Origin of the sequence: Acidovorax sp. LjRoot74 (assembly GCF_964254355.1) — a bacterium.
In the GTDB taxonomy this organism is placed as follows: Bacteria; Pseudomonadota; Gammaproteobacteria; order Burkholderiales; family Burkholderiaceae_C; genus Acidovorax.
On sequence record NZ_CAXUTI020000001.1, the window covers coordinates 3,514,512 to 3,623,823 of the forward strand.

A 109,312-nucleotide genomic window follows, 5' to 3' on the forward strand; every position below is an offset into this window, starting at 1 on the left:
GCAAGGTGAAAAGCTTCAACGTCATCCGTTCAATCTGGCGCTCTGTGACGGGTGCACGTGAGGGCAACATCGACATAGCCCGGCGTAAGGCCTCCAGCAGGCGCAGCCCGGCCCAGATCGCCTCCTACATCGCAAAGTACATCGTCAAGGCATTTCGCGACGGTGAGGCGTTCTCTAACCGCTATTCAGCCTTCGGCGCCCCTGACGTCCCCAAGCCCGTCAACATGGGCCACTTCGCCACACCGCTGGCCGCTTGGGAGGCCGCTTATTCGTGTCTCTTGGACGTTCACGCCGTTGTCCTTGAACGGCTGTCGAAGTGGAAAGACTGGTTTGTTCTCTACGGCGAGTTGCCCTCAAAACGGGCTGTGGCTGCGTCGAAAGGATGAGGGGTGGGTATGGCTACCGCTCCTGTCGTTCGGCGTGTTGTTACCGGTAACGCAGCCCGTGGGAAAGTGCCTGCAAGTGATTCTCAGCGCGTGGCGAAATTTCGCTCAAAGCATGCGCGCCTTGATGTGCCTATTTCTTTACCGATTGGTAAAACTATCGAAGACCTAGCATCCCAATACGGCTGCAGTAAGGCGGTCGTCGTTCGGTCCCTGCTGCGTTTCGCGCTCACCAACAGGGACTGGAAAACGCAGGGTCTTCTATGGGGGGAGTGAATGGCTTTGATCGGTTATGCGCGCGTGTCTACAAAGGATCAGGAAACGCATTTGCAACTGGATGCACTTGCAAAGGCTGGCGTGCTAGAGGTGCGTCAAGAAAAGGGCAGTTCTGTCGGACCTAGGCCAGAGCTGCAGAAGCTGCTAGGTCAACTACGCCCCGGGGATGTTCTGGTGGTGTACAAAATGGACCGCGTTGCTCGGTCGCTGAAGGATTTGCTCTCCATCCTTGATCGCATCAAGGCTTCAGGGGCTGCAATCAGGTCGCTTACTGAGCCGCTAGACACATCTAGCCCGCTCGGCATCTTTATGATTCAGATACTGGGTGCTGTGGGCCAGCTTGAGCGGTCAATTACTCGGGAAAGAACTGTTGCCGGGCAGGTCGCTGCTATCAAGCGGGGCGTGACCTTTGGGCGTCCCAAGTTGCTCTCACCAGAGCAGGAATTGGCTGTTTTGGCCATGATTGATGGCGGTGCCACCCAGTCGGCAACAGCGCGTCACTTTGGGGTGTCTCTCATAGTGGTTCGTCGCTTGCGTGCAGAAAGAGCTGGGCGAAAAAATACCGGGCTGTACCCGGTATTGAGAGACTATCTTTGACATGCGTTGTCGGTGTCGTTGCCGTCTCCAAGTGTTGACTTTCATTACTTTTTTCTTTCAGCCTCGATAATACGGCCCATGCCCCAAATTCAACTGACTCCCGCCGAGCGCCGGGAACAACGCGCCAATGCCCACCACCTGGACCCCGTGGTCCTGATCGGCGGCGATGGCCTAACTCCTGCCGTGAAGAAAGAGGTGGATGCCGCCCTCAATGCCCACGGGCTCATCAAGGTCCGCGTCTTTGGCGATGACCGCGCCGCCCGCGAGTTGATGTACCAGGAACTCGCAGCCGAACTCAATGCAGCCCCCGTGCAGCACATTGGCAAACTGCTGGTGCTCTGGCGCCCCATGCCTGCCAAAGCCAAAACCGTGGATGAAGACCGCATGCCGGGCCCACGCGATGTCAAGGTGCTCAAGTTCAGCAAACAGGGCGGCCAACGCCCAGAAATCAAGCAATTGCGCGTGCTGGGCAACCAGCGCCTGACCTCAGGGGGCCAGATCAAGCGCGCCAAGCCCAAGCAGAAATCCATCAAGAAGCGCCAGGCAGACTGATGAATCCAGCGGCAGCATCTGCAGCCCCGGTCGGCTCGGCGCCTGTCCGCCACATTCTCTGCATGAAATGGGGCACGAAGTATGGCCCCGAGTACGTCAACCGGCTTTACGCCATGGTGCGGCGACATCTGAGCGGCGACTTCCGCTTTGTCTGCCTGACGGACGACGACAAAGGCATCCGCAGTGAGGTGCAATGCCTGCCCATCCCGCCGCTGGATCTGCCACCCGGCATTCCCGAGCGGGGCTGGACCAAGCTGGCGACCTTCAGCAGGGACCTGCACGGCTTGCGTGGCACGGCGCTGTTTCTCGACGTGGACGTGGTGATCACCGGATCGCTGGATGATTTTTTCACCCAGCCCGGCGAATTCCTGATCATCCATGACTACAAGCGCCCCTGGCGCATCACGGGCAACTCATCGGTTTACCGATTCGAGCTGGGCGCACATCCCGACGTGCTGGAGCACTTTCGCGGGCATTTCACCGAAATTCGCACACAGTTCCGCAATGAGCAAGCCTACCTGTCAGACTTCCTGCACCGGCAGGGCAAGCTGCAATACTGGCCTGCCGCTTGGTGCCCGAGCTTCAAATACCACGGCATTCCGCCCTGGCCCACCAACTACTGGCGTGCGCCCTTTGTACCGCCTGGTGCACGCATTGTGATTTTTCACGGGGAATGCAACCCCCCCGACGCGCTGGCCGGACGGCGCAACCGCCGTTTCCGCTATATCCGGCCCGCCGCCTGGGTGGCAGAGCACTGGCACGAGTAAGCGGCACGCAGCCCCCCTACCGGCATACGGACAGAAGCGCAAAAGTCAGCACCAATCCCCAAATGCCCCCCCGCCCTGCTCTCAGCCATCCGACTTGGGGATGGCTCCATCCGGGCGCAAGGTGTGCCACAGCACCACCAGCGCGCAACCCCATTGCAGCAGGTACAGCAACGACCCCACGCTGTGCCACAAACGCAGATCCTGGCGGGCCACGATGCGGGGCGCGACACCATACTGGTTGAGCAAAGCCAGCAGTAGGCCTCCCAGTATGAAAAGCATAGCAGCCTGTGCCCATGGATATTGCGACACAGCGTTTTTTGGTCTGGAAATCAGCAGCAATACCAGGCAACACGCCACGGCCACCCAGGTCTGGGCAGCAAAAAGCCGGGCCGCCATGTTGCCAGCCACAGAGGGGGACGGCAGATACGCGAACAACAGAGGCACCACCAGAAAGCCGATCGTGGTCAGGCTCCCCCACCAGAGGGCGGCCACCAAGGCGGGAAGACGGCGATGCATGCGTTGTGCGGCCTTGATGCTCACAGGTAGCTGACGGCTACCACTTCATAGCGACGGATGCCACCAGGGGCCTGAACCTCTGCGGTATCGCCCTCTTCCTTGCCGATCAACGCGCGCGCGATGGGGCTGGAGATATTGATCAGGCCTTGCTTCAGATCGGCCTCATCCTCACCCACGATCTGGTACTTCACGGAGTCACCGGAATCCTCGTCTTCCAGCTCCACCGTGGCACCAAACACCACCTTGCCGCCGCCATCCACGGCGCTCGGGTCGATGACCTGGGCCACGGACAGCTTGCCTTCAATCTCCTGAATGCGGCCTTCAATAAAGCCCTGCCGGTCCTTGGCCGCATCGTAGTCGGCGTTTTCGCTCAGATCGCCCTGAGCGCGCGCTTCAGCGATGGCCGTGATCACGGCGGGCCGTTCCACAGTCTTGAGGCGGTGCAGCTCTTCCTTGAGCTTTTCAGCGCCGCGCTTGGTAATCGGAATAGTGGCCATTTTGTTGAGACTCCACAAATCAAAACGGTGAAAGCGCAAAGCACTTCCACCGGTCAGCCGCCATGCCACACCCTGGGCAAGCCAGGCCATGTGAAAAGGCAATCTACAAAAGGAAACCGCCGCACGTTGCCGCGCGGCGGTGTTGGTTCAGTTGCGATTATGCCGTGTTTGCGGCGGCAAAAGCCACCACAAAAACCCGGTCAGGCCGCCAGCTGGGCGTGCAGTTCCTGCACCGAATACACATCCAACTTGTCCAGGTACTTCATGCCTTCCACGGCCGCCTCGGCACCAAAGATGGTGGTGAAGGTGGTCACACGGGCCAGCAGCGACGAGGTGCGGATCGCGCGCGAGTCTGCAATCGCATTGCGGCGCTCTTCAACGGTATTGATGACCATGACAATCTCATTGTTCTTGATCATGTCCACGATGTGCGGACGACCTTCCGTGACCTTATTGACCACCACCACCGGGACACCCGCCTCGGCAATGGCTGCAGCAGTACCCTTGGTCGCCACCAGGTCGAAGCCCAGCGCCACCAGCTGGCGGGCGATGTCCACCGCGCGGGGCTTGTCGTTGTTCTTCACGGTGAGGAACACCTTGCCCGAAGTCGGCAGCTTCGTGCCAGCGCCCAGCTGGCTCTTCACGAAGGCTTCGCCAAAGGTCTTGCCCACACCCATGACTTCGCCGGTGGACTTCATCTCGGGGCCGAGGATGGTGTCCACGCCAGGGAACTTGACGAAGGGGAACACCGCTTCCTTGACGCTGAAGTAAGGTGGTGTGACTTCCTTGGTGATGCCCTGCGAAGCCAGCGTCTGGCCCGCCATACAGCGTGCCGCGACCTTGGCCAGCTGGATGCCGGTGGCCTTGGAGACAAACGGCACCGTGCGCGAGGCGCGGGGGTTCACTTCCAGCACGTAGATGACGTCCTTGCCATCCACTTCCTGAATGGCGAACTGCACGTTCATCAGACCCACCACATTCAGGCCTTCGGCCATGGCAGCCGACTGGCGCTTGAGCTCATCCACCGTGGCTTGCTTGAGGTAGTACGGCGGCAGCGAACAGGCCGAATCGCCCGAGTGCACGCCGGCTTGCTCGATGTGCTCCATCACGCCACCGATGAAGGTCTTGCCTTCAGGGTCACGCAAACAGTCCACATCGCACTCGATGGCGTCATTCAGGAAGCGGTCCAGCAGCACGGGCGAGTCGTTGCTCACCTTCACAGCCTCGCGCATGTAGCGCTCCAGGTCGCGCTGTTCGTGCACGATTTCCATCGCACGGCCGCCCAGCACGTAGCTGGGGCGCACCACCAGGGGGTAACCCAGCGTGGCCGCCTTTTCCAGGGCCTCGGCTTCGGTACGTGCAGTGGCGTTGGGCGGCTGACGCAGGCCCAGGTCGCCCAGCAGCTTCTGGAAACGCTCGCGGTCTTCGGCCGCGTCGATCATGTCGGGGCTGGTGCCGATGATCGGCACGCCTTCGGCTTCCAGGCCCAGCGCGAGCTTGAGCGGCGTCTGGCCGCCGTACTGCACGATCACGCCGTGTGGTTTTTCCTTGTCCACGATTTCGAGCACGTCTTCCAGCGTCAGCGGTTCGAAGTACAGGCGGTCGGACGTGTCGTAGTCGGTAGAAACTGTCTCAGGGTTGCAGTTGACCATGATGGTTTCGTAGCCATCCTCGCGCATGGCGAGTGCGGCATGCACGCAGCAGTAGTCAAACTCGATGCCCTGGCCGATGCGGTTCGGGCCACCGCCCAGCACCATGATCTTTTTCTTGTCCGTGGGCGCGGCTTCGCACTCTTCCTCGTAGGTGGAGTACATGTAGGCCGTGTTGGTGGCGAACTCGGCAGCGCAGGTGTCCACGCGCTTGTAGACCGGGCGCACGTTGAGGGCACGGCGTGCTTCGCGCACCGACTTCTCGGTGGTTTTGAGCAGCTTGGCCAAGCGGCGGTCCGAGAAGCCCTTCTTCTTGAGCGTGCGCAGCGTGTCGGCGTCCAGCGATGCCAGTGCAGCGTCGCCCTTTTCTGCAGCGATCTTGTCCAGCTCCAGCTCGATCTTCACGATCTCTTCGATCTGCACCAGGAACCACTTGTCGATCTTGGTGAGGTCATACACCTCGTCCACCGACAGGCCCATGGCAAACGCGTCGCCCACGTACCAGATGCGCTCGGGACCGGGCTCGCCCAGTTCCTTTTCGAGCACTTCGCGGTCCTGGGTCTTTTCGTTCATGCCGTCCACGCCCACTTCCAGGCCGCGCAGGGCTTTCTGGAAGGATTCCTGGAAGGTACGGCCCATGGCCATGACCTCGCCCACCGACTTCATCTGCGTGGTCAGGCGGCTGTCGGCCGTGGGGAATTTCTCGAACGCGAAACGCGGGATCTTGGTGACAACGTAGTCGATCGAAGGCTCGAAAGATGCGGGCGTGGCGCCGCCCGTGATTTCGTTCTTCAGCTCATCGAGCGTGTAGCCCACGGCCAGCTTGGCCGCGACCTTGGCAATCGGGAACCCTGTGGCCTTGGACGCTAGCGCCGACGAACGCGACACGCGCGGGTTCATCTCGATGACGATCATGCGGCCGTCCTTCGGATTGACCGAGAACTGCACGTTGGAGCCGCCGGTGTCCACGCCGATCTCGCGCAGTACCGCGAGAGAGGCGTTGCGCATGATCTGGTATTCCTTGTCGGTCAGCGTCTGGGCCGGGGCCACGGTGATCGAGTCGCCCGTGTGCACGCCCATCGGGTCCAGGTTTTCGATGGAGCAGATGATGATGCAGTTGTCCGCCTTGTCGCGGACCACTTCCATCTCGTACTCCTTCCAGCCGAGCAGCGATTCTTCGATCAGCAGCTCGTTGGTGGGAGAGGCTTCCAGGCCGCGCTTGCAGATGGTTTCGAACTCTTCGGGGTTGTAGGCAATGCCACCGCCCGTGCCGCCCAGCGTGAAGCTGGGGCGGATCACCGTGGGGAAGCCCACGCTCTTTTGGACCGCCCAGGCTTCGTCCATGCTGTGGGCAATGCCCGAGCGCGCGGAGCCAAGACCAATCTTGGTCATGGCATCCTTGAACTTCAGGCGGTCTTCGGCCTTGTCGATGGCTTCGGGTGTGGCGCCGATCAGCTCGACCTTGTACTTGTCGAGCACGCCGTTGCGCCACAGGTCCAGCGCGCAGTTCAGCGCGGTCTGGCCGCCCATGGTGGGGAGGATGGCATCGGGACGTTCCTTGGCGATGATCTTCTCGACCGTCTGCCAGGTGATGGGCTCGATGTAGGTGACGTCGGCGGTGGCCGGGTCGGTCATGATCGTTGCAGGGTTGCTGTTGATCAGGATGACCTTGTAGCCTTCTTCGCGCAGGGCCTTGCAGGCCTGCACGCCGGAGTAGTCGAACTCGCAAGCCTGGCCGATGATGATCGGGCCGGCGCCGATGATGAGGATCGATTTGAGGTCTGTGCGCTTTGGCATTATTTCTTCTCCATCAGCGCGGTGAAGCGGTCAAACAGGTAGGCGATGTCGTGCGGGCCGGGCGATGCCTCGGGGTGGCCCTGGAAGCAGAACGCAGGCTTGTCGGTGCGCTCCAGGCCTTGCAGCGTGCCGTCGAACAGGCTGATGTGCGTGGGGCGCAGCGTGGCGGGCAGCGAGGCCATGTCCACGGCAAAACCGTGGTTCTGGCTGGTGATGCTCACGCGGCCGTTGTCCAGGTCCTTCACCGGGTGGTTGGCACCGTGGTGGCTGTTGTCCATCTTGAAGGTCTTGGCGCCGCTGGCCAGAGCCATGATCTGGTGGCCCAGGCAGATGCCGAAGGTGGGCACGCCCGCTTCGACGATCTGGCGGGTGGCTTCGATGGCGTAGTCGCAGGGCTCTGGGTCGCCAGGGCCGTTGGACAGAAACACGCCGTCCGGCTTCATGGCCAGCACGTCGGCCGCTGGCGTCTTGGCGGGCACCACGGTGAGCTTGCAGCCACGCTCGGCCAGCATGCGCAGGATGTTTTTCTTGACGCCAAAGTCGTACGCCACCACATGGAAGCGCGGCGCAGCCTGCGTGCCATAGCCTTCACCCAGCTTCCACTCGGTCTGGTCCCAGGTGTAGGTCGCAGGGGTGGTCACCACCTGGGCCAGGTCCAGGCCCTTCATGCTGGGCGCAGCCTTGGCAGCCTCCAGGGCTTCGTCGATGCGCGCCTGCGTGACGGTCTCACCGGCTGCCAGGCCCAGGATGGCACCGTTCTGCGCACCCTTGTCGCGCAGCAGGCGGGTGAGCTTGCGGGTGTCGATGTTGGCAATGGCCACCGTCTTTTCGCGCACGAGGTACTGCGAAAGCGTTTCGGTGGATCGGAAGTTGCTGGCCAGAAGTGGCAGGTCTTTGATGATCAGGCCTGCAGCATGGACCTTGTCGGCCTCGATGTCTTCCGCATTGACGCCGTAATTGCCGATGTGCGGATACGTCAGGGTGACGATCTGCTGGCAGTAGCTGGGGTCGGTGAGGATTTCCTGGTAGCCGGTGATGGCGGTGTTGAACACCACTTCGCCGACCGTGGTGCCGGTGGCACCGATCGAGTTACCGATAAAGACCGTGCCGTCTGCGAGCGCCAGGATGGCGGGCGGGAAGTTTCCCTTGAGAGACAAAAGCACTGGGTTCTCCGGATGGTTACGGTCGCCCGGCGCCTGCAGACCATTCGCACACTCGAAGTGCGATGGTGCCAATGGCTGCTCTCAGATGGGTTGTTGCTTTGGGTGCGGTCGGGCGACGCTGTTGCGAGAAAAGCTCCCGATTATACCCTTGGCCCCGGCCTTCACATCAAATGCACGTCTTGCATAACCTTGTTACGTAAGCAAACGTTCTCAGTGTTGCGGGCGGTGCCACCCCACCTAGACTGCGCCGCTGATCTTCACCCAACCAAGGACACGCATCCATGCGCCCCTTCGCCCGTCTTCTGCCTGTTGCCCTTGCCTGCAGCTTTGCTGCCATGGCAGCCCATGCCATCGAACTGGCCAAGTACCCCCAGGTTTTTGTAGCTCCACAGGGGGTGGAAGTGGTGCTGGCCCCCACGGCCGATGGCAAGCAGGCGCTGGTGCGCGTGAGTGGCATCAATGACCCCATCGATCAGGTGGTGTTCTTGAGCACCCGCGAATCCCAGGGCTCGGCGCGCGAGGTCTACACCACCCGCATCGACGGCCGCAGCTATGGCTTGCTGCACAAACAAAACCACGCGTACCGTGGTGGCGACCAGTATGTGGTGTATCTGCCCGGCCAGCGGGATGGGGTTTCGCTGGCTTTCAGCGACGACAAAAGCAAGGCATTCAAACTGGCCGACCTGCAAGCCAGCTACGAGCGCCAGCAAAAACAGGGGGTGCAGGAGAAGCTGGGCCGCTTTGACCGCAACAAGCGACTGGCAGGCGCCCAGGCAGAACTCGCCAGGCTGGACCAGGCGGCCAGCGCTTCTTGTGGCACCCCCGTGAAGACCACGGTGGACTGGACCGGCATCGATGACGAAAAGCTGCAGACCCTCAGCATCCCCAGCTTCTGCGGCGTGGTGGCCTCCGAGATCGACAGCGCCTGCCGCAACAGCCCCCAGTTCAAGCCAATGGCTGCAGGCCTGGGCCAGATCCAGTGCCACTTTGGCCCCCAGCTCAAGATCCGGGTGGAAAGCCAGCAAGTGGTCTTCAGCACCGAAAAGGACGCGCCCAACCAGGAAGAATTCGTGCGCCAGTTCCTGCGCAACCAATAACGAACGCCTGCTTCACACCAAGGCCTTTGCCTTGCGCCCGGCGTACACCCTTGAGTGTTCCGCCCGAGAGGCCGGGCAATGCTCAGCGCCCAGCGCCGCTGGCGTGCAGGCAGATGGCCGCAGCCGCCGCCACGTTCAGCGACTCCTCGCCCCCCGGCTGGGCAATGCGGATGCACTGGGCGGCCCGCTCCTCCAAAGCGGACGAAACACCCTGCCCTTCATGCCCCATGACCCAGGCGCAGGGCCAAGGCAGAGCAGCGCGGTGCAGATAGTCGCCAGCGTGCGAGCTGGTCACCAAGAGGGGCACCTTGAGCGCCTGGACATCCTCCAGCCCCACGCCCTCGATCAAATCCAGCGCAAAGTGCGCGCCCATGCCAGCACGCAAGACCTTGGGTGACCACAGGGCCGCACTGCCCTTGATGGCCACCACCTGCCGAAACCCGAACGCCGAGGCGCTGCGCAGGATGGAACCCACATTGCCCGCGTCCTGCACCCGGTCAAGCACCACGGTCGCCGCATCAGGCCGCAACGCGGCAGAGGCTGGCAAGTCCAGAATGAAACCCATGCGCGCCGGGGACTCCAGCCCGCTGATGTCCGCAAACAGTGCGTCGGCCAATACTATTGTTTTGATAGCACTTTGGGCATACTCATCGCGCGCAAGAGGCCAAAAAGACTCTGAAAAAACTGCCACCGAGGCACGCAGCCCCCGCGTCAGCGCGGCGCGGCAGAGGTGGTCCCCCTCCAGCCACACGCGGCCCTGCTTGCGGTAGGCCGTGGTGTCCTGGGCCAGGCGGCGCAAGTCCTTGACGAAGGTGTTGTCCCGGGAGTGGATGGCAATCACAGACGAAGAAGTCATCGGTAGTCTCTTGCGGGCCGCTCAGGTCGGCAGGCTCTGGGCCACCGGAGCAAACGAGCGCCGGTGGTGAATGCACGCGCCATGCTCCCGCAAGGCCGCCAGGTGCACAGCGGTGCCATAGCCCTTGTGCCCCGCAAAGCCATATTGGGGAAACTCATCATGCACCTGCACACACCAGCGGTCCCGGTGCACCTTGGCCAGAATGGACGCTGCCGAGATCGCGGGCACCAGCGCATCGCCTTTGACGATGGCTTCTGCAGGCACGTCCAGCACGGGCAACCGGTTGCCATCCACCAGCACCATCACAGGCTTGAGGCGCAAGCCCATCACGGCGCGCCGCATGGCCAGCAACGTGGCCTGCAGGATGTTGAGCCGGTCAATCTCTTCGACACTGGCTTCGGCAATACAAAAACAAAGTGCCTTGGCACGGATTTCGTCGTACAACTTCTCGCGCCGCGCTGGCGTGAGCTTCTTGGAATCGGCCAAGCCCGCAATGGGATGCAGGTCGTCCAGGATGACAGCGGCAGCCACCACCGGCCCCGCCAGGGGGCCCCGGCCCGCTTCGTCCACACCGGCCACCAGACCAGGAGGGTGCCACGGCAGGCAAGCCTGCTCAGGCTGCGGGAGAGAGGATTTTCTGGATCGCATCGGCAGCCAGTTGGGGGGTATTGCGCTGCAGGCTTTCGTGCAACGCAGCGAAGCGCTGCTCCAGCCGCGCTATTTTTTCGGGGTTGTTGCGCCGCGCGTCCAGCCACTCCAGCGTGGCTGCGCACAGTGCTTGTGGTGTGGCGGCATCCTGGATCAGTTCGGGCACCACAAACTCGCGGCACAGGATGTTGGGCAAGCCGACCCAGGGCTGCAGCTGCTTGCGGCGCATGAGCCACCAGCTCAGCGGGTGCATGTGGTAGCCGATGACCATGGGGCGCTTGAACAGCGCGGCTTCGAGCGTGGCGGTGCCACTGGCAATCAGCGTGGCGTCGCAGGCAGCCAGCACCGTGTGGGACTGCCCCGCGATGATCTGCAGAACATCACCCACACCACAGGCCTGGGCAATCTGCTCGATGCGGCCGCGCAGCGCCGGGACGGCAGGAACTATCAATTTAATAGCTGGTCGGGCTTGCCGAATCAGCGCAGCAGCCTCAAAAAAGGGTCGAGCGATGTACTGAATCTCCGACGACCGGCTGCCAGGCAGGATGGCCAGCACCTCATCACCATCCTGCAGGCCCAGCTGCGCGCGTGCCGCTGCACGGTCGGACACCATGGGGATCACCCCCGCCAGGGGATGGCCCACATAGGTGGCGGCAATGCCGTGCTGCGCGAGCAACTCCGGCTCGAAGGGGAAGATACACAGCACATGGTCTGCACTGCGGCGGATTTTTTCGACCCGATCGGCGCGCCAGGCCCAGATGGAAGGGCACACGAAGTGCACCGTCTTGACGCCGGCGGCACGCAGATCGGCCTCCAGCCCCAGGTTGAAGTCGGGGGCGTCCACGCCGATGAACACATCGGGGCGGTCCTTGAGCAGACGCTCGCGCAGCTGCTTGCGGATGCCCAACAGTTCGCGCAGACGGCGCAACACTTCCATGCTGTAGCCGTGCACGGCCAGTTTGTCGCTGGGCCACCAGGCGCTGAAGCCCCGGCGCACCATCTGCGGGCCACCAATCCCGCAGGACTGCAACCCTGGCCAATGGGCCTGCATGCCGTCGATCAGCAGACCGGCGAGCAAATCGCCCGACGTCTCGCCCGCCACCATGGCGATGCGGGGGGAAACACTCATCACCGCCCCTCAGCGCGCAATGCCGCGCGTGGAGGCGTCGAGGAACGCCAGCACCAGTGCGACATCGGAAGCCGCATCAGGGTGGGAGGCTGGCAAGTCGGCCATGGCGGCACGCGCAGCCTCCAGCGTCAGCCCCTGGCGGTACAGCGCACGGTGCACCTGCTTGATGCCCGCCACGCGTTCGGCCGAGAAACCCCGACGGCGCAGCCCTTCCAGGTTCAACCCACGCACGGAGAGCGGGTTGCCATCGACCATCATGAACGGCGGCACATCCTGCGACACCGCGCTGGAGAACCCGATCATGGCGTGCGCCCCCACCTTCACGAACTGGTGAATGCCTGTGAGCCCGCCCACCGTGACCCAGTCTCCGATCAGCACATGGCCGGCCAGTGTGGTGTTGTTGGCCATGGTCGTGTGATTGCCCACATGGCAGTCGTGTGCGATGTGGGTGTAGGCCATGATCCAGTTGTCGTCGCCGATGCTGGTCTTGCCGCCTGCGCCCGGAACGCCCCGGTTGAAAGTACAGAACTCGCGCACCGTGTTGCGGTCGCCGATGACCAGCTCAGTGTCCTCGCCCCTGTACTTCTTGTCCTGCGGATCCGCCCCCAGGGATGCAAACTGGAAAATCCGGTTGTCCTTGCCGATGGTGGTCCGGCCCTGGATCACGCAATGAGGGCCCACGGAACTGCCAGGGCCGATCACGACCTGCGCACCGATCACCGCATAGGGCCCCACCGTGACAGAGGGGTCGATGCGGGCACCCGCCTCAACAATGGCAGTGGGATGAATGTTGCTCACGATCCGATGGTCTGAGTCGGTCAGCCCACGCTGCGCATGGTGCACATGAGTTCGGCCTCGCAGGCCACTTCGTCACCCACGCTGGCCACACCCTTGAACTTCCAAATGCCGCCGCGAACGCGGTCAATGGTGATGGTCAGGATCAGCTGGTCACCCGGCTCCACCGGGCGCTTGAAGCGTGCGCCATCGATGCCAACAAAGTAGTAGATGTTGTTTTCATCGGGCACTTTGCCCATGGCATCGAAGGCCAACAACCCGGCCGCCTGGGCCAGCGCTTCGAGGATCAGCACGCCGGGCATCACGGGGCGCCCTGGGAAATGCCCGCCGAAATAAGGCTCGTTGAAGGTGACGTTCTTGATCGCCTTGATGCGGGTGTTGCTCTCAAGCTCAATCACCTTGTCCACCAGCAGGAAGGGGTAGCGGTGCGGCAGTTGCTTGAGAATTGCGTGGATATCCATCATCGAGTTGTTCTTCCGTTCATGCTGCTTTCAATGCCTGCTCCAGCGCCTTGATGCGCTCGCGCAGACTGTGCAATTGTTTGAGTGTCGCAGCGTTCTTTTCCCAGCGCGCATTGTCGTCGATGGGAAACATGCCCGTGTACTGGCCGGGCTGGGTCAGGGAGCGGGTGACGACCGTGGCCGCCGAGATATGCACGTTGTCGGCCAGCTCCAGGTGCCCCAGCACAATCGCGCCTCCGCCCACAGTGCAATGCGCTCCGATGGTGGCGCTGCCTGCAATGCCCACACACCCAGCCATCGCAGCATGTTTGCCGATGTGCACGTTGTGCCCCACCTGGATCAAGTTGTCGAGCTTCACGCCGTCTTCGATCACGGTGTCCTGCAGCGCGCCCCGGTCAATGCAGGTGTTGGCGCCGATTTCGACATCATCGCCAATGCGCACCGCGCCCAGTTGCTCGATCTTGACCCATTGCCCATTTTCGGGCGCGAAGCCAAACCCATCGGCGCCAATCACCACGCCAGAATGCACGATGCAACGCGCGCCCACGTGGCAGTCCTCGCCCACGGTGACCCGCGACTTGAGCACAGTGCCCGCCCCAACATGCGCACCGCGCTCGACCACGCACAGCGGGCCGATGCTCGCTGTGGGATGCACCTGGGCCGTGGGGTCCACCACCGCACTGGGGTGTATGCCAGCTGGCCGCGCAGGCGCATTGCGCTGCCGCCACAGCTGGGTGGCACGCGCAAAATAGACATAGGGGTTGTCTGCAACGATGCAGGCACCCCGCGCCAATGCCGCCTCACGCAGGGCAGGCGCCACAATGACACAGGCCGCCCGGGAGGCGGCCAGTTGCTGTTGGTAGCGCGGGTTGCTCAGGAAACTGAGGTCCCCCGGGCCTGCAACCTCCAGTGGCGCGATGCGGGCAATGGCGGTGTCACGCGCCCCTCCCTCCAGCGAACCACCGAGCGCATCAACAATGTGCCCGAGAAGCAAGCTGCTCACGCGCCACCTGTCCAGCGCTGTGGCTTACTTGGCGCCAGCAGCGGCATTCAGCGCCTTGATCACCTTGTCGGTGATGTCATGCTTGGGGTTGATGTAGACGGCCTCTTGCAGGATCACGTCGTACTTCTCGGCTTCAGCCACTTGCTTGACCACCTTGTTGGCACGTTCCAGCACCTGGGACAGCTCTTCGTTCTTGCGGGCGCTCAGGTCTTCCTGGAACTCGCGGCGCTTGCGCTGGAAGTCGCGGTCCTGGTCCACCAGCTGGCGCTGGCGCGTCGTGCGCTGGCTCTCGGCCATAGTGGGGGCTTCGCGTTCGAACTTGTCGGTGGCGGTCTTCAGGGTGTTGCCCAGATCAACGAGCTCTTTCTCGCGGCGGGAGAACTCCTGCTCCAGCTTGGCCTGTGCAGCCTTGGCAGTGCTGGCCTCGCGGAAGATGCGATCGGTGTTGACAAAACCGGCTTTGAATTCCTGCGCCTGCGCAGGGGCTGCGACGGCAACAACGCCAAGCAGCAGGGCCACAGAAAGATGGCGAGAAAAGGATTTCATTAGAAAGACGTTCCGATCTGGAATTGCAATTTTTGGATTTTATCGCCAGCAAACTTGCGCACCGGCTGCGCAAACGCTAAACGCAGCGGGCCGAGCGGGGAAATCCAGCTCAAACCCAGGCCCACGGAGGCACGCATGTCACTGAAAGTGACTTTCTCGTTTTCTCCGTACACATTACCCACGTCCACAAAAGTAAAGACGCGCAGGGTCCGGTCGTTGCCTGCACCTGGGAAGGGAGCAATCAGCTCCGCATTCAGGGTCACTTTTTTCGGGCCACCCAGCGAAGCGCCCGTCACATCGCGCGGGCCCAGCGTGCCTTGGTCAAAGCCACGCACGGAGCCCAGGCCACCCGAGTAGAAGTTCTTGAACACGGGGAAAGGACGGCCATTCATGCCCTTGCCAATGCCCGCTTCGCCGTTGAAGGCCACGGTAAAGCGCTTATTGAGCGGAATGTACTGCTGGTACTGGTAATTGGCCCGCACATAACGCGCATCCCCGGCCACCGACCACTCGGAGTTCAGGCGCTGGTAGCGACCCGAATTGGGCGCCAGGGCGCTGTCCCGGTCGTCGCGCGACCAACCCACCGTCAGGGGAATGGAAGTGCTGGTGTAGCCAAACTTGTCGGCGTAGTACAGGTAGGTGGCGGGAATGTTGGTGCCCGGCTTGATCTGGGTTTGCTCCAGACCACCACCAAAAAACACCGTATCTGTTTCACTGAACGGCACGCCGAAACGCACCGAGGTCCCCGTCGTGACCAGCTGGTAGTTGCCGCCCTGGTCCTCATAGGGCTTGTCGGTACGGTAGTACACGTCCAGCGTGCGCGAGATGCCATCGGCAGTGAAGTAGGGATTGGTCGTGCTGAACACCAGCGTGCGGCGGTACTTGCTGGTGTTGACATCAATCCCCAGGTAATTGCCGGAGCCGAAAATGTTTTCCTGCTTGATACCAAACGACAGCGATGCCTTTTCAGCGCTGGAAAAGCCCACACCCATCTGCAGCGAGCCAGTGGGCTTCTCGGCCACATTGATCACCAGATCCACCTGGTCCGGCGCGCCCGGCACTTCCTGGGTTTCGACATTCACTTCCGTGAAGAAGCCCAGGCGGTCCACGCGATCGCGCGACAGGCGAATCTTGTCGCCGTCGTACCACGAGGCTTCGTACTGGCGGAACTCACGGCGGATCACTTCGTCCCGCGTGCGGTTGTTGCCGCTCACGTTGATGCGACGCACATAGGCCCGGCGCGATGGCTCGGCCTGCACCACCAGAAGGGCGCGGTTGTTTTCGCGATCGATTTCCGGCACGGCCTCGACCCGGGCGAATGCAAAACCGAAACGTGCGAAGTACTCGGAGAATGCCTTGGTGGTCTCGGTCACCTGATCGGCGTTGTAGGGCTCGCCAGGGCGAATGGCCACCAGGGACTTGAACTCGTCCTCACGATCCAGGTAGTTGCCTTCCAGCTTCACCCCCGACACCACAAACCGCTCGCCCTCGGTGATGTTGACGGTGATGGAAATGTCCTGCTTGTCGGGCGAGATCGCCACCTGAGTGGAGTCCACACGGAACTCCAGGTAGCCGCGCTGCAGGTAGTACGAGCGCAGCGTTTCAAGGTCGGCATTGAGCTTGGTGCGCGAATAGCGGTCTGACTTGGTGTACCAGCTGAGCCAGCCGCCTGTGTCCTGGTCAAACAGTCCCTTGAGCGTGGATTCGCTGAAGGCCTTGTTGCCTACCAGGCGCACTTCCTTGATGCGCGCGGGCTCGCCCTCAACCACAGTGAAGGTCAGGTTCACACGGTTGCGCTCGATGGGCGTCACTGTCGTCACCACTTCGGCACCGTACAGGCTCTTGTTGATGTACTGGCGCTTGAGTTCCTGCTCGGCCCGATCGGCCAGAGCCTTGTCATAAGGGCGCCCCTCTGCCAGGCCCACATCGCGCATGGCCTTCTTGAGTGCATCCTTGTCAAACTCGCGGGCCCCCGCAAAGTCCACATCGGCAATGGTGGGGCGCTCTTCGACCACCACCACCAGCACGTTGCCGTTGGCCTCCAGGCGAACGTCCTTGAACAGGCCCAGACCAAAAAGAGCGCGAATCGCCGCAGCGCCCTTTTCATCGTTGTAGTCATCACCCACCCGCAGGGGCATGGAGGCAAACACCGTGCCGGGCTCCACACGCTGCAGACCTTCCACGCGGATGTCCTGCACCTTGAAAGGCTCCAGAGCCCATGCCGCATTGGCGGCAAAAACCATGGCTGCAACGGCCGATGCGGTACGCACGCCCAGGCGATTGATGTGTTTTTTCATGAATGAAGCTGGAGCCGCGATTGCAGAACAATCTGCGGCAAAAGGTTAGCCAAAGAGCCGGGTGATATCGTTGAACAGGGCTATGGACATCATGAGAAGCAGGACCGCAACGCCTCCACGTTGCAGACGCTCCATCCATGCGTCCGACACTCCCCTGCCCGTGACACCCTCCCAAAGATAATACATCAGGTGCCCACCGTCCAAGACAGGCAGCGGCAGCAGGTTCAACACCCCCAGACTCACGCTGATCAGGGCAAGAAACACCAGGTACTGGGTCAGTCCCATGCTGGCCGAACGTCCTGCGTAGTCGGCAATCGTCAAGGGGCCGCTCAGATTCTTGAGAGATGCCTCGCCGATGACCATGCGCCCCATCATGCGCAAGGTCAGCACCGACACATCCCAGGTCTTGACCGCCCCAGCCCAGGCGCCTTCGAACAGGCCGTACTCTACAGTCACAAACTCGGGGGGCGTGCCCACAAAGGCACCAATGCGCCCCACCGTGGCACCCTGCTCCTGCTTGGCTTCGGGCAACACATCCAGTGTGAGCAGCTGCCCCGCACGGTCAATGCGCCAGGCCTGCGACAGGGGCTCGTTGCCGCGCAAGGACTGGCGGATCAACTCGCGCAGTTGCTGCCCGTCCACCACATCGGCCGCCCCCAGCTTGAGCACCACATCGCCCTGGCGCAGGCCAGCGCGGGCTGCAGCGCTATCGGGCATGACCTCACCCAGTACCGGGCGTGTCCACGGGCCCAGAATCCCGATCTTGCGGAACAGCTGGGCATCGGCCTCGCGGCTGTCGATGCCCGACATGTCCAGCAGGATCTCCCGGTGTGCAGCGCCTGCTTGCGGCTTCACATCCAGGCGCACGTTCTGCCCTTCGAGCGCACCACGCGTGAGCAGCCAGCGCAGGTCCTCGAACGAACGGACGGGCTCCATCTCCTCCGCACCCAGCGCCGCACGCTCTACCAACTCGCCCCCCCGCAGGCCCGCCTTGTGCGCGACCGATCCGGCCACCGGGCTGGCCAGCAGGGCGCGAGGCTCCTCCACGCCATTCCAGTTCACGATGGAGTACAGCAGCACGGCAAGCAGCAGGTTGGCCACAGGTCCCGCCGCCACGATGGCGGCACGGTAGCGCAAAGGCTGGGTGTTGAACGCGAGGTGGCGCTCTTCGGCGGGCACCGGCGCCTCACGCTCGTCCAGCATGCGCACATAGCCGCCCAGAGGGAATGCACCCACCACAAACTCTGTGGGAGACCCCTTGGGTTGCCAGCGCAGCAGGGGCTGGCCAAAGCCCACCGAGAAACGCAACACCTTCACACCGCACGCCACGGCCACCCGGTAGTGCCCGTACTCATGCACCGCAATCAGAAGACCGAGGGCCACGATGAAAGCAACAATGGTCAGCAGCATGGCGAAGATTCCGTAGGTCGGGGTGCTCAGGCCGCCAGTCGGCCTGCAGCATGCTCAGCGGCGCTGCGGGCCTGGGCGTCCAGATCCAGCAGGGCTTCGAGCGAATCCGGCTTGGAGGGCATCACGGCCTCCAAAGTTGCAAGGTTGACCGCATGGATACGGTCAAACCGCAAACGCCCGGACAAAAACGCTCCCACGGCCACCTCATTCGCGGCATTCAGCACGGCGGTCGTGCCCTCGGCCGCCTTCAGCGCCTGCCAGGACAGGTGCAGGCCCGGGAAACGGATGGGATCGGCCTCCTCGAATGCCAGCGCGCTCAATGTCGAAAAGTCCAGCTTGCTGGCGCCGCTGGCAATGCGTTCGGGCCAGGCCAGGCCACAGGCGATAGGCACACGCATGTCCGGCGTGCCCAACTGGGCCAGGATGGATGCATCCCTGAACTGCACCATGGAGTGGATGATCTGCTGCGGGTGGATCACCACCTTGATCTGGTCCGGATGCAGGTCGAACAGCCAGCGCGCCTCGATCACCTCCAGCGCCTTGTTCATCATGGTGGCCGAATCGACCGATATCTTGCGGCCCATCGAGAAGTTGGGGTGGGCACAGGCCTGGGCCGGAGTGATTTCAGCCAGGGTCGCAGGATCGCGCTGGCGGAATGGCCCCCCGGACGCAGTGAGCAGGATGCTGTCCACCCGGTCGGGCCAGGTGGAAGCGTCTTCAGGCAGGCACTGGAAGATCGCGGAATGCTCGCTGTCGATGGGCAACAGCGTAGCGCCCCCCTGGCGCACCGTCTGCATGAACAAGCCGCCCCCCACCACCAGCGCCTCTTTGTTGGCCAGCAAGAGCCGCTTGCCCGCCCGAGCGGCGGCCAGGCAGGGTGCCAGGCCTGCAGCCCCCACGATGGCGGCCATCACGGCATCGACATCGGGATGAGATGCTATATTTTCAATAGCATTATTTTCAATCAGGACGCGCGTAGGCAGGTTATTTTCTTTGATTTTTTCAGCCAGCTGCTGCGCATGGGGCGTGCTGGCCATCACCGCATAGCGGGGCCGGAACTGCGCGCACTGGGCCAGCAGCAAATCCACCTGGGTGGCCGCGCTCAGGGCAAACACCTCGAAACGATCCGGGTGGCGGGCCACCACATCGAGGGTGCTGGTGCCGATGGAGCCGGTGGAACCGAGGACGGTGATTTTTTGTTTCATCATGGGGTCGTGAGACGCGTGAGCATCATGGCCAGGGGCAAGGTCGGCAGCAGGGCGTCCACGCGGTCGAGCACGCCGCCGTGCCCGGGCAGCAATCCGCTGCTGTCCTTGACCCCTGCGCTGCGCTTGATGAGAGATTCCACCAGGTCACCAGACACGCTCATGACCACCATGAACAAGGCCGCGACCACCAGCAGCCACCAGCCCTGCTGCGCCATGCGGCTGTAGAAGCTGGGCACGGCCGCTTGCCAGTGGGCATCGGCCGCCACCCAGACAAACGCCATCACGACCACGCCTGCCAGCCCGCCCCACACGCCTTCCCAGCTCTTGCCCGGACTGATGGAAGGGGCCAGCTTGCCCTTGGTAAAGCGCAGACCAAAAGCACGGCCCGCAAAGTAGGCAAAGATGTCTGCCACCCATACCAGCAGCAGCACCGACAGCAAAAAGTTGATGCCCACATTGCGCGCCTGCACCACGGCCAGCCACGCCAGCCACAAGGCAAGCACCCCGGCGACCAGGCGCACCATTGCCGGAATACGGGGCCAGCCCGGCACCCCGGCCTGAAGCAGCCAGGCAGCAGCCAGCACCCAGAGCCCGCCGCCCACCACCCACAGCGCCGTCAGCGGGCGATCCACCCAGCCCAGCGCCCAGGAGCCTGCACACAATGCCGTGCAGACAGCCCCCACAGCCACGGCACCCGCCTGGCCCAGGCCGCTCAGGCGGCCCCACTCCCACGCGCCTGCGGCCATGAGCACGAGCACCACCAGGGTAAAAGGCACGGTGGAGGGGTAAAAAAGCGCTGGCAGCAGGATGGCCAGCAGAACCAGGGCGGTGATGACACGCTGTTTGAGCATGGGGCCTTTCAGAACTTGCTGGGGTTCTCAGCCCGGCATCGGATCAGGGTGCGCGGACAGGATTTGTTCGGAGGTTTTGCCGAAGCGGCGCTCGCGGCTGCTGAAGGCGGCAATCGCCTCATCCAGTGCCGACTCATCAAAATCCGGCCACAGCCGGTCGCTGAAGACAAATTCTGCATATGCAGACTGCCACAGCAAGAAGTTGCTGATCCGCATTTCACCGCCAGTGCGGATCACCAGGTCCGGGTCGGGCACGTGGGACATGCCCATCGCGCCGTGCAGACTGGCTTCGGTGATGGCTTCGCCGCGCGCGGCAAGCGACGCTGCCGCCTGGGCAATGTCCCAGCGGCCGCCGTAGTTGAAACACACGTTGAGCACCAGGCGCGTGTTATCGGCCGTGGCCGCCTCTGCCTGGGCCAGGCCGTCACGCACCTTCTGAGAAAGGCCGGCACGCTCGCCCACGAAGTACACGCGGACCCCGTCTTTCTTGAGCTGCGGCACTTCTCGGCCCAGCGCCAGCGCCAGCAGTTCCATGAGGCCGGACACCTCGTCCGCAGGGCGGTTCCAATTTTCGGAAGAGAAAGCAAAGACGGTCAGCACCGCCACGCCACGCTCGGCGCAGGCGCGCACACAGCGGCGCAGCGAATCCACCCCTTGCTTATGGCCTGCCAAGCGCGGCAAGAAGCGCCGCTTGGCCCAACGGCCGTTGCCATCCATGACGATGGCGATGTGGTGTGGCACCACCGGAGTTAAAGACATGGGAACGATCAAGCCCTGGGGGCTTAAACCGCCATGATTTCCTGCTCTTTGCCTGCCACCAGCGCATCGATCTCGGCGATGTGCTTGTCGGTGAACTTTTGCACGTCGGTTTCGGCGCGCTTCTGGTCGTCTTCGGAAGCGAGTTTGTCCTTGACCAGCTTCTTGACGGATTCGTTGGCATCACGGCGCAGGTTGCGCACGGCGATCTTGGCGCTTTCGCCTTCGTTGCGGGCCAGCTTGGTCATTTCCTTGCGGCGCTCTTCGCTCATGGGGGGCATGGGCACGCGGATCAGGTCGCCCATGGAGGCCGGGTTCAGGCCCAGATCGCTTTCGCGAATGGCCTTTTCAATCTTGGCGCCCATGCCCTTTTCCCAGGGTTGCACGCTGATGGTGCGCGAATCGATCAGGGCCACGTTGGCCACCTGGCTCAGAGGCACGAGGGAGCCGTAGTACTCGACCTGCACCGTGTCGAGCAGCGCGGGGTTGGCGCGACCGGTGCGGATCTTCTGCAGGTTGTTCTTGAAGGCCGTGATGGACTGGTCCATCTTGGTCTCTGTGGTTTTCTTGATGTCGGCAATCGTCATGTTTTCTCCTCGGGGCCGGCCTGCATCCGGTGCAGACCCATCCATCGTCGTCAAGCGTAAACCAGCGTACCTTCGTCTTCACCCATCACCACGCGCTTCAGGGCGCCGTGCTTGATGATGGAGAACACCTTCACCGGCAGCTTCTGGTCGCGGCACAGGGCAAACGCGGTCGCATCCATGATGCCCAGATTGCGGGACATGGCCTCGTCAAAACTCAGCTTGGTGTAGCGCGTGGCCGTGGGGTCCTTCTGGGGGTCGGCAGTATAAACGCCGTCCACCTTGGTGGCCTTGAGCACCAGCTCGGCACCGATCTCTGCACCGCGCAACGCTGCGGCGGTGTCGGTGGTGAAGAAAGGATTGCCCGTACCAGCGGCAAACACAACGACCTTGCCCTCTTCGAGGTACTGCAAGGCCTTGGGTCGCACATAGGGCTCAACCACCTGCTCGATGGCGATGGCGGACATCACGCGGGCCACAAGGCCCTGCTTGTCCATGGCATCGGCCAGGGCCAGCGCGTTCATCACGGTGGCCAGCATGCCCATGTAGTCGGCGGTGGCGCGGTCCATACCGACCGAGCCGCCCGCGACTCCACGGAAAATATTGCCCCCACCGATCACCACCGCCACCTGCACACCCAGGCGGGTGACTTCGGCAATCTCTTCCACCATGCGGACGATGGTGGCACGGTTGATGCCAAAGGCGTCATCCCCCATCAGCGCCTCACCAGACAGCTTGAGCAGGATGCGCTTGTGGGCTGGTGCAGCGTGGGACATGGGTGATTTCTCCAAAGGCAGGTACGGCGGTAAAAAATGTGGGTGACGTGGCTGCAGTGCAGCCGATCAGGCTGCAGCGGCCTTGGCAGCAGCCACTTGGGCAGCCACTTCGGCAGCGAAGTCGTCAGCCTTCTTCTCAATGCCTTCGCCCACAACGTACAAGGTGAAACCCTTCACGTTGGTGTTGGCAGCCTTGAGCATCTGGGCCACGGTTTGCTTGCCGTCGGCAGCCTTCACGAAGACCTGGTCGGCCAGCGAGACTTCCTTCAGGTACTTCTGCACGGCGCCGTCGATGCGCTTGGCCGTGATTTCGGCGCTTTGTGCAGGCTTGCCAGCAGCGACGAGTTCCTTGTTGGCTTCGTCAGCCTTGCCTTCTGCCACCGAGCGCTCTTTGGCGATCAGGTCGGCAGGCACGTCGGCGCTGGTCAGGGCCACGGGCTTCATGGCGGCCACGTGCATGGCGACATCCTTGGCAGCGGCTGCATCACCGTCGAACTCGACGACCACACCGATGCGCGAACCGTGCAGGTAGGCAGCCAGGTTGGAACCGCTGAAGCGCTTGAAGCGGCGGAACGACATGTTCTCGCCGATCTTGCCGATCAGGCCCTTGCGCACGTCTTCCAGCGTGGGGCCGAAGCTGTCTTGCTCGTAGGCCAGGGCACCCAGGGCTCCGATGTCGACAGGATTATGCTCGGCCACCAGCTTGGCAGCGGCGCTGGCCATAGCGATGAAGCTGTCGTTCTTGGAGACGAAATCGGTTTCGCTGTTCACTTCGATCAAGGCACCCACGTTGCCGTTGATGAAGCTGGCGACCACGCCTTCAGCCGTCACGCGCGAGGCGGCCTTGCCAGCCTTGGTGCCCAGCTTGACGCGCAGCAGTTCTTCCGCCTTGGCCATGTCGCCGTCGGCTTCCGTCAGCGCCTTCTTGCATTCCATCATGGGGGCATCGGTCTTGCCACGCAGTTCAGCGACCATGCTTGCGGTAATTGCAGCCATCTTTATTCCTTCAGTGTTCAGTTCAATCGATTGGATTCAGCCTAAAAAAAAGGGGGCTCACCAGGGGCCCCGCTTTTCTTCGCGACGTATCGCGCAGCCGGGTATCAGGCGGCGGCTTCTTGCACTTCCACGAACTCGTCCGAGCTTTCGGACGAAGCGGCCTTGACCACTTCGTTCACGGCGTTGGCGCGGCCTTCGATGATCGCGTCAGCGATGCCACGGGCGTACAGCGTCACGGCCTTGGCCGAGTCGTCGTTGCCGGGGATCACGTAGTCGATGCCTTCGGGCGAGTGGTTGGTATCCACCACACCGATCAGCGGAATGCCCAGCTTCTTGGCTTCAGCGACTGCGATCTTGTGGAAGCCCACGTCGATGATGAAGATGGCGTCGGGCAGAGCAGCCATGTCCTGGATGCCGCCGATGTCCTTTTCGAGCTTTTCGATTTCGCGGGAGAACGTCAGTTGCTCCTTCTTGCTCAGGCTGTCCAGACCAGCTTCTTGCTGGGCCTTCATGTCCTTCAGGCGCTTGATCGAGGTCTTCACAGTCTTGAAGTTCGTCAGCATGCCACCCAGCCAGCGCTGATCCACAAAGGGCACGCCAGCGCGCAGGGCTTCGGTGGACAGGATTTCACGGGCTTGGCGCTTCGTGCCGACCATCAGAATCGTGCCGCGGTTGGCTGCCAGTTGCTTGGCGAACTTTTGGGCTTCCTGGAACAGTGGCAGCGACTTTTCCAGGTTGATGATGTGAATCTTGTTGCGATGGCCGAAGATGTAGGGGGCCATCTTGGGGTTCCAGAAGCGGGTTTGGTGACCGAAGTGGACACCGGCTTCCAGCATTTCGCGCATGGTAACGGACATAAAAATACTCCAAAGGTTAGGTCTAAAATCAGCCCCAATATTTGCGGTGCCGTGATCCTCACGAACACCGCAACACCTTGACAGGGCTGCTTTGCGATTGGTCTTGCCGCAGCGGCTACGCGGGTTGTGCAAACCTTGCACCACTGCGCTACTGCTCCCAGCAAAACCCAAAGATTCTAGCACACCATGCTTCCTGATCTGATCGCCACCCGCGAGCAACTGCGGGACGGCGCCACCACCGCGCCTGCCGAACTGGAACGCTGCATTGCCGCCGCCCAGGCCCCAGCCAACACCCACAGCTTTGTTCGGACCCTGTTCGACGTGGCGCGCACCACAGTGGTGCAACCCGATGCGGGCCGGAAGCCCCTGGCGGGGCTGGCGGTGTCGGTCAAAGACCTGTTCGATATTGCGGGCCAGGCCACGCCCGCAGGTTCCACCGTGCTGACCGACGCACCCGCCGCTGCCCAGGACTGCCCTGCGGTCGCACGCCTGCGGGCCGCCGGGGCCAGCCTGATTGGCCGCACGAACATGGTGGAGTTCGCCTTTTCGGGCGTGGGCGTGAACCCGCACCACGGCACACCCGCCGCCTGGGATGCCCGGTTTGGCGCCCTGCCAGGTGCACCGCGCGTGCCCGGCGGCTCATCCTCTGGCGCCGGGGTGTCGGTCGCCACCGGCGCGGCGTTCATCGGGCTGGGGTCGGACACCGGTGGCTCTATCCGCATTCCTGCAGCGCTCAACGGCATCGTGGGCTTCAAGAACACCGCCCGGCTGGTGCCCACTGCTGGCGCCGTGCCGCTGTCCACGACCCTGGACACTGCCTGCGCCATGACGCGCACCGTGCGCGACGCCATCGTGGCGCACGAGGTACTGGCCACCCGGCGCGTGACGCGCAGTCTGGCGCCGCTGTCGCAATACCGGCTGGCTGTGCCGTCCACCCTCTTCCTCGACGGACTGGACGCCACCGTGGCCCGCGCCTTTGAACGCAGCGTGGAAGCCCTGCGCCAGGCGGGCGCCCAGATCGACACCATCGCCCTGCCCGCTGTGCTGGAGCAGCCCGCCTATGGTTTTGCAGCCCCTGAAGCCTACGCGTGGCACCGCGCGCTGCTGCAGCGCACAGGTGACCGCTACGACCCCCGGGTGCGCATGCGCATTGAAAAAGGCGCCAGGCTGATGGCCTGGGAATACATCGACCTGCTGCAGGCTCGCCAGCAATGGATTGCACGCATGCTCGCCGACATGGAGCCCTACGACGCCCTGCTGTCCCCCACCGTGCCCATCGTGGCGCCGCTGCTGGCCGATGTCGCGCCCGCAGACGGCGCGGACAAGGTGCGGGACGCCGCCCGCGACGCAGAATTCTTCCGCGTGAACAACCTGCTGCTGCGCAACACCAGCGTGGTCAATCTGCTGGACGGCTGTGCGCTGTCGCTGCCCTGCCATGTGCAGGGGGAACTCCCCGTGGGCCTGATGGTCTGGCACGGGGCCTTGCGCGATGACACAGTGCTCAACATCAGCCTGCAGATCGAGCAAACACTACAAAAATAATAGCTACTTGCGCTTTACCAACGCGCGCAAGAGGCCAAAAAACATCCAAATTTCATGAAGATTGCCATCGTGGGCGCCGGCATTGTCGGCGTCACCACTGCGTATGAACTGGCCCGTGACGGCCATGAAGTCACTGTCTATGACCAGCGCAGCGCCGCCGCCGAAGAGGCCAGCTTTGCCACGGCGGGCCTGCTGGCGCCCCTGCTGCTCAGCCCCTGGGCACTGCCGGGCTTTGGGCAGACGCTGCGCCTGCTCGGGTCACAGACCACTCTGCGCCTGGCCGGGGGCATCAACCAGGGCAACCTGGCCTGGCTGTGGCGCTGGCGCGCTGCGGGCCAAACCCACAGCGCACCGGCCGCAGCCCTGGAGCGGCTAGCGCAATACAGCCAGACGCGTGTGCAAACCATCGCCAGCCAGCACGACCTGGACTACGAAGCCAGCGAAGGTCGGCTGGTGCTGCTGCACACCGAACAAGAACGCGCCGCCTTGCAACCCGCGCTGCAGGTGCTGCGGGACCTGGGCGTGGCAGCGCACGAAATCGATGCCGACGCAGCCCGCAAGATCGAGCCCGGCCTGTCCCCCGAGGCGCCGCTGGCGGGCGCCATCCACCTGCCCGGCGCCAGTGCAGGAAACTGCCGCCTGTTTGCGCAGCTGCTGCGCCAGGGCACCCAGGGTGCGGGCGTGCACTTTGCGTTCAACACCCGCATCGACCGCATCCACAGCAGCCCTCTGGGCCTGCAGGTACAGGGCGAGCTGGAGTCCCGCCGCTGCGATGCCGTGGTGCTGTGTGCAGGCATGGCGTCGGCAGCACTGCTGCCCGCGCTGGGGCTGCGCCTTCCAATGACGGCGGTGCATGGCTACTCGGTCAGCGCGCCACTGCGCGAAGCCACCCATGCACCGCGCGCCAGCGTGGTGGACATGGGCCAGCAGATCTCCATCACCCGCCTGGGCCAGCGCGTGCGCATTGCGGGCGGTGCCGAGCTGGCAGGCGCCAGCGCGGAGCACCATGCGCCCACGCTGCAGCGCCTTTACCGCACGCTGAACGACTGGTTCCCCGGTGGCGCCCAGCTGTCATCCAACCTGCAGATCTGGCGCGGCGCCCGCACCATGCTGCCCGATGGGGCGCCGATGCTGGGTGCCAGCGGCGTGCCAGGCCTGTGGCTCAACACCGGCCACGGCGCAGGCGGCTGGGCCCTGGCCTGCGGCAGTGCGCGGGCGCTGGCCGACCTGATTGCGCAACGCACGCCTGAGGTGTCACTGGACGGACTGGGCATGCGCCGGTTCTAACCCGCCGCACGCTTTCGCGGGCACGGACGGCGACGCACAATGGCAGGCGCACGGCATGGCGCCGTGCAGCACCTGCCACCACCATGCACCGCATCACTGCCCACCAGCCCCACCCGCTGTTCCACACCGCCGCCACCCGCCGCATCGAGCAGGCAGCGGCCACCACCCTGCCTCCGCACACGCTGATGCAGCGCGCGGGCCTGGCCGTGGCACAACTGGCCCAGGCCCTGGCGCCCCACGCGCGCACGGTGTGGATCGCCTGCGGCCCGGGCAACAACGGCGGCGACGGGCTGGAGGCCGCCATGCACCTGCGGCGCCAAAGCCGCAACGTGGTGGTGACCTGGCTGGGCCACCCCGACAAGGCCCCACCGGACGCCAAGGCATCGTGGCAGCGCGCCCAGGCTGCTGGCGTGGCATGGGCCGACGCGCCCCCGGCCGACCTGGGCCCGCAAGACCTGTGCATTGACGCATTGCTGGGCATTGGCGCGTCCTCGTCGCCCCAGGGTCCCATCCGTGTGCCCGACGCGCGGCTGGTGGCCTGCCTGCACGCCCTGCAGCACAGCCCGGCACCCGTGCTGGCGGTGGACCTGCCCAGCGGGCTGGATGCCGACACAGGCCAGTTCGCGGCAGGTTTTGCGCCCCCGGCCTCGCCGCACCACCATCCCCACATGCCGAGCCCTGAGCGCCACACGCTGAGCCTGCTGACCCTCAAGCCCGGCCTGTTTACCGCTGCCGGACGCGATGCCGCAGGCCAGGTGTGGTGGGACGACCTGGGCACCGACCCCGGGCATGAGGCACCCACGGCCTGGCTCTGTGGCCCGCCGCTGCCCGCCCACCGCACCCACGCCAGCCACAAGGGCAGCTATGGCGACGTGGCCGTGGTGGGTGGCGAGGGCTTGGCAAAACGCGGCATGGGCATGGCAGGCGCAGCGCTGCTGACTGCGTCGGCCGCCCTGCACAGCGGTGCGGGCCGGGTGCTCGTGGCACTGCTGGACGAGGGGCATCTGCAACTGGACCCGCAGCAGCCCGAGCTGATGCTCCGCCGGTTTGACGCCCTCGCACTCGAACAGCTCACCGTGGTCTGCGGCTGTGGCGGCGGCCAGGCCATCGCTCGCGTGCTGCCCGATGTCATCATCCGCGCAGCCCGCCTGGTGCTGGATGCCGATGCACTCAACACCATCGCCACCCAGGCCGCATTGCATGCGCTGGTGGTGGCGCGTGGGCAGCATGGGCAGCCCACGGTCATCACCCCCCACCCGCTGGAGGCCGCGCGCCTGCTGGGCCTGACCACCGCCGAAGTCCAGGCCGACCGACTGTATGCGGCGCAGCAACTCGCAGACCAATTCAATTGCGTGGCCGTGCTCAAGGGTTCGGGCACCGTGATTGCTGCACCCGACCGCGTCCCCGCCGTCAACCCCACAGGCAATGCACGGCTGGCCACGGCGGGCACGGGCGATGTGCTGGCGGGCATGGTGGGCGCGCACCTGGCCGCTGGCGCCAGCGCATTGCGCGCAGCGAGCGAAGCGGTGTACGAGCACGGGCAGGTCGCGGATGCATGGCCTGCGGGCCTGGCCCTCACCGCCAGCGCGCTGGCGCGGCGTATGGGCGGGTGACAGGGGTCAATCCAACAGCGTGACCTGCTTAAGCGGCTTGAGCACACTCGACGGCGTCATGCCAAAGGTCTGGCGGAACATGCGGCTGAAATGCGCCGAGTCCGCAAAGTCGCCGTGCAGCGCCGCATCTGTCAGGCGCGGGCTGACCGCCAACCCGGCCATGGCCAGCCGCACCTGCGACCACACGCGGTAGCTGCGCAGGCTCACACCCATTTCGGCGCGGAACAAATGGTTGAAGCGCGAGGCAGACAGCTGCACCCCGGACGCCAATCCCGCCCGCGCCAGGCGCCCCTGTTCCTGCTGCGGGCGGCGCAGGGCATGCAGGCTACGGGCCACGCGCGGGTCCAGCGGGGGCGCCGCCTGCAGCAGGTGGCGCTGAAGCAGGGCTGGTAGATCAAAGGCGCGCAGATGGCCTTCCATGGCCGCTCGCGCGCCCACCGGCGTTGCCACATCCAGCAGCACGCCACCCTGCCGCTGGAACACGCTGCGCAGGCTGCGCGCCTCCGGCGAATCCGGCTCCAGGTACACCAGCGCCACCACTTCACCGCAGGGGTCGAACAGATGCTCCACCCCGGCATCCACCAGCGCGCTGTGACAGGTCTCCATCAGCCCTTCGCCCCAGCGCAACGCGAACCGGCCTGAGAGCCCCATCAGCAGCACGGGCGACGCGTGGCAATGCCAGCCCGTGGCCGGGATCTCGCCCACGTACAGCGCGCGGTCAATGCCCAGCGTCAGGGTGTTCGTGCGCTGCGGCATAGCCCAAACCTACAAGTCTTGCGGCACGGTTGTCGGTAGCCTTGCCCGGCCCCAGCGCGCCCTCGCAGCGCCACGCATCCGATCGTTCTTTTGGAGACTGGTTCTTGAAACGCATTGCCTTCTTTTCTGTTGCCGCCGCCCTCGCCCTGGGCGGCGCAGGCCTCTACTACGGCGCGCCGTCGCTGCTCAAGGAGCCCCTGCTCCACATCAACCGCAGCCTCTCGGGCATGGAAGAAAAAAACACCACCGCCGCACTGCACACCATTCACTACCTGGACAGCGGTGCGCCATCCCAACCAGCGCCCGGCAACCCAGGCGCCACGCCCCTGGTGCTGCTGCACGGCATATTTGCGGAGAAGGACCATTGGGTGGATTTTGCGCGCCCCCTCACCGGTCAGTACCGGGTGATTGCCCCAGACTTCCCCGGTTTTGGCGAGAGCACACGGCTGGAAGACCAGCCTTATGACTACGCCGCGCACACCCAGCGCCTGGACGCGCTGCTGGATGCGCTGGGCATTGAGAAGGCCCACCTCGCGGGCAACTCCATGGGCGGCACCATTGCCGCGCTGTTTGCGCTGCAGCACCCCGAGCGCGTGGCCAGCGTGGCTTTCATCGGGGCGCCCCACGGCATCCGCTCGCCACAGCCCAGCACCATGGACCGTCTTATCGATGCCGGGCAGCGCCCACTGGTGGCCCACGATGCCGCAGCCTTCCGCGCCATGATGGACCTGGTGTTTGAAAAACGCCCTTTCCTGCCCTACCCCATCCTGCATGCCACCGAGCAGGCGGCGCTGGGCAATGCGCCGTCAGACACCCGCCTGTGGGATGCGCAGCTCAAAGACCGCTACCTGCTAGAGCAGCGGCTGGTCGGCCTGCAACAGCACCCCGTGCTCGTGCTGTGGGGCGACAAAGACCGCGTGTTTGACCGTTCGGGCCTACAGCCTTTGCAGAAGCTATTGCCCCAGGCGCAGCTGGAGGCCCTGCCCGGCATCGGCCATCTGCCCATGATGGAAGCGCCCGCCGACACGGCGCAGCGGTATGCGCGTTTTCTGGAGGGCCTCGCCCCGCCCAGCGCGCCGGCATCCCAGAAAATTCAATAAAAATAGCTGCTACCGCCCGTCCATCAAGCGGCAGCAGCTATCAATCAGTGAGCATCCTGATTTAACAACCGGCGCCCAGTGATCTGCAGCGGATCACCCCCGGCGCGGCTTGCGCGCCTTGCCCTTGCTGGACTTGCCCGCCACCGCCTTCTTGACCGAGGCCTTCAGCGACTGGATGGGCGAACGCGCCGCGCGCTCGCGGGTCAGGCCTGCCTTTTCGGTGGCCGACATTGCAGCGCCTTTGTCTGCCTTGCGGCCACCCGCTCGGCCACCGGCTTTGCGCGCACCACCGCCTGCCCCGTCAGCACCAACACCCTTGTCCTTGAGCGCACGGCCCAGCAGCTCTTCGCCTTCGCGCACCAGGCGGAAGTCGATCTTGCGGCCGTCCAGGTCCACACGGCTCACCTGCACCCGCACGCGGGCACCGATGGCGTAGCGGATGCCGGTGCGCTCGCCGCGCAGCTCCTGGCGCGCCTCGTCGAACTTGAAGTACTCGCCGCCCAGCTCGGTGATGTGCACCAGGCCTTCGACGTACATCGCATCCAGCGTAACGAAGATGCCGAAGCTCGTCGCGGCGCTCACCACACCGCTGTATTCCTCGCCCAGGTGCTCGCGCATGTACTTGCACTTGAGCCAGGCTTCCACATCGCGGCTGGCCTCGTCGGCGCGGCGCTCGTTGGCGCTGCAGTGCAGGCCTGCGGCCTCCCAGGCCTGCGTATCGCGGCTGGGCGGCTTCACATCCTTGCGCGGTTTGGTGCCAGGTGCGGCCACACGCGCAGCCAGGCGCTTGGCCAGCTTGGCATGCGCCTCGCCCGGGGTGGGCAGCACAGGCAGCTTGTACTGCGTTTTGTTCAGGATGGCCTTGATGACCCGGTGCACCAGCAGGTCGGGGTAGCGACGGATGGGGCTGGTGAAGTGGGTGTAGGCATCAAAGGCCAGGCCAAAGTGCCCGCTGTTGGTGGGCGTGTAGATGGCCTGCTGCATGGAGCGCAGCAGCATGGTGTGGATCTGCTGCGCGTCAGGCCGCTCTTTGGTCGCTTCGGCAATCGCCTGGAAGTCACCCGGCTTGGGGTCGTCGCCAATCGTCATGCCCACGGCCATGGCTTTGAGGTAGTTACGCAGGATCTCCTGCTTCTCGGGCGTGGGGCCTTCGTGCACGCGGAACAGGCCGGGCTGGCCGCCCTGGGCAATGAAGTCGGCGCTGCACACGTTGGCGGCCAGCATGGCCTCTTCGATGAGCTTGTGCGCATCGTTGCGGGTGCGGGGCACAATCTTTTCGATGCGGCCGTTTTCGTCGCAGACGATCTGTGTCTCGGTGGTCTCGAAGTCCACCGCGCCGCGCGCCTGCCGTGCAATCAGCAGCGCACGGTACACGTCGTGCAGGTTGAGCAAGTCCTTCACGCGGTCCTTGCGCTTGCTGGCCTCGGGGCCGCGCGTATTGGCCAGGATCGCCGCCACCTCGGTGTAGGTGAAGCGTGCGTGGCTGTGCATCACGGCCGGGTAGAACTGGTACGCGTGCACTTCACCCTTGGCCGTGACCAGCATGTCGCAGACCATGCACAGGCGCTCGACATCGGGGTTGAGCGAGCACAGGCCGTTGCTGAGCTTCTCGGGCAGCATGGGGATCACGCGGCGCGGGAAATACACGCTGGTAGCGCGGTCATAGGCGTCAATGTCGATGGCGCTGCCGGTCTCCACGTAGTGGCTCACGTCGGCAATGGCCACCAGCAGGCGCCAGCCCTTGCTGCGGCCGACCTTGGCGGGCTCACAGTACACGGCATCGTCGAAGTCGCGCGCATCTTCGCCGTCAATGGTGACCAGGGGCACGTCGGTCAGGTCCACGCGGCGCTTCTTGTCCTGGGCGCGCACCTTGTCGGGCAGCTCCTTGGCCTGCGCCAAACATTCGGCAGAGAACTCGTGTGGCACACCGTACTTGCGCACGGCGATCTCGATCTCCATGCCGGGGTCGTCCACTTCACCGAGCACCTCGGTGATGCGGCCTACAGGCTGGCCGAACAGTGCGGGCGGTTCGGTGAGTTCCACCACAACAACCTGGCCCGGCTTGGCGGCGCCGGTGGCGCCCTTGGGGATCAATACGTCCTGGCCGTAGCGCTTGTCTTCCGGCGCGACGAGCCACACACCGCTTTCCTGCAGCAGTCGGCCGATGATGGGTTGCGGTGGGCGTTCGATGATCTCGACTACGCGGCCCTCGGGGCGGCCACGGCGGTCCTGGCGCACGATGCGCACGCGCACACGGTCCTTGTGCAGCACAGCGCGCATTTCGTTGGGGGGAATAAAGATGTCGCCTTCGCCATCGTCGCGGATGACAAAACCGTGTCCATCACGGTGCCCCTGCACGCTGCCTTCGATCTCCTGAGACAAATGCGCAACGGGTTGCGCGCCGGGGGTGGTTTTTTTGTTATACAATCTGAGTCTTTCCTGAAATGCCCAGGTGGCGGAATTGGTAGACGCACTAGTTTCAGGTACTAGCGAGTAACATCGTGGAGGTTCGAGTCCTCTCCTGGGCACCAAGTTTAACGAGAACCGGCGACGGTTTTAGAAATATCAAAGCCGCTGTACACACAGCGGCTTTTTTATTTTCCAAACGTCCCTGCGCTGGCAGGCAGCATGCGAGTAACTGGCAGGCCATGCCGAAACAGCCAATCACAGCCTCCTGCGTGCGGCCCCATCGACCGTTCTACCGCGCGCACAAAAATGCTCCGCACACAATTTTCAAAAAAAAGAGCAATTCGGCCAGAGCCCTCAAAAAACGCTCTATAATTCAAAGCTGATCTGAAAGCCCAGGTGGCGGAATTGGTAGACGCACTAGTTTCAGGTACTAGCGAGTAACATCGTGGAGGTTCGAGTCCTCTCCTGGGCACCAAATACAAAGCCTGCAAGTTGCAAAACTTGCAGGCTTTTTCTTTGCCCGTCGCGCCGTAGAAGGCACGCATGAACCTCGGCATCGGCTAGCTCAACTCGCAAGGCACCGATCACGCAGGATCGCCGGCTCTTGAGCCATCCCGGTGGCAGCCACATTCCCTGCTCCGCCCCACGGCCTCCGCCAGTCATGTCGGTTGCGCAAAGATGGCAACCAGCCGTAACAGGCTCCCTATGGACACCCAATATCGCCCTTGTCTTACAGACGGAACTGCGGCACCTTGCTGAAATCCTACGGAGTAGCCATTGAGGCTGCCTGGGCGGTCATTGCGACGCCCACCCTTTTTGTCTCTTGATGACGAGGATCTCATCATGAAACGCCATTCCCTCCCTCCTGGAGCACGCGCTGTAGCAGCCTTTCTGGGCACCGTGGTGCTGGCTTTGCTGGCGGCGGTGACCGTGCTGATGCCGGACGTGGCCGTGCAGTCGGTGGATTCGATGCTGCACCTGCCTGCCGGGCTGGACGAGATTTTGTCCAGCGGCTTTGTGAGTCACTGAGCCCGCCGAGGGCTTGATTAGCCTGGGTATCGCGCCCGACGCGCGGGCGCGTGGGTCAAAACAGCAACACCGTAGCAAAAACCATAGCATCAGAGTACCATTCGGCGCTGCACACCTTGATTTTTGGGTGGCATTCAGGAATGGAGGACGATCGTGACCCCACGTTTTCGAATCTCTGCAGACATTCTTCGCCCACTCTTCACTCCCCACGCTTGGGCAGCCCTGGCGCTGCTAGGGGTGTTGCTGGGTTGCTCCAGCCCCCGCGATGGCGCCCTGGAAGAGTTCTCACGATGGCATGACAGCGCGCACGCCCAGGCCCAGGCGGGCGCGCTCAGCTGGAGCGAGCTGTACAAACAAAGCTTTGACCGCCTCACTGCCCTGCCGCCATCGCTGCAGCAGGACACACGGCTGGAAAACACGGTGCTGCTGCTGTCCATGGCGCGCAAGTTTGAAGCCAATGAGATCAGCGCCCAGCAATTTGCCGCAGAACGCACTGACATCGAAAGCCAGCTCCAGGCGCGCCTGCGCTGAGGCGCACCGCTTACTTCACCGGAGCCGCGCCCTGCTCCACAATGCCCACGCGGCGGCGCAGTGCAGCGGCGGCTTCAGCATCCCCTGCTGCCTCGGCCCGCTGCGCCTGCAATAGCAACCAAGCCAGCAGCGGCCTGCGCCAGCCTTGGGCGGATGCCGTGTCTGTTGCGGCTGCCATCACAGCGGGGCTGGCGCGCCCGGTCTGAAACAACACCCCGGCAGCCACCAGGCGCGAGAGCGGATCTTCGATGGCCGCCAGCGTGGCGGCGTCACCCGAGGCGGCCACCTTGCGCTGTGCCTCGGGCAGCAAAGGCAGCTGTTGTGGCGACACACGGCCTGCCAGGTAGTCGGCATACGCCCGCTCGGGCGCAGCGGCATCCGGGCGCAGTCCTTCAAACCGCTCACAGGGGCCCACCTCCAGGCTGGCCACCTGCGCAGCGCAGCGCATCAGCTCCAGACGGGCCACCAAATCAACACGGCCGGTACGGGCCACCTCGGCGTGGGCCCGCTCCCACTCCAGTTGCTCGACACGCGCCTTGCCAGACAAATAGGCCTCGGTGGCCTTGCTGGCCGCTGCCTGGGCATTCATCTGCCAATCGGGCACGGGAGGCTTGCTGGAGCAGCCCGCCAGCAGCAGGGCGCAGCCCAGGGCGGCAAGCAGCCCCGGCACCCGCAGAAGAGGAATGGCATATCGCTTCATGGCAGTTTCAGCTCCGTGTCGCGTGCAAAAGGCCATTTGCGGTTGATCTCGTTGACCAGGCTCTCCACCTTGCGCAGATTGCTTTCCACCTCGGCACGCAGGGCCCCCAGGTCATTGGTGGCCTCGCGGGCGTTGGCGCCAACGGCCTGGGCTTCGACCAGCACGGCATCCACCTTCTTGACGCTGGCACGGGTGTCGGTCAGCAGGCCATTGAGCTGCGCCACGGCAGCGCGCACTTCGGGCACCAGCGCATCCTTGTTGCCCTCGCTGCCCAGCACCTGCCGGTCAGCCCGCGCGGCCATGCCGTCCAGACGTGCCAGCAGCGTGTTGGTGCGCTCCAGCGTGGTGATGATTCTCTTAGCATCAGCCTCGTTGCCCATCAACACGCCCAGCGCGCCCCCGGGGCCATTGAGGCGGTCGGTGAGGGTTTTCACATTGGCCAGGCTGTTGCCCAGTGCAGCATCCGGGGCGGTCAGGGCATTGAGGTTGGTGAGCAGCTCGCGCGCCGTGGCCATGAGCTGCGGGATCTCTGCCGTGGCATCGCCACGCAGCACAGGGCGCACAGCGCCATCGGGCAGCGGGTCGTCGGTGAGGATGCCGGAATACGCCCGGATGTTGGTGCCGCCCACCAGCCCCCGCACCAGCGTGAACACGCTGGACGCACGCAGCCAGTGCGCGTCCTTGCGTGGCACATCGACCAGGATGCGGGCATTGCCACTGTCGGCCAGTTCGATGCGGCGCACCCGGCCGATGGGAAAGCCCGAGAAGGTCATGTCCATCCCCACCACCACGCCTTCCGAATCATCGGCCGTGAGGATCAGCGTCTGCGTGGGCTCGAACGCGCCACGTGCGTACAGCAGGTACAGGCCCGAGCCCACGATGAGCGCCAGCGTGAACAGCAGCAGCGCGGCAGCCTTCAGCTCCAGGTGGGCCACCGGGCGCAGGGTTTCGACCGGGGGGCCATCGGCCCCAGCGGGGGATACAGGCGGCGTGCCATGCGGTGGTTTGGGAGGGGTGTCGTTCATGTCGTTGGGGTGCACAGGTGGGGCGACCGGCGCGGGCCGTCAGTAGTAGTTGCCCATGAGTGAGGCCACTTCGATCAGCAGCAGCACCGCAAACATGCGGGCGAGGCCACCCAGTTCCGAGTCGGGCTGGGTGCGCTCACCGCCGTCGTACAGGCCTGCGGCCATGGGAATCAGCGCCACGGCCAGGCTGAAGAACAGGGTCTTGAGCACAAACACCATGGTCACGCTGGGCGAGAACACCTGGCCAAACATGCGCGTGTAGCCAGACAGCCCAGCCATGTTGAAACCATACACGCCCAGGTAGGCCAGCACCAGCGCCACCACGCAGGAAAGTGCGGCCAGGGTCACGCAGGCAAACACGCCCGCAATCACACGCGGCAGCAGCTCGATGCGCACGGGATCGGAGCCCTGGCTGCGCAGCGCGTCAAAGCGGCCTGTTTGCCGAAGGCGCGCCAGTTGCGAGCCGTTGGGGATGGTGCAGCGCATGGCCACAAACAGGGCCGCAGTGAGCGGGATCAGCTCCAGCACCAGCACGCGGATCACCATCTCCAGCGCATAGCGTGACAGCCCGTAGCTCAGCGCCGTGACCACCACGATGCGCGTGAGCACCAGGCTGATGAGCGCCGCCAGTACCGTGAAGCCCAGCAGCACGGGCGCCGTGTCCAGGTACAGATGGCGGGCCAGAGCCCGGCGCGTGCCCTTGCCGTAGCTGGACGGGGACAACACCAGCACCAGCACCACCGCCCCCAGATACAGGATGCGCCACCAGGCCACCGCCCAGCGCCGCGCCGTGTTCCACACACGTTCGGGCAGGGAGAGGCCGGGCAGGCGCGAGATCATGGCCGGATCATAGCGGCGGCCTGCGGGCAGACGCATGGCACGACTGCAGGCACGGGGATACAAGCTTTTTTGGGCTCTTCCGCCTGATGGTCATGCCTTTATAGCTATTAAAATAATAGCAAACCATATGTACAGGAAACATGCCCTCACACATGGCGCTTGCCCGGGCCTGCCAGGGTGGGCAGGCCCGCCTGCTGCGCATCGGCGCGCTCGTGCAGGGCTTCGATGATGTGGCAGGTGGCGTCCGAGCCATCGCAGCGGCTGCGCAGCGCGAGCAGATCGGATTCCAGCGCCTGCAGCTCGGCCAGGCGGGTGCGCACATGCTGCAGGTGGGCATCCAGCGTGTCACGCGCGGCATCGCAGTCGGCCTTGCGGCCCCAATCCAGCGCCAGCAGGGTGCGCACCTCGTCCAGCGACATGTCCATGGCCCGGCACAGGCGGATAAAGCGCAGCTGGTGCACATCGGCGCCGCTGTACAGGCGGTAGCTGTTGCCCTCGCGCGCACCGGGCGGCAGCAGGCCCTCTTTTTCGTAGTAGCGGATGTTGGCGGCCGACACCCCGGACTGCTGGGCGGCCTCGCCGATGCGGAACTGCGCGGCATGTTGACTCATGGGCTTGACCTTCAAGTGACTTCAAGGTTTCCAATCATGCCATCGACCTCGAAAACTGCCAGGAGAAGAAACCCATGTCTGCCCATTGCAATCACGACCACCATGACCACGGCGCCCCCGGCCACAGCCACGGCGCTCTCGCCGGGGCCGACCCGCGCTACCGCCGCATCCTGTGGATTGCGCTCCTCGTCAACGCCGCGATGTTTGTGCTGGAGCTGGGCGCGGGCGTCCGGTCGGGCTCGGCATCTCTGCTGGCCGATGCCATCGATTTTCTGGGCGACGCGGCCAACTACGGCCTGTCGCTGTGGGTGCTGGCCATGGCCCTGACCTGGCGCGCCCGTGCCGCCCTGGTCAAGGGCGCCAGCATGCTCGCCTTTGGCGTGTTTGTGATCGGCCGCGTGGCCTGGGGCGCATGGCAGGGCATCCCGCCCGAGCCCTTCACCATGGGCAGCGTGGGCCTGCTGGCGCTGGCCGCCAACCTGGGCGTGGCCGCGCTGCTGTATGCCTACCGCGAGGGCGACGCCAACATGCGCGGCGTGTGGCTGTGCACCCGCAACGACGCGCTGGGCAACCTGGCCGTGATGGGCGCGGCCCTGGGCGTGCTGGGCACGGGCACCATGTGGCCGGATCTGGTGGTGGCCGCCATCATGGCGGGCCTGGCCATCAGCGGGGGCTGGAGCGTGATCCGCCACGCCCGGCAGGAGCTGGCCAGCACTGCTGCGGGTACACAGCTGCAGGGACAATGAACCATGCGCGTGCACCTCTCCACCCCCTTGAATGCGCCGCCCGACTGGGTGGCGGCGCAGCTGCAAAGCACCGCCGTGTTCCGCCACATCACGGCGCCGCTGGTGCGCTTCAAGCGCCCCGGCGGCGCGCCCTGGCCCACCCACTGGTCCCCCGGCAACCTGCGCGTGCAGATGTGGCTGCTGGGCCTGCTGCCCATGGGCCCACAAACCGTACGCATTTCCATCGAGGCGCCTGCACAGGCCGGCGGCTGGCCCACGCTGCGCGACAACGGCGAAGGCATGCTGATGCGGCGCTGGGACCACCGCATCACCCTGCAGGCGCTGCCCGATGGCCGCACGCTGTACACCGACGACATCGAGGTCGTGGCCCGCCACCTGCCCTGGCTGATGACACCGCTCAGCGCAGCCTTTGCCTGGGTGTTCTACCGGCACCGCCAAAGGCGCTGGCGCCAGTTGGCAGCACAGCGGGGCACCGACGCCGCAGTGCAGCCCTGGCGCAAGCAGCTGGCGTTTGACCACCTGCTCGCCGCCTTCGCCCGCGACGCGGGTGCCCCACCGGCCACACGTTGGCACTGGTTGGAGGCGGCCCATGTGCTGGGGCAGACCACGCTGTCACTGCACTGGCGATCGCACACCGCCATGCTGCGCTATGCCCTGCAGCTGCGCGACCAGCGCGAGGCGGCGGGCCAGCTGCTGCGGCTGGCGCTGGTGCCGCTGGGCCATGTGCTGGCGCGGCTGCCCGTGGGCAACATCGGCCGGGCGCATGTCAGTGCCTTCGCCCCCATGGCGCCCCGGCCGGAGATCACCCAGCTGATCGACGAAGCGCTGGCCGCCACGGCAGGCAGTGAAAATTTGGATAAAAAATGGCCCTTGCGCGCGACCAGCATGCCCAAGCAGCTATCAAATGATGAGTAAACGCATGCCGCAACGGGGCCGCCACCCCACCCCGGCCAGCACCCGGCACAGCGCCAGAACTTGACGCGCGACAAGCCAGGCATGGGGCTTGCGTGCTCCAATGCGGCGCACGCAATCCCCCAGCCTTCCTTCGTCGAACATGTCCAGCTCCCCCGCAGCCCCTGCCCCATCCACCCCCAGCGCGGCGCCCGCCGCACCTTTGGGGGTGCCCCACAGCCTGACGGAAGACGCCGTGGCCATCTTCACCGGGGTGCTGCTGATTTCGGTGGGGGTGGCGTTTTTCACAAGCGCCGGGCTGCTCACCGGGGGCACGGCGGGACTGGCGTTTTTGCTGCACTACGCCACGGGCATCGGCTTTGGCAAGATTTTCTTTGTGCTCAACCTGCCGTTTTACTGGCTGGCGCTGCGCAAGCTGGGGCGGGCGTTCACCGTCAAGACCTTCATCGCGGTGCTGCTGCTGTCGCTGCTGACCGAGCTGCAGTCGCAGTTCCTGCAGTTTGCGCAGCTGCAGCCGCTGTATGCCGCCATTGCGGGCGGGCTGATCACGGGAACTGGCTTCCTCGTGCTGTTCCGCCACCGCTGCAGCCTGGGCGGCGTGGGCATTGCCGCGCTGTATCTGCAGGACCGCTATGGCTGGCGCGCAGGCAAGGTGCAGATGGCCGTGGACTGCGGCATCGTGCTGCTGGCGCTGTGGACGGTGGAGCCGCTGCGCGTGGCCTGGTCCATTGCAGGCGCGGTGGCGCTCAACCTGGTGCTGGCCATGAACCACAGGCCTGGGCGCTACATGGCGGTATGAAGCGCTACATGGCGGCGTAGCCGAACTACGACGACACCTGCCAGCCCAGCCCGCTGTGCAGCCGGTGCTCCAGCGCCTCAATGGGCACCGGGCGGCTGAACAGGTAGCCCTGCCACAGCGTGCAGCCGTGGCGCTCCAGAAATGCACGCTGCGCCTCGGTCTCTACCCCCTCGGCAATCACGTCGATCCCCAGGCTCTGCGCCATGCCGATGATGGTCTGCACGATGAGTGCATCGGTGTGCTGGATGCCGATGTTGCGCACAAAACTCTGGTCGATCTTGAGCTGGTCCAGCGGCAGCCGCGTGAGGTACGACAGCGACGACTGCCCCGTGCCAAAGTCGTCCATCGAAAAACGCAGGCCCAGTGCGCGCAGTGCGTTCATCTTGGCGATGGTGTCGTCCACGTTATCCAGTGCCAGGCTCTCGGTCAGCTCCAGCTTCAGGCGGTCGGGCCGCGCCCCGGTCTGGCGCAGCACCGCCACCACCTGCTCCATGAAGTCGGCTTGGCGGAACTGGCGCGCGCTCACGTTCACGGCCAGTTGCAGGTCGGCCGTGGCGGGATGGTCCTGCCAGCGGCGCAGCTGGGTGCAGGCAGTCTGAAGCACCCACAGGCCGATGGGCAGGATCAGCCCGGTCTCTTCGGCCAGCGGGATGAACTCGAACGGCGGCACCATGCCGCGCGCCGGGTGGTTCCAGCGGATCAGCACCTCGGCCCCCACCACATGCTTGCCGCAACCCACCTGCACTTGGTAGTGCAGCGTGAACTGGTCCTGCTCCAGGGCCATGCGCAGGTCATTCTCCAGGGCTGCGCGGGCCGTCACAGCGGCCTGCATGCGGGGGTCAAAAAAGCGGATGCCGTTGCGCCCGGCGGTCTTGGCGGCATACATGGCCAGGTCGGCGTGCTTGACCACATCCTCCACCGTCTGCCCCTGGCCGCTGAACAGCACGGCGCCCACACTGGTGGTGCTGTGCACATGGTGCGACGCCAGCTGGTAGGGCTGGTTGAGCGCGGCCAGAATCTTTTCGCCCACCGTCTGCGCCTGCTCGGCCGCGTCGGTGGCCTGGGCGCCCAGGTCTTCCAGCAGCACCAGAAACTCGTCACCGCCCAGGCGTGCCACGGTGTCGCCTTCGCGCACACAACGGATCAGGCGCTCTGCCACCTGCTGCAGCAGCACGTCGCCCATGTCGTGGCCCAGGGTGTCGTTCAGGGTCTTGAAGTGGTCCAGGTCCAGGCACAGCAGCGCCCCTTGCTGCCCGGCGCGCGCACTGGTGGCAAATGCCTGCTGCAGGCGGTCCATCATCAGGCGGCGGTTGGGCAGGTGGGTGAGCGGGTCGTAGAACGCAAGGTGCTCGATCTCGCGCGCTGCGGCTGCACGCTGGGTGATGTCGCTGAGCGTGGCCACGTAGTGGGTGAGCGCGCCCCGGTGGTCCGTCACGGCGGTGATGGCCATGAAATGCAGGTTCACCTCGCCGCTTTTGCAGCGGTTCCACAGCTCGCCCTTCCACTCGCCCGCACTGGCCAGACTGGCCCACATGGCATCAAAAAAAGCCTTGTCATGGTGGCCCGAGGCCAGCAGGCGGGTGGGCTGGCCCACCACCTCGTCGGCGCTGTAGCCGGTGATGCGGCTGAAGGCGCGGTTGGTGCGCAGGATGCGGGTGTCGGCATCGGTGACGATCATGCCCTCCTGCGACTCGAAGGCAATGGCGGCAATGCGCAGCTCGTTTTCGTCGCGCTTACGGGCAGAGATGTCCTTGCCCACGCCCCGGTAGCCACAGAACACGCCGTCCGCGTCAAACACCGGCGTGCCGCTGATGGACACCCAGTACGAGCAGCCCTGCCGGTCGTGGCGCTCGAACTCGAAGTCGCGGAACTCCTGGTGGCGCTCCAGCAGCGCGCGGTGCTCTTCCCAAAGCGCATCGCTCATGCCCGGCGCAGCCAGCTCCCAGCGCGTCTTGCCCATGTGCAGCGCGGCCTCCTGCACCAGCCGGTCATCGGCCCGGCCCTCGACATGCGTGAGGCGAAACTGCGCGTCCTGCTCCCAGTACCAGTCGGACGACAGCGCCGTGAGGGTGCGAAAACGCGCCTCGTTGTCCTCCAGCTTGCGGCGCACGCGGTAGGACTCGCTCACGTCGCTGAACACCAGCACCACGCCCACGATCTGGCCCTGGGGGTTGCGGATGGGGGCGGCGCTGTCGGCGATCTGGTACTCGGCCCCATGGCGTGCCAGCAAGGTGGTGTGGTTGCTCAGCGCCACCACCTGGCCCTTGTCCATCACCTGCTGCACCGGGTCCACTTGCGGTTCGCGCGTGCCGGCGTTGACGATGCGGAACACATCGGCCAGTGGCTGGCCCAGGGCCTGCGCCAGCGGCCAGCCGGTCAGGCGCTCGGCCACCGCATTCATGCGGGTGATGCGGCCCTGCGCATCGGTGGCCACCACGGCGTCGCCGATGGAGTGCAGGGTGATGGCCAGGTTTTCTTCGCTCTGGCGCAGCTCGGCCTCGGCATTCTGGCGGGTCAATGCCATGCGGTCGAAGCGGCGGCCCAGCTCGGTCAGCTCCTGCAGCCCCGAGGCGGGAACGCGCGACACATAGCGCCCCTCGGCCAGCTCGTCGGTGGCGTGCAGCAGGCGCTGCAGGGGGCGCATCACACCGCGCCGCACCCCCACCTGGGCCACCACCACCGACACCACCAGCCCCGCCAGCAGAAAGGCCATCTCGGTCCACATGCGCTGGTTGGCGGCGGCATACAGGCTCTCCAGCGGCACCGTCAGACTCATGGTGGCCACAGGTTTGCCGCCCGCCTCGATGAGTGGCTGGAACACCACCAGCTCAGGGGCGCCATCAGCGCGCGTGCGCAGGCGCTGGCCCTGCGGGGTCTGCACCACCAGGGCGCGGAACTCGCCATCGGCAAAAGGTGCACCCAGTTCGCTGGCCTCGGGCGGGTAGCGGGCCAGCACGCGCCCCTCGGGGTCGGACACCCGGGCCACCGCGCCATCCGGCAGGCCCAGGTCGGTGAGCCGCCGGCTCCACCATTCCAGCGACACCACGGCCACGGCCGCGCCCACCACCTCTTGCGTGCCCGCCGGGATCACCGGGTAGGCAAAGTTGACGCTGGCCACCTGGGCGGCTCGGTCCACCTGAAAGCTGCCTACGGCAAAGTCCCGGCCGGTGATCGTCTGCTGGAAGTAGGGACGGTTGGCCACGTTGACGGGCGCCTTCAGCGGCCGGGCATTGCACAGCAACTCCCCATCGGCCCGGGGCACGCCGATGTTCACGTAGGTGGCGTTGAGCGACAGCACCTCGGCAAGGTAGCGGCCACATTCGGGCGCGGAAGGGTCGCGTACCTGCGGCATGGCCGCCAGTTGCTGCAGAAACTGCCGCGTGTTCTGGATCAGGCGCTGCTGGGTGCCCGCCACCGAGCGCAGTGCCTGCAGCGCGCGCTCCTCGGCGGCCGCAATCGCATCGGCGCGGTGGGCCCGGGCCTGGTAGACCACCAGCAGCACTGCGGGCAACGTGGCGCACAACACCAGCCAGCGGATCCGCGCGGGCAAGGTACTCCACATTCCTGCAACCCAGGGGGGCATACCGGCCTTTCTGTGCAAGACAAAGAAAGAAGGCTTGTGTGCATGCCCGCCACTGGCCGCAACCCGCAGGCCGCCCACCGCTGCAGACATGTCGGAGTGCATGTTAGCGCCCCCTGCTCCAACAGTCGCCCCTTGTTTGCGCGGGGCGCCTGCAGCCCTGGGCCGGTGGAGCCGCCGCTTGGGAAGGCGAAAAACTGCTGGACAAGGGAACCATCCCTGCGCGCACCGTATCATTCACGGATGCGTCGTGGCCTTTCTCTTTTGCTGATGGTGGTGCTGGTCCTGCGGGGTCTCACCGGCACCGCCATGGCCGCCGGGGTGCTGCCCCCACTGCAGCCCGCAGCCGCCGCGCACAGCCACATCCAGGCCGATACTGCCCACGCAGCGCCCCACACCTCGGCTGAGGCCCACCAGACGCCCTCCACCGCATCCGGCGCACTGCCCAGTGGCCCCCAGCTCCCCGAGAGCACGGCCGCAGAGCCCGAAACCGATCACGACCACCACGATCACGACCATGACCACGCCTCGGCAGTGCCTGCGGGTGTGGGCGTGGCCACGTGCAATGGCAGCAGCACCGGCTGCGCCGCCCACGACCACCATGCCAGTGCCTGCTCGGCCTGCGAAATCTGCCATTCGGCCATGCTGGATGTGCCCACTGCGCTGACACCGGCGCACCAGCCCCCTGGCCCCCTGCGCGCCCTGAGCGCCGCGCCGTTCGACAGTGCCCCTGCAGCACTGGCCATCAAACCACCCATCGCCTGATCTCCGACGCCCGAAGTGCGTCTGCATTGCTGGCCGCCCTTTTCCGGGGTGGGCCAGTTGCAGCGCATTGCCTGTTTTTCGCTGTCTGGAGATCGCCATGCGCGCCCCTTTTTCCCATCCCCCGGCTTCCCGCCTGGTGCATACACGCACCCGGCTCACCAGCCTTGCACTTGCACTTCTCACACCGCTGATCGCGGTGCCCCCCGCCCTCGCCCAGAGCCCCCACACCCACAACACGGCCGATGCGGCCGAGCCCGGTGCGGCCACGGCCCCGCTGATCCATCCCGCCCCTCCGGCGCCAACGGCTTTGGCCGAGCTGCCCACGGGGCACAGCTGGCAGGACGCCCACCACGCGGTCGGCCAGTTCCCACGCGGCCATGCCGACATCGTGGCGTGGGAGAAGCAGCAAGGCGCTGCGCCCACTCCGCCCCCGCCTTCGTCACACACACACGGTGGCGGGGACAAGGCGGCTGCTGACGCCGCCCCCAAGCCCATGCACCAGCACCACCGTGGCCACCATGGCCACCACCCCATGCCCGGGAGCAAGCCATGAAGCACCGGCCCCACCTTTCCCGCCTTTCAGTACTCGCCACCGCCCTCGTCCTCGCGGGCTGCGCCAGCGTGTCGCCCGACGGACTGCGCAACGATGTGGCGGCGCTCACCCAGGGCCGCACCGGGGGCACCACGGCACCCCTACCCGCCACCGACCCCACTGCGCGCGCCGCAGCGCAGCAATCCATCGAGGGCTGGCTGGCCCAGCCCCTCACGCAAGACGCGGCCGTGCGCATCGCCCTGCTCAACAACCCCGGCCTGCAAGCTCGCCTGGCCGCACTGGGCGTGGCCGATGCCGAACGGGTACAGGCCATCACCCTGCCCAACCCGCACCTGAGCCTGGGGCGCTTTTCCAACAGCCACGAGCGCGAGATCGAGCGCACCCTGGCCTTTGGCCTGATGGACCTCATCACCCTGCCCTGGCGCACCCAGCGCCAGGCCGAGCGCCTGCAGATCGCCACGCTGCAAACCGCACAAGACGTGGTGCTGCTGGCCGCAGACACACGCCGCGCGTGGCTGCGCGCCGTGGCTGCCGAGCAGGTAGCGGCCACGCAGGGGCGCATGGTCGAAGCCGCCGAGGCCGGTGCCGAGCTGGCCCGCCGCATGGTGCAGGTGGGCAACTGGAGCCGCCTGCAGCAGGCCCGCGAACAGGCCATGCTGCTAGAGGCCACACGCCAGCACGCGCGCGCCCGCCTGGCTGCGGCCACCGCACGTGAAGAACTCCACCGCCGCATGGGCCTGTGGGGCGTGCAAACGCAGTACCAGCTGGCCGCCCAGTTGCCCCCCTTGCCCGCCAGCGCCCTGCCTGCAGACGGCATCGAAGCCACCGCCCTGCGCGAACGGCTGGACGTACAGGCTGCCCGCCGCCAGCTCGACACCCAGGCCGTGCGCCAAGGCTGGAGCCGCACGGGCGCGGTGTTTGGCGACGTCGGCCTGGCCTACAGCCGCAACACAGCCACCAAGCGCGACACGGGGCACATCGATGTGAAACGCGGCTGGGAGCTGGAGCTGCCCCTGCCCCTGTTCGACTGGGGCAGTGCAGCCCGCACCCGCGCGCAGGCCGAGGTAGAGCAGAGCGCTGCCCAGCTGCAGGACACCGCCGTGCGCGCCCGCAGCGAAGTGCGCGCCGCCTGGCTCACCTACCGCACCGCGCTCGACCTGGCGCGCCAGCAGCACAGCGAGGTGGTGCCGCTGCGCCAGTTCATCCGTGACGAAACCACGCTGCGCTACAACGGCATGCTGGCCAGCGTGTGGGACCTGCTGGCCGAAGCGCGCAACAGCACGCAGGCCGTAGCCAACGCCATCGAAGCGCAGCGCGACTTCTGGCTGGCCGAGAACGACCTGCAACTGGCGCTCACTGGCACGTCACCCGGCACCTCACCAGGTGCCCTGCAGGGCCTCACCTCCGGCGCCGCCGCCTCCTCCACCCCACAAGGCCACTGACATGAACCGCCGCAACTTCTTCTCTGGCGCAGCCACGGCCGTGGCTGCAGCCTCCGTCAGCCGCGTGGCCCTGGCAGCACTGCCCGAGCCCGCGATGCAGTCCAGCGCTGACACGGCACCGCCACTGCACCCGCCCACGGGTCGGCCCTATAACCCCGTGGTCACCCTGAACGGCTGGACCGCCCCCTGGCGCATGAACGCAGGCGTCAAGGAGTTCCACCTGGTGGCCGAGCCCGTGGTGCGCGAGGTGGCACCCGGCTTCATGGTCAACATGTGGGGCTACAACGGCCAGAGCCCCGGGCCCACCATCGAGGTGGTCGAAGGCGACCGCGTGCGCATCTTCGTCACCAACCGACTGCCCGAGCACACCACCATCCACTGGCACGGCCAGCGCCTGCCCAATGGCATGGACGGCGTGGGCGGCCTCAACCAGCCCGCGATCCCGCCCGGCAAGACCTTTGTGTACGAGTTCGTGGCGCGCAGGCCTGGCACTTTCATGTACCACCCGCACGCGGACGAGATGGTGCAGATGGCCATGGGCATGATGGGCCTGTGGATCACCCACCCCCGGGCCACACACCCGCACATCGCGCCGGTTCAGCGCGACTACGCGTTTTTGCTCAACGCCTTCGACGTGGAACCCGGCAGCATGACCCCCAAGGTCAACACCATGCTGGACCACAACATCTGGTGCTGGAACAGCCGCGTGTTTCCGGCCATCAGCCCCCTGGTGGCGCGCCAGGGCGAGCGCGTGCGCATCCGCGTGGGCAACCTCACCATGACCAACCACCCCATCCACATCCACGGGCACGAGTTCGAGGTGACCGGCACCGATGGCGGGCCCGTGCCCAAGAGCGCGCGCTGGCCCGAGGTGACCACCGATGTGGCCGTGGGCCAGATGCGCCAGGTGGAGTTCATCGCCGACGAGTCTGGGGACTGGGCCTTCCACTGCCACAAGAGCCACCACACCATGGGCGCCATGGGGCACGACGTGCCCACCATGATCGGCGTGGATCACCGGGGCCTGGTGGGCAAGATTCAGAAGATCGTGCCCGACTACATGGTGATGGGCGAGCGCGGCATGGCCGACATGGGCGCCATGGAGATGCCGCTGCCCGACAACACCTTCCCCATGATGACCGGCACCGGCCCCTATGGCCCGCTGGAGATGGGCGGCATGTTCACCACCTTCAAGGTGCGCGCCAACCAGGCCGCAGGCGACTACCGCGACCCCGGCGACTACACCCAGCCACCGGGCACGCAGGCCTACGAATGGCAGGGCGCACCGGCCAGCACACCCCGCCCCGCTCGCACCGACACCCCGGGTATCGCCCCTGGCGCCGCGAACGCCCGCAAACCAGCCGCCAGCGGCCACCAGCACTGAGACAGGACACACCCATGAAAACTATCAAATTCATAGCTACTCTCGCTTTACTAGCGGGCGGCAGCGCCTCTTTTGGGCATGAAAACATGCCCCACCACAACCGCAATGCACCGGTGGCGAAGGAACAAAAGCCCTGGGGGATTGCAGGCGACGCCCAGGCGGCGGCCCGCACCATCACCATCCGCATGACCGACGACATGCGCTTCACGCCCCGCCACATCGAAGTGCGCGAGGGCGAGACTGTGCGGCTGCGCGCCGAGAACAAAGGCCAGGTGCTGCACGAGATCGTGATCGGCACCAAGGCCGAGCTGGACGCGCACGCCGAAATGATGGCCAAACACCCCGGCATGGAACACGACGAGCCCTACATGGCCCATGTGGCCGCAGGCAAGAAAGGCGACATCGTGTGGCAGTTCAACCGCGCAGGCCAGTTCGACTTTGCCTGCCTCATCGCGGGCCACTACCAGGCAGGCATGACCGGGACCATCACCGTGCTGCCGCGCAAGCCATGAGCCGCACTCCGCCTTTTGGAGCCACAACACCATGAACACACCCCTCACACCCCGTACATCCCGCGCCCAGCCCACGCGCCGCCAATGGCTGACCGCCGCCCTGCCTCTGGTGGGTGCGGGCCTGGCCATCGCCCTGCTGCCCACCACCACGCCTGCCGCAACGTCCACGCCCGTAGAGGTCTGGAAAGACCCGAACTGCGGCTGCTGCCAGGACTGGGTGGACCACATGCAGGCCCACGGCTTTGCCGTGAAGGTGCACGCCACCGGCAACAACGCCGTGCGCGCCCGCCTGGGCCTGCCGCAAAAGCTGGGCTCATGCCACACCGCGCTGGTGGGCGGCTATGTGGTCGAAGGCCATGTGCCCGCCAGCGACGTGCGCAAGCTGCTGCAGCAAAAACCCAAAGCCCTGGGCCTGGCGGTGCCCGGCATGCCCGTGGGCTCGCCGGGCATGGACGGCGCCGTGTATGGCGACCGACGCGACCCATACGACTTGCTGCTGGTGGCCCACGACGGCAGCACGCGCGTGTTCAACAGCTACAACAAAAAGGCATCGACATGAAAAAGCATCGCTTCTGCGCCCCGCTGGCTGCCAGCCTGCTCGTCCTGGTTGCAGGGCCTGCCCTGGCGCAAGCCCCGGCCGGGGCTGCCGCAGACAGCCACAGCAGCCACCACCCCACAGCCACCACATCGCCCACGCCACAGGCAGAGCTGAGCGAAGGCGAAATCACCCGCTGGGACCCGCGCACCTTGCGCCTTACCCTCAAACACGGCGAGATCAAGAACCTGGAGATGCCCCCCATGACCATGGTGTTCCGCGTGGCGGACGCCGGCGTGGTGGGCGATCTGAAACCGGGCGACAAGGTGCGCTTTCGGGCCGAGCAGACCAACGGTGCCTACCACGTCCAGCGGATCGAGAAAGCGCCCTGAAGCAACTCCACGCGCAGCGCCAGGGCCCTGACGCTGCGCAACTGCCACACGGCCCCTGGGCACCATAATCACCGGCCATGAGTTCTCACCACGCAATGGCTGGCGACGCTGGCAGCATCACCCGCGTGGCCGGCATCGAGGTCGGCCACTTCACCGAAACCCGCCGCCCCACGGGCTGCACCGTCATCATCACCCGCGAGGGCGCTGTGGCCGGAGTGGATGTACGGGGTGCCGCGCCCGGCACACGCGAGACAGACTTGCTCCACCCCTCCAACCTGGTGGACAAGGTGCACGCCATCATGCTCGCGGGCGGCAGCGCCTGGGGCCTGGACGCTGCCACAGGCGCCGTGCGCTGGCTCGAAGAGCGCGGCGTGGGTTTTGACGTGGCCGTGGGCCGCCTGCCCATCGTGCCTGCTGCGGTGCTGTTCGACCTGCTGGTGGGCGACATGCGCGTGCGCCCCGACGCTGCAGCAGGCTACGCCGCGTGCGAGGCCGCCTCCACTGCTGACCCGGCCGAAGGCAATGTGGGTGCGGGCACCGGTGCGGCCCTGGGCAAGATCTTCGGCATCCAGCGTGCCATGAAGGGCGGCATTGGCACCGCCTCCATCACCGTGGACGGGGTCACAGTGGGCGCGCTCATCGCATGCAATGCGCTGGGCGATGTGATCGACCCCGACACCGCCCAAGTCATTGCCGGAGCCCGCACCGACGACGGCCTGCGTCTGCGCGACACACGCCGCGCCCTGCTGCGCGGCGACCCGCCCCAGCCCCTGCTGGCGGGCACCAACACCACCATCGGCGTGGTCGCCACCGATGCGGTCATCACCAAAGTGCAGGCCCACCGCCTGGCCGTGGCGGCGCACGACGGGCTGGCGCGCAGCATCAACCCGGTGCACACCATGTCGGACGGCGACACCCTCTTCAGCCTGGGCACGGGCCGCAGCGGCAAGAGCCTGGGCATGATGGTGCTGGCCACCATGGCGGCCGAGGCCACGGCCATCGCCACGGCGCGGGCCGCACGGGCTGCGCGTGCCATCACGACGGCCGAAGGGCTGTACCTGCCCTCGGCCGCCGAGCTGGGCTGAAGCGCACAACCTGCCAGCCCCACCCTAATGGAGCATGGCCCCGGTGCAGCGACAGGTGTGGTGCCTGCTCGCTGCGCGGTTTCTGCAAAAGAACCCGCTGAGCCCGCCGCATGTGGAGGCCCTGCCCTCCCGCCCTCAGGCGTATTGCGCCAAGCCGTGGCCGAAGGACCAGTTCTCCTTGGCCACTTCGACAATGTTCACGAACACGTCTTCAGGCCGCAGGCCCGGGCTTTCACCCAGCAGCTGGGCAATGCGCTGGAACAACGCCTTTTTCTGCTCCAGCGTGCGCGTGTTGTTGGCCGTGATCTGGATGAACACCACATCGTCACTGCGCGCCACCCCCAGGTAGGACGGGCTGTAGCGGAAGTTCGCAGCGTCGTGCTCGGTGATGGTCATGAACTGATCGTCCTCGGGCACATTGAAGGTTTCGCGCATGGCCCGGTACAGGGTGTCGAAAATCGCCTGCTTGTAGGCAGCAGGCTTGCCAGCACGCATGGCGATGTGGATGAGCGGCATGAAGGGTCCTTTGTGGAATGCTGGCGCCATCCTATCCATATCGGTATGCTATTGACATTTATATCAACAATAACAATTGAATATCATGGAGCGCCCTCTCGATCTGGACGCTGTCGAAGCCTTTGTCCGTGTGGCCGAACTGGGCAGCTTTACCCGCGCAGCAGAGGCCATGCAGACCACGCAGGCCGCTGTGAGCCTCAAGCTCAAACGGCTGGAAGACCGGCTGGGCTGCCGGCTGCTGGAGCGCACGCCCCGGTATGTGGCGCTGTCGGCACAGGGCGCCGCCTTCCAGGAGCACGCCCGGGCGCTGCTGGCGGCGCATGAGCGTGCCCTGGCTGCGCTGGGCGAAGCGCCGCAGCGCCTGACCATCGGCATCAGCGACCATGTGGCGGGGCCCGAACTGCCCGCGCTGATTGCACGCATGAATGCCCAAGACCCCCAGTTGTTGATCGACATCCGGATCGGCTCGTCGGGCGACGCGCTGCAAGGCTTTGACCGGCGCGAACTCGACGCCGCCGTTATCCGCATGCACGCAGGGCGCAGCGACGGCGAAGTGCTGGCAGAGGAGCGTTTTGGCTGGTTCGCCGCCCCCCACTGGCAACACTGCGCTGGCGACCCACTGCCACTGGCCACCCTGGCAGAGCCCTGCGGCGTGCGCGCGATGGCCGGGCAACTGCTGGACACAGCGGGCATGCCCTGGCGCGAGGTGTTTGTGGGCGGTGGCGTGGCAGCGGTGTCTGCGGCCGTGGTGGCGGGGCTGGGGGTGGCGGCGCTGGCACCCCGCATGCTGCCCTGGGGCGCAGTGGACGTGGGTGCACGGCTGGGGCTGCCCGAACTGCCGCGCCTGCCCGTGGTGCTTCACAGCCGGGCCCGGGATGGCCGTCCGCGCGATGCCATTGCAGCACTGTCTGCCGCCTTTAAAAGCGCGGTGCGCGGCTAGAGCGGTCGGTGCCTGCCCTGCTGCCCGCTCCATGGCTCCCCGGCGGCCAAGATTTCGCAGGCCCGGCCCCGGGTGGTCAAAAAATTCTTGACGCTGGCAGCCCGCTCCTGAAGATCGGGGTTCTGGCCCATCCTGCGCCCGATGCTGCGGCAGAGCACAGCAACAGGGACACACCATGGGATGGGCTGCGCCGGCAAGACGCCGCGCTCAATGCTGCAAAAGGTTAACTGCGGTTTCCGACTGCACCTGAAAGGTCTGGAAAGGCGCATCATCTTTGTTACCAGCTGGAGGGCCCATCGCATGAATGTCCTGCAAAACCTGAGCATCAAGACACGTCTTGGTTTTGGTTATGTCGTTCTCACCTGTGCGTTGATCGTGGTGGCCATCATGGGCCTGCACGGAGAGGCGCAAACGCAGGAGAGCCTGGACAACCAGGTCAACCACCTCAACGTGGTCAAAAGCCTGGGCAACCAGGTGCTGGATGCCGCCAACGCACGCGCCATCGCAGCCCGCAACCTGATGATCGCCGGGTCGAAGGAAGATGCCGCAGCCGAACTCCGGCTCATCGGGGCAGCACACGACAGCATGGGGCGGGCCCTCAAGTGCGTGGAGGACGCACTGCAGGCCGCCCCGCCCGAGACAGCCCCGCTGCGCAGCCTGCTGGCCCAGATCAAGGAAACAGAAGCCGCTTATGGGCCGGTTGCGCTGGAGATCACGCGGCTGGGCAGCCAGGGCGAAAAGGAGGTGGCGATCCAGAAGATCAACACCGAATGCCGCCCCCTGCTGACCAAGCTGGTGGCCAACATAGGCACCTTCCTGGCCGAGAGCGACGCCATCAGCAAACTGGCCAGTGCGCAGTCGATGCGCCAGTTTGAATCGCTGCGCCTGCAACTGATCGCGCTGAGTGTGGCGGTGGTGGTGTTTGCCTGCGTGCTGGGCATAGCGACCACCCGCTCCATCGTGAGGCCGCTGAGCGAGGCCAGCCAGGCCACGCAGGCGTTTGCGCAAGGCAACCTGGCCACCCCGCTGGTGGCGCAGGGCAAGGATGAAATTGCCACGGTGGTGGCCTCGATGGAGGCCATGCGCCAAAGCCTGTCCAGCCTGGTGGCGGGGGTGCGGCAGGGGTCCGAGAGCGTCTCTACCGCCAGCGCCGAGATCGCCCAGGGCAACCACAACCTGTCGATGCGCACGGAGCAGCAGGCGAGCGCGCTGCAACAAACAGCCGCCTCCATGGAGCAACTGGGCTCCACCGTGAAGCAGAACGCGGACAACGCGGTCAATGCCAACCGGCTGGCGCACTCGGCATCGGAGATCGCCCAGCAGGGCGGCGATGTGGTGGCCCTGGTGGTGGCCACCATGAAGGACATCAACGACTCCAGCCGCAAGATCAACGACATCATCAGCGTGATTGACGGGATTGCCTTCCAGACCAACATCCTCGCGCTGAATGCCGCTGTGGAGGCCGCCCGCGCCGGAGAGCAGGGCCGGGGCTTTGCCGTGGTGGCCAGCGAGGTGCGCAACCTGGCCCAGCGCAGCGCAGCGGCGGCCAAGGAAATCAAGCAGCTGATCACCGAAAGCGTAGGCCGCGTGGAGCATGGAACTGCCCTCGTGGACAAGGCAGGCCACACCATGACCGAGGTGGTGGCCAGCATCCGCAGCGTGACCCACCTCATGGGCGAGATCAGCGCAGCAAGCTCTGAACAAAGCTCGGGGGTCACGCAAGTGGGCGAGGCCGTCACACTGATGGACCAGGCCACCCAGCAGAATGCAGCGCTGGTGGAAGAGATGGCGGCCGCAGCGTCGAGCCTGCGTGGACAGGCCGATGACCTGGTGAATGCCGTGGCGGTGTTCCGTATCCACGGAGGTGGATCGGCGCTGCTGCTCAAGTGAGCAGGCATGCTGAGAGGCGCTGTGCAGGGCCTCTGGCCGATGCAGGCTGGGTTACCGCTGGCTGGAGACTTGTGTTGAGCGCAGCCCGGCCAGCAGTTCAAGCACGGGCATGGCACGGGCGAACTTCCAGCCCTGGGCCTCGCGCACGCCCCGCGCAATCAGGAAGTCCACCTGGTCCTGCGTCTCGACGCCCTCTGCAATCAGCGCCAGCTTGAGCGTATGGGCCATCTCGATGATGTGGGTGGTCACCGGGCTGATGGCGGCCTGCGCACCGATGCTGGCGATAAAGATGCGGTCGATCTTGAGGGTGTCGATGTCGATGGACTCCAGCATCGACAGGCTGGAGTAGCCCGTGCCAAAGTCATCCAGCGCAATCGACGCCCCGATCTGCCGGGCCGCCTGCAGCGCGGGCCGCGCGGCCTCAATGTCCACCAGCCCGCGCTCAGTGACCTCCAGCATGAGGGCGCCCGCAGGAAGCTCCATGGCACTGAAGCGCCGCTGCAGATACTGCACGGGGCCGTCGGCCACCAGGTCCTGGGGCGAGAGGTTCAGGCTCACATGAAAACCCGGGCGGGCCTTGAGCAGCTCGGGCAGGTCAGCCAGCACCATGTCGATCACATACCGAGTGATGAAAGCAATGACCCCGGCCTTCTCTGCTTCGGCAATGAACTCGTCCGGCGGCACCAGGGTGCCGTTGCGGCGGCGCCAGCGCAACAGAGCCTCCGCCCCCACCCACTGGCCTGTTTCCAGGTCCACGATGGGCTGGTAGAGGATGAAGAACTCGCGCCGACGCAAGGCCGTCCGCAGCCGCACGCGCGGCGAGAGTTGCCACCGGGTGAGCACGGCCACCCCCAGCGCAAAGAGGGCACTGGCCACCAGCCCCAGCGGCGCCAGGATCAGCGCCTGGGCCTGGAGCCCGCCATAGACCAGGGCCTTGGGCGCAGCGGCAATGGCCGCAATGTTGTTGCCTTTCGATGCCCGGAAGACGATGTAATGGGTGTCGCTTTGGGCCTGGCTGCTGGCATGGGGGGTGTACAGGCCCAGCCATTGGGCATCGAGCGGGCCCTTGGAACGTATCAGCGCCTGCGGCGTGCTGATCAGCAGCCCCAGCGAGACATCGGCATGAAGCACTGGCATGTCGATCACGATGCCAGGATGGATGATCACCGCATGGCCATTGCGGGCGTAGATGTTGAAGGGCTGATCGGGGGCAAAGGGCAGGCGGGCGCCGATCCAGCTGGAAATCCCAGTGGAAGTGACCATGTGGTTGCCAGTAAGCGGCACCAGATCGCTGCCCTGGGTCAGCGTGCTGCAGACCAGCGTGCCATCCATCACCGAGCCCATGCCCTGCAGGTAGAACGAGGTGCCCACCAGCTGCTGCATTCGTGTGAGACTGGCCTGGCTGCAGGGGGGATGCGGATCCTTGTCCAGTTCATTGAGCGCAGCCACCAGTTGCTGGCGCGAGGCCACGCCACGCCGCAGCACCTCGTCCGCCAGCGAGGTCAGGTAGGTGATCTGGTCATCCTTGGCCTTGCGGTGGGCCACCCACAACGACGCGGCAATGGGAATCAGCGCCGCCAGCAGCAGTGGGATGGAGACAACGACATAGAAGCGTTTCATCGGGCACGGCAGTGGTTGGAGTGACACAGGCAGACACAGGCCTGCCCCGACGCGGTGCCATCATGCACGAACAGGCACCGCCCGGCCAACGGGATTTCAACCAATGCCGGGGCTGCCTGGCCTGCGCAAGCAGAACCGACCACCCTATGATGCAGACAAAAAAGTGGCGCCTATGCCCATGGACCTGTAGAACACGTGCAACATCTTTTCGCAGCGAGGAGAAAGAACCCATGAAAAACCCGGCCTCTCGCCAAAAACACGCGTGGCTGCTGTGCCTGCCATTGCTCATGAGCGTCCAGGCGGCGCAAGCGCAGGAACAGCTGGTGGACTTGCAATCCAACGGGGGCTATACCTCCTACCGCCTCGCGGACGATGTGACCCAGGTGGATCTGGTGGAACAAACCCAGGGAGCTTGCCGCTTCAACCGCACCTGGGGCTACGACCTTACCAACAGGGAGCTGTGGACCAATGGGGGCTGCGGCGGGCGCTTCAAGGTCACGCGCAGCTACGCCCCGGGTAACAACAGTGGCAGCAGCTCCAACGCCGGTGCAGCCGTGGCCGCAGTGGCCGCCATCGCTGGCATCGCGCTGCTGGCCAACCACAACCGCCACGACGACGACCGCCGCCCCCAGTACCCCGATTATGGCTATGGCGACCGGGGCGGTGAGATTCGTGCGGGTGGCGGCCTGTGCCTGGATGTGCGGGGCGGCAAGTTCCAGCCCGGCACCACGCTGCAGGTGTATGAGTGCAATGGCACGGCGTCACAGCGTTTCAGCGTGGGGCGCGGTGGCGAGATCCGCGTGCGCGACCTGTGTGTGGATGTGGACCGAGGCGACCCGCGCGATGGCGCCCGGGTGGTGCTGTGGTCTTGTTCAGGCTCGCGCAGCCAGAGCTGGAGCACCCGGGGCGGGCAAATCGTGAGCCAGCTCAACGGCAAGTGCCTGGACGTGGAAGAAGGCCGCCTGCGCCAGGGTGCCCACACCATGCTCTGGTCCTGCAACCGCGGCCCCAGCCAGCGCTGGTGGTGGTAACTGGCCTGGAGGCCCGCAGCATGTCCCACCAACCCTTGTTCATGAGGACGACGATGAAGACCACCGCCCCCACCCACCCGACACAGCGTGCATTCCGCCAGATCGGCCTGGCAGCCTGCGCCCTGGTGCTGCCCTTGGTCTTGGAGGTGACCGCAGCCCCTGCGGCCCACGCTGCCGATGCCCCCGTAGCCTCGCCCGCCGTGCCACCCCGCACTGCCGCCGCCACAGCCACGGGCCGTGCGCACGGGCATGGTGCTCGGCCCGCAGGGCAACGGCTGCAGGCGATCTGCTCTGCCGCCGACCTGAACCACGACGGTGCCGTTTCGCTGGACGAGTTCCACCAGGACATAGTGCAAAGCTGGCACAGCCTGGGCCCCGATGCCACGGGCCATGTCTCGCTTGCCGACCTGGCCCAGGTGCCGCGCATGGGCAAGGGCCGCCTGAAGCGGCTGGCGGCCAGCGACAAGGATGGTGATGGCAGGCTCTCCTTCAAGGAAGTGGTCGAAACCCGCATGGCCTACTTCGAGGCGGCCGACACGGACCAGAACGACCAGCTTTCCATCGATGAGTGTGTGGCCTACGAGCGGCAGCGGCGCGCCCAGAACGGTAAGGCCGCAGGCAAGTAAGCCAGCGCCTGGCGGTCATGAGGGCCGATGGATGGGCCCCCACGGACCTGCTGCATCCGCAGATGGGTTGTGCACACCTGCCCGCAGGCCGTCCCTTGCTGAAGCACAGATAATCGACGGGCCGCGCTTAGCCGAGCCCTGAACAAGCCTCACAGCGCACAGCCAGACCTTCTTTTGTGCCCGCCCGGCATCTGATCTCGCCGGCGTTCCCCTTGCCCCCACAGCCACCCGTTTCACGCTCGCCATGCCCCAGGCTTTTCGCAATACCTTTCTCACCCTGCGCGACCTGATCGTTTCAGCCGGTCCGCTCGCTTTCCTGGCCGTGGGCCTGCTGGTGCTGGCGTACTGGTGGCTCAACCCCAACCCACCCAAAAAGGTCACGCTGGCCACAGGCCCGGCACAAAGCGCTTATGAGGAGTTTGGCAAGCGCTACCAGAAAGCGCTGGCCGTGGATGGCATCGAGGTGGTGCTGCGGCCCAGCGACGGTTCATCGCACAACCTGCAGCTGCTGCGCGACGGCGAAGCCGATGTGGCCTTCGTGCAGGGTGGCACGGCCGAGTTGTTGCCGGACGACGCAGATAACCTGGTCTCGCTGGGCAGCCTGTTCGTGGAACCCGTGTGGCTTTTCTACCGTACCGACGCCGCCGAGCGCGCCTACAACGTGCCCCGACTCGATGGCCTGCGTCAGTTGCGCGGCTGGCGCGTGAACGTGGGTTCGGAGGGCAGCGGCGTGCCCAAGCTCATGGAGCGGCTGCTGGAGGCCAACAAGGTCGAGCCCGGCGCCGTGAAGATGTCGCGCCTGGAGCAGACCCCTGCCACGGTGGACTTCCTCGCTGGCAAACTGGATGCGCTGGTGTTCGCCTCGGCGCCCGAGTCGCTGATGGTGCAGATGTTGCTGCAGACGCCGGGCGTGCAGTTGCTGGACTTTGCACAGCACGAGGCCTATGCGCGGCGCTTCCCCTTCCTCACCCCCGTGACCCTGCCACGCGGCGTGGTGGACCTGGCGGCCAACGTGCCCACGCGCGATGTGCGTCTGGTGGCCTCCACCACCTCGCTGCTGGCGCGCGATGGCACGCACCCGGCCCTGCTCACGCTCTTCGCGCAGAACGCGCAGAAGCTGCATGGTGGGTCGGGCTGGTTCAATCGCGCGCGCGAATTCCCCAACTCCCGTGCGAGCGAGCTACCGATTGCCAAGGAAGGCGACCGCGCCATGAACGAGACGGTCCCCGTGCTGCAGCGCTACCTGCCCTTCTGGATTGCCAACCTGATCGAGCGCATGTGGCTGGTGCTGGGGATTCTGCTGGCGGTGATGCTGCCGCTGTCACGCATCGTGCCGCCGCTTTACCAATTCCGCGTGCGCTCACGCGTTTTCCGCTGGTATGGCCGACTGCGCGAAGTCGAAAACGACCTGGAAGCCGGGAAAACAGACTCGGCCGAGTTGCTGAAAGCCTTGAGTGCACTGGAGGCGCAGGCCGAAAAGGTGAGCGTGCCCTTGTCCTATGCCGATGAACTGTACGCCCTGCGCAACCATATTCATCTGGTGCGCAAGAAGCTCCTTCGGGCCTCGGAGGGTGCAGAGTCCAGGCCTACGCCCGACACAAACCACCCCTGAAGGGTGGCGATGCGGGCGCTGCAGCAAGAAAATCGCCAAGAGGCCAACAACCGCAGGGCGACAGGCCCAGCGCTTGAGACCTCATCCGTCCATCAGCGGCTTTTGGAAGATTTGGAACCGGACGAGGACGACAGCGGCGCCGACGTGGACAGTGGGGCCATTTTGGAACTGGACGATGATCGCGCACCGGAGGCCCGGGCGTCGGTAGATTTGCGCTCTGTGCCCAAGGCAACTGAAGCACCAGAAGCATCTGCAGCCGCTCGCCCCGCTTTGGCCTGGTGTGCGGGCACCACACGCAAGGCCCCCTCCTGCGCCAGCTTGTCCCGCATGCGCCGCGTCATGGACTGTGTGCTGGCATCGGGGGCAGTGAACAGAAACAGCGTGCCATGGGGGCTGGCCCATGTCAGCTGCGTACGGACCACACGCCCGTTGGTCACCAGTTCCACCCACGCACCGACTACAAAGTCTGCATAGGGATCAGGCACCTCCACGGCCGGCGTGCTGCTGACCTCGGCCTCTTCGGGTGCTGGAGGCGACACCTCGGCAGCATCGGGGCCGGCTTCAACCGCCACGGGCTCTGCCACTGCCGCGGGTGCTGGCTTTTCGAAGGCTTCCTGGTGCAAGCCCACCAAGCGTTGCAGCAGGGCACTGGTCTGGACAGCCGGGTAGTTAACGGTCTTGAGGCCCTTGCGCAGTTTGGCCAGCAAGCCGGGAATGGCCTCGTTAAGCCGGTCTGGCTCTTGCCGGGTCAAATCTGGCTGGGCACTCCAGAGCAACACAGGCACCAGGGCCAGGTAGCCCCCCGGATCATCCTTGCCACCATCGCCGTTCATGACCTGTGCCAGCGCAATCACATCGGCCCAGGGGCCTGCGGCGAAATCAAGAATATCGGAGGGCACCTGCTCCAGGTCGGGCAGCTTGCGGATGTCGGCGGCCACTTTTTCGGCCAGCAGTTCCCGTTGCTCGGCATGCAGGCGGGCTTTTTCCTCGGCCTCCTGCGCTGCCTTGATTTTTTGCTCCTGCTTGTCCCAGGCCGACTGCAGCGCCTTGAGCACGGTATCGAAAGGGCCTGCGTCTTTGATCTCGTTGGTGGACAAATGCTCGACGGCCCCTGTCACCAGACGCATGAAGCTGCTGAACCCTTGGTCCGTCTCGGCAGTGAAGGCCAGGCTGCGCTGGGTCAGCTCATCCAGCAGCCGGCGTGCGGGATGGGTACCATCCGTGAAAAAGCGACCATCGTGGTGCACCAGTTGCTTGAGCGCAGGCTCCAGGCTCTTGACCGCCAATTGCACAGGGGGCAGCAAACGCGCGTCCTGCGCAATGTTGGCCATCATTCGGCCCACCACCTCCACCGCCATGGCGGTGGACTGCGTCGCGGCCTCCATGGGCATGGCGGCATACACCACAGGAGCCACCCCGGGGCCCCGCCGCCCCGATAGCGGCACAGGCAAGGATCCAGCCTGGCTCGCACTGACGCCCCCGGCCAGTCGCCCGACCAACCGCTCCAGTTGGGCCATGTCTTCAATGGCCTCTGCAGCCGCCCCGGACGGGAAATACGCTCCGGAAAGTGAAGATTGCGCACTGGCCGTGCCCGCGCGGGGATCCACCCAGCCAGGTTGTCCTGCAACGGGTTGCGGCGCCATGGGCTGCACCGCCACTGCGCCATAACCAGGCGGCGCAAACGGATCGCCACCGGCCAGCATCTGGCGCAGGATGCCCACGGTCAGCAACGCCTCTTCAGCCGCATCGACCGCTGCCGACATGGGGGCCTGCTGGGAGTCGCCGCTCCAACCGGTGGATGGCCCCATGCCCCGGCCGTAGCCCGTGTTGCCATAGTCGCCCATGGGGGCATTCATCGAATGGCCGTAGCCGGAATACCCGGTGCCATAGCCGGTTCCGGGGCCGCCGTAGCCTTGCCCGTAACCTGTGCCCGGGCCACTGTTGCGCCCGCCGCCGCCCGAGGGAGTGCCCAGCACGGCGTAGCCAACGGGCTGAACCCCATGCTCGCGCAGGCTCTTGGCGGTGTTTTTGTATTCCTCTACGAGGAGCTTGCCCAGCAAGTCCCGCATGTGCTGCATCCAGAGCTGCCGGACTTCGGGCGACACCCCCGTGTCGCCCACCACCTGCTGCAGCGCCCGGATGTAGCTTTCGGGGCGCAGCGGGTTGCGCTCAGGCTGCACGCTGCGCAGGCCCTGGGCGGCGCTGACCAACGTGTTGAGTTCGGCCAACACGGCATCGGTGGCATGCAAGGCCGCCTGCTGGGCCTTGGAGAGTTCCACCTGAGCCAGCATCTCGTTTTCGTCCATGAGCGACAGCTCACCGAAATCCATGCCAGTGTCGTCGGCCGAGCTGCGCCCCTTGGCAGGAGCAGGCCCCTCCGCAAAGATCTCCAGCAGGGCCATGGGGTAGCCCTTGACCAACGCTGCCTCATGCTGGTTGAGGTAGCGCAGGCTGTCACTGATCAGATTGCGCTGCTGGATCCCGACGCTGCCCGTCTCTTCCTCCGCCAAGGCCCCTTGCGTGACCTTGACCAGCTGCTGCATCAATGCCTCGCCCCCGCGCACGGCGTTGACGACACAGGCACGAAACACGGTTCTCGTACGAGACGCAGGCTGGGACATGGTGGGGAGGAATCGGCGGACAGGTTTCCAGTTGCAATCCTACTTGACCTGAGGTCTTGTTTCAGGTCTTCGAACCGCCTCCTGGTGGCTTATTTCAGTGCTTTGTAACGCATCCGCTTGGGTTTGGCGCCCTCTTCACCCAGGCGCTTCTTCTTGTCAGCCTCATACTCTTGGTAATTGCCGTCAAAGAACGTCCACTGGCTGTCACCTTCGGCGGCCAGGATGTGGGTGGCGATGCGGTCCAGGAACCAGCGATCGTGGCTGATTACCAACACTGTGCCGGCGTACTCCAGCAGAGCGTCTTCGAGGGCACGCAGGGTTTCCACATCCAGGTCGTTCGACGGCTCGTCCAGCAGCAGCACGTTGCCACCGGCGATGAGGGTCTTGGCCAGGTGCAAGCGGCCACGCTCACCACCGGAGAGCATGCCCACCTTCTTCTGCTGGTCGCCGCCGTTGAAGTTGAAGCGGCCACAATAGGCGCGGCTGGCCATCTGGAACTTGCCAATGTTGATCATATCCAGCCCGCCGGACACGTCTTCCCACACGGTCTTGTCGTCTGACAGGGCATCGCGGTGCTGGTCCACAAACGCCATCTTCACCGTGGCGCCAATCACCACCTCGCCGCTGTCGGGCTGCTCGCGGCCGGCGATCAACTTGAACAGCGTGGACTTGCCGGCCCCGTTCGGGCCGATGATGCCGACGATGGCGCCGGCCGGGATGGTCATGGACAGGTTGTCGATGAGCACGCGGTCGCCAAAAGACTTGGTGACGTTGTGGAACTCGATGACTTGGGTGCCCAGACGGTCGGCCACAGGAATGAAAATTTCCTGCGTTTCGTTGCGCTTTTGGTATTCGAAGTCGCTCAGTTCCTCAAAGCGGGCGATACGCGCCTTGCTCTTGGCCTGGCGGCCCTTGGCGTTCTGGCGCACCCACTCCAGTTCCTTCTTCAGGGCCTTGGCGCGGGCTTCCTCGCCCTTGTTCTCGGACTCCAGGCGGGCCTGCTTCTGGTCCAGCCATGTGCTGTAGTTGCCCTTGTAGGGGTGGCCGTAGCCGCGGTCGAGTTCCAAAATCCACTCGGCCGCGTTGTCCAGGAAGTAGCGATCGTGGGTGATGGCCACCACGGTGCCGGGGAAACGGTGCAGGAACTGCTCGAGCCAGTCCACGGACTCGGCGTCCAAGTGGTTGGTGGGTTCGTCGAGCAGCAGCATGTCGGGCTTGGAGAGCAACAGGCGGCACAGCGCGATACGGCGCTTTTCACCGCCGGACAGCAGGCCGACCTTGGCTTCCCAGGGGGGCAGGCGCAGCGCGTCGGCGGCGATTTCGAGTTGGTGCTCCGAATCCGTGCCGGCTGTGGCAATCACGGCCTCCAGGCGCGCCTGCTCGGCGGCCAGCGCGTCGAAGTCGGCATCGGGCTCGGCGTAAGCGGCGTACACCTCTTCCAGCTTGGCCTTGGCGGCAAACACTTCGCCCATGGCCTCTTCCACACTCTCGCGCACCGTGTGCTCCGGGTTGAGCTGGGGTTCCTGGGGCAGGTAGCCGATCTTGATCCCCGGCATGGGGATGGCTTCGCCTTCGATTTCCTTGTCCACACCCGCCATGATCTTGAGCAGGGTGGATTTGCCCGAGCCGTTCAGGCCCAGCACGCCGATCTTGGCGCCGGGGAAGAAGCTCAGGGAGATGTCTTTCAAGATCTGCCGCTTGGGCGGCACGGTCTTGGAGACGCGGTTCATCGAATAAACGTATTGGGCCATTGGGATCTTCGGGGTTCTAACCTGGGAAATGGAGCAGAAGAATTTCTGCGTTCAGATGCCGATTATCGGGCCATGCGACAATATGCCTCGCGACGGGCTCCAGTTGCCCGCTGCATCAGCACACTGCTGGGGACGAAAGAAGCACCCTGCTTCCGGGCTCCCAATCCTGAACCCCATCGGCTTGAGACTGGCTCGGCAACCCCCGGTTGCACGACAGGCCGATACCCAGCGCCCCGGACGGGCGCATCCAAAGACATGACATTTGACGAACTGAACCTGGCTCCTGCCATCCTGAAGGCCGTGCACGAAACGGGCTACGAGACCCCGACGCCCATTCAGGCCCAGGCCATTCCCGCCGTTCTGGAAGGCCATGACCTTCTGGCCGGCGCCCAGACTGGCACCGGCAAGACCGCCGCGTTCACCCTGCCGATGCTGCACCGCCTCTCGCAAGGCACGGCACCCAAGAACAAGTTCGGCGGCAAGGGCATTCGCGCCCTGGTGCTGACCCCCACCCGTGAACTCGCAGCCCAGGTCGAAGAATCTGTGCGCGAGTACGGCAAGTACCTGGACATCAACTCCACCGTCGTCTTCGGCGGCGTGGGCATGAACCCGCAGATCGACCGCATCAAGCGCGGCGTGGACATTCTGGTGGCCACCCCGGGCCGCCTGCTGGACCTGCAGCAACAGGGCTTCCTGGACCTGACCACCGTAGAAGTGCTGGTGCTCGACGAAGCCGACCGCATGCTGGACATGGGCTTCATCCACGACGTGAAGAAGGTGCTGGCCCTGGTGCCCAAGGACAAGCAGAGCCTGCTGTTCTCGGCCACCTTCAGCGATGAAATTCGCGACCTGGCCAACACCCTGCTCAAGAACCCACAGAGCATCCAGGTCACCCCCCGCAACACCACGGTGCAGCGCATCACCCAGGTGATTCACCCCGTGGGCCGTGGCAAGAAAAAGCAGGTGCTCCTGCACATCATCCAGCAACACAACTGGAGCCAGGTGCTGGTGTTCACACGCACCAAGTTCGGCGCCAACAACGTAGCCGAGTTCTTGACCAAGAACGGCGTACAGGCCATGGCCCTGCACGGCAACAAGAGCCAGAGCGCCCGCACGCAGGCTTTGGCCGGCTTCAAGAGTGGCGACATCCGCGCCCTGGTGGCTACCGACATCGCTGCGCGCGGCATCGACATCGATGACCTGCCGCACGTCGTGAACTACGAAATCCCCAACGTCTCCGAAGACTACGTGCACCGCATTGGCCGCACGGGCCGCGCGGGCGCCACGGGCGAAGCCGTGAGCCTGGTCTGCATGGACGAAGAAGGCTTCATGATGGAGATCGAGCGCTTCACCAAGCAGCAGATCCCCGTGCAGGTCATTGAAGGCTTTGGCCCCGATGCAGGTGAAAAGGCCGAGCCCATCGCCATGGGCCGCCAGACCATCTGGGGCGGCGCAGGCAAGCCCCCGAGCCGTGACGTGATGCAGGCAGCCGCCAAAGCCGCCCGCAGCGAAATGATGGAACGCATCCGCACCAACAAGGCCGGCCAGGGCGCTGGCAACGGCGGCGGCGAGCGTGCCCCCCGCCCCGCCGGTGGTGGCAATGGCGGCGGTGGCCGTGGCGGGCGCGCCGGTGGCGGTGCATCAGCGAACGGCGGCGGCAATGGCCCGCGTGGCGGCCGTGCCGGTGGCGGAGGCCAGGGCGGCGGCGCACGTGCTGGCGGCCAGGCTCCTGCACGCGGTCGCTCCGGCGGCGGTGGTTACGAGGGCGGCGGTGGCGGCAATCGCTATGACGACTCGCAACCTCCGCGTGCCAACGCCCACCTGGGTACACACTCGGGCCACAGCAACCCCGGCAACCGCCACTCGGGCCATTCTGCCGGTGGACAGCCTGACCCCATGCGCACCAGCGTAGACAGCATGGGCGGCGGTGGTCGCCGCGGTGGTGGCGGTGGTTATCGCAACTCTGGAGGTGGCGGCTATGGTGGTGGATCAGGCGCGGGTGGCGGTGGTGGCCGGGGCAACGGGCCTCGTGGGTCGGGCGGTCCTCGCGGCTCTTTTAACCGCTGACACCAGGACTTCGGGGGGCAGCGGTGCCACAGCGGCTACCGCGTGCCCTGCCACAGTGCATGTTCTGCAAGCGCGGGACCGCCGGGCACCCGCGCTGAACCATCCCCGCCTGCAACTGCACGCGGTGGACTTCACCGCGCTCCCGGCCCTGCCGCCGGTAGACGATGTCTACATCACCCTGGGCACTACCATCGCTGCAGCAGGCAGCCAGAGTGCATTCCGGGCCGTGGACCATGACGCCGTGCTGGCCACAGCCCGCGCAGCCCGTGCAGCGGGCGCCACCCGTTGCGGCGTGGTCACGGCCATGGGCGCCAATGCGCAATCCCGCATCTTCTACAACCGCGTCAAGGGCGAAGTCGAACGCGACCTGCAAGAACTGGGCTTTGCCACGCTGGTGATTGCGCGCCCCTCCCTCATGATCGGTGAGCGCCAAGCATTGCAGCAGGTTGCACGCCCAGCCGAATCCCTCTCCATCCGACTCTTCCAATGGCTGGACGCGGTCATTCCCGCCAACTACCGCGCCCGCCCCGGCGCAGATGTGGGGCTGGCACTGGTCCGGGCCGTACAGTCGGCCCCTGACGGACTGCACGTGCTATCAGGCCACGCATTGCAGCCCGGCTGACACGCCGTACCAGCAGATCCTTGCCAGAGCTCCCATGCGCCCAACCGAATTGCCCCAGCCCCTGGCCACCCTGATGGTGGCCACCTGCAACGTGCTGAATCTGGCCAACCCAGGGCGCATGTTCTACGACAACCAGGACCCGTACAGCGCCGCAGAATTCGAGCGCAAGATCACCTGGCTGGGGGAACGTTTTCGCATGCTCAACGCCGACGTGCTGGCCGTACAGGAGGTCTGGGATGAAGCGGCATTCAAAGGCGCGCTGGGCCGTGGCAGCCTGCGCTACGACTTTGTGGCTGTCCCGGGGGCAGAGAATGATGCAGCGCGCCACGGCGCCCAGGGAACGCCCCGCGTGGGCATTGCCACGCGGCTCAAGGTAGAGGCCTTGCAGTCGTTTTCTGACTTCCCTTCAGGCTTCCAGGTGGAGGTGCCCGGCATGGGCCCACACACCCGCTTCGAGCGCCCGCCGCTGGTGGCCACGCTGCGCATGAAACATGGGCAGACGCTCAATGTGCTGACCGCGCACCTCAAATCAAAACGCCCCAAGTTCCTGCAGGACTCGCAAGGCAATCCCACCGAGGACCGGGACGACCGCAAGGTGATGGCACTGGCATCGCTGCGCTCGCTGGTCATGCGGGGCGCCGAGGCAACAGCGCTGCGCTGCCTGGTCATCGACCTGCTGCATCGCACCAACATCCCGCTGGTGGTGCTGGGCGACTTCAACGACACGCCCGACAGCGTGACCACCCAGCTCATCTGCGCCACCACCGAAATCGCCTACGACCGATCAGCCAGGGATGTAGCGCTGTTCAACGCCTACGACCTCCAGGGCGAGGCCGCATTGAAAAAAGACGTCGCGTATTCGCACATTCACCAGGGCTCCCCCTCCGTGCTCGACCAGATCCTGGTGAGTGAAGAGTTCATGACCAACGGGCGCAACAGTGTGGGCGACGTGCGCCGGGTGGACTACTTCAACGACCACCTGCACGAAGGCCGCGACCGCACCCGGTCCGACCACGGCTTTGTGCGTGCCTTGCTGCGGCTCAGGATGCCGCCCGCAATGCCGTCGCCATCACCGCAAGCCAATTCGGCATGAGGTGCAGCCCCCTCGCCATGTCAATCAGCGCTTTGCAACGGGATGTACGCCGACACAGCCCGACACAACTGCGCAGGTAACATCCACGGCACAGACGCCCCCCAGCGAGGCATCCATTGGCAGAACCCACATGACCATGCACTCTTTTCTTCGCCGCGCGACCCGCGCAGACTCAGACACGGCCCGCCCTGCCGCTGCTTCTTTGGGGGCCATGCACTGGACGGCTTCAGCCACCTTAGCCGCCCTGCTGCTGACGGCCTGTGGCAGCACACCGCTGCCCCCCTGGCCCTCCACACCAGCAGCCCAGAGGGCCAATGCACCCGCCCCTCTGCCGCGCGCGCAGCAAGGTACCGTGGTGCCCGCTCCGCTGGGCCAGCAACACCAGCAACCGCCGCTGCAGCCACCGCAGCGGGCGGCCGTGGTGTCCACCCCCCTGCCCCCGACTGCGCCCTTGGTGGTGCAAAACGAAGGCCCCATGGCGCCGCCCTATGGCGCCGCTGTGGCAGCACGTTTCCCGAACCCGCCGATTTCGTACAACACCCCGGGGCTGGCGCAGGATCGCCGCGCCTTCACCACCAACGCCGAGCTGGGCCAGTGGCTGCGGTCCCTAACGGATGCCGTACCCCGAGGAACCACCCGCACCAAGCTGCTGAACCTCGGGACATCGCAACGTGGTGAACCCATCCAGGGCCTGCTGCTCACCCGCGCTGCGGGCACAGACCCCGCCAGCCTGGATACCAGCGGCCGACCCACCGTGGTGCTGATAGGTCAGCAGCACGGCGACGAGCCCGCAGGCAGCGAAGCCCTGCTGGTTATCAGCAGTGAACTGGCCCAGGGGCTCCTGGAGCCTTTGCTGGATCGCATCAACGTGGTCGTGGTGCCCCGCGCCAACCCCGACGGTGCCGAGGTCGGTACACGCGTCACGGCCAATGGCGTGGACATGAACCGCGATCACCTGCTGCTCAACACCCCCGAGGCCCGCGCACTGGCCCAGGTCATTAACGACTACCGCCCCATCCTGGTCGTGGACGCCCACGAATACACCGTGGTGGGCCGCTATCTGCAGAAATTCAACGCCGTCCAGCGCTACGACGCCCTGCTGCAGTACGCCACCACCGCCAACTACCCCGAGTTCCTGACCAAGGCCTCGCAGGAGTGGTACCACCAGCCCATGGTCACCGCCCTCAAGGCCCAGGGCATCACCAGCGACTGGTACTACACCACCTCGACCAATCTGCAAGACAAGCGCATCTCCATGGGCGGCACGCAGCCCGACACGGGCCGCAACGTCAATGGCCTCAAGAACACCGTCAGCCTGCTTATCGAGACACGCGGCGTGGGCATTGGCCGCATGCACATCCAGCGCCGCGTGCACTCGCAGGTCACGGCCATCAGCAGCGCCCTGCGCACCACGGCAGAGCGTGCCGCCAACCTGGAGCAGGTGCGCTCCTTCGTGGCCCGGGACGTGAGCGCCCAGGCTTGCCGTGATCAGGTGGTCATCGAGGCTGCCGCCACCCCTACCCAGCGCGACCTGGACTTTCTGGACCCCGAGACCGGCGCAGACCGTTCCATCCGCGTGGACTGGAACTCGTCGCTGACCCTGCGGGCCATCAAATCCCGCGCCCGCCCCTGCGGATACTGGCTTGCGGCGGGGTCTACTGCGGCCGTGGAGCGTCTGCGACTGCTGGGCCTGCAAGTGATGCGGGTGGCCGAGCCAGGCGCCATGCTGGCCGAAACCTACCGCGAAACGGCACGCGAAGCGGGCGACCGGCAGGACGTCATCGGCACCATCGCCGGTGGCGCAGGCATCGTGCGCGTCGAGGTGTCCACCGTGCGCAGCGCTGTGGATGCCCCCGCTGGCAGCTTCTATGTCCCGCTGAACCAGCCCCGCGCCAACCTGGCCGTGGCCGCCCTGGAGCCCGACACGCAGAACAGCTACTTCGCCAACCGTTTGATCGACGACCTGGGCCAGATGGCCCGTGTCATGGCCACGCCCGCTCTGGTATTTGAGGAAACCGACTAGGCAAAAAAACGGTAAGCCATCGGCCAGCTGCACCGGCCACGGCGGCGCAGCGCGGGCCGAAGACGGCCCCATCCGCAGGAGAACAGCTCGCGAACCACATTTGCTATTAAATATATAGCAAACAATCCTTTATGGTTGCGCGCAAAGGCCGAATATTTCTTGAATTACACCGGGCCATGAAGCGGCGCAGGCCCGGTCTGCCGCGCATGGCGCGCCCGGGACCGCTCCAGCACATGGCGCGACATCAGCTCGGCCAGCGCATCCTCCGCAAGGAAAACGACCGTGCCCTCACACTCCTGCACCAGCCTGCGCGCTTCGTCGTCGCTGTGGCTACGCACCACGGTTTCGATGGCGGGGTTCAAAGTCATTGCTGTGCTGATGATCTGCCGCACGTTGAGGGAATCCGGGGTGGCAATCACCAGCATGGCCGCGCGGGCGATGTGGGCCTGGATCAACACGGCGGGCTCCACCGCGTCCCCGAACACGGCTGCAATGCCCTCCGCCCGAAGCGACTCCACCAGTTCCCGATTTTGTTCAGCCACCACAAAAGGAATGTCCTGGGCCGCCAGGGCACTTGCCACGCGCCGCCCGACCCGGCCATAGCCCACCAGCACCACCTGGCGGGCCAGGTAGCGCGAATCCGTGCTCATCGGCAGCTCAGCCAGCGGATCGTCACGCTGCTCCAGCCGCCGCGCCCAGGCAGAGCGCGCACGCAGCCAGTCCTGCAACGGCGCAATCGCGTGGAAGAGTAAAGGGTTGAGGGCCATCGAAATCAGCGCCCCTGCCAGGACCAGGCTAGCCCCTTCCGGCGGCAAGAGCCCCAGCGATGAACCCAGGGCCACCAGGATGAACGAGAACTCGCCAATCTGCGCAAGACTTGCCGACACCGTGAGCGCCGTGTTGAGCGGATACCGAAATGCCAGCACCAGCCCCGCAGCGGCCAGCGTTTTGCCCACCATGATGATCGCCACTACGGCCAGCACCTGCAACGGCCGCTCCCACAGCACGGCGGGGTTGAACAGCATGCCGACCGACACAAAAAACAGCACGGCGAAGGCATCGCGCAGTGGCAAAGACTCATGTGCCGCACGGTGGCTGAACTCCGATTCGCGCATCACCATGCCGGCAAAAAAAGCACCGAGGGCAAACGACACACCAAACAACGCAGCCGAGCCGAACGCAATCCCCACTGCGGCGGCCACCACACACAGCGTGAACAACTCCCGCGAGCCCGTGCGCGCCACCTGCCACAGCACCCAGGGGAACAAACGGCGCCCCACCAGCAGCATCAGGGCCACAAAGCCCCCGACCTGAAGCAGTGTCCAGCCCAGGGTGCGCCCCAGTTCTGCAGCATCCAGCCCTGTACCGGCACCATCCCCCAGCCACCCGGCCAGCGGAGGCAAAAGCACCAGCACCAACACCATGGCCAGGTCTTCCACCACCAGCCAGCCCACCGCAATGCGGCCGGTGTAACTGTCCAGAATGCCAAGTGCCTCCAGCGCCCGCAGCAGCACCACCGTGCTCGCAACCGACAGCGCAAGGCCAAACACCAGCGCACCACCCAAACTCCACCCCCACCAGGTGGCCAGCCCCATCCCCAGCGCCGTGGCCACCATCATCTGCACCACAGCCCCGGGGACGGCAATCTTGCGCACTGCCAGCAGGTCACCAAAAGAAAAGTGCAGGCCCACGCCAAACATCAGCAGCATCACGCCAATCTCGGCCAACTGGCTGGCCATGGCCGCATCTGCCACAAAACCCGGAGTGAACGGCCCGATAACCACCCCCGCCAACAAATAACCCACCAGCGCCGGCAGGCGCAGGCGTGTGGCCAGAAAACCCAGCGCCAACGCCAGCCCGAGGGCTGCGGCAATGGTGTGGATAAGGGTCACGCTGTGCGGCATGGGGAGATGTGAAGAAAGAAGATGAAGTTGCCCTGTGCACCCTGCACATGATCTCCTTATAACCGCATCCACCCCTGCGCTGCAAAATCAGAGGGCTTCTTCCAGGAGAAGACGCCGTGGCGGGTATGATCCAGCCTCTGCATCAACGCAGTGGCGTGCACAACGCCCAGCAAGTAGGCATTGCCGCCGAAAGCCGCTTTTCTGCCCGTAGCTCAACTGGATAGAGCAATAGCCTTCTAAGTTGTTCGGCAAAGTAAGTATTCATGCGGCCTGCAGGCCGTTTCTTGATACGCAAAGCTGTATGTTCAATCAGCTATCTAGGCCGCATTCTTTCGTTTGTTGGGTGGCGGTTGCGTATCAGTTTTGGGCCTTCTTTGGAGCCGGTTCTACAGGCGCAGTGCACGCAGCCAGCGCCGTGCGCAGCAGGCCCTCGTAGCCCTCGCGGCGCTCAATCTCTGCCTGGGCTGCCTGTGTGAACTGGTCCACCGTGGCGCCCGGCCGCAGGGCTTCGGTGGGCATCACCGGTCGCTCTGGCTCTTTCTCCTGGCAGGCCACTGGCACGGCCACATTGACCCGCTGGATTTCCACGCGCGGCGGCGCGCTGGCGCAACCCACGAGGGCGCCAGCCGTGAGCAAAGCCAGGAATAATTTTTGGAATATTTTGTAGCTCACTTTGTAGTCCTCCCCTGCAGCCAACTATCCACACGGGCCTGCGCGCTGGCGCACACGTCGCCGGACACGGGCGCAGGCGTGGCCAGGATCTGGTCGGCCCGCTGGTTGTGCCCCTGGGCGACGCTGGCGGCTGCGGCCCGGGCGGGCGCGGCATCGCGGGCCCGCTTGTCGGCCAGCTCGCGTAGGTCGTCCACACTGTCACTGCAGGCGCTGGCAGCTTGGCGGGCGCCGTCGCGCTGGCCTTCCATGGCGCGTAGGTCAGCCTTGGCCGTGGCGGTCTCGTCGCGCTTGCCCAGCCAGGCCCAGCCCAGTGCGGCATTCGTGGCCAAGCTGACGGCCAAGACGATCAAGGTGGGTCTGAAGGTTGGCAGAGAAATCATTGCAGCACCGCGCGCGCGGCCTCGTAAAGCGCCTGGCGGTCGGCCAACCCGTTGGTGCCGCCGTTGATGCGCTTGGTGATGCGGATGAAGTCGCCCAGGTCGGCAAAGGTGTTGAGCTCACGGCTGTGCCAGAACCAGGCGGCGCTCATGGCTGCCAGGTCGGGGCGCTCCAGCAGCGCGGGCATGGCCTCCAGGTCGGGCACGTTGGGCATGTAGGCGGCCAGGCCGTCGCGGGTGGCGCGGTAGTTGGCACGGCCGGTGGTCTGGATGAGGCCGCGCCCCATGTAGCGCTTGCCGTCCCCGGGCTGGGTGTTGCCCAGGTCCGCCCTGCCCTCGTACCGCTGCTGAGCGGGCGTTGGGCCCCAGATTTCACGCACGTAGACCAAGCGGCCGGATTCGTGTCCGATCTGCGCCAGGAAGGCGGCCAGGCGCGCGGGTGTATTGATGGCGAAGGTTTCGCAGGCCTTGGTGATGTGCGGCAGCCATTCATCAGCCCGGGCCGCAGTGCAGCCGGCGGCCACGCGGAGTTGGTTTGCAGTCAGCATGAATTCCCCCTGTTGAACTGCCCAGGCGCACCGCCAGACCAATAATGAGATGTGACCCACTGCACCTGCACGATGGCCAGGGCGAGAAGCACCGCGAACCACGGCAGCGGCCAACCCATGATTGGCCACGCCATGCCCAGGGCGGCCACAGTGCCCAGGGCCCAGAACGAAAGGCGGATGGCAGCGCGCGTGCGCCGGTTGGTCTTCTGCATTCGGCAAAACACCGTGAAGAACAGCAGCAGGCACGCCACCTCATGAGCGATCAGCAAGGTGTTCATGGCTTGGGCCCTCCAGCACGGGAAAGCACGGCCTGCAGTGCAGCGCCGACAGCCTCAAAGACTGGGCGCCAGCCGTTGCCCAGGGCGCCGATGGCGAACGCCACGGGGGCCAGCGCCTCATTGGCGGGGATCTGCCACTGGCTTTGCAGCAACAGCGACAGCGCCGATGTGAGCGCCACCGCCGTGAGCGTGCAGCGCAGCATCAGCCAGAAGCCAGCGCTGCGGGTCATGGTGTCGGCTGCGCTTAGTGGCCACAGCGCACCGGCAAGGGCTGCGAACACGATCAGGGCATACGGCCCAGCCATCGGCCCGAGCAGTGCGATGGAAACGGCGGCCAGGCTGATGCCTGATGTTGAAGTCGGTTCTGGCATTGCTCTCCCTCGGTTATCGTTTTTCTGCAGTCGAAAAGAAGCCCGCGCGAGGCGGGCTGGTCGTGGTGCGTCGGCTCATCACGGCACTTCATGCGGCTGCACTGGCGCATCAATCAGCGCCTCAGCGTCAATCTGGTGGCCCGCGCTTTGCAGGATCGCCAGCCCACCCGGCAAGTCCGGGTTGTCCAGGTCGATGTGCTTGCGAACCTGCGCGTCACGGATCACGGCTTGCACCAAGGGCGATTGGTCGGCCAGGATTTCCCACTTCAGCGAGCCGAAGCGGTCGAAGAAGGCGCCCACCGTCACCAAGCGCGGAGCCTTGGGAGGTTCTGGCTGTGCGGGCGGTTCGCTGTAGGGCTGCAGCACCCAGGCCTCGCCAGTGAAATTGGGCCAGGGCTGACCAAACACGCGCTCGGCGGGCACGTTGCCGGGGTCAACGTCAGTGCTGCGGCTAGGGATTTCGACGGGCGAATACCAGCCCCAAAGGTCGTAGTGGTGCAAGGTGGTCATGGTCACAGCGCCTTGATAAACACGGGTTCGGAAGCGATGGGGTTGCCAGACACTGCAGGGCTGTAGCTCTGCAGCATGGGCACGCAGAAATCAGTAGCGGACTCGGTGAACGAGTAGGCCGTCGCGCTGGCCTGGATCTGCACGATGGCCGATCCCTTCTTGGCAAACCCCGAGTTGAGTGCACGGGCCTGCAGAGACTGGGATTCAACAAACCACTCCTTGCCGTCCATGGACATAGCCACACCTGCAGCCGTAGGGATGAAGAACCGGTCGCCCGAGTAGGTCACTTTCCACGCCGTAGAGCTTGCAACCCCAGGGATCCCGACGGCGCACCAGGTCACGCCGTGGTCAGAGCTGACCCACAACCCGGACGCTGCGCCAGTCATGACAATGACGCCCGAGCCGTTGCTGGCAATGTCGCCAGACGACGCTGCAATCGCCTCGGGGATCTGCGACTCTGCCCAGGTGATGCCGTCTGTGGAAGAGCTGACCACGGCCGCGTTTTCGCAGACGATGAAGAACTTCTGACCGGACCAGCAGACGCCGCGCCGATTCAGCGATGTCAGCCCAGTGCGGTTGGTCCAGGCCGTTGCACCGTTGTCGAGCGTGTACACGCTGGTGCCTGAAGAACCGCCGATGCTGACGATTCGCGCCGGAGTCGAGCCGTAGGCCAGCAAATTCAGCAGCCCAGCGGGGACGCTGTTGATGCCGCCAGAAGTGGACGTCCATGTCGAATTCGGGTTGTCGCCTGTAGTGACGAATGGCTGCGTGGTCGTTGTGTTGACAGCGCAAAACCGCGCGCCAGCCCAGATGACGCACGCCACCGATGCCGACGGCGTCGAGAGGGATGCAGAAGACCACGTTGCGCCATCGGTCGAATACTGCATACCCGGGTTTCCAGCAGCCAATGGGGTAACGAAGTAGGTCGGGCTGGCTGCCACGCTGTAGCTGCTGGGGGTGCTGCCGAGCGTGCGGATTGTGCCCGTGAGGCGGCCAAAGGGAAACTTGGTGGACAGGCGCGGATACCCGGCGCGCGTGAGTGCGCGACCATCCGCGCGCACCCATTGCGGCTCTGTCAGGCCGTAGCCCTTCGCGGTGGAGCCAAGCGGCATGCCGCCGCCAAACTGACTTGCTGCGCTCATAGGAGCCTCCAGGAACCGTTGATGAATCGGAGTTGGTACGAGGTGGGGTTATCGAGCAGCATGTCTTCGGCCAGCGCCATGATCGTGCTGCCGTTGCGGGCGATGCTGTTGTCGTACCGGCCATTGGCGACGGTGATCCACACCATGGCGCCTTCTGCTGGGGACACGGGCAATGTGATGGTGGTGGCCGCCGCGTTGTTCAGCGAGTAGTGGTATCCGGCCACGGCCGTCTGCGCCGTTCCAGTCACCTGCACCAGAGGCAGGAAAACGTCATACGCACGCCAGCTGGCAGACACACCAGGCACTGCGGCCGTGACGTCGGCCAGGTTGTCGAGCAGCAGCCAGACGCGCCCTGCGTAAGCGACAGATGCCGGCTTGTTCAGCACTCCTGTCAGTCCGGCCCAATCCCCCTTGAAGTTGGAGCCCGCCATGGATGTGACTGCCGAGGCCTCTGATGCGGCTGCGCTGGCGGCCGATGCGGTGGCGCTCTCGAAGGCGCTCAGCGCGTTCTGGTATGCCTTGGACACCGCCCCTGTGACCCAGGTCACAAGGCTGGGCATCCAGCTGCCCCAGTTGTAGGCCTTGGTGTTGTAAGAGGTGTCTCCGAGCGCCGGGAATTCCGGCACGGACGGCGCCGCATCTGGCGCGATAGGGCTGGTCATACGTTGCCTTTGATTTGCAGGTCCACTTGAGCGGTGGGCCAGTTGACGGACCGGACAGAACCGGTGACTTTGCCCACCGTGGCCAGGTGGGAATACCTCGGCAGCTCGCTGACCTCAATGGCCACGGCCTTGCCAAGAATCTGCTCCAAAAGGGATTTGGCAGACGGTGCGCTGGCTGCGTCGATCACGCAGGACAGGTTGATGTCGGTGGCTTTGCGGCCCTCCACATCGATGTAGGTGCCGTCCTTGTATTCCTGGCTGTACGAGTAGTCCCGAGTGGCCACCTCGACGCCATACTGCACTCCGCTGGTCTGGATGAGCGGGGCGAGAAGCGTTTTCCAATTGCCAACACTGATGAAGCCGACAGCAGCTTCAATCGCCGGGTTATTGCGGCTGATGGTGATCTTGATCTTGGCGTTCGGGTTGAGCGGGATGTCTTTCAGGGCGTAGTACGTGCCGCGCGACAGCTCGCCGAACAGAAGCTCCCACAGGCCCGGGGCCTGCTCCCACAGCTCGATGTCCACGTGGGTGATCAGGTCCGTCGCGCCGTCCTTCACCGTGATGTTGAGGTGGTCTGCCTCCATCTCATAGATGGCAACACCATTGATGAACCCTGGTGTCAGCTCGTAGACGATGGAGCCCGCGCGCCGCGCCTTGGTGAACAGGTACTTGTCGAAGGGCGCCATGCGGTTGGTGGGGGCGCCTTCGTCCTTCAGCCAGTAGCCCTCGGCGGCGGCCGTGCCCGGCTCGATGGCGTTGGTTGGTCCGGTGGTCATGGCCTGCACGGCCTCGTACCAGTAGCCCTTCCATGTGCGGCGTGTTCCATCTGCAAACGATCCGCCAGAGGCCCACTCCACTTCATTCGGGACGATGACCGTGTCCACGGCCGGGATGTTGGTCCCGGCGCCGAACATTGCGTTCGTGATGGTCTTGGGTAGAAGGATGTTCATCAGGTTGTCCTGGTAAGAACGCGGCCAGTGCCGGCCACTTGGTCGAACTGGCGGCCCATCTGAGGCATCAGGCGGGTGTTGCCTGCGGTTTCGTTTGCCGCAGCCTGCAGCGCAGCCACGGCCTCACGCAGCGCGCGCAACTCGGCCACCAACTCGGCATTGCCGTCGGAGCCACTGCCACCCGCTGCCGGGTTGTAGGCCTTGGGCACCACGGCCTCACCCTCATGGATGTAGGCCAGCATGTCGCGGGGTACGTAGTTCGTGCCCACGGCAAACTTCGGGATGTTGGTAGCACCGCCAGCGCGCAGGTTTTCCTCCAGCTGCGCCACGGTGATGCCGTAGGCTGCAGCCACGTCGGCCATGGATGCGCCCGTCTGCGTGATGGCATCTGCGATGCCTTGGGCCGACATGCCGCCCGCAATGGCCGCGTCAAGATTGCTCTTGATGGCGCCGTAGTAGGCCGCCTCGCTGTTGCCACCCTGCACCTGGCTGTTGTAGAGCGCCGAGCGCGTGGCGTCGCCATAGCTGCCGCCCGAGGTGCCCAAGAATGCCGAGCCATACACGCTGGCCATCAGGTCGCGCCCGGCCATGCCCAGGTACTTGCCGTCTGGCGAGTAGATGGAGCCGTCCAGGTTGACGATGTTGCCGGTGCCGGTGTCGTAGCGCGCGAGGTTGTAGCCCGCGTAGCCCTTGGCCGTGTCCAGCGTGTTGTTGGCAGAGACGACTCCGCCTTCGGTCCACTTGTGGGTGCGCAGCCACTCGGTGAAGTTCTCGCGCGAGAGGTTCAGGCCGAACTGCTCGGGGCCGTCCTTGTAGAGCTTGTAGGCCAGTACCGGGTCAAGGCCGAAGCTCTCATAGCTGAGCAGGCTGTTGCGGTCGCTCTGGAAGTAGGCGGCAACGTCGGCAGGCATCTTCGACAGGTCGCTGCGCACCAGGGTGCTGCCATCGGTGGGCAGGCTGGAGCGGCCAGTGGTCATGACCTGCTCGAAGTCTTTGGCGAACTGCGGGTTGTTCTTGAAATACAGGTACGACCCGAACAGTTCCTTGTCGGTGCTGTCACCGGCCATGCCGCCCACGCGCATCCAGTCGGGCACCTGGTAGCCTGCGCTTTGCAGCGCGCCCACGTTGGCATTGGTGGCCAGGCCTTGATACCAGTCCTTGAACTTCTCGAAGCTGGACAGGGCGACGTCGGCGCCATAGTCTGCGCGCGCCACAGTGCCCCGGTCGCGGTAGGCGGGGCCGGAAATATCGCCGCCCAGGCTGCCAGTGGCGGCGGTGGGGCGAGTGCTGCCGGTGCCACCCAAGAAGCCGCTGAGCTGCTGGATTGCGGACTCCACGCTCAGGATGCCCTGGTAGGTGCCGCTGGCAATCTCGATCTGCTGCTTCCAGTAGTCGAGCGTCTGCTCGTTCTGGTCGATCTGCGTTTCGAGCGCGCGCACCGTGCGCTGGGCGTCAGTGAGCTGCTTGTCCGCGATCTCCTGCAGCCCGGACAGCTTGCCAGCCAACACCAGGCGGTCACGGTCAGCAGCGAACTGGGTGGTGTAGGTGCCACCGTCCAGGCCGCCACGGGCTGCCGAGATGGCCTCGGCCAGCTTCTCCGGGTCGGGCAGGTAGCCCGAGGCCTTGGCCGTGGCCAGCGCCTGGTCGATGAAAGAGTTACCTTGGGCGGCCAGCATGCCGCGCGTGCCGTCCACCTCTCCGTACAGCTCCCGCACGTTGCTGCGCAGGGTGTCGAAGACATCGCCCAGAGCGCTGGCTACCTCCTGCGCAGCGCTCAGCTGGTTCTGCAAGGACTTGTTGCGGGCCGACACCGCGTCCTGCAGGGCGCCGTAATACGCCTGGCGCTGCTGCTCCAGGGTCTGCGTGGTGGTTGCCGCAGCTTCGGTGATTGACGCGAAGGCGCCGGACAGCGACAGCAGGGTGGCGTAGGTCTTGCGGCCCGCCTCGCTCATGTCCTTCTCGGCGGCCGACACCAGGGCGCGGAACTGGTCGCGTGCATTGCTGGCGTTGATGTCGGGCAGCTGCAGGCCCAGGGTAGACAGCTGCTGCGCCAGCGAGCGCTGCAGGTTGGCCCGCTGCTCCTCACCCGTGAAGAAGTTGGTGTAGTAGGTCTGCAGGTTGCCCAGCAGCTTGTCGAACCCGCCCGACACTTCGGCCAGCCCTGCAGCTGCGTCGAAGCTCAGCGCGGCCAGCGTGTCCAGACCCATGCCTTTCAGCGCGTCCTTGAACTGGTTCACGCCCACGATTTGGGCGTTGATGGTTTCCAGCAGCTTGTTGGCGGCGTCCTCCGTCAGGCCTTCGGCGTCCACGCCCTTGAGCAGCTTTTGCACGGCCTGGGGGATGTCGGAAACCGTCTGCAGCGCCTGAATGGTGGCCTGCTTCAGGTCCAACGTGAAATTCTCCAGCGCGGTCTTGAAGTCGGGCGAGTTGGTGCTGAAGGCCTCGTAGAGAGTCCCGGCGTAGTTGTCTCCCTTGCCGGATTCGCCGAAGCCCTGGCCGGTGGACAGCAGGCCGCCAGCGAACACGCCGCCTCGACCCTTGCCGGAGGTTTCCAGGCCAGCAGAGAAGCCGGTGAGCGTTGCGGCGCTGCCAAGGGCTTTGAGGAAGCCATTGATGCCGCTGGCCGTGCCCGCCACCGCTTCACGGATGGCTGATTCCTGCGCCACGGGATCGCCCTCCAGGCGGTAGGCAATGCCGTCCTTCAGCGCGGTCTGCAAGCCATTGGTGAAGTCGCGGTCGAACTGCTGGCCCTCGATGGTGTAGGTCTGGCCCCGGCGCTGGTTGGTCACCGAGCCATCGAAGGCCACGCCGAACTGTCCGCCGGTGCGGGTTTCGCCCTTGGTGGCTTTGGCGATGGCGACCAGGGCACCAATTCCCAATGCAATGGGCCCAAGGGCGCCCACGATGGTGCCTATGCCGCCCGCAGTGGCGCCAGAGCCGATCAAGCCCGTGCCGAGGCCGAGCGTGGAGCCCAGGTTACCGGCCATCAAGCCCGAGAAACCGGTGGTGAGGCCTGCGCCAAAGTTGCCAGCGATGAGCGACGCGCCAGACGCGAGAGTTCCCAAACCGCTCAGTGCAGAACCACCAGATGCAGCGGCGGCGGCGCCACTGGCGGCCGACAGCCCAAGCGAACCAGTCAGGCCAAGCAGGTTGCCGACGATGTTCACCACGAACGGCTGCGCGAAAGCCTTGTACAGCTGATCGGCGACCGTGGTCTTGAACGTGGTGGCGAGGCTCTTGGTGAAGGACTTCCAGCCGTCTTTGCCGTTGTTCAGCATGTCGGCAAAGCCGCGGCGGAAAATGTCGTCATAGGTGGAAACGGACTGCTTCCACTCATCGAGGAATGCTTTGCTGGATGCGTTCGCTGTGGCGATGGCGGCAGCGGCCCGCGCCTTTGCGCGTTCTTCTTCGCGCTGCTGCTCGTTGAACCCAGAATTTGCATCGATGGCTGCAATCTGCTTCTTCAGATCAAGCTCGATGCGGTACTGCTCCAGTGCGACATCGCGCGCTTGGGCGCTCAGGCCCATCACGGACAATTCGAACTGCAATGCCTTGTTTGCTTCGTCTATCCCGTTGACGTAGCCATTGATCGCCGCACGCCCAGCCTCGCGCGCCTTCGCCTCTGCGACATAGGCTTGCGCTGCTTCGTCTGCAAGTTGGACTTGCTCCTGGTAGGCGCTGACGGCCAACTTTGTGGCGACCTTTGCCCGCTCCTGAATGTCTAGGCGGTCGAGATCGGCGCGGATCTCTGCCTTGTGCGCTTCTGTGAGCTTGAGTTTTCCGGCGGCCAGATCCTCGGTGAATTTGATGCGCAGCTTGTCCGCTTCGTTCAGGCGGCCGGAATACTTGATTTCCTGCTCGTTCTGGGCGATCTTGTCCCGGATGGATGCGATCAGAGACTCATAGGCGTTCTGTTCGGCCTTGACATCGCCCTGGCCCTTCTTCGCCATCTCGGCCAGCTTTTCGTTGACGCCAGTGATGCGCTCGCGCAGTTCCTTGGCCTCAACGCTGTTGCCCTTGTTTTGGGCTTCAAGCTCTTTCAATGCATCCTTCGCCACCCTGGCGACGCCGCGCAGCTTCTCCATGGCGGCCGATTGGGACTCGTACGATTTGGTGAGATCAAGCGCAGCCTTGACCTGGCTTTCCATCTCTTGGGACGTAGGGCCCCACGAGCCAGTGGCACCACCTTCAACCGTGCCGACCTTCCCGGACACAGAGCGGCTTCCGCCGCTGCTTGCCTCCGGGCCAGCGAGCAGTGATGCAGCGCCAATCGCAGGGCCGATCCCCGGCATGTACTTCAGCCACGTAGGAGGCTGCATCTGTGACAAGCGCACGGTCAGCTCGGCTGTCTTCTCGATGAGCTTCGCCAGCCAGTCATTCGCGGTACGGAACGCGCTGGAGTTGCCCACGGACGTGGTGAGCTTGTCCCACGCATTGCTCATCTTGTCGGTAGCCTCGCCAAGGGGTGTCATTCCCTGCTTTGCGAGCCCTTCGGTAGCCTGCTTTAGCGCATCCAGCAACGCGGCCTGTGCGCCGGACTTGTCGCCCATCTCGGCCATCTTGGTGATGGTTAGGATCTGCGCAGCCGTGAGCGTGCCGAGCGTGTCTTCCAGGGCCTTCGCGCCCTTCGCAGGGTCGGCAAATGCCTCTGCCAGCTTCTTGGCTGCGGTCGGGAGGTCGGTGCCAGTAGCGGCGGCGAAGTCCGCGACGGAAGACCCAAGGCCCTTGAACAGACTTGAGCCCAGCCCGCTGACCTTGGCGAACTCGCCAATGATGGCCGTAGCCGCCGCCTTGCTGACGCCGGGCACGGTGTTCAGCTCGTTGACCAACGCCTTGATGTCACCCACGGCTGCCGCCGACGCGCGGCCGGTGCCGACCAGCTGGGCAGACAGGTCGCGCAGCGCTGCGTCCTTGCCGTTCAGCGAGTACATCGCAAAGCCAAGGCCAGCTACTGCAGCTGCAGCAATGGTGAGCGGGTTGACCAGGCCGACGATGTACGTGCCGAGAGCCCTTGCGGCATTCCCTGCGCCACCGAACATGCCAGACAGTTGCGAGCCCTGTTGCAGCAGTACGGTCATGGGCGCCTGGCCACCCTGCAGCGACACGATGATGTCTTGGAACTGCGCAGGAACGCCGCGCATCGCCGCTGCGGTGGCCCGGGCGGACATTCCCATGTTGTTCAGTGAGCCGGTGGCTGCAGCTTCCGCCTCGCGGGCCCGCTGCTCCACCTCGCGCAGCCGCTGCAGCATGGGCTCGAACTTCTTGGGATCGAGGCCCTTGTCGCTGATGTTGAACTCCAGGCGCTGCGATGCGGTCTTGCCCAGCAACTCCAGTTCGTTCGTTGCGCGCTTGATGGATGCCGAGATACGGCTTTCCGCTCGGGTGAACTTCTCCGCGCTGACGCCAGCGCCGTCGCCGATCTTGTCAACGGCCTGGCCTGCCTTGCCCGCAGACGTGGCCACCTCATTGGCCATCTGCTGGGCCTTGTCGCCAACACGGTTGAAGGCGCTTTCGGCCTGTTCCGAGTTGACGACTACCTCGCCCTGAATTCGCAGGTCAGATGTCATGGGTGCCCAAATGAAAAAGGCCCGCCGAAGCGAGCCGGGAAATAGAAAAGCCACCCGGAGGTGGCTATTTGTCGGAGCGGTTCTCGCTCATCTGCTTGAGGGCGGCCATTTCAAGGACCCGAAGATCCTCAAACATATCGCTCCACTCTTCTTCTGTTTTTGCAGCTCTGTCGATGAGTGGGTATGCCGCCTCGTACCTGAGACCGGTGGCCCCGCCCATTCCTACGCTCCACTGCGTTTGCAGCGCGCAGAACATAGCGAAGACCTCCCAGTTTTCGGGCCACACTTCTATGCACTCATCCTCTTGACGCGCGGCCAGGGCTGCAAGGAAGGGATTTCCAGAGACATCCTCTTCCTTGGCATAGAGCGCAGCCCCTGCCGCTTTCAGTTTCCCAGGCGGCCTTCTGTGACTGCGGTGCGGTAAGTTTCCATAATCGCGGCAGCTGCAGCTGGCAACTCATCAGCAAGCTGTTGAACATTGGACTTGTTCAGATCTTCGTCCAGGTTCCATCCCTGCAGAACATCAAGGATGTAGTCAGCATTAGCGCCAGACGTGCGATCCATCAGGTCAGCCATGGAAAACTTTTCGCCGTCATCTTTCGGCGTTGCACCGGCCGCCTCGATCAGCTTGTCGATGAACTCGCCGAACTCGCTTTTTGTGCGGTACTTGAACACGCATTCGATGGTGCCCTTACCACCTTCCAGCATGTCAAAGGAAACAGTCTTTTTGAACGATGCGGGGCGATTGCCCAACTTGATCTTGGCCATGATTTACTTTCTTCGCAGGGTTGAAAATGCCCGTGCGCACCCACGCCGTCCCTGCGAAGGAACGAACGTGGATGCGTCGGTGCTGGGGTGGCTTTCGCCGGGGGTCAGTACGTGAGCGAGCGGCCGATGACCGTCATGGCGGCGTCAACGGTGTTGACCTGGTTGCTGTTGAGCTTTGGCATTTCGGACACGTTGAGGTAGCCGTAGCCGTAGGTCACGGCGCCGCCAGAGATGACCTGCTTGAAGGCCACCTTGGACAGGTTGCGCGAGATACCCAGCATGGTCTGGTAGTTCGCCTGGTTGGGGTCGTGCGCCAGGGACAGCGTGATGCTGGTTGCGTTGAAGCCAGTGGGGATGCGGAGGCTGTTGCGGCGCGCCAGCAGTTGCACATCGGTGAAGCGCGCATCACCACCCGACCCGCTGATCGTCAGCACCTGCGGAATGGCGGTCCAGCCGCTGATCTTTTGGGCGGTGCCAGTGCCGGTGCCAACCGGGTAGAAGCCGGTGTTCGTGGTGTCGATACCGGTGAGGCTGAACGTGTCAGCCGTCAGCACGGTGATCTTGACCACGGTATCGGTCACATCTTCCCAGCCGGAAGTGATCAGGATTTCATCGCCAGTCGTGTAGCCGTGGGCTACGCTGGTGGCCACTGCGGGATTTGCGTTGGACAGGGCGGTGATGTTCTTGGCAGACGCAAAGGTCTGCGAGAACTGTTGGCTAGAGCCTTCGGGGAAATACAGTGCCATGGTGAGGGCCTTTCAGAAATGAAAAAACCCGCTCTGGGCGGGTCGGGTTGCTGCCCTCAACGGGCATGAAAAAGCCCCGCCCGGTTTCCCGAGAGGGGCTTGCTTGGTCGGCTTTCGCCTAATCAGTTATCTGGCTGCCCAGATCGAAAAGCGCTGGATGCGCCCGCAAACTTCCGGGTCTTCGTCTTCGCCCGGCGATGGCTCACCCAGCGGTGACGCGGTAAACACAGTCGTGAGGCAAAGCGCGTCTTCGATTGCGCGGATCATGGTTAGAGCCTCTTTTTCGGTCGCGCTCCACACGCTGATTTGCACAGCAGTGTTTCGCTTGTCGGGGGCTGTGTTGTCCAAGTAGCGCAGCGACTCGCCGCCAAAGCCCAGATACGTTACAAAAGGCTTGGCAGTGCCGAACGGCGCCACCTTCACAAATACGCGCGGGCACACGGTCTTGAGCAGCGTCGAGAGGTCGGCTTCCATGCTCATTTGTTGACCTCTTCCAGATAACGCGCCTTGATGGCCGCACGAACTTGTGTGCGGGTTTCGACCACCGCCTTGCTGATGAACGGATGTGCCGCCGTGCGGCTGGTGCCGTTGTGGACGATGAACCCATACGGCGCCTCACTCTTGTTGAAGCTGATGTGGTACGTGCTCACGTCCTTGAAGCTGTTGTCCTTGCTAAACACCTGATAGATCGAGTCCCGCAGCGTGCCGGGTGCATAGGGGCCGTACTTGCGGCCCCGGATGTAGAAAAAGTGGCTGTCCTGCGAGACTGGGGCGTTAATGCGCGCGCGCTCATAGATGATCTGTGCGCCTGCCTGGGCCGCCGGGCGAGTGGCCGCGTGCAGCTTGTCCACCTCGGCGCGCAGACCTTCCTTGAAGGCCGCCACGTTCATGCGGACGCCCATGCCCATTTCAGTTCACCACTTCGCAGATCAGATCCAGGAACTCGCGCCCCGACACATCGGGCATCACCGCCTTGATGTCGTAGGCCTGCAGGTTGTGCACCACGCGCATGCCCGCGTTCACGCCCGCCCGGTAGCGGATGCGCACCGAGGCGGCCACCACCGACACGGGCGCGCCAGCCTTGATCGACTCCAGGCCGGACTTCATGCGGATGTCGGCCCACAGCGTGGCCACATCCGTCCAGCCGGGGATGGGCTGGCCCAGCTCGTCTTGGGCGGTGCCTGGGGTCTGCAGCACGCAGCGGCGGTTGAGGCGGCCGGCTTGCATCAGGCGCCCCAGTACCGGAACGGATCGAGCAGGCGCTCGGCGAAGCCGTGGGCCACCACCGGGCGCTCAGCCGATCCTTCGCGATTGGCGTACATCTCACCAATGGCCAGCAGCATCCAAGCCTTGAGCGCGTGCGCGGGGGCTGCGCTGCCTGCTGTGTATTCCACGGTCACGGCGTTGATCTGGTCGCGCGTTTCCGGCCAGGCCTTGCCGAAGGCGGGGACGATGTAGCCAGGCGTGCTTGCGGCATCCACCAGGTAATCGAGCGGCGATAGCGTCTGCTCCACCCCGGCCGCGTCGAGGTACTTCACCGACTCGACAGACGACACCGGGCCGCGCTGCAGCTTGATCGCATCCGGGAAAGCATCGAGAGTCAGGCGCCAGCCAGTCACAGGCACGGCGCCATCGATGCGGTCTTCGCAGGCCTCGCGGGCAGCGGAGATCAGCGCCGCAATCAGCGTGTCTTCGTCGTCGCTATCAACCCGCAGGTGCAGCTTTGCCTCGGCCAACGTTACTGGCTCTGTTGGCGTGGTGATGCGTTTGGGGTTCATCGCTTGGTGTTCTGCTGGTTGGGCCGTTTGGTTTCCGTCGCTTGTGGCCGCGTGCTCTGCTGTGTGATGCGGGCGTACCCGCTACCGGAGGGGGCGCGCTTGTAGATAGGGCCGCCCTGTTGGTTGAACAGCAGTAGCAGCACGGTCAGTAGGCGAACGTCACGGTCTGCATCTCGGTTTCGTAGTCAATGACCACGGATGCAGAAACGGGAGCAATTTCATTGATGGTGGCCACGCGCACGGTGATGTCGCCCGGCTGTGCGGTCGCCAGGCCGGGCAGGTAGCCAATGGGCATGACTACTGTCACACCATCGTCCGGGGTGGTGCTTTCATACGACATTTCGCCGTTTGCCACGCCGTCAATATCGCGCGAAACAACAATTACGGTGCAAGGCTTCATGGGGGTCTTTCAGAGGTACGAGGTCAAAACCTTGACCTGGGATGCCGCTACGGCGGTTGTGTCGGTGTCGGCGGCCAGGTTGGTGATGGCCAAGCCAATGCCTGCAGAGAATCGGTGGCCCATTGGCCCAAGGTCGAAATCCACATTGCCGCCAGCGGGGACCACCAGCACCAAGGCCGGCACATCAGTGCCCACCGTGGGCGCCGTGGCCTTGTTGTAGAGCTTGATAAACGCAGCAGCGCCCCCGGTGTTGCTCGCGCCGATGTTGTAGAGCGTGCCCGCGCTGCCCTTGACCACGGTTGCGTTGGTGTTTGCGGCGCTGTTGATGTTCGACGGCGACGGCGTGGCCGGTGTGTTGGTCGTGGTTCCCGCAGAAGTCAGCGAGCCGGAAACTGGCTGGGTTCCGCTAACCTGCGCGCCGGGGATGGGCTCCGTTGCATAGGTGCCGGGAATCAGCGTCCAAACCTGCGCGCCAGAGGTCCAGGCCGTGGCGCGAATGCGGAAGTACCGCAGTGCGTTTACCGACAATTCCCACGCATACGCAGGGGCCGCAGCCAGCACGCCCGTGGTGGTTTCAATCGTGTTTGCGTTCGACCGGATGGCCTGCACTGCAAACCAGTTGCCGTCTGTTCCGTTGGTCGAATTCAGCGAGCCCTCGAAGGTGCAGTTCACACCGGCAAATGTCCCGGCGCAGTGGATCATCAGGTTCGAAAACCGCTCGGTGTTCACCACCACCGTGCTGGTGGCGCTTGTGACGTTTCCGACCGTGGCGGCGTAGCTGGCAGGTTTGCTGGCCACCTTGAGGCGGCCCTCTTCGTCCATGTTCAGCGTGTTCAGGTCGCCATCGGCAACCGTGGTGCTGTCGCTGTCGCGGCGCTTTGCCAGGATGACATAGCCCGGCGCGCCGTCAACAAAGGGGGCGTTGTGGCTGCCCACTGCTGCCGCGAGCGCTGCGATCAGTGTTTGCACGGCCCCTAGAGTGGTTTCGGTGGCGGCTCCAGTCGGGAGCGGTAGCGCCGCAGCAGATACCGACACAGCGGATGCGCGCAGCTGCGCATCGGTCAACGGCTGGGTCAGTCCAGTGTCTGCGCTGATCGCCTCCAGCGCGGCCATGGTTGGCCCATCAAGCGCCACCGTGCCCGATACGGCGCCCGTGTTGATCGTGCGCCCTGCCAGGGTTTCTGCGGCGGCTTTGATTGCCTCGGAGGCTGCCAGCAGCGCGGCGGCCGTTGACTCCGTAGCCGCGCCCGTGGGCAGTGGCAGGGAGGCAGCGCTCACCGGCTGAGTAGCTGGCAGGTTGGCGACTTGCACCACTTGGCGCATGGCGCCACCAACCTCCACTGCTTCAACGACGGAGCCCGTGCCGGGCAGGGTGACATTGTCAGGCATTCAGGCTCTCGGCGTAGGCCACTGCGTCAGGGTGTGCGTCCAGTTCGCCAGAGGCTTCGGCCTCAGCGGCGGGCACGTCCACCACGTCATTGACCTTGCCGTAGGCACCATCGACCAGAACGCGGGCCTTCACGGTTTCTGCGGCGGTAGGAGTTTGGTTCTTTGCCATGTTGGTCCCTTCGGGCGTAAAAAAAGCACCCGGAGGTGCTTTGGTTTAGTTGGCCAGGCTACTCCTGGCAGATAGTGCTTTTGCGAAAGTCACCACGACTTCATCCGACCATTCGGACTTGGCCATGTTGTAGATCCAGCAGACCACCCGACAGTTGCCCTGCGTGTAGCCCAGCTTGCTGTCAACGCGATCCACCGATGGTGCCCAGGGGTGGAACCGAGAGCCCGGGGGCTTGCTCAATTCCATCGGGATGCCGGTGACTTCGCAAACTCCAGCCTGCAGACGTTCTGCAATCCATTCGCGCGTCAGATCGAACTCCCGGCCCGACTTGGCGGCTCGCGCCCTGATCCATGTCAGCAGCTTGCCAGCGCGCAGAAAGGTGTCTTGCTGCAACCTTTCGCGATGGGTGGCGCGGTACTCGAGCCACTTTTCCTTGTTAGCTGCGTAGTAAGCACTTTTGAGCGCTGCTGCGGCCTTCTTATTTGATGGAACCGCCAGCCGTTGACGCTGCAATTCCGCAGCGCGTTCGGCATGTTTTGCATAGTGGGCCTTGCCATTCGCGGACAGGCATGTCCTGCAGATATAGCTGCGTGCTCTAGCCAATCCATCGGTCCAGTTCTCGCCAAGCACGAGGGGAACTGAACACTTTCTACAAGAAGTTTGTGCCATCTGGAGGGGTCTTTCGTTGACCCCTCCATTATGCAATCAAATACTACTTATGTAGCGGAGTTAGCATAATGTTTGATCGCGCCGCCGTTGTCCACCATGTTTGCGCCGGAGCGGCAGAAGGCGACGAAGCCCACCTGGCCCTTGAGCGTGAATGCGGAATCGGTCATGCGGAACAGAGTCACGTCCATCACGTCACGGATCAGGAACTTGCTGAAGTCACCGAACAGGATGGACTTCGCGTTCGCAGCCATGGCAGCCATGTACTGGTTGATCACGATCTCGCGGCCCAGCAGGCGGTCGGGTGCGCCGCCGGGGTTGCCGGTTTCGTAGCCGGGAACGAAGATCGGGCGGTTCTGGCTGTCCTTGATCTTGCGCAGCGCCTTGAGGGTGCTGTCGTTCATCATGTAACGGCAGTTCGCGCGGTAGGCCGGGTCGATGGAGTGCTCCAGGTCCACCAGGTCGTCGTAGATGACGCTGGTGGTCTGGCCGGTTGTGCCGGTCTTGCCCACGGTCGATGCCGTGACCACGCCGCGGGGCTGGCTGCTGCCGGTGCCCAGGACGTGGTGACGGTCTTGGATGCGGCCCAGGCGCAGGCGCAGCAGGTTCTGGATGTACGCCTCAATGTCGAACATCGAGTCCTGCAGCAGCTCGAAAGGCAGAGCGATGCTCTTGGAGCTGTACTTGTAGACGTCCAGCGATGCCTGGCCGAAGGTCGTTTCGAGAACGGCCGCCGTGGTGTTCTGCGCCAGCAGTTCGCCTTCTTCCGCAGTGGCGTCGGTAGTGGGGAACAGCATCTGCGCACCGGTGGAGGTGCGGATGTTGCTGGCCACGCTGCGCACGCTGCCCGTTGCCTTGAGGGCTTCGATCAGTTGACGGCTGAATTCCGTTGCAACGGTGAATCCACCCTCAGAGCCGGTAGTGGTGGACATGGCCGCGCGAATGTCTGGGTTCTGGCGCGCAAACATGGCGTTGCGCTGCTCTTGCGTCAGGGCAGACAGGCCGCCCGAGAGCATGGCGCGCAGGGCAGAGGCTTCGTCGGACGCACCGCCGTTGCGGGTGGCTGCGTTCATGGCGGCTTCGTGCTCGGATTGCGCGTCACCCGCAACTTGGTTGATGCGGTTTTCGCGGGCGATTTCGCCATCGATGGCTTCGACTTCTGCCAGCAGGGCGTCCAATGCAGAGGCATCGGATGAATTCATGCGCTGGTCAGAGGGGGTCTTGGCGTTGAGGTCGTGGGCGGCCTTAGCCTTGGCGTCGCGCTGGGCGCGCAGTTGTGCAAGTTTGCTCATGGTGAGCCTTTCTTTGATGTGACCGCTCGCGCAAGTCGTGGGGACGAAAAAAACCGCCTCAAGGGCGGCTGTTTCAGTTGCGCGAGGCGCTTACTGATGGGTGAGGCGGGCCAGCAGGCTCAGGCGCTGCTGCTGGCGCTCGCAGTGTTCGTCGGTGATGTAGTTAGCCTCCATCTTCATGGGGCGCTTTTTCTTGGCGGCAGGTGCGTTCGATTGATCGAGCCACGTTTGCATCAGCTCGATTTCGCCAGCCTGCGCGGCAATGACACCTTCGGCCAACTTGATGACCTTCCCGCTGCTGGCTTTGGGCATGACGGCCTTAGCCATTTCCAGCGCCATCTCGTGGTGCGGGATCATGTCCTGCAAAAACTGCGCCTCGTCGGCGTTCAATTCGGCCTCAACCTGATCGGCCTCGGCCTTCGGGGCGTTCGCGAAGGCGTCCAGCTTCCAGTCAGCGGATGCCTTGGCCTTCTTGCCGCTGGTGTTCACGCGGTCTGCGAAACCGTTGTCCACGGCCTGCTCAGCAGTGAACCAGGTTTCGGCGTCCATCCACCCACGGATGGCGGCTTCAGGCTTGCCGGACTTCGCCATGTAGGCTTCGAGCATGCCGCCGTCCACCTTCTCCATGAGGTCGGCGAGCGCGCGCAACTCATTGCGGTCGCCCATGGCCATGCCCTGGGAGTTGTGGATCATGTACTGGGTTCCGGCGCCCATCACCACCTCGTCGCACACGGCCAGGATGCCCGTGGCGGCGCTGGCGGCCACGCCGTCGACCTGGCCGACCAGGCGCACGCCGCGCTCGGACGCCGCGCGCATGGCGTTCATGATGGCCTGCATGGCGAACACATCGCCGCCAGGGCAGTTGACGCGCAGCACCAGGGTGCCGTCCTTCACGCCGTCAATGGCGGGCACCATCTCCTGGGCGCACACGTAGCCGAACAGCTCGGCCAGCATGCGGCTACCCACAATGGGGTCGTACAGGTAGACGGTAGTCTCGCCGCCGTCCTTCGTGGCCGCTTCGACGCGCGAGCGTGCCTTTCCATCGGGGCGGCGGTTGTCCAGCAGCAGCTGGAGAAGTTTCATATTCATGGGGGATTCCCTCCTGCGTTTTGGCTGCCTGCCTGGCCGGGGTTGATTTGCAGGTTCTCGTTTGGCGGCATGTTCTCCAGGCGGCGCACTTCGTCGGGCTCCATGAACGGCATTTCGCCCGCGCGGCCCAGGGCGATGCGATAGGCCTCGTAACGGCCCTTCAGGTCGCCGCGCTCCAAGGCTGCGGTGATGTGTTCCACGAAGTAGCGCTCGCGCACCGGCCACAGCTTGCGGTTCAACTCCTGCTGCATTGGCGTCAGGTGCCGCTGCAGGGTGTAGCGCACGAAGCCGATGCCCATGTTCTCAACACCGGAACCAAAAGAAGTTGTTTTTTCGGTGTGCCCCACCATGAAAGGCGGTACGCCGAAGATGCGGCAAATTTCTTCGACCGTAAAAATCCGAGTCGCCAGAATTTCGGCGTCCTTGCTATCCACTGACAGCTTGGCCGGTTCAAGCCCACCGGACAGGATCAGCGGGCCCTTGCCGCCGTTCTGTGCGCGCGCCAGCAGTGACGCCTTCAGCTCCTGCAACTGCTTCAGGTCCAGCTTCGCCGCCGTTTTCAAGGCGTAGTCGAAGTTCGCGCCCCCATTGAAGAACTGGCCGCTGAACTCCTGCGCCGAGATGGCGGTGCCGATTGACTCGCGCGCCGCGTAGGTGATCGGGCTCGGGCTGGTCAACCCGTCGAATCCCAGGCTTGGCAGGTGGATCATGTCCGCGCTGTCCAGCGTGTATGGCTTGTCACCGTTCGGTGTGACTCGGTACAACACCCGGCCATTGCTCTTGAACGGCTGCACCGTCAGCGGGTGCAGTGGCTCCCACCCGTACACCTGATTGCTGCGACTGGTGCGCAGCAGGCGGCCGAATCCATCCCCGTAGAACAGCTTTGCGCTGATCAGGTACTCAATGGCCGCCGCAGAGGTCCACCCGTCGCTGGCCTGCTCGTTGAACAGCCACCAGTAGGGGTGATCCGCCTTGTCGCGGCCCTCCTTGGTGCGTTCAAACACTCCCAGCGGAAGTGTCGAGATTGCTCCGGCCAGCAGGGAAACGCAGCCATATACAGCAGAAACCCGCATAGAGGTTTCCGCCGTCACATTGGCGCCTGAAGAAGAGCGCGACGTGGCACCAAGAAGGCTCGAAAGCTCGGCCAGCGTCAAGCTACCGGTGCTGTTTTCGCCCAGGGCAACGATGCCCGCGCGCGACGCCGCGCCGTCTCGGCTGGCGATCCAGTCCCCAAGGACTCGGCTGCCTTGCGGCTTGGCGGTCAAATCCAGGAGCTGGGTCATGAATAGAGGTCGATTGAGTGAATTTCCGGCGTCGCTGCCGTTACCGGGTTTAGCGACATGAGGGTGACGGCGTTGAACAGCGCCATCAGCGGGTCGATCTTTGCGGACCCTGCGGCCTGCTTTGTGATGATCACGGCGTTGCCTCTTGGCTCCACCTTGGCATTGCCCACGCACCAGGCCATCATGGGCTGGCCACCATGAACCAGCACTCCTTCGGCCAGCTTGCGCTCTGCCGTCTTGATGGCGCCCGTGAGCTTCCAGCCCTGGGACACGCCGATCAGCTTTTCTTCGGGGATTCCGGCCTCGGCCAGGGCATCCACGATGCCGCCCAGCCCAGCGGGGTCACACCCGATCTTGTCCAGCAGGCCGCGCGCATAGATCAGCGCGCAGATGCCTGCCACGTCTTCCACGTCCTCGCCGATGTTCTTCACCAGCGTGAGGTTGCCGTCCTTGGCGAAGTCCTGAAACCGGGCGGCTTCCTGCTTTCGGCGCTCCAGCACGGAGGGGTGGGCCCAGGCATGCGTCCAGGTCAGCCACTCGCGGGTGTTTTTGTCCCGGCCGACCACGGCAAGGCCCAGCAAGTCGTCCAGGCCGCCGCCGTCGATTCCGACGTCCACCACTTCGGAGCGGTCGAGCAGGTCGTCCAGCGTCAGCCCGGGGGCTTTGGCCTGCGGTTCCCAGAAGTCGGCACCGGCCCAGCGGTCGCTGCGCAGGTTGAGGCCGATTTCCACGTTGGCGTGCTTCGCCATGAAGCCCCGGAAGGAGTCCCCACCGGCCAGCTCTGCCTTCTTGAACTCGCGCTCCAGGAATGCCTGGTCAACCGAAAACCCCATATTGGGATTCACCATGGCCATGTTTTCCAGCTTCAGGCAGTCGCCGTTGGCCACCATCTCGGGAGGGTGCTCGAAGATGACGGGCACGAAGCCCGGGTCGATCACCTTGCCGTCGCGCACGTCGCGGGCGTAGTCCAGCTTCTGCTTGAACACCCCGGCCGGTGGCTCGTCGGACTGGGTTGTCAACCAGATCACGAAGCCCTCGGGCCGTGACGCCAGGCCCCCCAGGGCCTCCCGGAACATGTTCTCGGCGCTGGCCATCTTGCCGAACAGGTGGAGTTCATCCACCAGCGTGCCGACCGACTTCTTGCCTCCGACTGTGTTCTGGTCGGCCGCCAGCACCTTCAATGCCGCCCCGCTCTCGCGGTGGGTGATGGTCTTGATGTGCGTTTGCACATGCATCAGGACTTCGAGGTCTTCATCCTTCTGCACCATGTCCCGCGCCGGAGCGAAGGCGTTGTTTGCCACCTCCACCGTGGGCGCCAGGACGGAGAACTCGGCCGACTGCCGCCAGTTCAGGATGACCGCTGTCATCATGATCCCGGCCGCAATGGTCGATTTCGAGTTTTTCTTCGGGATGAGGATGAACCACTCGGTGATCAGCCTCCGCCCGCTGTCCGCGTCATATGCCCCGAAGATCGAGCGCACCAGGTCGAACACCCACTCGGCGCACGACTCGCCGAAGGTCGGGCTGCCGGGGGCGTCCACGATCTTCAGCTGCTTGAACACGGCCAGGGCCTGCTCTGCCTGCTCCGGGAAGATAGGCGGCGGGATGATCGACTCGCCCGCGCGCAGCCGCGCCGCCCAGTCTGGGCAGCTTGTTGACCACTCGGGCATCAGACCTTCTTACCGCCGGCCGCAACCAGCTTCGGGGGTGTGGCCGTGGCGAACTTGCTGGCCACCTTCTTGGCGGCGTCGGCCTGCTCTTGCTTCTTGCCTCCGTTCTCTGCCCGGCGCACCTGGGCAGAAAGCAGGGCCTTTGCCGCGTCCACGCGCAGCTTGGCGTCCGTGCCGCTGTCGTTCATGACGGCCTTCAGGAACTTGTCCGGGTCGTCGTACACGGTCGAGAGGGGTAGATAGACCGGCTCTTTCGGCTTTGGCCCAGAGTTGGGCCGGGCTCCGCCGCTGCGCCCCTTCACTCCTGCCATTTGAACTCCATTTGAACTCCCACCATGGGAGCTTTTTTGTCCGCGTGGGAAACGGCGGGGTTTCGGCCGGGTGCACCCTCCAAAGATTCGACACCCCCCTCCCCTGCTCACTTCCCCGCTCTGTCCTTCGCCTCGGCCTTGCTCTTACGCGTGTGGCAGCCATCCGGCCCACCGCACAGCGTCTGCAGGTTGTCATCGTCGTTGCTACCCCCAAGGTCGAGCGGCACGCGGTGGTCTACCTCGTTGTCCATGCGCACAATGCCGCAGGACTGGCAGGCGTAGCCATCACGCAGGAGGATCCGGCGGCGGGTTGCCATCCATGCATCGCCTCGGACGCGCGGGGTTGTTCCTGCCTTGGTCTGTAGGGCGGGCAGTCTGGTGGTTACCACTGATGCCAGCCTGTTGGGTAGGCGGGAGAGCTTCACTGGTAAGCCTTGGGGATGATGGCCTCGCCTGTGTGAAGGAGCGCCAGGCTGTGGCTTTCGGCTTGGTCGGTGATGCTTCTCAGGTATGCAGCAGCATCCTCCGCACACGCGAACGTCACAGAGCCTTCGCCACAATGCTTCAGCACCTTGCGCACTGCGATGGTCGTTGCCATCTGCATTTGGTGCAGCTTGCGGATGGTGCGTGTGGATGCCATGGTCAGGCCTCGCGCAGCCGCTTGAACTCTTCGCCGCTCACCGTGCGCTGGATGATCTGCTTGGCGTGAAGCGTCAGCACGACCTGGGGCGCAATCTGGCCTGGGCCGCTCGGGAACTGGATGTCGAGCACCCCATTCACACGGCGCCCGTCGATGAACAGCAGGCCGCCAACTCCGGTCGTCACGAACTCAACGACCGGCGCTTCCTTCGTCTCAGGCGCTTTCTCATGGAACACGCGCTCTACGTCCTCGCCAGCCAGCTTCACACGAATTTCGGACATCTGGTTCCCCAGTTAAGAGCCCTTCGGACTTACCCCACCATGGGGCAGAGCTGACCGTGACGCTTCCCAGCACCGAGCTTCCGGCGGAGACCCCGCGACCGCATAGACCCGGCGCTGGTTGCCAGTGGGCGGAGGGGTAGATGAAAGGTTGCTCAGCGCAGGACGATCCAGGGCAATCAAGGATGTGTCTGGCGGGGCCTGGCTGAGCGAACATGGTTGCCCAGCAGAAGCGCTTGGCGCGACGGCAAAAGCTCTTTGGCTGCGACTTCTGCGGGACAAACGAAAAAGCCCGCGTGGCGAACCAGCGGGCTTCAAAAATTCAGGGCGAGTTCGCCCATCTACCAACGATCCATGCCGCTACGGGCTGCACATGGCTCACTACGACAGATTGGCGAGGCGCGAGAGAATCAGCATTCTCTGCGGCCCTCTACCGCAATCATACACGCCCCATAGAGTTGTGCAAGCGTTTCCCGATGCTCGTTCGCGCGAGTTGTACGCACATATCCATCCAGTTCGCCAGCCTGCGCCCCGCCTCCCCGTGCGGAATCCGTAACTTCCCCGTCGCACCGCAGGGCTTGCACTGCTTGCTCGACAGGCGGCCCGTGTCCGGGATCACCTCGAACTTGCGGCCGTGGCAGGCGTGGCAGTTGGGAGCCAGCCACCAGCGCAGCAGCGCGCCCGCCACCTGCTCGGCGTCTTCCACCTTCCATTTCAGGAGCTGCAGGGTCAGCTGCTCACGCACCGCAGGCATGGACTTCAGGTGCGACATCAGGGCTTTGGCCTGCTGGCGGTTGAATTCGGCGGCCAGCTTTTCGGCCACGGCGCGGGCCATTGATGGCGTCTGCGTGAGGGCAACTGGCTGGCGCGCGCGGGCCGCCTGTGCAAAGTCTGCGCCAGTGGTGGGCCGCAAGTGCTCGGCTCCGTCCCACTCGGTGTGCAGGCGAAGCAGAGCGGCCCCGATGCGGCTGGGCGACCAGCCAGCGGCGATCAGCAGATCCGTATCGGAGCGCGGTGCGCCCTCGCGGGTGTCGCAGCGCAGGTCGGAGCTGGCCGTGGCCGATGCGTAGCTTTCCTCAATGGTGCGGCGTTCGTCTTGGTACATGGTCTCCCTTTCAGTTCATCCAAATCGTGTGCAGAGCTGGCCGCAGGCGGATGGCCCGGGCCACGGTTGTCTCAATGGGTGCCGGTTCATCAGGCTTGGCCGGTGGGGCCTGTTCGTCCTGAGCTGGCAGCCCTTCGTAGACCGTGAATCGGTGGAGGTTGGCGCACTCGATGCGGCGGGCTACAGCACCTGTGTGGCGGCGGCGGGTTTCCAGGACTTCGGTCCAGGCGCCGCAGATTTCGCAGCGTGGCGGCTGGAAGGTCACTTGCGCAGCTCCTTGAGCTTTGCACGGTAGGTGTCCCGGATGGCCCGCAGCTGATCGTGCATCCACTTGCAGGGCGTGTTGTCCGCTTCCAGGGCGGCCACCCGCTCTTCCCCAATGCGGGCTACTACACCAGCGCGGAAGGCTGCGTATGTGGCGCCTCCCGGGCGGTTGCAGTTCTTGCGCTGGGCGAAGCAGTTGTCTTCGTTGAAGCGCAGGTGGCCAGCAGCGCCGCGGCTGCGGAAGTGCCCAGCATCCACAGATCCGCCAGGCTTCATGGGCTCGAATGGCTTGCCGCAGCAAATGCAGGGCTGGCCTTCGTCCCTGGCACGGATGTAGGCATTAAAGGCGGCCTGAGCTTCGGCGATCAGCTCGGGGATGCGCTTGGCGGCCTCCTTGCGGCGGCGGTCTTCGGCCTTTTCCACCTTGGCGGAGGCGCGGGCCTGCTTCTCTGCCTTGCGTTTCGCCTTGGCTTCCTCGGCTTCGGCGTAGGCGTCAATGCACTCGGGGTGGATGCGGACGCCCTGGTCCATCTTTCCCTTGCAGTGAGGGCAGCGGGTGCGGCGGAAGGTCATGCGTACGCCCTCCCCGCCGACTTGTAGACCGGCGTAACGCCCGACTGGGCAGCCATGGCGATCAGAAACTCCAGCCACTCGCTGAAAACCTTCTTGCCCATGGTGCTGGTGCGCTGCGGGAGCATGATCACCTTGCCATCGAAGGCAGCCATGCGCATTTCGCCGTTCCAGCAGGCGGTCAGCACGTCTTTCCAGTCGTCGTCTGTGACCCACTGCATCGCCCCGTTGATGCAGAGTTGCTTCTGCTGGGCGAAGCCTGCCAGGTAGGGCCATTGGGCCGCGTTCTGGTCCAGGCTGCGGGTGGGTTCCGAAACAGTTACGCAGTAGCCATCGGGGGCGGTTTCAACTTCCTGCACGGCCAGCCGGCGGGCGGTGGCGTGCACCAGCTTGAAGGTGCGCTTATCCATGGCGCACCCAATCGCGGTAGGCGGCCGATGGGGTGTCACCGATGCCAAGATAGCGGTTCGGGATGCCCTTGATGCCGCAGTGCCAGACACCGTAGACCAGCTTGATGTGTGGTTTCACTTCAGCCACTCCTTGGCCGTGAGGCCGACAACTCGACAGGCGCGAGCTGCCACTCGGCACGCTTCGCCATTGATCTGATTTCCGCCTCGGGCAATCCAAGCTCCAATGCCTGGGCCAAAGCTGAACGACAGCGTTCTGCCTTGGTTGAAGGGACCAGGGGCAACCGGCGCTGGATGTACTGAATGCGCCTCGCAGCACAGTGCAAGCAGCCGTCGGCGAAAAGGCGGTAGTTGGCCGGGTCGGGCCGCGCGTCGTTGCAGCAGTGGCATGTCATGCATGGGCACTCCCGAACAGATCCAAGGTGCGCGTATCCCGGCAAGCCTCAGATGCCCGCCCCCGGCGCTTGATCTCGATCAGCCCAGCCTTGCGCGCGCACACGCGGCCGAATGGCTGGGCGCCGATGACCACAGCGGGGTGCAGGGTGACGCGGCCGCAGCGGGCGCAGTGCAATTTCTGGGTCATACCGGGCTCCCGAATGCACGGGCGCGGCCCTTCGCCGTCAGCCGGTAGCGGCAACGGAAGTGCTTGGGCCCGCCTGGGGTGTCCAGGTCGCCCGAGCGCTTGAGTTCGTCGATGGCCTGCAGGACGTGAAGACGCTGGCCGCCCATCACCTCGAAAATCTCGTCGCGGTACAGCGGCTCCACGGCCAGCAGCTTGCGGAGTGCGGGGGCGCGGGTCATGCTGCAATCCCTTTCGCCATGGCCTCATCAACCCGGCGCTGGGTTTCAGCCTTGCGGCGCTGCAGGTCCTCTTCGTCTGCGCGCAGCTGCTGCTCACGGGCCAGGCGGCGGCGCTCGGGCGCTGTGGCCAACTCTTCGCGCAACTGGGCAAGCCGGGCGCGCACATCAGGAGATGCGTCCGCCGTGGGTTCGACCTTTCCGGTCAGAAGCGCAATGGGCTGAAATCCGGGGGTGAAGCCCAGGGCGGGAAGGTGCTCAGCGGCCTTTTCCTTGGTCAGGTAGCCAAGCTGCACGGCCTTCTCCACGGCCTGGCCGCGCAGCTCGCCATCCCAGCCGATGGAAACGGTGACCTCGGGCAAGCGGCGCTCATCCCGCGCGGTGCGCACCAGGCGCTCGTAGGCGCTGATGAAGGCCATGCGGGCGCCCACCATGTCGCCCTCGGCCGCCACATCGCGGGCCACACCCCAGGCCTCGGCCATTTCGCTTGTCCACACCACCGTGGCGCGCTCATCAAGCGCGTTCAAGGCCATGGCCCAAGCCTCGTTGGCGCCGGGGCGGCCCATCACTTCGTCAATACGGTCCAGGATGGCCTTGGGCGTCAAGCGGCCGGTGTGCTCGGTGCGAACGCGGGCCATGGCCTTGGCCAGCACGTCGCGCGGATAGACCGCCAAGTCTTCGGCCAGCATCGCGGCAGAGGTTGGCTTGATCTCCTGGCCCAGAAGTTCAGACGTGCCGACGATTTGCTGCACCAGCCATTGCATATCGTTGTCATCAAGCATGAGCTGCGCTCCGTTTTGCGCGGATCAGGGCCATAGCCTCGTCCGCAGCGTCATAGTTCGCCTGGGTCTTGTCGGCCTGCTGGGCCCGGGTGGCGGTCATGGCCTGGCCGGTGGCCCACTGGGTGCGGTAGCCCTCGGCGCCCGCCAGGAGCAGGCCCACGTCGTGGCACTTGCTGACCACGAACCGCTCGGTTACGCGGTCTACGTAGAACTCGGCCACGGCTGGCGATTCGGCATGCCCGATGCGCAGCACGAACTGCTTGACCTTCGCGTTCACCGACTGGTTGCGCACGGGCTTGGCGCCGTAGCGGCGCTCGTAGGCATCGCTGTACGCGGTCCAGGTTGCCCGGCAGGCTGCCTGCAGGGCAGTTTCTTCTTCGTCCACCAGCTCAGCCTTGACCTTCACAGCAGGCGGCGAAGCTGGCTGCAATGATTCAGTGACGGTTCCTTGATGGTTCAACTGATGATTTGGGTGCGCCATTTGCACCCCTAGAGGTGCGCCATCTGCACCACCCGGTGCGCCATCTGCACCACCCGGTGCGCCATCTGCGGGGGGTGCGCCATTTGCACCCGGTGCGCCATCTGCACCCCTTGGCTTTGTGCGTCCACGGGCTGCGGGAGCCTTGGAAAGGTCGAAGCGAGCGGGGGTAATGGTGTAGCTGGTGCTGGTGTTCGCGCGGTAGGTTCGGAAAACCAGGCCCACGGCCTGCAGCCATGCGAGCGCGTCCTGCACCGCGCGCTCCGACAGACAAGTGCGCTTGGCAATAGTGCCCACGCCCGGCCAGCACACGCCGTCGTCGCTGGCCTGATCAGCCAGAGAGATGAGGACTGACTTCTGCGCAGGCGACAGCCCCTCCAATGGCCAGCAGGCAGCCATGATGATGGTGCTCACACAGCCTCCCACACCCGCGCGCCACCACGGACGTTCGGCGTTGTCAACGCGCGCTCTGGGCCCCACCCAGCTTTCAGGCGCGCGCAAAACGTGTCGTATGAAACCGCGCATCGCGCGTCTTCAGACCAGGCCACGACGTTCTTTTCCTCGCCAAAGATGGCCAACAGCTTGGAATTGCTGCGGTTGCGTGCCTGCTCGGTCATCGTGGCCCAGCGGCAGTTTCCTGGCTCGTAGTTCCCATCGTTGTTGATCCGATCAATCGAGTGGCGATCGGATGGACGATCTCCCATGTCCGCAAAGAAGCGCTCGAAGCTATGCCACTCAGTGCAGACAGAGATTCCTCGCCCGCCGTAGTGCTTGAACGACTTGTGGCTAGGGCGCTCGCAACGACGGATCATGTTGAACCAGATGCCGTAGATGGGGTCTTTGCTCTTCCCGTGTTTGACGATGGCAGCGCGCGCTGCAAAAGTCCGCCGCTCTGCTCCATAGCATCCGCAGCTCGACGTCTGGCCGCAGTTCAGTTGACGCGTGCACACGGTCGTGGAGTTCCCGCAGTCACAGGCGCAGTTCCATTGCACGCTGCCGTTGCGAGATCCTGCGACCGACAGGACAACAAGGCGGCCGAAGCGCTTGCCATGAAGGTCAACACGGAGCTTTTTGTATCGGGAGCGCTCAGCTGCGAGAACGCTGGAGAGTGGGTCGCTTGCGCGGACCAGGTGCTGGGCTTGCATCACTTGGTGCCCCCTTTGCTGATGCGCTTGCGCTTGTCCACGCTTGCCTGGGACTGCAGGCGGTTCTCGATGGAGATAGCGCCTTGAGTCCGGGGCTCCAGAGTTACTGTTGCGTTGCCCCGGGCATCCAGCGCGCGAATAGAACCCTGGGCCGGTGCGCGGCTGGTGTTGGTGCGGCGTGGCTCTGCGCTGGGCATGTCGATGCCGCGCGGGCGCACCGACAGGAAGGCGTTGAGTGGAAGGCTGTGATCCATGGTCGTTCCTCGCGGTATCCGCAGAGTTACTTTTGGTTGGCTGAGGGGAAACGGAAAAGCCGCGCCAGGGGGTTAAGGCGCGCGCGCCGCTGCAGCTGGCGCGAGTGCTCGACAAGCATCTGCAGGCATGCGTCATCAAACGAGACGCATCGGCGCTTTGCTTCACTTTCAATAGCTGAAAGTGCTTGCTCAGAAAGGCCGGAAAGATCGATAGGCGTTGGCTGCTTGGTCATGCTTGGCTCCGGCTTTTGTTGTTGGGAAGTTCATGGCCCAACAGCTCAAGCCGCCAGCAGTCCACCAAATGCATTCCTGTCAACCCGAGAAGGGGACAAAGAATTGCGCTCATGACGTTTCATCTGAGCCAGTTCACGCAGAGCCTCCCGGTACACCGCCGCAGGCTCGCCGCCGCCGTAGTAGTCCACCAGGAACTCCAGGTCGGAAAGTTCTTCCTCGTTCGCGCGCAGCATGGCGATGGGTTTGCGCAGGAGGGTTCGATTGCGAAGAGTCATGGTGGTGGCTCCGGGTGGTTTTGTTGGGTTGGGTTGGTGGGTATCGCCGCTGGCGATTTAGGGATGGGTGCCCGCCCTCTTCCGCTGGACAATGGGAGTGCAACCAACCAAGCCAACGAAAGGGGCAGACATGAACGGAGAGATGAGCGATTTCGAGATGGACGTGTACACACGCTTCATGGCGCACGAACTGCTTTTGAAGCAGCTGTACGTGCAGTTCGCCAACATGACGGAGAACCGCGAGGAAACGCTGACGCTCCGGGAGCAAGCGCTCAAGGGCGTCTTTGCTGCTCTGCAGCCGGATGCCGGGAATTCGGAGCCTTGGCGCATCAAGCTGCTCCAGGTCCAGAAGCAGTACGGCCCGGAGATGATTCAGGAGTTTTTTCAGAGCGCGAGGTCAAATCTGCCCAAGCGGTAGGCACCACAGCATTGCCTTCATGCACAGTGGCCAGCATGTCTTTCGGGATGTACTGGCCGCTGCGGCCTTCAAGCAGCGCGCGGATGGCCTTCAGCTCCAACAAGATCAGGGTCAACGCATCCGGCGCTGGCTCGCAGCTGCATGGCAGTTCAATCGCGCGGTCGGAATCAATGAACGCGACATGGGCGAGGCCCTTGCCGCAGTTCGGGCAGCGGTTATCAGCCATGTGCGGCCTCCTTGGTCTTGCGGGCTTCCATTGCCTCGTTCAGCAGGGCTGCCGCCTTTGTGAGCTGAGAGTGATTGATGGCAATGCGCAGGGTCAGAACCATTTCAGTGCCGTCGAAGCCGGTTCCCTCTTGGAACACGTGGAGAAAACCCTCTTCACGCACGACGGCAAGAAGGGCATTGGTGAGATGGACGGGGCCAAGAATTCGGCCAGTTCCGGACTTGTCGGCGGCCATGGGTTACGCGGCCTCGGTGGTGGGCTTGGCTTTGCGGGCGGGCTTGGCCAGCTCGGGCCAGATCAGGTGCCAGTCGTCGGGGCGCAGGTCGCGGCGGGTGACGGCGCCTTTGGTTTCCCGCTCAAGCGCGGACGCCAAGACTGGCGACGCAGCGCGGAAGCCGGAAGCCACATTGCGAAGATGACCCACAGTCGCACCACTGGCAGCCGCGAGATTTGCTTCCTTGGCTGGGTCAAGCGAAGCGAGATGGTCTTTGAGGTTCATGCCATCATTACATCAAACGATGTTCTTATTGTCAACATCGTTTGATGTGCGGCGCCTGATTGAATGCACCATGGCAAAAACTCGCGCGCCCGATCCGCTCAACGATTTCCGCCGAAGCGCCTTGCAGAAGTTCTGCGAGTCGAAAGACTGGAAGCACCCAAACGGACGGTGGAAGAACGCAGAGATCGCAAAGTTTTTTGGCCGCCCATCGCAGCAGATCACGAATTTGCTGACCGGTGTGGGCAGCTTTGGCGGGCATATCGCCAGAGAACTTGAAGGCGCCAGCCACGGCGAGCTTTCGATGGGCGAACTTGACGGCCTGACCGACGACACCGCGTTTGAGGATGTGCCTCGGATAGATGTGCGCCTGGCTGGCGGCGATGGCGCAATTGCGGGCTACGAGGAAGTAATCGGCAGCCTCAAGTTTGCAGGTGGGTTCTTGCGAGACATGCGGGTTTCCCCATCAAAGGCCCGCATCGTCAGCGTGCGCGGTCACAGCATGCACCCCACCGTTCCAGATGGCTCCGTTCTACTCATCAACACGGCGGAAGCCGCTAAGGAGCCGGTACATGGTCAGATATTCGCCCTGGCCCGCCCGCATGAGGGACTGAGCGTCAAACGACTCAAGCAGGAGGATGGATACTGGTTTGCCACCTCGGACAACCCCGCCGGGCCGCGATTCAGGATTGACGATGGCGAACCTGTGAAAATCATCGGCCGGGCCCTATGGATGGGCACTGTTTTGTAGGCTAAATCATGGCACTCATTGCATGCGCCGAATGCGGCAAGGAAATCAGCGACAAGGCGGCGGCCTGCCCGCACTGCGGTGCGCCTGTCGCGAAGGCCGCTGCGAACAAGTACGGGCCGCCAGGCGCCAAATCGAAGGCCTCGCCTTGGCCTGCAGCCATCTCAATCTCCATCTTGGCAGTGATCGCCGTCTCTTACTCTCAGCTGGGCGGCGGCTCTAAGTCGAAGGAGCGGGACTACGAATTTGGCGCCAAGATGGCATGCAAGGAGGAAATCAAGAAGCGTCTCAACGACCCTGGGTCTGCAGAATTCCCGAGTGCCGACAAGTTTTTTGTCACTGAGATCACGCCGAAGTCTTCGTATTCAGTCACTGTCGAAATGCGGGCAAGAAATGGGTTCAACGCTCTGCAGCTGACGCAATTCAGGTGCGTGATTGCTGACCTGTCGTACCCGTCAGATGGCGGCTATACATGGCGGGGAACTGTTGCCGAGGTCAAGCCTTGAAACTTGTCGCGGGCTTGCTTGCGGCTGTATTGGCAACATCAGCAAACGCCGTAATAGAACGTGACCGCGCCCAGGTGCGGGCCTTCCGCGCCGAGAACCCCTGCCCCGCCACCGGCCGCACGCGCGGGGCCTGCCCTGGGTGGCATGTGGATCACGTCATCGCCCTATGCGCTGGCGGCGCCGACCGGCCCAGCAACATGCAGTGGATCACAAGGGAAGACCACCGGTTCAAGACGCTGGTGGATGTGAAGGAGTGCCGCAAGTCGCGGAGCCTTGTTGAACGGTAGCCCGCACGGTGCTGGGCAAGTGGGAGGATGGGTGATGGATTCTGAAAAAGGGGCGCTACCGAAAAAGTCGCTCAAAACGCTGCACCTCCATGCCAAGCCGGCAACAGAGGAAAAGGCGCCGGAGCCTGCTGGCGAGATCATCGCCCCCTACATCCTGGACAGGATGCTCCCCAAAACACCGCCTGCGCCAATCAGCATGCGGCTTGAGCAGATTAGGTCGGAGAGTGATGATGATCTGATGAAGTGGCTGACCACAGAGTCAGCGCACCCGACACGCCCGCTTGATGAGGGCACAAAGATGGCGATCACAACAGAGTTGATGCGCCGCCAGGCAATGAAATTCGAGCGACCACCATGGTGGAAGGATCGCAACTACTTGATCGCCCTGATCGCCGCAATCGGCGGCGTAATCGCAGCCGTCCCCGTTGTGGTGGACTGGCTCAAGAAGTAGCGGCTCCAAACGGCGGGCCACTGCCCAGCAAGGATGATGGCGTTGCTCACCAGAAGCGCCCACAAACACACCAGAATGATTCGGTAGCTGCGCTTTGACATAAGCACCGCGCCGGGCGGGATGTACCCCCACTCTCCGCGATCTTCACACCCGCCCTGAGCGGGTTTTTTTTCGCCTGTCGCTTCTGTCATCTGTGGCTCCTGTTGCGCGCCGGGGTGGCGCTGGCAGAAATTTTACCGAAAGAACATCGTTTGATGTTGACATGAAGAACATCATTTGATGTAATTCAACCCATCGCAGCAAAACGCAGCGACAGGGTGAGCGGATCGGCGGTCACCTGGAGTTCTTTCAAAACACGCACGCCGATGTTGCTGGCCCCACCTGCGGGGCCTTCGTCCGGCGAAAGAGCACTTCGGGCATGGGCCGAAGGTATGCGCCGCCATGATCCGAGGCGGTTCCCAGTCCGCCAAAGCGCGGTAAACGGGACGGGAACCCCGCAAGGGGCTGACACCACGGAAACGGTGCTGCATGTTGATGCAGCGACACGGCTACCAGATGCCCGGATGCCCTCGCAAGGGGGCCATCACATCAGCGTCACGAGCTGGCACTGATGTGATGGTCAGCGCAGGCGCCCGTTGCCTTGGAGTGGCGCGGGCCGAAAGTTCGGCAGTGAACAGGCAGCGTATCTGCCTCGGGTTTGTATCCCTGCGGGCCTGTGTTCGACCATCAACACCTACGGGCAAAAGCCAAATCACAAACCTTGGAACGGAGCGTGAACCACCAAGGCGAGTAGCCCACCCTCTCCCTCCCCTCCTGCCTTGCGCAGGGGTTCGCCCCGCATGTCGGGGCGTTTTTATTTGGAGCGCTCCATGACGCATGAGCAGATGAAGAAGCTCGCTGCCCGCCTGGACGAACTGGCGCGAATCTCTGCCGAGCGCGACGCAGCCAGCGCTGCGCATGAAGCAGCCAGCCGCAGGTGGAATGAAGCGCGCACGAAATACGCGCGGCTACATGCGGAGGTCGTTGACGAGTTCGGCGAAGAGAACGCGCCGGCCTGGATCGACCTTTATCACGGGCCACGCGCCCAAGCCACACAACCCCAGCCCTCCCAGTGAGGGCTTTTTCTTTTCCCGCCCAGGAGGCGCAATGCAAAACGTAAACCCCACTGTGCGCCAGTTCGTGGCGCCCTTCGCCCCACCACCGGCCACGCCCGAGGAATTTGAAGCCCTGCGTGTCCGGGCCGACCTGGAGCACCTGCAGCACCGCGAGGCCTCGCGCAATCACCGCGCCCTGGTCGATCAGGTGCAGCACAACGCGCACATGGGGGTGTGGTCGTGAAGATGGCAAAACCCTCAACACGCGACATCGACGCGGGCTATGACCTGCTGGGCGTCCTGAATGCCATTGATGCCCGCTGGGGTGGTCCGTGGGCCACCGAAGGCCCTGACGACCTGGATGCCCTGGACCAGGATTTCGACGCCGACGAGCCCACCCACCTGCAAGCGCTCTACAACCACTTGGCGAAGCTGCTGCGTCGGGCGCCCGGCTTCCATGGGCGCGTGCTTGGTGGCATGTGCGCAGTCATCTGCTACGAGCGCAACGTGTTCCTCGATCCCGCATTGGACTACCTGGAACTGCACCCGGATGTGCTGGCTGGCCTGGAGTTGCTGGAGGCCAAGCGCGCCGATTTCTTCCCACGGCTGGAGCGCGAAGCGCGCGCTGCAGTGGCCGAAACCATCGAGCGCGCAGCAGCCCGCCACCTCAGCGAAATGCAAGGCGGTGCAGCGTGACCGACCCCATCCAAGACCACACAGCCCGCGTCCTTGCCTTCGCTGCATCCCAAGCAGCCCAGGCAGAGACCAAGCGCCACAACGAGGCGGCCTCTCAGCGCCAGCGCGAGGCTGCGACCATTGGCGCGGAGCTGGACCCGGACGCACTTGAGCAAGGAGAACCGCTATGAGCAGGAGCGGATACACCGACGACTACGGCGAAGAAGATCCCCTGGCCATGGGCCGCTGGCGCGCCGCTGTAAACAGCGCCGTCAACGGCAAGCGCGGCCAAGCAGCGTTGCGCGAGGTTCTGGACGCGCTGGATGCCATGCCGGAGAAAGCGCTGATTGGCGAGTCCCTGGTCACGGCAGACGGCGACTACTGCACGCTGGGTGTTCTTGGCGCAAAGCGCGGCCTGGACATGAATACCGTTGACCCAGAGGACTGGGACGCCGTGGCCGCCCTTTTCGGCATTGCTCCCGCGATGGTCCGTGAAATCGTCTGGGAGAACGACGAGGGCACCAGCACCCACGAGTACGTGGACGCGGTGATCTGCGGGCCCATGCCGCTGCGCCACTTTCGACCACCCTACTGCGAGGAGCGCCACAACCGCACCGTGCGCGTCGAGATCGACCCAGCCATCGTTGCCCGGCGTCGCTGGGAGCGCATGCGCAACTGGGTTGCCTCACACATCAAACAGTCCGAAGGAGAACCCGCATGAAAGAAGCCGCATGGCTGATCGCCGCCGTGCTCGCCCTGGGCCTGGGCGCGGTGGCTGCGCACGAAGACGACACCCTGCAGGGCGACGAGCTGCAGCAGGCCCAGCACTCCCGCGACTTCGCCGCGCGCAAGGTTTGCCAAGGGCAGGCCTTTGAGTGGGACGGGGATGTGCTGGTTTGCTACCGGGAGGCTCCGTGAGCGCTCACAAGGTCAAGTTCCCGTTTGTCCGCCATGAGTACAGCGGGCCAATCGACGGGGAATTCGTTGACGCCGTGCAGACCTGGAAGCCGGGCACCCGATGCGAGTACGGGGACTACGAATTCTCGGATGAGGAATGGGTGGCAGATGGCGAAGGCTTCATGGTGCTGGAGGTGCTGGGCACCTTCAAGCCCGGGAAGTACCCAGAGCGCACCTTCTACCTGCGCAGCTTCATCGACCCTGATGGCCGCCAGTTCGGCAAAGCGAAGGTTCGAGTTATGGCCTCAGCAGCCTTCAAGAGGATGCTCAAGGGCTATCGCCATCCGTACATCTTTGCCGGAGAGGAACCATGACCACCTTCGAACTCCGCACCACAGAGATCGCCCTATGCGTGCTGATCGGCTTGAGCCTCGGGCTCTGCATCGGGATCAATCTGTGAAAGCCGCCATCGCATTCGCCGCCTGGCTCCTGACCACATCCGCAGCCCTGGCCGCCTACATGGCCTGGGTCCACCAACCATTTCTTCCTTGAGGTTCACATGAATGCAGTCACCACCACCGAGAACAACGCCCTGGCCCCGCGCGGTATGGGCTTCGACCTTAGCCCGCAAACCTTTGAGCAGGCAATGAAGTTCAGCCACATGCTGGCCGAATCCGACCTGGTGCCCAAGGACTTTCGTGGAAAGCCCGGCAACTGCCTGATTGCCATGCAATGGGGTTCTGAACTGGGCTTGAAGCCGCTGCAGGCCCTGTCAAACATTGCCGTGGTCAATGGCCGTGCTGCGCTGTGGGGTGATGCGGTGATCGCACTGGTGCGCAGCAGCCCACTGTGCGAATACGTGCAGGAGTCTGATGACGGTCACACAGCAACCTGCCGAGCCAAGCGCCGCGGAGAGCCCGAGCAGGTGGTGACGTTCAGCATGGACGACGCCAAGCAGGCCGGGCTGGCGGGGAAGCAGGGCCCATGGTCGCAGTACCCCAAGCGCATGCGCCAGATGCGCGCCCGCGCCTTCGCTCTGCGCGACGTGTTCCCGGACGTGCTGCGCGGTATGCCGGTGGCCGAGGAAGTGCAAGACATGCCGCCAGAGCGGCACATGGGCATGGCCGACGAAGTGACGCCTGCAGCCCAGCGGGTTGCCGCGCAGCCAGCAGAGTGGGCCGCAGACCGCTGGGCCAATGGACTGGTCAAGTGGGTTGACGGCATCGTGAATGGTGGCAAGTCCATCGAGGATGTTTTGGCCTGGTTGCGCTCCAAGGCCACGGTATCCGAGGCCCAAGAAAAGCAACTGCGGGAGGAAGTAGCAAAGCACTCCCAAGCAGCAGCGCCCAGCGTCAACCCTGACGAGTTGGCCAAGTCCATGCAGGAAGCCACTGACCTGGACACGCTTTACGAGTTGGCCAGCCGCATGGACGCCATTGAAGACCTGAACCAGCGCCAGCGCGTTGGCGCAATTTTTGACGCCCGCGTGGCGGAACTTGAAGGACAACCATGAACATCCAAAATCGCACAACCCACAACGTTGCCCAAGGTTCTCCTGAGTGGCTGGCGCTGCGCGCAGGCTTCTACACGGCATCCGAGGCCCCGGCCATGGCAGGGGAAAGCCGGTACGCAAAGCGAGAGGAATTGATCGCGGCCAAGGCTACGGGGATCACGCAGGAGCCCGACAGCTTCAAACAGGCCCTGTATGACCGGGGCCACGCAGCAGAAGCCGCAGCACGACCACTGGCCGAGGAAATCATTGGTGATGACCTTTCGCCAGTGACCATGACAGCCATGGTGGACGGCGTGCCATTGCTTGCCAGCATGGACGGACTGAACTTTGACGGCACGATCGGGTGGGAAACCAAGTTGTGGAACGAGGCGCTGGCTGCTGACGTGCGGTCCAACACACTCAGTCCCCACTACACGCTGCAGATGGATCAGCAAATCCTGGTCAGCGGAGCCGAGCGCATCCTGTTCACATGCTCTGACGGCACTCCAGAGCGCACCGTTTCGTGCTGGTACGAATCGACGCCCGAGCGCAGCGCGCAACTGGTAGCCGGGTGGAGGCAGTTCGCAGCCGATCTGGCCGCCTACGTGCCGCCCGATGCCAAGCCCGCCCCGGTGGTGGCCGATGCTATGGAAAGCCTGCCCGCCGTGTCCATGCGCCTTGAAGGCAAGCTGGCCGTAATCTCCAACCTGCCCGACTTTGCAACCCAACTGCGTGCATTTATAGAGCGCATCCCGGCCAAGCCCGACACTGACCAGGACTTTGCCAATGCGGAGTTCGCCTGCAAGGCGCTCAAGCGCGCAGAGGACGCACTGACGGCTGGCGAAGATTCCGCCCTAGGCGAAATGGTGGACTTTGAGGCCATGCGCCGCCAGGTGCGCGACCTCAAGGAACTGGCCCGCACCACTCGCCTGGCCACAGAAAAGCTGGTGACCGCCCGCAAGGAGCAGATCCGGGGCGAGATCGTGGCCGGTGGCATCGCCGCACTGCGCGAGCACATCGCCAGCCTGAATACCCGCCTGGGTAAGCCCTACATGCCGCAGGTTCCCGCCGACTTTGCCGGGGTCATCAAAAGCAAGCGCACAGTGGACAGCCTGCGCAGCGCTGTGAACGATGAACTGGCCCGCGCCAAGATCGAGGCCAGCGCCATTGCGGACCGCATCCAGATCAACATGGGCACGCTGCGCGAGCTGGCTAGTGCACAC

At 64.5% G+C, this 109,312-nt stretch carries 121 protein-coding genes, 2 tRNA genes and 1 pseudogene (2 of these 124 only partly in view); 47 read left to right on the forward strand and 77 right to left on the reverse strand.

What is annotated here, in order from left to right; genetic code table 11:
- The 4 genes from ACSQ3O_RS16520 to ACSQ3O_RS16535 form a co-directional block, all read left to right on the forward strand.
- Positions 1–386 carry the 3' end of a rolling circle replication-associated protein gene (locus ACSQ3O_RS16520; protein ID WP_436139699.1) on the forward strand. Its footprint begins 562 nt before the window's first position, so the window shows 386 of its 948 coding nt (coding positions 563–948); the start codon falls outside the window, past its left edge; the stop codon is at positions 384–386.
- A gap of 273 nt (positions 387–659) precedes the next feature.
- The gene (locus tag ACSQ3O_RS16525; protein WP_436139700.1) at positions 660–1,256 is read left to right on the forward strand and encodes a recombinase family protein; all 597 of its coding nucleotides are present in this window, start codon (positions 660–662) and stop codon (positions 1,254–1,256) included.
- Positions 1,257–1,334: 78 nt separating this feature from the next.
- A complete protein-coding gene (locus ACSQ3O_RS16530; RefSeq protein ID WP_137748309.1) occupies positions 1,335–1,808 on the forward strand; it encodes a YhbY family RNA-binding protein in 474 nt (157 codons plus the stop codon).
- Positions 1,808–2,575 (forward strand): glycosyltransferase, encoded by a 768-nt coding sequence (locus ACSQ3O_RS16535; protein WP_436139701.1) that lies wholly within the window; start codon positions 1,808–1,810, stop codon positions 2,573–2,575. The genes ACSQ3O_RS16530 and ACSQ3O_RS16535 overlap by 1 nt, the downstream gene beginning before the upstream one ends.
- 81 nt (positions 2,576–2,656) lie before the next feature.
- On the opposite strand, the gene ACSQ3O_RS16540 is transcribed toward ACSQ3O_RS16535, so the two are convergent.
- The 4 genes from ACSQ3O_RS16540 to carA form a co-directional block, all read right to left on the reverse strand.
- Complete coding sequence (locus tag ACSQ3O_RS16540) at positions 2,657–3,091, reverse strand: DUF4149 domain-containing protein (RefSeq protein WP_436141137.1); 435 nt, start codon at positions 3,089–3,091, stop codon at positions 2,657–2,659.
- 20 nt (positions 3,092–3,111) lie between these two features.
- Entirely contained in the window at positions 3,112–3,588 is a 477-nt protein-coding gene (gene greA / locus ACSQ3O_RS16545) for a transcription elongation factor GreA (RefSeq protein ID WP_137748311.1), read from the reverse strand.
- Between the two features lie 200 nt (positions 3,589–3,788).
- Complete coding sequence (gene carB / locus ACSQ3O_RS16550) at positions 3,789–7,034, reverse strand: carbamoyl-phosphate synthase large subunit (protein WP_110959065.1); 3,246 nt, start codon at positions 7,032–7,034, stop codon at positions 3,789–3,791.
- A complete protein-coding gene (carA, locus tag ACSQ3O_RS16555) occupies positions 7,034–8,197 on the reverse strand; it encodes a glutamine-hydrolyzing carbamoyl-phosphate synthase small subunit (protein ID WP_436139702.1) in 1,164 nt (387 codons plus the stop codon). Before carA ends, carB begins: the two co-directional genes overlap by 1 nt.
- Before the next feature lie 281 nt (positions 8,198–8,478).
- Here carA and ACSQ3O_RS16560 point away from each other — a divergent pair, with 281 nt between their 5' ends.
- Complete coding sequence (locus ACSQ3O_RS16560; protein WP_436139703.1) at positions 8,479–9,294, forward strand: hypothetical protein; 816 nt, start codon at positions 8,479–8,481, stop codon at positions 9,292–9,294.
- Between the two features lie 82 nt (positions 9,295–9,376).
- On the opposite strand, the gene ACSQ3O_RS16565 is transcribed toward ACSQ3O_RS16560, so the two are convergent.
- From ACSQ3O_RS16565 to rpsB, 16 genes are all read right to left on the reverse strand, one after another.
- Positions 9,377–10,150, reverse strand: coding sequence for a TrmH family RNA methyltransferase (locus tag ACSQ3O_RS16565; RefSeq protein WP_436139704.1), 774 nt, complete (start codon positions 10,148–10,150; stop codon positions 9,377–9,379).
- A gap of 21 nt (positions 10,151–10,171) precedes the next feature.
- On the reverse strand, positions 10,172–10,798 hold the full coding sequence (rnhB, locus tag ACSQ3O_RS16570) for a ribonuclease HII (protein WP_436139705.1): 627 nt from the start codon (positions 10,796–10,798) through the stop codon (positions 10,172–10,174).
- Positions 10,764–11,927, reverse strand: coding sequence for a lipid-A-disaccharide synthase (gene lpxB, locus ACSQ3O_RS16575; RefSeq protein WP_436139706.1), 1,164 nt, complete (start codon positions 11,925–11,927; stop codon positions 10,764–10,766). The genes rnhB and lpxB overlap by 35 nt, the downstream gene beginning before the upstream one ends.
- 9 nt (positions 11,928–11,936) lie before the next feature.
- A complete protein-coding gene (gene lpxA / locus ACSQ3O_RS16580) occupies positions 11,937–12,725 on the reverse strand; it encodes an acyl-ACP--UDP-N-acetylglucosamine O-acyltransferase (protein ID WP_436139707.1) in 789 nt (262 codons plus the stop codon).
- 20 nt (positions 12,726–12,745) lie between these two features.
- Positions 12,746–13,186, reverse strand: coding sequence for a 3-hydroxyacyl-ACP dehydratase FabZ (gene fabZ, locus ACSQ3O_RS16585; RefSeq protein WP_056163632.1), 441 nt, complete (start codon positions 13,184–13,186; stop codon positions 12,746–12,748).
- 16 nt (positions 13,187–13,202) lie between these two features.
- Positions 13,203–14,186, reverse strand: coding sequence for a UDP-3-O-(3-hydroxymyristoyl)glucosamine N-acyltransferase (lpxD, locus tag ACSQ3O_RS16590; protein ID WP_137748318.1), 984 nt, complete (start codon positions 14,184–14,186; stop codon positions 13,203–13,205).
- Between the two features lie 24 nt (positions 14,187–14,210).
- Positions 14,211–14,732, reverse strand: coding sequence for an OmpH family outer membrane protein (locus tag ACSQ3O_RS16595; RefSeq protein WP_063459514.1), 522 nt, complete (start codon positions 14,730–14,732; stop codon positions 14,211–14,213).
- Entirely contained in the window at positions 14,732–17,029 is a 2,298-nt protein-coding gene (bamA, locus tag ACSQ3O_RS16600; RefSeq protein ID WP_436139708.1) for an outer membrane protein assembly factor BamA, read from the reverse strand. The genes ACSQ3O_RS16595 and bamA overlap by 1 nt, the downstream gene beginning before the upstream one ends.
- Before the next feature lie 45 nt (positions 17,030–17,074).
- Positions 17,075–18,439, reverse strand: coding sequence for an RIP metalloprotease RseP (rseP, locus tag ACSQ3O_RS16605; RefSeq protein WP_436139709.1), 1,365 nt, complete (start codon positions 18,437–18,439; stop codon positions 17,075–17,077).
- Positions 18,440–18,465: 26 nt separating this feature from the next.
- Positions 18,466–19,644: a 1-deoxy-D-xylulose-5-phosphate reductoisomerase gene (ispC, locus tag ACSQ3O_RS16610; protein WP_436141138.1), complete on the reverse strand. Its 1,179-nt coding sequence runs from the start codon at positions 19,642–19,644 to the stop codon at positions 18,466–18,468.
- A complete protein-coding gene (locus tag ACSQ3O_RS16615; protein WP_436139710.1) occupies positions 19,644–20,498 on the reverse strand; it encodes a phosphatidate cytidylyltransferase in 855 nt (284 codons plus the stop codon). Before ACSQ3O_RS16615 ends, ispC begins: the two co-directional genes overlap by 1 nt.
- A 27-nt stretch (positions 20,499–20,525) precedes the next feature.
- Positions 20,526–21,257, reverse strand: a complete 732-nt coding sequence (gene uppS / locus ACSQ3O_RS16620) for a polyprenyl diphosphate synthase (RefSeq protein WP_436139711.1) — start codon at positions 21,255–21,257, stop codon at positions 20,526–20,528.
- A 23-nt stretch (positions 21,258–21,280) separates the two neighbouring features.
- Positions 21,281–21,841, reverse strand: a complete 561-nt coding sequence (gene frr, locus ACSQ3O_RS16625; protein WP_137748323.1) for a ribosome recycling factor — start codon at positions 21,839–21,841, stop codon at positions 21,281–21,283.
- A 50-nt stretch (positions 21,842–21,891) separates the two neighbouring features.
- On the reverse strand, positions 21,892–22,614 hold the full coding sequence (pyrH, locus tag ACSQ3O_RS16630; RefSeq protein WP_026436856.1) for a UMP kinase: 723 nt from the start codon (positions 22,612–22,614) through the stop codon (positions 21,892–21,894).
- Positions 22,615–22,680: 66 nt separating this feature from the next.
- Complete coding sequence (gene tsf, locus ACSQ3O_RS16635; RefSeq protein WP_436139712.1) at positions 22,681–23,610, reverse strand: translation elongation factor Ts; 930 nt, start codon at positions 23,608–23,610, stop codon at positions 22,681–22,683.
- Positions 23,611–23,714: 104 nt separating this feature from the next.
- The gene (gene rpsB / locus ACSQ3O_RS16640; protein WP_436139713.1) at positions 23,715–24,467 is read right to left on the reverse strand and encodes a 30S ribosomal protein S2; all 753 of its coding nucleotides are present in this window, start codon (positions 24,465–24,467) and stop codon (positions 23,715–23,717) included.
- A 186-nt stretch (positions 24,468–24,653) separates the two neighbouring features.
- On the opposite strand from rpsB, the gene ACSQ3O_RS16645 reads away from it, so the two are divergent.
- The 3 genes from ACSQ3O_RS16645 (at position 24,654) to ACSQ3O_RS16655 (ending at position 28,909) form a co-directional block, all read left to right on the forward strand.
- The gene (locus ACSQ3O_RS16645) at positions 24,654–26,009 is read left to right on the forward strand and encodes an amidase (RefSeq protein ID WP_436139714.1); all 1,356 of its coding nucleotides are present in this window, start codon (positions 24,654–24,656) and stop codon (positions 26,007–26,009) included.
- A 54-nt stretch (positions 26,010–26,063) separates the two neighbouring features.
- Entirely contained in the window at positions 26,064–27,296 is a 1,233-nt protein-coding gene (locus tag ACSQ3O_RS16650) for an FAD-dependent oxidoreductase (RefSeq protein WP_436139715.1), read from the forward strand.
- Positions 27,297–27,379: 83 nt separating this feature from the next.
- Complete coding sequence (locus ACSQ3O_RS16655; protein WP_436139716.1) at positions 27,380–28,909, forward strand: NAD(P)H-hydrate dehydratase; 1,530 nt, start codon at positions 27,380–27,382, stop codon at positions 28,907–28,909.
- Positions 28,910–28,915: 6 nt separating this feature from the next.
- Here the strand turns inward: ACSQ3O_RS16655 and ACSQ3O_RS16660 are convergent, their stop codons facing one another.
- Entirely contained in the window at positions 28,916–29,665 is a 750-nt protein-coding gene (locus ACSQ3O_RS16660; protein WP_436139717.1) for a helix-turn-helix domain-containing protein, read from the reverse strand.
- 104 nt (positions 29,666–29,769) lie between these two features.
- On the opposite strand from ACSQ3O_RS16660, the gene ACSQ3O_RS16665 reads away from it, so the two are divergent.
- Positions 29,770–30,765 (forward strand): alpha/beta fold hydrolase, encoded by a 996-nt coding sequence (locus ACSQ3O_RS16665; protein WP_436139718.1) that lies wholly within the window; start codon positions 29,770–29,772, stop codon positions 30,763–30,765.
- 93 nt (positions 30,766–30,858) lie between these two features.
- Here the strand turns inward: ACSQ3O_RS16665 and rnr are convergent, their stop codons facing one another.
- The gene (gene rnr, locus ACSQ3O_RS16670) at positions 30,859–33,192 is read right to left on the reverse strand and encodes a ribonuclease R (protein ID WP_436139719.1); all 2,334 of its coding nucleotides are present in this window, start codon (positions 33,190–33,192) and stop codon (positions 30,859–30,861) included.
- 19 nt (positions 33,193–33,211) lie between these two features.
- Here rnr and ACSQ3O_RS16675 point away from each other — a divergent pair.
- From ACSQ3O_RS16675 to ACSQ3O_RS16690, 4 genes are all read left to right on the forward strand, one after another.
- Positions 33,212–33,296: transfer RNA gene (locus ACSQ3O_RS16675), tRNA-Leu, on the forward strand.
- Between the two features lie 268 nt (positions 33,297–33,564).
- A tRNA-Leu gene (locus ACSQ3O_RS16680) sits at positions 33,565–33,649 on the forward strand.
- 368 nt (positions 33,650–34,017) lie between these two features.
- Positions 34,018–34,203 (forward strand): hypothetical protein, encoded by a 186-nt coding sequence (locus ACSQ3O_RS16685; protein WP_298453907.1) that lies wholly within the window; start codon positions 34,018–34,020, stop codon positions 34,201–34,203.
- Positions 34,204–34,356: 153 nt separating this feature from the next.
- Complete coding sequence (locus ACSQ3O_RS16690; protein WP_436139720.1) at positions 34,357–34,734, forward strand: hypothetical protein; 378 nt, start codon at positions 34,357–34,359, stop codon at positions 34,732–34,734.
- Between the two features lie 10 nt (positions 34,735–34,744).
- Here the strand turns inward: ACSQ3O_RS16690 and ACSQ3O_RS16695 are convergent, their stop codons facing one another.
- From ACSQ3O_RS16695 to ACSQ3O_RS16710, 4 genes are all read right to left on the reverse strand, one after another.
- Entirely contained in the window at positions 34,745–35,434 is a 690-nt protein-coding gene (locus ACSQ3O_RS16695; RefSeq protein WP_436139721.1) for a hypothetical protein, read from the reverse strand.
- Positions 35,431–36,459, reverse strand: a complete 1,029-nt coding sequence (locus tag ACSQ3O_RS16700) for an MlaD family protein (RefSeq protein WP_298453901.1) — start codon at positions 36,457–36,459, stop codon at positions 35,431–35,433. The genes ACSQ3O_RS16695 and ACSQ3O_RS16700 overlap by 4 nt, the downstream gene beginning before the upstream one ends.
- 39 nt (positions 36,460–36,498) lie before the next feature.
- Positions 36,499–37,299 carry an MlaE family ABC transporter permease gene (locus ACSQ3O_RS16705; protein WP_436141139.1) on the reverse strand — a complete coding sequence of 267 codons (801 nt, stop codon included), beginning with the start codon at positions 37,297–37,299 and terminating at the stop codon, positions 36,499–36,501.
- A 146-nt stretch (positions 37,300–37,445) separates the two neighbouring features.
- Positions 37,446–37,910, reverse strand: coding sequence for a Cd(II)/Pb(II)-responsive transcriptional regulator (locus ACSQ3O_RS16710; RefSeq protein WP_436139722.1), 465 nt, complete (start codon positions 37,908–37,910; stop codon positions 37,446–37,448).
- 74 nt (positions 37,911–37,984) lie between these two features.
- On the opposite strand from ACSQ3O_RS16710, the gene ACSQ3O_RS16715 reads away from it, so the two are divergent.
- The 3 genes from ACSQ3O_RS16715 to ACSQ3O_RS16725 all read left to right on the forward strand — a co-directional run bounded on the left by ACSQ3O_RS16715 (position 37,985) and on the right by ACSQ3O_RS16725 (position 40,367).
- On the forward strand, positions 37,985–38,656 hold the full coding sequence (locus ACSQ3O_RS16715; RefSeq protein WP_436139723.1) for a cation transporter: 672 nt from the start codon (positions 37,985–37,987) through the stop codon (positions 38,654–38,656).
- Positions 38,657–38,659: 3 nt separating this feature from the next.
- Positions 38,660–39,571, forward strand: a complete 912-nt coding sequence (locus tag ACSQ3O_RS16720; RefSeq protein WP_436139724.1) for a DUF3703 domain-containing protein — start codon at positions 38,660–38,662, stop codon at positions 39,569–39,571.
- Between the two features lie 139 nt (positions 39,572–39,710).
- The gene (locus tag ACSQ3O_RS16725) at positions 39,711–40,367 is read left to right on the forward strand and encodes a YitT family protein (protein WP_436139725.1); all 657 of its coding nucleotides are present in this window, start codon (positions 39,711–39,713) and stop codon (positions 40,365–40,367) included.
- A gap of 25 nt (positions 40,368–40,392) precedes the next feature.
- On the opposite strand, the gene ACSQ3O_RS16730 is transcribed toward ACSQ3O_RS16725, so the two are convergent.
- Positions 40,393–43,950 (reverse strand): EAL domain-containing protein, encoded by a 3,558-nt coding sequence (locus tag ACSQ3O_RS16730; RefSeq protein ID WP_436139726.1) that lies wholly within the window; start codon positions 43,948–43,950, stop codon positions 40,393–40,395.
- A 240-nt stretch (positions 43,951–44,190) separates the two neighbouring features.
- On the opposite strand from ACSQ3O_RS16730, the gene ACSQ3O_RS16735 reads away from it, so the two are divergent.
- The 8 genes from ACSQ3O_RS16735 to ACSQ3O_RS16770 all read left to right on the forward strand — a co-directional run bounded on the left by ACSQ3O_RS16735 (position 44,191) and on the right by ACSQ3O_RS16770 (position 50,615).
- The gene (locus ACSQ3O_RS16735) at positions 44,191–44,712 is read left to right on the forward strand and encodes a hypothetical protein (protein ID WP_436139727.1); all 522 of its coding nucleotides are present in this window, start codon (positions 44,191–44,193) and stop codon (positions 44,710–44,712) included.
- A gap of 97 nt (positions 44,713–44,809) precedes the next feature.
- Complete coding sequence (locus ACSQ3O_RS16740) at positions 44,810–45,265, forward strand: hypothetical protein (protein ID WP_436139728.1); 456 nt, start codon at positions 44,810–44,812, stop codon at positions 45,263–45,265.
- A complete protein-coding gene (locus ACSQ3O_RS16745; protein ID WP_436139729.1) occupies positions 45,262–46,707 on the forward strand; it encodes a TolC family protein in 1,446 nt (481 codons plus the stop codon). Before ACSQ3O_RS16740 ends, ACSQ3O_RS16745 begins: the two co-directional genes overlap by 4 nt.
- Before the next feature lies 1 nt (position 46,708).
- Entirely contained in the window at positions 46,709–48,091 is a 1,383-nt protein-coding gene (locus ACSQ3O_RS16750) for a multicopper oxidase family protein (protein WP_436139730.1), read from the forward strand.
- 14 nt (positions 48,092–48,105) lie between these two features.
- Positions 48,106–48,603, forward strand: coding sequence for a cupredoxin domain-containing protein (locus tag ACSQ3O_RS16755; RefSeq protein ID WP_436139731.1), 498 nt, complete (start codon positions 48,106–48,108; stop codon positions 48,601–48,603).
- 31 nt (positions 48,604–48,634) lie between these two features.
- Positions 48,635–49,162, forward strand: a complete 528-nt coding sequence (locus tag ACSQ3O_RS16760; protein ID WP_436139732.1) for a DUF411 domain-containing protein — start codon at positions 48,635–48,637, stop codon at positions 49,160–49,162.
- Positions 49,159–49,530 (forward strand): copper-binding protein, encoded by a 372-nt coding sequence (locus ACSQ3O_RS16765; RefSeq protein ID WP_436139733.1) that lies wholly within the window; start codon positions 49,159–49,161, stop codon positions 49,528–49,530. Before ACSQ3O_RS16760 ends, ACSQ3O_RS16765 begins: the two co-directional genes overlap by 4 nt.
- 77 nt (positions 49,531–49,607) lie before the next feature.
- Complete coding sequence (locus tag ACSQ3O_RS16770; RefSeq protein WP_436139734.1) at positions 49,608–50,615, forward strand: P1 family peptidase; 1,008 nt, start codon at positions 49,608–49,610, stop codon at positions 50,613–50,615.
- Positions 50,616–50,750: 135 nt separating this feature from the next.
- Here ACSQ3O_RS16770 and ACSQ3O_RS16775 read toward each other — a convergent pair whose 3' ends face one another.
- Positions 50,751–51,131: a tautomerase family protein gene (locus tag ACSQ3O_RS16775; RefSeq protein WP_137748343.1), complete on the reverse strand. Its 381-nt coding sequence runs from the start codon at positions 51,129–51,131 to the stop codon at positions 50,751–50,753.
- A gap of 82 nt (positions 51,132–51,213) precedes the next feature.
- Here ACSQ3O_RS16775 and ACSQ3O_RS16780 point away from each other — a divergent pair, with 82 nt between their 5' ends.
- On the forward strand, positions 51,214–52,071 hold the full coding sequence (locus ACSQ3O_RS16780) for a LysR family transcriptional regulator (protein WP_436141140.1): 858 nt from the start codon (positions 51,214–51,216) through the stop codon (positions 52,069–52,071).
- Between the two features lie 300 nt (positions 52,072–52,371).
- On the forward strand, positions 52,372–53,961 hold the full coding sequence (locus ACSQ3O_RS16785; protein WP_436139735.1) for a methyl-accepting chemotaxis protein: 1,590 nt from the start codon (positions 52,372–52,374) through the stop codon (positions 53,959–53,961).
- A 51-nt stretch (positions 53,962–54,012) separates the two neighbouring features.
- Here ACSQ3O_RS16785 and ACSQ3O_RS16790 read toward each other — a convergent pair whose 3' ends face one another.
- Complete coding sequence (locus ACSQ3O_RS16790) at positions 54,013–55,581, reverse strand: EAL domain-containing protein (protein ID WP_436139736.1); 1,569 nt, start codon at positions 55,579–55,581, stop codon at positions 54,013–54,015.
- 230 nt (positions 55,582–55,811) lie between these two features.
- Here ACSQ3O_RS16790 and ACSQ3O_RS16795 point away from each other — a divergent pair, with 230 nt between their 5' ends.
- The 3 genes from ACSQ3O_RS16795 (at position 55,812) to ACSQ3O_RS16805 (ending at position 58,850) form a co-directional block, all read left to right on the forward strand.
- Positions 55,812–56,612 (forward strand): lectin, encoded by an 801-nt coding sequence (locus tag ACSQ3O_RS16795; RefSeq protein WP_436139737.1) that lies wholly within the window; start codon positions 55,812–55,814, stop codon positions 56,610–56,612.
- Between the two features lie 53 nt (positions 56,613–56,665).
- Entirely contained in the window at positions 56,666–57,238 is a 573-nt protein-coding gene (locus ACSQ3O_RS16800) for an EF-hand domain-containing protein (protein WP_436139738.1), read from the forward strand.
- A 244-nt stretch (positions 57,239–57,482) separates the two neighbouring features.
- Entirely contained in the window at positions 57,483–58,850 is a 1,368-nt protein-coding gene (locus ACSQ3O_RS16805) for a TAXI family TRAP transporter solute-binding subunit (protein ID WP_436139739.1), read from the forward strand.
- Between the two features lie 92 nt (positions 58,851–58,942).
- Here the strand turns inward: ACSQ3O_RS16805 and ACSQ3O_RS16810 are convergent, their stop codons facing one another.
- Positions 58,943–61,471, reverse strand: coding sequence for a DUF1631 family protein (locus tag ACSQ3O_RS16810; protein ID WP_436139740.1), 2,529 nt, complete (start codon positions 61,469–61,471; stop codon positions 58,943–58,945).
- 89 nt (positions 61,472–61,560) lie between these two features.
- Positions 61,561–63,222 carry an energy-dependent translational throttle protein EttA gene (gene ettA, locus ACSQ3O_RS16815; protein WP_137748349.1) on the reverse strand — a complete coding sequence of 554 codons (1,662 nt, stop codon included), beginning with the start codon at positions 63,220–63,222 and terminating at the stop codon, positions 61,561–61,563.
- Between the two features lie 255 nt (positions 63,223–63,477).
- Between ettA and ACSQ3O_RS16820 the strand changes: the two genes are divergently transcribed.
- From ACSQ3O_RS16820 to ACSQ3O_RS16835, 4 genes are all read left to right on the forward strand, one after another.
- A complete protein-coding gene (locus ACSQ3O_RS16820; RefSeq protein ID WP_436139741.1) occupies positions 63,478–65,289 on the forward strand; it encodes a DEAD/DEAH box helicase in 1,812 nt (603 codons plus the stop codon).
- Between the two features lie 55 nt (positions 65,290–65,344).
- Positions 65,345–65,911, forward strand: coding sequence for a nucleoside-diphosphate sugar epimerase (locus ACSQ3O_RS16825; RefSeq protein ID WP_436139742.1), 567 nt, complete (start codon positions 65,345–65,347; stop codon positions 65,909–65,911).
- Positions 65,912–65,945: 34 nt separating this feature from the next.
- Positions 65,946–67,004 carry an endonuclease/exonuclease/phosphatase family protein gene (locus tag ACSQ3O_RS16830; RefSeq protein WP_298453842.1) on the forward strand — a complete coding sequence of 353 codons (1,059 nt, stop codon included), beginning with the start codon at positions 65,946–65,948 and terminating at the stop codon, positions 67,002–67,004.
- A 130-nt stretch (positions 67,005–67,134) separates the two neighbouring features.
- Positions 67,135–69,027: a M14 family zinc carboxypeptidase gene (locus tag ACSQ3O_RS16835; RefSeq protein ID WP_436139743.1), complete on the forward strand. Its 1,893-nt coding sequence runs from the start codon at positions 67,135–67,137 to the stop codon at positions 69,025–69,027.
- 164 nt (positions 69,028–69,191) lie between these two features.
- Here ACSQ3O_RS16835 and ybaL read toward each other — a convergent pair whose 3' ends face one another.
- From ybaL to ACSQ3O_RS17055, 44 genes and pseudogenes are all read right to left on the reverse strand, one after another.
- Positions 69,192–70,931, reverse strand: a complete 1,740-nt coding sequence (gene ybaL / locus ACSQ3O_RS16840; protein WP_436139744.1) for a YbaL family putative K(+) efflux transporter — start codon at positions 70,929–70,931, stop codon at positions 69,192–69,194.
- 357 nt (positions 70,932–71,288) lie between these two features.
- Positions 71,289–71,603 (reverse strand): hypothetical protein, encoded by a 315-nt coding sequence (locus ACSQ3O_RS16845; RefSeq protein WP_436139745.1) that lies wholly within the window; start codon positions 71,601–71,603, stop codon positions 71,289–71,291.
- Positions 71,600–71,944 (reverse strand): hypothetical protein, encoded by a 345-nt coding sequence (locus ACSQ3O_RS16850; protein ID WP_436139746.1) that lies wholly within the window; start codon positions 71,942–71,944, stop codon positions 71,600–71,602. Before ACSQ3O_RS16850 ends, ACSQ3O_RS16845 begins: the two co-directional genes overlap by 4 nt.
- A 35-nt stretch (positions 71,945–71,979) precedes the next feature.
- Complete coding sequence (locus tag ACSQ3O_RS16855) at positions 71,980–72,528, reverse strand: glycoside hydrolase family 19 protein (RefSeq protein WP_124510820.1); 549 nt, start codon at positions 72,526–72,528, stop codon at positions 71,980–71,982.
- Positions 72,522–72,806 carry a hypothetical protein gene (locus ACSQ3O_RS16860; RefSeq protein ID WP_124510822.1) on the reverse strand — a complete coding sequence of 95 codons (285 nt, stop codon included), beginning with the start codon at positions 72,804–72,806 and terminating at the stop codon, positions 72,522–72,524. The genes ACSQ3O_RS16855 and ACSQ3O_RS16860 overlap by 7 nt, the downstream gene beginning before the upstream one ends.
- Positions 72,803–73,177, reverse strand: a complete 375-nt coding sequence (locus tag ACSQ3O_RS16865) for a hypothetical protein (protein ID WP_436139747.1) — start codon at positions 73,175–73,177, stop codon at positions 72,803–72,805. Before ACSQ3O_RS16865 ends, ACSQ3O_RS16860 begins: the two co-directional genes overlap by 4 nt.
- 78 nt (positions 73,178–73,255) lie before the next feature.
- Entirely contained in the window at positions 73,256–73,687 is a 432-nt protein-coding gene (locus tag ACSQ3O_RS16870; RefSeq protein ID WP_436139748.1) for a hypothetical protein, read from the reverse strand.
- A 2-nt stretch (positions 73,688–73,689) separates the two neighbouring features.
- Positions 73,690–74,829: a WD40/YVTN/BNR-like repeat-containing protein gene (locus ACSQ3O_RS16875; RefSeq protein WP_436139749.1), complete on the reverse strand. Its 1,140-nt coding sequence runs from the start codon at positions 74,827–74,829 to the stop codon at positions 73,690–73,692.
- On the reverse strand, positions 74,826–75,491 hold the full coding sequence (locus tag ACSQ3O_RS16880; protein WP_436139750.1) for a hypothetical protein: 666 nt from the start codon (positions 75,489–75,491) through the stop codon (positions 74,826–74,828). The genes ACSQ3O_RS16875 and ACSQ3O_RS16880 overlap by 4 nt, the downstream gene beginning before the upstream one ends.
- Positions 75,488–76,441: a hypothetical protein gene (locus tag ACSQ3O_RS16885; protein WP_436139751.1), complete on the reverse strand. Its 954-nt coding sequence runs from the start codon at positions 76,439–76,441 to the stop codon at positions 75,488–75,490. Before ACSQ3O_RS16885 ends, ACSQ3O_RS16880 begins: the two co-directional genes overlap by 4 nt.
- Positions 76,441–82,008, reverse strand: a complete 5,568-nt coding sequence (locus tag ACSQ3O_RS16890; RefSeq protein WP_436139752.1) for a phage tail length tape measure family protein — start codon at positions 82,006–82,008, stop codon at positions 76,441–76,443. The genes ACSQ3O_RS16885 and ACSQ3O_RS16890 overlap by 1 nt, the downstream gene beginning before the upstream one ends.
- Before the next feature lie 64 nt (positions 82,009–82,072).
- Positions 82,073–82,396, reverse strand: a complete 324-nt coding sequence (locus ACSQ3O_RS16895) for a DUF1799 domain-containing protein (protein ID WP_436141141.1) — start codon at positions 82,394–82,396, stop codon at positions 82,073–82,075.
- Positions 82,393–82,776, reverse strand: coding sequence for a phage tail assembly chaperone (locus tag ACSQ3O_RS16900; RefSeq protein WP_436139753.1), 384 nt, complete (start codon positions 82,774–82,776; stop codon positions 82,393–82,395). The genes ACSQ3O_RS16895 and ACSQ3O_RS16900 overlap by 4 nt, the downstream gene beginning before the upstream one ends.
- A 104-nt stretch (positions 82,777–82,880) precedes the next feature.
- A complete protein-coding gene (locus ACSQ3O_RS16905; protein ID WP_436139754.1) occupies positions 82,881–83,522 on the reverse strand; it encodes a phage tail tube protein in 642 nt (213 codons plus the stop codon).
- A 126-nt stretch (positions 83,523–83,648) separates the two neighbouring features.
- Positions 83,649–84,002, reverse strand: coding sequence for a tail completion protein gp17 (gene gp17 / locus ACSQ3O_RS16910; RefSeq protein WP_436139755.1), 354 nt, complete (start codon positions 84,000–84,002; stop codon positions 83,649–83,651).
- Complete coding sequence (locus ACSQ3O_RS16915; RefSeq protein WP_436139756.1) at positions 83,999–84,424, reverse strand: HK97-gp10 family putative phage morphogenesis protein; 426 nt, start codon at positions 84,422–84,424, stop codon at positions 83,999–84,001. The genes gp17 and ACSQ3O_RS16915 overlap by 4 nt, the downstream gene beginning before the upstream one ends.
- A gap of 7 nt (positions 84,425–84,431) precedes the next feature.
- Entirely contained in the window at positions 84,432–84,749 is a 318-nt protein-coding gene (locus ACSQ3O_RS16920; protein ID WP_436139757.1) for a phage head closure protein, read from the reverse strand.
- Entirely contained in the window at positions 84,749–85,300 is a 552-nt protein-coding gene (locus ACSQ3O_RS16925; RefSeq protein ID WP_436139758.1) for a head-tail connector protein, read from the reverse strand. Before ACSQ3O_RS16925 ends, ACSQ3O_RS16920 begins: the two co-directional genes overlap by 1 nt.
- Positions 85,301–85,445: 145 nt before the next feature.
- Complete coding sequence (locus ACSQ3O_RS16930; RefSeq protein WP_436139759.1) at positions 85,446–85,700, reverse strand: hypothetical protein; 255 nt, start codon at positions 85,698–85,700, stop codon at positions 85,446–85,448.
- A gap of 9 nt (positions 85,701–85,709) precedes the next feature.
- Entirely contained in the window at positions 85,710–87,089 is a 1,380-nt protein-coding gene (locus tag ACSQ3O_RS16935) for a hypothetical protein (RefSeq protein WP_436139760.1), read from the reverse strand.
- The gene (locus ACSQ3O_RS16940) at positions 87,082–87,258 is read right to left on the reverse strand and encodes a hypothetical protein (protein ID WP_436139761.1); all 177 of its coding nucleotides are present in this window, start codon (positions 87,256–87,258) and stop codon (positions 87,082–87,084) included. The genes ACSQ3O_RS16935 and ACSQ3O_RS16940 overlap by 8 nt, the downstream gene beginning before the upstream one ends.
- A gap of 45 nt (positions 87,259–87,303) precedes the next feature.
- Positions 87,304–87,927, reverse strand: coding sequence for a hypothetical protein (locus tag ACSQ3O_RS16945; protein ID WP_436139762.1), 624 nt, complete (start codon positions 87,925–87,927; stop codon positions 87,304–87,306).
- A gap of 47 nt (positions 87,928–87,974) precedes the next feature.
- Positions 87,975–89,216 carry a phage major capsid protein gene (locus ACSQ3O_RS16950; protein WP_436139763.1) on the reverse strand — a complete coding sequence of 414 codons (1,242 nt, stop codon included), beginning with the start codon at positions 89,214–89,216 and terminating at the stop codon, positions 87,975–87,977.
- Between the two features lie 90 nt (positions 89,217–89,306).
- Positions 89,307–90,305 (reverse strand): head maturation protease, ClpP-related, encoded by a 999-nt coding sequence (locus ACSQ3O_RS16955; RefSeq protein WP_436139764.1) that lies wholly within the window; start codon positions 90,303–90,305, stop codon positions 89,307–89,309.
- On the reverse strand, positions 90,302–91,588 hold the full coding sequence (locus ACSQ3O_RS16960; protein ID WP_436139765.1) for a phage portal protein: 1,287 nt from the start codon (positions 91,586–91,588) through the stop codon (positions 90,302–90,304). The genes ACSQ3O_RS16955 and ACSQ3O_RS16960 overlap by 4 nt, the downstream gene beginning before the upstream one ends.
- On the reverse strand, positions 91,585–93,258 hold the full coding sequence (locus ACSQ3O_RS16965; RefSeq protein ID WP_436139766.1) for a terminase large subunit: 1,674 nt from the start codon (positions 93,256–93,258) through the stop codon (positions 91,585–91,587). Before ACSQ3O_RS16965 ends, ACSQ3O_RS16960 begins: the two co-directional genes overlap by 4 nt.
- Positions 93,258–93,482, reverse strand: a complete 225-nt coding sequence (locus ACSQ3O_RS16970; RefSeq protein ID WP_436139767.1) for a hypothetical protein — start codon at positions 93,480–93,482, stop codon at positions 93,258–93,260. Before ACSQ3O_RS16970 ends, ACSQ3O_RS16965 begins: the two co-directional genes overlap by 1 nt.
- A 194-nt stretch (positions 93,483–93,676) precedes the next feature.
- Positions 93,677–93,886: an HNH endonuclease gene (locus ACSQ3O_RS16975; RefSeq protein WP_436139768.1), complete on the reverse strand. Its 210-nt coding sequence runs from the start codon at positions 93,884–93,886 to the stop codon at positions 93,677–93,679.
- 104 nt (positions 93,887–93,990) lie between these two features.
- Complete coding sequence (locus ACSQ3O_RS16980) at positions 93,991–94,209, reverse strand: hypothetical protein (protein ID WP_436139769.1); 219 nt, start codon at positions 94,207–94,209, stop codon at positions 93,991–93,993.
- A 2-nt stretch (positions 94,210–94,211) separates the two neighbouring features.
- Positions 94,212–94,490, reverse strand: coding sequence for a hypothetical protein (locus tag ACSQ3O_RS16985; protein ID WP_436139770.1), 279 nt, complete (start codon positions 94,488–94,490; stop codon positions 94,212–94,214).
- A 436-nt stretch (positions 94,491–94,926) separates the two neighbouring features.
- Positions 94,927–95,592, reverse strand: a complete 666-nt coding sequence (locus ACSQ3O_RS16990) for a hypothetical protein (protein ID WP_436139771.1) — start codon at positions 95,590–95,592, stop codon at positions 94,927–94,929.
- A 10-nt stretch (positions 95,593–95,602) separates the two neighbouring features.
- Entirely contained in the window at positions 95,603–95,857 is a 255-nt protein-coding gene (locus ACSQ3O_RS16995) for a hypothetical protein (RefSeq protein WP_436139772.1), read from the reverse strand.
- Positions 95,854–96,387 (reverse strand): recombination protein NinG, encoded by a 534-nt coding sequence (locus tag ACSQ3O_RS17000; RefSeq protein ID WP_436139773.1) that lies wholly within the window; start codon positions 96,385–96,387, stop codon positions 95,854–95,856. Before ACSQ3O_RS17000 ends, ACSQ3O_RS16995 begins: the two co-directional genes overlap by 4 nt.
- A 38-nt stretch (positions 96,388–96,425) precedes the next feature.
- Positions 96,426–96,836 (reverse strand): recombination protein NinB, encoded by a 411-nt coding sequence (locus ACSQ3O_RS17005; RefSeq protein ID WP_436139774.1) that lies wholly within the window; start codon positions 96,834–96,836, stop codon positions 96,426–96,428.
- Positions 96,829–96,954 carry a hypothetical protein gene (locus ACSQ3O_RS17010; protein ID WP_436139775.1) on the reverse strand — a complete coding sequence of 42 codons (126 nt, stop codon included), beginning with the start codon at positions 96,952–96,954 and terminating at the stop codon, positions 96,829–96,831. Before ACSQ3O_RS17010 ends, ACSQ3O_RS17005 begins: the two co-directional genes overlap by 8 nt.
- Before the next feature lie 270 nt (positions 96,955–97,224).
- Positions 97,225–97,416: a hypothetical protein gene (locus ACSQ3O_RS17015; protein ID WP_436139776.1), complete on the reverse strand. Its 192-nt coding sequence runs from the start codon at positions 97,414–97,416 to the stop codon at positions 97,225–97,227.
- Entirely contained in the window at positions 97,413–97,634 is a 222-nt protein-coding gene (locus ACSQ3O_RS17020) for a hypothetical protein (protein WP_436139777.1), read from the reverse strand. The genes ACSQ3O_RS17015 and ACSQ3O_RS17020 overlap by 4 nt, the downstream gene beginning before the upstream one ends.
- Positions 97,631–98,413, reverse strand: a complete 783-nt coding sequence (locus ACSQ3O_RS17025) for a hypothetical protein (RefSeq protein WP_436139778.1) — start codon at positions 98,411–98,413, stop codon at positions 97,631–97,633. The genes ACSQ3O_RS17020 and ACSQ3O_RS17025 overlap by 4 nt, the downstream gene beginning before the upstream one ends.
- Positions 98,406–98,819, reverse strand: coding sequence for a hypothetical protein (locus tag ACSQ3O_RS17030; RefSeq protein ID WP_436141180.1), 414 nt, complete (start codon positions 98,817–98,819; stop codon positions 98,406–98,408). Before ACSQ3O_RS17030 ends, ACSQ3O_RS17025 begins: the two co-directional genes overlap by 8 nt.
- 300 nt (positions 98,820–99,119) lie before the next feature.
- Positions 99,120–99,416: pseudogene (locus ACSQ3O_RS17035) on the reverse strand (helix-turn-helix domain-containing protein); the annotation flags it as partial.
- Positions 99,302–100,036 (reverse strand): hypothetical protein, encoded by a 735-nt coding sequence (locus ACSQ3O_RS17040; protein ID WP_436139779.1) that lies wholly within the window; start codon positions 100,034–100,036, stop codon positions 99,302–99,304. The pseudogene ACSQ3O_RS17035 and the gene ACSQ3O_RS17040, both read right to left, overlap by 115 nt.
- Positions 100,036–100,290, reverse strand: a complete 255-nt coding sequence (locus ACSQ3O_RS17045) for a hypothetical protein (protein WP_436139780.1) — start codon at positions 100,288–100,290, stop codon at positions 100,036–100,038. The genes ACSQ3O_RS17040 and ACSQ3O_RS17045 overlap by 1 nt, the downstream gene beginning before the upstream one ends.
- 26 nt (positions 100,291–100,316) lie before the next feature.
- A complete protein-coding gene (locus ACSQ3O_RS17050; RefSeq protein WP_436139781.1) occupies positions 100,317–100,523 on the reverse strand; it encodes a hypothetical protein in 207 nt (68 codons plus the stop codon).
- A gap of 45 nt (positions 100,524–100,568) precedes the next feature.
- Complete coding sequence (locus tag ACSQ3O_RS17055; RefSeq protein WP_436139782.1) at positions 100,569–100,799, reverse strand: hypothetical protein; 231 nt, start codon at positions 100,797–100,799, stop codon at positions 100,569–100,571.
- A gap of 130 nt (positions 100,800–100,929) precedes the next feature.
- Here ACSQ3O_RS17055 and ACSQ3O_RS17060 point away from each other — a divergent pair, with 130 nt between their 5' ends.
- Complete coding sequence (locus ACSQ3O_RS17060) at positions 100,930–101,217, forward strand: hypothetical protein (RefSeq protein ID WP_436139783.1); 288 nt, start codon at positions 100,930–100,932, stop codon at positions 101,215–101,217.
- Between the two features lie 218 nt (positions 101,218–101,435).
- Here the strand turns inward: ACSQ3O_RS17060 and ACSQ3O_RS17065 are convergent, their stop codons facing one another.
- A complete protein-coding gene (locus ACSQ3O_RS17065) occupies positions 101,436–101,678 on the reverse strand; it encodes a hypothetical protein (RefSeq protein ID WP_436139784.1) in 243 nt (80 codons plus the stop codon).
- A 3-nt stretch (positions 101,679–101,681) separates the two neighbouring features.
- Positions 101,682–101,942 carry a transcriptional regulator gene (locus tag ACSQ3O_RS17070; protein WP_436139785.1) on the reverse strand — a complete coding sequence of 87 codons (261 nt, stop codon included), beginning with the start codon at positions 101,940–101,942 and terminating at the stop codon, positions 101,682–101,684.
- Between the two features lie 19 nt (positions 101,943–101,961).
- Here ACSQ3O_RS17070 and ACSQ3O_RS17075 point away from each other — a divergent pair, with 19 nt between their 5' ends.
- The 13 genes from ACSQ3O_RS17075 to ACSQ3O_RS17135 all read left to right on the forward strand — a co-directional run.
- Positions 101,962–102,690: a S24 family peptidase gene (locus ACSQ3O_RS17075; RefSeq protein WP_436139786.1), complete on the forward strand. Its 729-nt coding sequence runs from the start codon at positions 101,962–101,964 to the stop codon at positions 102,688–102,690.
- A gap of 8 nt (positions 102,691–102,698) precedes the next feature.
- Positions 102,699–103,193, forward strand: coding sequence for a zinc ribbon domain-containing protein (locus tag ACSQ3O_RS17080; RefSeq protein ID WP_291440018.1), 495 nt, complete (start codon positions 102,699–102,701; stop codon positions 103,191–103,193).
- Complete coding sequence (locus tag ACSQ3O_RS17085) at positions 103,190–103,480, forward strand: HNH endonuclease signature motif containing protein (RefSeq protein WP_436139787.1); 291 nt, start codon at positions 103,190–103,192, stop codon at positions 103,478–103,480. The genes ACSQ3O_RS17080 and ACSQ3O_RS17085 overlap by 4 nt, the downstream gene beginning before the upstream one ends.
- 34 nt (positions 103,481–103,514) lie before the next feature.
- Positions 103,515–103,931, forward strand: coding sequence for a hypothetical protein (locus tag ACSQ3O_RS17090; RefSeq protein WP_436139788.1), 417 nt, complete (start codon positions 103,515–103,517; stop codon positions 103,929–103,931).
- Between the two features lie 869 nt (positions 103,932–104,800).
- The gene (locus ACSQ3O_RS17095) at positions 104,801–105,046 is read left to right on the forward strand and encodes a hypothetical protein (RefSeq protein WP_436139789.1); all 246 of its coding nucleotides are present in this window, start codon (positions 104,801–104,803) and stop codon (positions 105,044–105,046) included.
- 31 nt (positions 105,047–105,077) lie between these two features.
- Complete coding sequence (locus tag ACSQ3O_RS17100) at positions 105,078–105,269, forward strand: hypothetical protein (RefSeq protein ID WP_436139790.1); 192 nt, start codon at positions 105,078–105,080, stop codon at positions 105,267–105,269.
- A 2-nt stretch (positions 105,270–105,271) separates the two neighbouring features.
- Positions 105,272–105,721 carry a hypothetical protein gene (locus ACSQ3O_RS17105; RefSeq protein ID WP_436139791.1) on the forward strand — a complete coding sequence of 150 codons (450 nt, stop codon included), beginning with the start codon at positions 105,272–105,274 and terminating at the stop codon, positions 105,719–105,721.
- A complete protein-coding gene (locus tag ACSQ3O_RS17110) occupies positions 105,718–105,891 on the forward strand; it encodes a hypothetical protein (protein ID WP_436139792.1) in 174 nt (57 codons plus the stop codon). Before ACSQ3O_RS17105 ends, ACSQ3O_RS17110 begins: the two co-directional genes overlap by 4 nt.
- Positions 105,888–106,421, forward strand: coding sequence for a hypothetical protein (locus tag ACSQ3O_RS17115; protein ID WP_436139793.1), 534 nt, complete (start codon positions 105,888–105,890; stop codon positions 106,419–106,421). Before ACSQ3O_RS17110 ends, ACSQ3O_RS17115 begins: the two co-directional genes overlap by 4 nt.
- Positions 106,418–106,618 carry a hypothetical protein gene (locus ACSQ3O_RS17120; protein ID WP_436139794.1) on the forward strand — a complete coding sequence of 67 codons (201 nt, stop codon included), beginning with the start codon at positions 106,418–106,420 and terminating at the stop codon, positions 106,616–106,618. Before ACSQ3O_RS17115 ends, ACSQ3O_RS17120 begins: the two co-directional genes overlap by 4 nt.
- Positions 106,615–106,971 (forward strand): hypothetical protein, encoded by a 357-nt coding sequence (locus ACSQ3O_RS17125; protein ID WP_436139795.1) that lies wholly within the window; start codon positions 106,615–106,617, stop codon positions 106,969–106,971. Before ACSQ3O_RS17120 ends, ACSQ3O_RS17125 begins: the two co-directional genes overlap by 4 nt.
- Positions 106,972–107,156: 185 nt before the next feature.
- A complete protein-coding gene (locus ACSQ3O_RS17130) occupies positions 107,157–108,110 on the forward strand; it encodes a recombinase RecT (protein ID WP_436139796.1) in 954 nt (317 codons plus the stop codon).
- Positions 108,107–109,312, forward strand: partial view of a YqaJ viral recombinase family protein gene (locus ACSQ3O_RS17135; protein WP_436139797.1) — the 5' portion only. It continues 603 nt past the right edge of the window; only the first 1,206 of its 1,809 coding nucleotides appear in the window; its start codon is at positions 108,107–108,109; its stop codon lies off the right edge, out of view. Before ACSQ3O_RS17130 ends, ACSQ3O_RS17135 begins: the two co-directional genes overlap by 4 nt.

What these genes read in the sequence shown, in the direction of transcription:
- ACSQ3O_RS16950 (WP_436139763.1), bottom strand. Translation starts at nt 89,216, where the DNA reads ATGAGCAAACTTGCACAACTGCGCGCCCAGCGCGACGCCAAGGCTAAG.
- ACSQ3O_RS16705 (WP_436141139.1), bottom strand. Translation starts at nt 37,299, where the DNA reads ATGATCTCGCGCCTGCCCGGCCTCTCCCTGCCCGAACGTGTGTGGAAC.
- ACSQ3O_RS16795 (WP_436139737.1), top strand. Translation starts at nt 55,812, where the DNA reads ATGAAAAACCCGGCCTCTCGCCAAAAACACGCGTGGCTGCTGTGCCTG.
- ACSQ3O_RS16900 (WP_436139753.1), bottom strand. Translation starts at nt 82,776, where the DNA reads ATGGCCAAGATCAAGTTGGGCAATCGCCCCGCATCGTTCAAAAAGACT.
- ACSQ3O_RS16800 (WP_436139738.1), top strand. Translation starts at nt 56,666, where the DNA reads ATGAAGACCACCGCCCCCACCCACCCGACACAGCGTGCATTCCGCCAG.
- ACSQ3O_RS16880 (WP_436139750.1), bottom strand. Translation starts at nt 75,491, where the DNA reads ATGACCAGCCCTATCGCGCCAGATGCGGCGCCGTCCGTGCCGGAATTC.
- ACSQ3O_RS16790 (WP_436139736.1), bottom strand. Translation starts at nt 55,581, where the DNA reads ATGAAACGCTTCTATGTCGTTGTCTCCATCCCACTGCTGCTGGCGGCG.
- ACSQ3O_RS16890 (WP_436139752.1), bottom strand. Translation starts at nt 82,008, where the DNA reads ATGACATCTGACCTGCGAATTCAGGGCGAGGTAGTCGTCAACTCGGAA.
- ACSQ3O_RS16985 (WP_436139770.1), bottom strand. Translation starts at nt 94,490, where the DNA reads ATGTCCGAAATTCGTGTGAAGCTGGCTGGCGAGGACGTAGAGCGCGTG.
- ACSQ3O_RS16930 (WP_436139759.1), bottom strand. Translation starts at nt 85,700, where the DNA reads ATGAAGCCTTGCACCGTAATTGTTGTTTCGCGCGATATTGACGGCGTG.
- rpsB (WP_436139713.1), bottom strand. Translation starts at nt 24,467, where the DNA reads ATGTCCGTTACCATGCGCGAAATGCTGGAAGCCGGTGTCCACTTCGGT.
- uppS (WP_436139711.1), bottom strand. Translation starts at nt 21,257, where the DNA reads ATGTCTTTAACTCCGGTGGTGCCACACCACATCGCCATCGTCATGGAT.
- ACSQ3O_RS16535 (WP_436139701.1), top strand. Translation starts at nt 1,808, where the DNA reads ATGAATCCAGCGGCAGCATCTGCAGCCCCGGTCGGCTCGGCGCCTGTC.
- ACSQ3O_RS16745 (WP_436139729.1), top strand. Translation starts at nt 45,262, where the DNA reads ATGAAGCACCGGCCCCACCTTTCCCGCCTTTCAGTACTCGCCACCGCC.
- rseP (WP_436139709.1), bottom strand. Translation starts at nt 18,439, where the DNA reads ATGCTGCTGACCATTGTTGCTTTCATCGTGGCCCTCGGTCTTCTGATT.
- carB (WP_110959065.1), bottom strand. Translation starts at nt 7,034, where the DNA reads ATGCCAAAGCGCACAGACCTCAAATCGATCCTCATCATCGGCGCCGGC.
- ACSQ3O_RS17070 (WP_436139785.1), bottom strand. Translation starts at nt 101,942, where the DNA reads ATGAACCTCAAAGACCATCTCGCTTCGCTTGACCCAGCCAAGGAAGCA.
- ybaL (WP_436139744.1), bottom strand. Translation starts at nt 70,931, where the DNA reads ATGCCGCACAGCGTGACCCTTATCCACACCATTGCCGCAGCCCTCGGG.
- ACSQ3O_RS16865 (WP_436139747.1), bottom strand. Translation starts at nt 73,177, where the DNA reads ATGCCAGAACCGACTTCAACATCAGGCATCAGCCTGGCCGCCGTTTCC.
- ACSQ3O_RS16785 (WP_436139735.1), top strand. Translation starts at nt 52,372, where the DNA reads ATGAATGTCCTGCAAAACCTGAGCATCAAGACACGTCTTGGTTTTGGT.
- ACSQ3O_RS16875 (WP_436139749.1), bottom strand. Translation starts at nt 74,829, where the DNA reads ATGAGCGCAGCAAGTCAGTTTGGCGGCGGCATGCCGCTTGGCTCCACC.
- ACSQ3O_RS16615 (WP_436139710.1), bottom strand. Translation starts at nt 20,498, where the DNA reads ATGCTCAAACAGCGTGTCATCACCGCCCTGGTTCTGCTGGCCATCCTG.
- ACSQ3O_RS17015 (WP_436139776.1), bottom strand. Translation starts at nt 97,416, where the DNA reads ATGACCCAGAAATTGCACTGCGCCCGCTGCGGCCGCGTCACCCTGCAC.
- ACSQ3O_RS17040 (WP_436139779.1), bottom strand. Translation starts at nt 100,036, where the DNA reads ATGCAAGCCCAGCACCTGGTCCGCGCAAGCGACCCACTCTCCAGCGTT.
- ACSQ3O_RS17075 (WP_436139786.1), top strand. Translation starts at nt 101,962, where the DNA reads ATGTTCTTATTGTCAACATCGTTTGATGTGCGGCGCCTGATTGAATGC.
- ACSQ3O_RS16975 (WP_436139768.1), bottom strand. Translation starts at nt 93,886, where the DNA reads ATGGCAACCCGCCGCCGGATCCTCCTGCGTGATGGCTACGCCTGCCAG.
- ACSQ3O_RS16860 (WP_124510822.1), bottom strand. Translation starts at nt 72,806, where the DNA reads ATGAACACCTTGCTGATCGCTCATGAGGTGGCGTGCCTGCTGCTGTTC.
- ACSQ3O_RS17095 (WP_436139789.1), top strand. Translation starts at nt 104,801, where the DNA reads ATGACGCATGAGCAGATGAAGAAGCTCGCTGCCCGCCTGGACGAACTG.
- ACSQ3O_RS16830 (WP_298453842.1), top strand. Translation starts at nt 65,946, where the DNA reads ATGCGCCCAACCGAATTGCCCCAGCCCCTGGCCACCCTGATGGTGGCC.
- bamA (WP_436139708.1), bottom strand. Translation starts at nt 17,029, where the DNA reads ATGAAAAAACACATCAATCGCCTGGGCGTGCGTACCGCATCGGCCGTT.
- ACSQ3O_RS16770 (WP_436139734.1), top strand. Translation starts at nt 49,608, where the DNA reads ATGAGTTCTCACCACGCAATGGCTGGCGACGCTGGCAGCATCACCCGC.
- ACSQ3O_RS16540 (WP_436141137.1), bottom strand. Translation starts at nt 3,091, where the DNA reads ATGCATCGCCGTCTTCCCGCCTTGGTGGCCGCCCTCTGGTGGGGGAGC.
- ACSQ3O_RS16955 (WP_436139764.1), bottom strand. Translation starts at nt 90,305, where the DNA reads ATGAATATGAAACTTCTCCAGCTGCTGCTGGACAACCGCCGCCCCGAT.
- ACSQ3O_RS16560 (WP_436139703.1), top strand. Translation starts at nt 8,479, where the DNA reads ATGCGCCCCTTCGCCCGTCTTCTGCCTGTTGCCCTTGCCTGCAGCTTT.
- ACSQ3O_RS16755 (WP_436139731.1), top strand. Translation starts at nt 48,106, where the DNA reads ATGAAAACTATCAAATTCATAGCTACTCTCGCTTTACTAGCGGGCGGC.
- ACSQ3O_RS17115 (WP_436139793.1), top strand. Translation starts at nt 105,888, where the DNA reads ATGAGCAGGAGCGGATACACCGACGACTACGGCGAAGAAGATCCCCTG.
- ACSQ3O_RS16730 (WP_436139726.1), bottom strand. Translation starts at nt 43,950, where the DNA reads ATGCCCCCCTGGGTTGCAGGAATGTGGAGTACCTTGCCCGCGCGGATC.
- ACSQ3O_RS17050 (WP_436139781.1), bottom strand. Translation starts at nt 100,523, where the DNA reads ATGACCAAGCAGCCAACGCCTATCGATCTTTCCGGCCTTTCTGAGCAA.
- ACSQ3O_RS16810 (WP_436139740.1), bottom strand. Translation starts at nt 61,471, where the DNA reads ATGTCCCAGCCTGCGTCTCGTACGAGAACCGTGTTTCGTGCCTGTGTC.
- ACSQ3O_RS16915 (WP_436139756.1), bottom strand. Translation starts at nt 84,424, where the DNA reads ATGGGCGTCCGCATGAACGTGGCGGCCTTCAAGGAAGGTCTGCGCGCC.
- ACSQ3O_RS16710 (WP_436139722.1), bottom strand. Translation starts at nt 37,910, where the DNA reads ATGAGTCAACATGCCGCGCAGTTCCGCATCGGCGAGGCCGCCCAGCAG.
- ACSQ3O_RS16960 (WP_436139765.1), bottom strand. Translation starts at nt 91,588, where the DNA reads ATGACCCAGCTCCTGGATTTGACCGCCAAGCCGCAAGGCAGCCGAGTC.
- ACSQ3O_RS16650 (WP_436139715.1), top strand. Translation starts at nt 26,064, where the DNA reads ATGAAGATTGCCATCGTGGGCGCCGGCATTGTCGGCGTCACCACTGCG.
- ACSQ3O_RS16735 (WP_436139727.1), top strand. Translation starts at nt 44,191, where the DNA reads ATGCGTCGTGGCCTTTCTCTTTTGCTGATGGTGGTGCTGGTCCTGCGG.
- ACSQ3O_RS16935 (WP_436139760.1), bottom strand. Translation starts at nt 87,089, where the DNA reads ATGCCTGACAATGTCACCCTGCCCGGCACGGGCTCCGTCGTTGAAGCA.
- lpxB (WP_436139706.1), bottom strand. Translation starts at nt 11,927, where the DNA reads ATGAGTGTTTCCCCCCGCATCGCCATGGTGGCGGGCGAGACGTCGGGC.
- ACSQ3O_RS16715 (WP_436139723.1), top strand. Translation starts at nt 37,985, where the DNA reads ATGTCTGCCCATTGCAATCACGACCACCATGACCACGGCGCCCCCGGC.
- ACSQ3O_RS16700 (WP_298453901.1), bottom strand. Translation starts at nt 36,459, where the DNA reads ATGAACGACACCCCTCCCAAACCACCGCATGGCACGCCGCCTGTATCC.
- ACSQ3O_RS17105 (WP_436139791.1), top strand. Translation starts at nt 105,272, where the DNA reads ATGGCAAAACCCTCAACACGCGACATCGACGCGGGCTATGACCTGCTG.
- tsf (WP_436139712.1), bottom strand. Translation starts at nt 23,610, where the DNA reads ATGGCTGCAATTACCGCAAGCATGGTCGCTGAACTGCGTGGCAAGACC.
- ACSQ3O_RS17000 (WP_436139773.1), bottom strand. Translation starts at nt 96,387, where the DNA reads ATGGACCAGGGCGTCCGCATCCACCCCGAGTGCATTGACGCCTACGCC.
- ACSQ3O_RS17130 (WP_436139796.1), top strand. Translation starts at nt 107,157, where the DNA reads ATGAATGCAGTCACCACCACCGAGAACAACGCCCTGGCCCCGCGCGGT.
- ACSQ3O_RS16885 (WP_436139751.1), bottom strand. Translation starts at nt 76,441, where the DNA reads ATGAACATCCTTCTACCCAAGACCATCACGAACGCAATGTTCGGCGCC.
- ACSQ3O_RS16855 (WP_124510820.1), bottom strand. Translation starts at nt 72,528, where the DNA reads ATGCTGACTGCAAACCAACTCCGCGTGGCCGCCGGCTGCACTGCGGCC.
- fabZ (WP_056163632.1), bottom strand. Translation starts at nt 13,186, where the DNA reads ATGATGGATATCCACGCAATTCTCAAGCAACTGCCGCACCGCTACCCC.
- ACSQ3O_RS17060 (WP_436139783.1), top strand. Translation starts at nt 100,930, where the DNA reads ATGAACGGAGAGATGAGCGATTTCGAGATGGACGTGTACACACGCTTC.
- ACSQ3O_RS16820 (WP_436139741.1), top strand. Translation starts at nt 63,478, where the DNA reads ATGACATTTGACGAACTGAACCTGGCTCCTGCCATCCTGAAGGCCGTG.
- ACSQ3O_RS17065 (WP_436139784.1), bottom strand. Translation starts at nt 101,678, where the DNA reads ATGGCCGCCGACAAGTCCGGAACTGGCCGAATTCTTGGCCCCGTCCAT.
- ACSQ3O_RS16835 (WP_436139743.1), top strand. Translation starts at nt 67,135, where the DNA reads ATGACCATGCACTCTTTTCTTCGCCGCGCGACCCGCGCAGACTCAGAC.
- ACSQ3O_RS16905 (WP_436139754.1), bottom strand. Translation starts at nt 83,522, where the DNA reads ATGGCACTGTATTTCCCCGAAGGCTCTAGCCAACAGTTCTCGCAGACC.
- ACSQ3O_RS17090 (WP_436139788.1), top strand. Translation starts at nt 103,515, where the DNA reads ATGGATTCTGAAAAAGGGGCGCTACCGAAAAAGTCGCTCAAAACGCTG.
- ACSQ3O_RS16920 (WP_436139757.1), bottom strand. Translation starts at nt 84,749, where the DNA reads ATGCAAGCCGGCCGCCTCAACCGCCGCTGCGTGCTGCAGACCCCAGGC.
- ACSQ3O_RS16940 (WP_436139761.1), bottom strand. Translation starts at nt 87,258, where the DNA reads ATGGCAAAGAACCAAACTCCTACCGCCGCAGAAACCGTGAAGGCCCGC.
- ACSQ3O_RS16775 (WP_137748343.1), bottom strand. Translation starts at nt 51,131, where the DNA reads ATGCCGCTCATCCACATCGCCATGCGTGCTGGCAAGCCTGCTGCCTAC.
- rnhB (WP_436139705.1), bottom strand. Translation starts at nt 10,798, where the DNA reads ATGCGATCCAGAAAATCCTCTCTCCCGCAGCCTGAGCAGGCTTGCCTG.
- ACSQ3O_RS16965 (WP_436139766.1), bottom strand. Translation starts at nt 93,258, where the DNA reads ATGCCCGAGTGGTCAACAAGCTGCCCAGACTGGGCGGCGCGGCTGCGC.
- ACSQ3O_RS16695 (WP_436139721.1), bottom strand. Translation starts at nt 35,434, where the DNA reads ATGAAGCGATATGCCATTCCTCTTCTGCGGGTGCCGGGGCTGCTTGCC.
- ACSQ3O_RS16595 (WP_063459514.1), bottom strand. Translation starts at nt 14,732, where the DNA reads ATGAAATCCTTTTCTCGCCATCTTTCTGTGGCCCTGCTGCTTGGCGTT.
- ACSQ3O_RS16530 (WP_137748309.1), top strand. Translation starts at nt 1,335, where the DNA reads ATGCCCCAAATTCAACTGACTCCCGCCGAGCGCCGGGAACAACGCGCC.
- ACSQ3O_RS16740 (WP_436139728.1), top strand. Translation starts at nt 44,810, where the DNA reads ATGCGCGCCCCTTTTTCCCATCCCCCGGCTTCCCGCCTGGTGCATACA.
- ACSQ3O_RS16525 (WP_436139700.1), top strand. Translation starts at nt 660, where the DNA reads ATGGCTTTGATCGGTTATGCGCGCGTGTCTACAAAGGATCAGGAAACG.
- ACSQ3O_RS16725 (WP_436139725.1), top strand. Translation starts at nt 39,711, where the DNA reads ATGTCCAGCTCCCCCGCAGCCCCTGCCCCATCCACCCCCAGCGCGGCG.
- ACSQ3O_RS16685 (WP_298453907.1), top strand. Translation starts at nt 34,018, where the DNA reads ATGAAACGCCATTCCCTCCCTCCTGGAGCACGCGCTGTAGCAGCCTTT.
- ACSQ3O_RS16655 (WP_436139716.1), top strand. Translation starts at nt 27,380, where the DNA reads ATGCACCGCATCACTGCCCACCAGCCCCACCCGCTGTTCCACACCGCC.
- ACSQ3O_RS16645 (WP_436139714.1), top strand. Translation starts at nt 24,654, where the DNA reads ATGCTTCCTGATCTGATCGCCACCCGCGAGCAACTGCGGGACGGCGCC.
- ACSQ3O_RS16990 (WP_436139771.1), bottom strand. Translation starts at nt 95,592, where the DNA reads ATGTACCAAGACGAACGCCGCACCATTGAGGAAAGCTACGCATCGGCC.
- ACSQ3O_RS16980 (WP_436139769.1), bottom strand. Translation starts at nt 94,209, where the DNA reads ATGGCATCCACACGCACCATCCGCAAGCTGCACCAAATGCAGATGGCA.
- ettA (WP_137748349.1), bottom strand. Translation starts at nt 63,222, where the DNA reads ATGGCCCAATACGTTTATTCGATGAACCGCGTCTCCAAGACCGTGCCG.
- ACSQ3O_RS17045 (WP_436139780.1), bottom strand. Translation starts at nt 100,290, where the DNA reads ATGGATCACAGCCTTCCACTCAACGCCTTCCTGTCGGTGCGCCCGCGC.
- ACSQ3O_RS16565 (WP_436139704.1), bottom strand. Translation starts at nt 10,150, where the DNA reads ATGACTTCTTCGTCTGTGATTGCCATCCACTCCCGGGACAACACCTTC.
- greA (WP_137748311.1), bottom strand. Translation starts at nt 3,588, where the DNA reads ATGGCCACTATTCCGATTACCAAGCGCGGCGCTGAAAAGCTCAAGGAA.
- ACSQ3O_RS16765 (WP_436139733.1), top strand. Translation starts at nt 49,159, where the DNA reads ATGAAAAAGCATCGCTTCTGCGCCCCGCTGGCTGCCAGCCTGCTCGTC.
- pyrH (WP_026436856.1), bottom strand. Translation starts at nt 22,614, where the DNA reads ATGTCCCACGCTGCACCAGCCCACAAGCGCATCCTGCTCAAGCTGTCT.
- ACSQ3O_RS16945 (WP_436139762.1), bottom strand. Translation starts at nt 87,927, where the DNA reads ATGGCACAAACTTCTTGTAGAAAGTGTTCAGTTCCCCTCGTGCTTGGC.
- frr (WP_137748323.1), bottom strand. Translation starts at nt 21,841, where the DNA reads ATGACGATTGCCGACATCAAGAAAACCACAGAGACCAAGATGGACCAG.
- ACSQ3O_RS16720 (WP_436139724.1), top strand. Translation starts at nt 38,660, where the DNA reads ATGCGCGTGCACCTCTCCACCCCCTTGAATGCGCCGCCCGACTGGGTG.
- ACSQ3O_RS16750 (WP_436139730.1), top strand. Translation starts at nt 46,709, where the DNA reads ATGAACCGCCGCAACTTCTTCTCTGGCGCAGCCACGGCCGTGGCTGCA.
- ACSQ3O_RS17020 (WP_436139777.1), bottom strand. Translation starts at nt 97,634, where the DNA reads ATGACCCGCGCCCCCGCACTCCGCAAGCTGCTGGCCGTGGAGCCGCTG.
- ACSQ3O_RS17055 (WP_436139782.1), bottom strand. Translation starts at nt 100,799, where the DNA reads ATGACTCTTCGCAATCGAACCCTCCTGCGCAAACCCATCGCCATGCTG.
- ACSQ3O_RS17025 (WP_436139778.1), bottom strand. Translation starts at nt 98,413, where the DNA reads ATGCTTGATGACAACGATATGCAATGGCTGGTGCAGCAAATCGTCGGC.
- ACSQ3O_RS16805 (WP_436139739.1), top strand. Translation starts at nt 57,483, where the DNA reads ATGCCCCAGGCTTTTCGCAATACCTTTCTCACCCTGCGCGACCTGATC.
- ACSQ3O_RS16925 (WP_436139758.1), bottom strand. Translation starts at nt 85,300, where the DNA reads ATGAACCCCAAACGCATCACCACGCCAACAGAGCCAGTAACGTTGGCC.
- gp17 (WP_436139755.1), bottom strand. Translation starts at nt 84,002, where the DNA reads ATGAGCATGGAAGCCGACCTCTCGACGCTGCTCAAGACCGTGTGCCCG.
- ACSQ3O_RS16760 (WP_436139732.1), top strand. Translation starts at nt 48,635, where the DNA reads ATGAACACACCCCTCACACCCCGTACATCCCGCGCCCAGCCCACGCGC.
- ACSQ3O_RS17005 (WP_436139774.1), bottom strand. Translation starts at nt 96,836, where the DNA reads ATGGATAAGCGCACCTTCAAGCTGGTGCACGCCACCGCCCGCCGGCTG.
- ACSQ3O_RS16660 (WP_436139717.1), bottom strand. Translation starts at nt 29,665, where the DNA reads ATGCCGCAGCGCACGAACACCCTGACGCTGGGCATTGACCGCGCGCTG.
- ACSQ3O_RS17100 (WP_436139790.1), top strand. Translation starts at nt 105,078, where the DNA reads ATGCAAAACGTAAACCCCACTGTGCGCCAGTTCGTGGCGCCCTTCGCC.
- ACSQ3O_RS17080 (WP_291440018.1), top strand. Translation starts at nt 102,699, where the DNA reads ATGGCACTCATTGCATGCGCCGAATGCGGCAAGGAAATCAGCGACAAG.
- ACSQ3O_RS16870 (WP_436139748.1), bottom strand. Translation starts at nt 73,687, where the DNA reads ATGACCACCTTGCACCACTACGACCTTTGGGGCTGGTATTCGCCCGTC.
- ACSQ3O_RS17120 (WP_436139794.1), top strand. Translation starts at nt 106,418, where the DNA reads ATGAAAGAAGCCGCATGGCTGATCGCCGCCGTGCTCGCCCTGGGCCTG.
- ispC (WP_436141138.1), bottom strand. Translation starts at nt 19,644, where the DNA reads ATGAAACAAAAAATCACCGTCCTCGGTTCCACCGGCTCCATCGGCACC.